This window comes from Rhodococcus shunpengi (assembly GCF_048381395.1).
Classification (GTDB): Bacteria; Actinomycetota; Actinomycetes; order Mycobacteriales; family Mycobacteriaceae; genus Rhodococcus.
The window spans coordinates 55910-170336 of the sequence record NZ_JBLWIU010000028.1 but is presented as its reverse complement, the minus strand read 5'-3'; the positions used below and the strand labels follow the sequence as shown (position 1 = coordinate 170336).

General features: G+C 69.7%; 107 protein-coding genes (1 of these 107 only partly in view). 69 read left to right on the top strand and 38 right to left on the bottom strand.

All coding sequences use genetic code 11. The features are described 5' to 3' along the window. The first annotated feature begins 197 nt into the window (after window positions 1-197). The 11 genes from ACNJ7K_RS16750 to ACNJ7K_RS16700 all read left to right on the top strand — a co-directional run bounded on the left by ACNJ7K_RS16750 (window position 198) and on the right by ACNJ7K_RS16700 (window position 10416). A complete protein-coding gene (locus tag ACNJ7K_RS16750) occupies window positions 198-1241 on the top strand; it encodes a C40 family peptidase (protein ID WP_159419191.1) in 1044 nt (347 codons plus the stop codon). A 76-nt stretch (window positions 1242-1317) separates the two neighbouring features. Further along, window positions 1318-2658: a hypothetical protein gene (locus tag ACNJ7K_RS16745; protein WP_487041958.1), complete on the top strand. Its 1341-nt coding sequence runs from the start codon at window positions 1318-1320 to the stop codon at window positions 2656-2658. Between the two features lie 90 nt (window positions 2659-2748). Beyond that, the gene (locus ACNJ7K_RS16740) at window positions 2749-3918 is read left to right on the top strand and encodes a glycosyltransferase family 4 protein (protein WP_120283281.1); all 1170 of its coding nucleotides are present in this window, start codon (window positions 2749-2751) and stop codon (window positions 3916-3918) included. A 39-nt stretch (window positions 3919-3957) separates the two neighbouring features. Then, window positions 3958-4347: a hypothetical protein gene (locus ACNJ7K_RS16735; RefSeq protein WP_024101289.1), complete on the top strand. Its 390-nt coding sequence runs from the start codon at window positions 3958-3960 to the stop codon at window positions 4345-4347. Window positions 4348-4460: 113 nt separating this feature from the next. Next, on the top strand, window positions 4461-4898 hold the full coding sequence (locus ACNJ7K_RS16730) for an SRPBCC family protein (RefSeq protein WP_060652790.1): 438 nt from the start codon (window positions 4461-4463) through the stop codon (window positions 4896-4898). Between the two features lie 23 nt (window positions 4899-4921). After that, the gene (locus ACNJ7K_RS16725) at window positions 4922-6130 is read left to right on the top strand and encodes an ArsA family ATPase (protein WP_487041957.1); all 1209 of its coding nucleotides are present in this window, start codon (window positions 4922-4924) and stop codon (window positions 6128-6130) included. After that, on the top strand, window positions 6118-6540 hold the full coding sequence (locus ACNJ7K_RS16720; RefSeq protein ID WP_413768281.1) for a hypothetical protein: 423 nt from the start codon (window positions 6118-6120) through the stop codon (window positions 6538-6540). The genes ACNJ7K_RS16725 and ACNJ7K_RS16720 overlap by 13 nt, the downstream gene beginning before the upstream one ends. Next, window positions 6537-7550, top strand: coding sequence for an ROK family glucokinase (locus ACNJ7K_RS16715; RefSeq protein ID WP_120283273.1), 1014 nt, complete (start codon window positions 6537-6539; stop codon window positions 7548-7550). The genes ACNJ7K_RS16720 and ACNJ7K_RS16715 overlap by 4 nt, the downstream gene beginning before the upstream one ends. Before the next feature lie 141 nt (window positions 7551-7691). Beyond that, the gene (locus ACNJ7K_RS16710) at window positions 7692-8480 is read left to right on the top strand and encodes a lysophospholipid acyltransferase family protein (protein WP_268655759.1); all 789 of its coding nucleotides are present in this window, start codon (window positions 7692-7694) and stop codon (window positions 8478-8480) included. Window positions 8481-8484: 4 nt separating this feature from the next. Next, on the top strand, window positions 8485-8976 hold the full coding sequence (locus ACNJ7K_RS16705; RefSeq protein WP_026061497.1) for a polyadenylate-specific 3'-exoribonuclease AS: 492 nt from the start codon (window positions 8485-8487) through the stop codon (window positions 8974-8976). Window positions 8977-9030: 54 nt separating this feature from the next. Beyond that, complete coding sequence (locus ACNJ7K_RS16700) at window positions 9031-10416, top strand: class II 3-deoxy-7-phosphoheptulonate synthase (protein WP_060652794.1); 1386 nt, start codon at window positions 9031-9033, stop codon at window positions 10414-10416. A 16-nt stretch (window positions 10417-10432) separates the two neighbouring features. Here the strand turns inward: ACNJ7K_RS16700 and pknB are convergent, their stop codons facing one another. Then, complete coding sequence (gene pknB, locus ACNJ7K_RS16695) at window positions 10433-12475, bottom strand: Stk1 family PASTA domain-containing Ser/Thr kinase (RefSeq protein ID WP_487041956.1); 2043 nt, start codon at window positions 12473-12475, stop codon at window positions 10433-10435. A gap of 182 nt (window positions 12476-12657) precedes the next feature. On the opposite strand from pknB, the gene ACNJ7K_RS16690 reads away from it, so the two are divergent. Then, complete coding sequence (locus ACNJ7K_RS16690; protein ID WP_258260634.1) at window positions 12658-13029, top strand: Rv2175c family DNA-binding protein; 372 nt, start codon at window positions 12658-12660, stop codon at window positions 13027-13029. Window positions 13030-13058: 29 nt separating this feature from the next. Here the strand turns inward: ACNJ7K_RS16690 and ACNJ7K_RS16685 are convergent, their stop codons facing one another. The 4 genes from ACNJ7K_RS16685 to ACNJ7K_RS16670 form a co-directional block, all read right to left on the bottom strand. Beyond that, window positions 13059-13997, bottom strand: coding sequence for a phytoene/squalene synthase family protein (locus ACNJ7K_RS16685; protein WP_487041955.1), 939 nt, complete (start codon window positions 13995-13997; stop codon window positions 13059-13061). After that, window positions 13990-15576, bottom strand: a complete 1587-nt coding sequence (locus ACNJ7K_RS16680) for an alpha-(1->6)-mannopyranosyltransferase A (RefSeq protein WP_487041954.1) — start codon at window positions 15574-15576, stop codon at window positions 13990-13992. The genes ACNJ7K_RS16685 and ACNJ7K_RS16680 overlap by 8 nt, the downstream gene beginning before the upstream one ends. Window positions 15577-15676: 100 nt before the next feature. Further along, entirely contained in the window at window positions 15677-17209 is a 1533-nt protein-coding gene (gene crtI / locus ACNJ7K_RS16675; protein ID WP_487041953.1) for a phytoene desaturase family protein, read from the bottom strand. A gap of 5 nt (window positions 17210-17214) precedes the next feature. Next, window positions 17215-18261 carry a polyprenyl synthetase family protein gene (locus ACNJ7K_RS16670; RefSeq protein ID WP_487041952.1) on the bottom strand — a complete coding sequence of 349 codons (1047 nt, stop codon included), beginning with the start codon at window positions 18259-18261 and terminating at the stop codon, window positions 17215-17217. 219 nt (window positions 18262-18480) lie between these two features. On the opposite strand from ACNJ7K_RS16670, the gene metF reads away from it, so the two are divergent. Then, window positions 18481-19425 carry a methylenetetrahydrofolate reductase [NAD(P)H] gene (metF, locus tag ACNJ7K_RS16665; protein ID WP_174247133.1) on the top strand — a complete coding sequence of 315 codons (945 nt, stop codon included), beginning with the start codon at window positions 18481-18483 and terminating at the stop codon, window positions 19423-19425. Window positions 19426-19449: 24 nt separating this feature from the next. Here metF and ACNJ7K_RS16660 read toward each other — a convergent pair whose 3' ends face one another. From ACNJ7K_RS16660 to ACNJ7K_RS16640, 5 genes are read right to left on the bottom strand one after another with little or no spacing between them, the layout of a single operon-like run. Then, window positions 19450-20667 (bottom strand): glycosyltransferase family 2 protein, encoded by a 1218-nt coding sequence (locus ACNJ7K_RS16660; protein ID WP_487041951.1) that lies wholly within the window; start codon window positions 20665-20667, stop codon window positions 19450-19452. Then, complete coding sequence (locus ACNJ7K_RS16655; RefSeq protein ID WP_120283258.1) at window positions 20637-21359, bottom strand: LppM family (lipo)protein; 723 nt, start codon at window positions 21357-21359, stop codon at window positions 20637-20639. Before ACNJ7K_RS16655 ends, ACNJ7K_RS16660 begins: the two co-directional genes overlap by 31 nt. After that, on the bottom strand, window positions 21356-22234 hold the full coding sequence (locus tag ACNJ7K_RS16650) for a carotenoid biosynthesis protein (RefSeq protein WP_487041950.1): 879 nt from the start codon (window positions 22232-22234) through the stop codon (window positions 21356-21358). Before ACNJ7K_RS16650 ends, ACNJ7K_RS16655 begins: the two co-directional genes overlap by 4 nt. Next, the gene (locus ACNJ7K_RS16645) at window positions 22231-23826 is read right to left on the bottom strand and encodes a phytoene desaturase family protein (protein ID WP_120283254.1); all 1596 of its coding nucleotides are present in this window, start codon (window positions 23824-23826) and stop codon (window positions 22231-22233) included. Before ACNJ7K_RS16645 ends, ACNJ7K_RS16650 begins: the two co-directional genes overlap by 4 nt. Next, the gene (locus tag ACNJ7K_RS16640) at window positions 23823-24470 is read right to left on the bottom strand and encodes a GNAT family N-acetyltransferase (RefSeq protein WP_487041949.1); all 648 of its coding nucleotides are present in this window, start codon (window positions 24468-24470) and stop codon (window positions 23823-23825) included. The genes ACNJ7K_RS16645 and ACNJ7K_RS16640 overlap by 4 nt, the downstream gene beginning before the upstream one ends. Window positions 24471-24793: 323 nt before the next feature. On the opposite strand from ACNJ7K_RS16640, the gene ACNJ7K_RS16635 reads away from it, so the two are divergent. From ACNJ7K_RS16635 to ACNJ7K_RS16520, 24 genes are all read left to right on the top strand, one after another. Further along, on the top strand, window positions 24794-25279 hold the full coding sequence (locus ACNJ7K_RS16635; RefSeq protein WP_159418048.1) for an SAV_6107 family HEPN domain-containing protein: 486 nt from the start codon (window positions 24794-24796) through the stop codon (window positions 25277-25279). Window positions 25280-25452: 173 nt separating this feature from the next. Then, window positions 25453-25872 carry a DUF3040 domain-containing protein gene (locus ACNJ7K_RS16630; RefSeq protein WP_060652805.1) on the top strand — a complete coding sequence of 140 codons (420 nt, stop codon included), beginning with the start codon at window positions 25453-25455 and terminating at the stop codon, window positions 25870-25872. A gap of 440 nt (window positions 25873-26312) precedes the next feature. After that, window positions 26313-26744, top strand: coding sequence for a division/cell wall cluster transcriptional repressor MraZ (gene mraZ / locus ACNJ7K_RS16625; RefSeq protein ID WP_006554148.1), 432 nt, complete (start codon window positions 26313-26315; stop codon window positions 26742-26744). Window positions 26745-27034: 290 nt separating this feature from the next. Beyond that, entirely contained in the window at window positions 27035-28075 is a 1041-nt protein-coding gene (gene rsmH, locus ACNJ7K_RS16620; RefSeq protein ID WP_120283248.1) for a 16S rRNA (cytosine(1402)-N(4))-methyltransferase RsmH, read from the top strand. Between the two features lie 3 nt (window positions 28076-28078). Continuing rightward, window positions 28079-28927 (top strand): cell division protein FtsL, encoded by an 849-nt coding sequence (ftsL, locus tag ACNJ7K_RS16615; RefSeq protein ID WP_159418051.1) that lies wholly within the window; start codon window positions 28079-28081, stop codon window positions 28925-28927. A gap of 71 nt (window positions 28928-28998) precedes the next feature. Further along, entirely contained in the window at window positions 28999-30831 is a 1833-nt protein-coding gene (locus tag ACNJ7K_RS16610) for a peptidoglycan D,D-transpeptidase FtsI family protein (RefSeq protein WP_060652808.1), read from the top strand. 205 nt (window positions 30832-31036) lie between these two features. After that, window positions 31037-32680, top strand: coding sequence for a UDP-N-acetylmuramoyl-L-alanyl-D-glutamate--2,6-diaminopimelate ligase (locus ACNJ7K_RS16605; protein ID WP_192378486.1), 1644 nt, complete (start codon window positions 31037-31039; stop codon window positions 32678-32680). After that, window positions 32677-34218, top strand: a complete 1542-nt coding sequence (locus ACNJ7K_RS16600; protein WP_120283234.1) for a UDP-N-acetylmuramoyl-tripeptide--D-alanyl-D-alanine ligase — start codon at window positions 32677-32679, stop codon at window positions 34216-34218. Before ACNJ7K_RS16605 ends, ACNJ7K_RS16600 begins: the two co-directional genes overlap by 4 nt. Beyond that, window positions 34215-35294: a phospho-N-acetylmuramoyl-pentapeptide-transferase gene (gene mraY / locus ACNJ7K_RS16595; RefSeq protein WP_016693810.1), complete on the top strand. Its 1080-nt coding sequence runs from the start codon at window positions 34215-34217 to the stop codon at window positions 35292-35294. Before ACNJ7K_RS16600 ends, mraY begins: the two co-directional genes overlap by 4 nt. A 2-nt stretch (window positions 35295-35296) precedes the next feature. Further along, a complete protein-coding gene (gene murD / locus ACNJ7K_RS16590) occupies window positions 35297-36811 on the top strand; it encodes a UDP-N-acetylmuramoyl-L-alanine--D-glutamate ligase (RefSeq protein ID WP_487041948.1) in 1515 nt (504 codons plus the stop codon). Between the two features lie 80 nt (window positions 36812-36891). Continuing rightward, the gene (ftsW, locus tag ACNJ7K_RS16585; protein WP_159419193.1) at window positions 36892-38403 is read left to right on the top strand and encodes a putative lipid II flippase FtsW; all 1512 of its coding nucleotides are present in this window, start codon (window positions 36892-36894) and stop codon (window positions 38401-38403) included. Next, the gene (gene murG / locus ACNJ7K_RS16580; RefSeq protein WP_120283228.1) at window positions 38400-39554 is read left to right on the top strand and encodes an undecaprenyldiphospho-muramoylpentapeptide beta-N-acetylglucosaminyltransferase; all 1155 of its coding nucleotides are present in this window, start codon (window positions 38400-38402) and stop codon (window positions 39552-39554) included. The genes ftsW and murG overlap by 4 nt, the downstream gene beginning before the upstream one ends. After that, window positions 39551-41119, top strand: a complete 1569-nt coding sequence (murC, locus tag ACNJ7K_RS16575) for a UDP-N-acetylmuramate--L-alanine ligase (RefSeq protein ID WP_120283226.1) — start codon at window positions 39551-39553, stop codon at window positions 41117-41119. Before murG ends, murC begins: the two co-directional genes overlap by 4 nt. Continuing rightward, entirely contained in the window at window positions 41116-41889 is a 774-nt protein-coding gene (locus ACNJ7K_RS16570; RefSeq protein WP_372473805.1) for a cell division protein FtsQ/DivIB, read from the top strand. The genes murC and ACNJ7K_RS16570 overlap by 4 nt, the downstream gene beginning before the upstream one ends. Before the next feature lie 256 nt (window positions 41890-42145). Further along, entirely contained in the window at window positions 42146-43387 is a 1242-nt protein-coding gene (gene ftsZ / locus ACNJ7K_RS16565) for a cell division protein FtsZ (RefSeq protein ID WP_120283224.1), read from the top strand. After that, window positions 43384-44118 carry a peptidoglycan editing factor PgeF gene (gene pgeF / locus ACNJ7K_RS16560; protein ID WP_120283222.1) on the top strand — a complete coding sequence of 245 codons (735 nt, stop codon included), beginning with the start codon at window positions 43384-43386 and terminating at the stop codon, window positions 44116-44118. The genes ftsZ and pgeF overlap by 4 nt, the downstream gene beginning before the upstream one ends. Further along, window positions 44115-44849, top strand: coding sequence for a YggS family pyridoxal phosphate-dependent enzyme (locus ACNJ7K_RS16555; RefSeq protein WP_159418055.1), 735 nt, complete (start codon window positions 44115-44117; stop codon window positions 44847-44849). The genes pgeF and ACNJ7K_RS16555 overlap by 4 nt, the downstream gene beginning before the upstream one ends. A gap of 32 nt (window positions 44850-44881) precedes the next feature. Continuing rightward, window positions 44882-45544 carry a cell division protein SepF gene (locus ACNJ7K_RS16550; protein ID WP_060652817.1) on the top strand — a complete coding sequence of 221 codons (663 nt, stop codon included), beginning with the start codon at window positions 44882-44884 and terminating at the stop codon, window positions 45542-45544. Between the two features lie 156 nt (window positions 45545-45700). Beyond that, entirely contained in the window at window positions 45701-45991 is a 291-nt protein-coding gene (locus ACNJ7K_RS16545; RefSeq protein ID WP_006554132.1) for a YggT family protein, read from the top strand. A gap of 151 nt (window positions 45992-46142) precedes the next feature. Further along, window positions 46143-46997: a DivIVA-like cell division protein Wag31 gene (gene wag31 / locus ACNJ7K_RS16540; RefSeq protein WP_016691808.1), complete on the top strand. Its 855-nt coding sequence runs from the start codon at window positions 46143-46145 to the stop codon at window positions 46995-46997. A 63-nt stretch (window positions 46998-47060) separates the two neighbouring features. Then, window positions 47061-47333 (top strand): hypothetical protein, encoded by a 273-nt coding sequence (locus ACNJ7K_RS16535; RefSeq protein ID WP_120283218.1) that lies wholly within the window; start codon window positions 47061-47063, stop codon window positions 47331-47333. Between the two features lie 260 nt (window positions 47334-47593). Next, window positions 47594-50752: an isoleucine--tRNA ligase gene (ileS, locus tag ACNJ7K_RS16530; protein ID WP_487041947.1), complete on the top strand. Its 3159-nt coding sequence runs from the start codon at window positions 47594-47596 to the stop codon at window positions 50750-50752. Window positions 50753-50864: 112 nt separating this feature from the next. After that, complete coding sequence (locus ACNJ7K_RS16525) at window positions 50865-52175, top strand: DNA polymerase IV (RefSeq protein ID WP_071935182.1); 1311 nt, start codon at window positions 50865-50867, stop codon at window positions 52173-52175. A 122-nt stretch (window positions 52176-52297) separates the two neighbouring features. Next, window positions 52298-52804, top strand: a complete 507-nt coding sequence (locus ACNJ7K_RS16520) for a WKL family lipoprotein (protein ID WP_024101260.1) — start codon at window positions 52298-52300, stop codon at window positions 52802-52804. Between the two features lie 78 nt (window positions 52805-52882). Here ACNJ7K_RS16520 and ACNJ7K_RS16515 read toward each other — a convergent pair whose 3' ends face one another. Next, on the bottom strand, window positions 52883-53839 hold the full coding sequence (locus tag ACNJ7K_RS16515) for a hypothetical protein (RefSeq protein ID WP_268653856.1): 957 nt from the start codon (window positions 53837-53839) through the stop codon (window positions 52883-52885). A 66-nt stretch (window positions 53840-53905) separates the two neighbouring features. On the opposite strand from ACNJ7K_RS16515, the gene lspA reads away from it, so the two are divergent. From lspA to dnaE, 5 genes are all read left to right on the top strand, one after another. Continuing rightward, complete coding sequence (gene lspA, locus ACNJ7K_RS16510; protein ID WP_120283214.1) at window positions 53906-54526, top strand: signal peptidase II; 621 nt, start codon at window positions 53906-53908, stop codon at window positions 54524-54526. A gap of 14 nt (window positions 54527-54540) precedes the next feature. After that, window positions 54541-55449: an RluA family pseudouridine synthase gene (locus tag ACNJ7K_RS16505; protein ID WP_174247134.1), complete on the top strand. Its 909-nt coding sequence runs from the start codon at window positions 54541-54543 to the stop codon at window positions 55447-55449. 3 nt (window positions 55450-55452) lie between these two features. Next, window positions 55453-56100, top strand: coding sequence for a hypothetical protein (locus ACNJ7K_RS16500; RefSeq protein WP_120283210.1), 648 nt, complete (start codon window positions 55453-55455; stop codon window positions 56098-56100). A 122-nt stretch (window positions 56101-56222) separates the two neighbouring features. Further along, window positions 56223-57164, top strand: coding sequence for an EamA family transporter RarD (rarD, locus tag ACNJ7K_RS16495; RefSeq protein ID WP_372473809.1), 942 nt, complete (start codon window positions 56223-56225; stop codon window positions 57162-57164). Window positions 57165-57202: 38 nt separating this feature from the next. Further along, entirely contained in the window at window positions 57203-60739 is a 3537-nt protein-coding gene (gene dnaE / locus ACNJ7K_RS16490) for a DNA polymerase III subunit alpha (protein ID WP_120283208.1), read from the top strand. Window positions 60740-60804: 65 nt separating this feature from the next. On the opposite strand, the gene ACNJ7K_RS16485 is transcribed toward dnaE, so the two are convergent. Further along, entirely contained in the window at window positions 60805-61032 is a 228-nt protein-coding gene (locus tag ACNJ7K_RS16485) for a hypothetical protein (RefSeq protein WP_159418059.1), read from the bottom strand. 138 nt (window positions 61033-61170) lie between these two features. Here ACNJ7K_RS16485 and ACNJ7K_RS16480 point away from each other — a divergent pair, with 138 nt between their 5' ends. Continuing rightward, entirely contained in the window at window positions 61171-61614 is a 444-nt protein-coding gene (locus ACNJ7K_RS16480) for a nitroreductase family deazaflavin-dependent oxidoreductase (RefSeq protein WP_487041946.1), read from the top strand. A gap of 119 nt (window positions 61615-61733) precedes the next feature. Next, window positions 61734-63059, top strand: coding sequence for a threonine ammonia-lyase IlvA (gene ilvA / locus ACNJ7K_RS16475; protein ID WP_174247024.1), 1326 nt, complete (start codon window positions 61734-61736; stop codon window positions 63057-63059). Between the two features lie 9 nt (window positions 63060-63068). Here ilvA and ACNJ7K_RS16470 read toward each other — a convergent pair whose 3' ends face one another. Continuing rightward, entirely contained in the window at window positions 63069-63347 is a 279-nt protein-coding gene (locus ACNJ7K_RS16470; protein ID WP_120283202.1) for a hypothetical protein, read from the bottom strand. An 87-nt stretch (window positions 63348-63434) separates the two neighbouring features. Beyond that, entirely contained in the window at window positions 63435-65180 is a 1746-nt protein-coding gene (gene treZ / locus ACNJ7K_RS16465) for a malto-oligosyltrehalose trehalohydrolase (RefSeq protein WP_487041945.1), read from the bottom strand. Between the two features lie 111 nt (window positions 65181-65291). On the opposite strand from treZ, the gene ACNJ7K_RS16460 reads away from it, so the two are divergent. Beyond that, window positions 65292-65963: a TetR/AcrR family transcriptional regulator gene (locus ACNJ7K_RS16460; protein WP_016695722.1), complete on the top strand. Its 672-nt coding sequence runs from the start codon at window positions 65292-65294 to the stop codon at window positions 65961-65963. Between the two features lie 10 nt (window positions 65964-65973). Here the strand turns inward: ACNJ7K_RS16460 and ACNJ7K_RS16455 are convergent, their stop codons facing one another. Then, a complete protein-coding gene (locus ACNJ7K_RS16455) occupies window positions 65974-66387 on the bottom strand; it encodes a YchJ family protein (protein ID WP_159418061.1) in 414 nt (137 codons plus the stop codon). Between the two features lie 123 nt (window positions 66388-66510). Here ACNJ7K_RS16455 and ACNJ7K_RS16450 point away from each other — a divergent pair, with 123 nt between their 5' ends. Next, a complete protein-coding gene (locus ACNJ7K_RS16450) occupies window positions 66511-66996 on the top strand; it encodes a TIGR00725 family protein (RefSeq protein WP_060652834.1) in 486 nt (161 codons plus the stop codon). Between the two features lie 102 nt (window positions 66997-67098). Here the strand turns inward: ACNJ7K_RS16450 and ACNJ7K_RS16445 are convergent, their stop codons facing one another. After that, a complete protein-coding gene (locus ACNJ7K_RS16445; RefSeq protein ID WP_230791315.1) occupies window positions 67099-68376 on the bottom strand; it encodes an amidohydrolase family protein in 1278 nt (425 codons plus the stop codon). Window positions 68377-68742: 366 nt separating this feature from the next. Between ACNJ7K_RS16445 and ACNJ7K_RS16440 the strand changes: the two genes are divergently transcribed. After that, window positions 68743-68964, top strand: coding sequence for a helix-turn-helix transcriptional regulator (locus ACNJ7K_RS16440; RefSeq protein ID WP_120283190.1), 222 nt, complete (start codon window positions 68743-68745; stop codon window positions 68962-68964). After that, window positions 68961-69473, top strand: a complete 513-nt coding sequence (locus ACNJ7K_RS16435) for a DUF2029 domain-containing protein (protein ID WP_120283188.1) — start codon at window positions 68961-68963, stop codon at window positions 69471-69473. Before ACNJ7K_RS16440 ends, ACNJ7K_RS16435 begins: the two co-directional genes overlap by 4 nt. Here ACNJ7K_RS16435 and treY read toward each other — a convergent pair. The 3 genes from treY to ACNJ7K_RS16420 are packed head-to-tail and all read right to left on the bottom strand — an operon-like array spanning window position 69470 to window position 76301. Continuing rightward, window positions 69470-71833 carry a malto-oligosyltrehalose synthase gene (gene treY / locus ACNJ7K_RS16430; protein ID WP_487041967.1) on the bottom strand — a complete coding sequence of 788 codons (2364 nt, stop codon included), beginning with the start codon at window positions 71831-71833 and terminating at the stop codon, window positions 69470-69472. The genes ACNJ7K_RS16435 and treY overlap by 4 nt on opposite strands. A 26-nt stretch (window positions 71834-71859) precedes the next feature. Next, window positions 71860-74151 carry a glycogen debranching protein GlgX gene (gene glgX / locus ACNJ7K_RS16425; protein ID WP_487041944.1) on the bottom strand — a complete coding sequence of 764 codons (2292 nt, stop codon included), beginning with the start codon at window positions 74149-74151 and terminating at the stop codon, window positions 71860-71862. A 47-nt stretch (window positions 74152-74198) separates the two neighbouring features. Beyond that, window positions 74199-76301, bottom strand: a complete 2103-nt coding sequence (locus tag ACNJ7K_RS16420; protein ID WP_088898453.1) for an acyltransferase family protein — start codon at window positions 76299-76301, stop codon at window positions 74199-74201. 149 nt (window positions 76302-76450) lie between these two features. Here ACNJ7K_RS16420 and ACNJ7K_RS16415 point away from each other — a divergent pair, with 149 nt between their 5' ends. After that, complete coding sequence (locus tag ACNJ7K_RS16415) at window positions 76451-77740, top strand: adenosylmethionine--8-amino-7-oxononanoate transaminase (protein ID WP_088898452.1); 1290 nt, start codon at window positions 76451-76453, stop codon at window positions 77738-77740. Window positions 77741-77749: 9 nt separating this feature from the next. On the opposite strand, the gene ACNJ7K_RS16410 is transcribed toward ACNJ7K_RS16415, so the two are convergent. Then, entirely contained in the window at window positions 77750-78538 is a 789-nt protein-coding gene (locus ACNJ7K_RS16410) for an alpha/beta fold hydrolase (protein WP_159418067.1), read from the bottom strand. A gap of 99 nt (window positions 78539-78637) precedes the next feature. Between ACNJ7K_RS16410 and ACNJ7K_RS16405 the strand changes: the two genes are divergently transcribed. From ACNJ7K_RS16405 to ACNJ7K_RS16380, 6 genes are all read left to right on the top strand, one after another. Continuing rightward, window positions 78638-79777, top strand: a complete 1140-nt coding sequence (locus ACNJ7K_RS16405) for an 8-amino-7-oxononanoate synthase (protein WP_088898450.1) — start codon at window positions 78638-78640, stop codon at window positions 79775-79777. Then, window positions 79774-80487, top strand: coding sequence for a dethiobiotin synthase (bioD, locus tag ACNJ7K_RS16400; protein ID WP_487041943.1), 714 nt, complete (start codon window positions 79774-79776; stop codon window positions 80485-80487). Before ACNJ7K_RS16405 ends, bioD begins: the two co-directional genes overlap by 4 nt. A gap of 104 nt (window positions 80488-80591) precedes the next feature. Then, a complete protein-coding gene (locus ACNJ7K_RS16395) occupies window positions 80592-80879 on the top strand; it encodes a hypothetical protein (RefSeq protein WP_016694393.1) in 288 nt (95 codons plus the stop codon). Next, window positions 80876-81712 (top strand): hypothetical protein, encoded by an 837-nt coding sequence (locus tag ACNJ7K_RS16390; RefSeq protein WP_088898448.1) that lies wholly within the window; start codon window positions 80876-80878, stop codon window positions 81710-81712. Before ACNJ7K_RS16395 ends, ACNJ7K_RS16390 begins: the two co-directional genes overlap by 4 nt. A gap of 45 nt (window positions 81713-81757) precedes the next feature. Then, window positions 81758-83674 (top strand): fumarate reductase/succinate dehydrogenase flavoprotein subunit, encoded by a 1917-nt coding sequence (locus tag ACNJ7K_RS16385; RefSeq protein WP_487041942.1) that lies wholly within the window; start codon window positions 81758-81760, stop codon window positions 83672-83674. 1 nt (window position 83675) lies between these two features. Continuing rightward, on the top strand, window positions 83676-84422 hold the full coding sequence (locus ACNJ7K_RS16380) for a succinate dehydrogenase/fumarate reductase iron-sulfur subunit (RefSeq protein ID WP_016694390.1): 747 nt from the start codon (window positions 83676-83678) through the stop codon (window positions 84420-84422). Between the two features lie 37 nt (window positions 84423-84459). On the opposite strand, the gene ACNJ7K_RS16375 is transcribed toward ACNJ7K_RS16380, so the two are convergent. After that, window positions 84460-85455, bottom strand: a complete 996-nt coding sequence (locus tag ACNJ7K_RS16375; RefSeq protein ID WP_088898446.1) for an iron-siderophore ABC transporter substrate-binding protein — start codon at window positions 85453-85455, stop codon at window positions 84460-84462. A gap of 111 nt (window positions 85456-85566) precedes the next feature. Here ACNJ7K_RS16375 and ACNJ7K_RS16370 point away from each other — a divergent pair, with 111 nt between their 5' ends. Next, window positions 85567-87171 carry an MFS transporter gene (locus ACNJ7K_RS16370; protein WP_487041966.1) on the top strand — a complete coding sequence of 535 codons (1605 nt, stop codon included), beginning with the start codon at window positions 85567-85569 and terminating at the stop codon, window positions 87169-87171. A 49-nt stretch (window positions 87172-87220) separates the two neighbouring features. On the opposite strand, the gene ACNJ7K_RS16365 is transcribed toward ACNJ7K_RS16370, so the two are convergent. The 6 genes from ACNJ7K_RS16365 to ACNJ7K_RS16340 all read right to left on the bottom strand — a co-directional run bounded on the left by ACNJ7K_RS16365 (window position 87221) and on the right by ACNJ7K_RS16340 (window position 95175). Then, window positions 87221-88378, bottom strand: a complete 1158-nt coding sequence (locus ACNJ7K_RS16365; protein WP_487041941.1) for a VWA domain-containing protein — start codon at window positions 88376-88378, stop codon at window positions 87221-87223. Next, window positions 88375-90576 (bottom strand): DUF5682 family protein, encoded by a 2202-nt coding sequence (locus tag ACNJ7K_RS16360; protein WP_159418074.1) that lies wholly within the window; start codon window positions 90574-90576, stop codon window positions 88375-88377. Before ACNJ7K_RS16360 ends, ACNJ7K_RS16365 begins: the two co-directional genes overlap by 4 nt. Continuing rightward, a complete protein-coding gene (locus ACNJ7K_RS16355) occupies window positions 90573-91646 on the bottom strand; it encodes an ATP-binding protein (RefSeq protein WP_487041965.1) in 1074 nt (357 codons plus the stop codon). Before ACNJ7K_RS16355 ends, ACNJ7K_RS16360 begins: the two co-directional genes overlap by 4 nt. A gap of 173 nt (window positions 91647-91819) precedes the next feature. After that, window positions 91820-93220 carry a DUF5691 domain-containing protein gene (locus ACNJ7K_RS16350; protein ID WP_487041940.1) on the bottom strand — a complete coding sequence of 467 codons (1401 nt, stop codon included), beginning with the start codon at window positions 93218-93220 and terminating at the stop codon, window positions 91820-91822. Continuing rightward, entirely contained in the window at window positions 93217-94506 is a 1290-nt protein-coding gene (locus tag ACNJ7K_RS16345; protein ID WP_487041939.1) for an SWIM zinc finger family protein, read from the bottom strand. The genes ACNJ7K_RS16350 and ACNJ7K_RS16345 overlap by 4 nt, the downstream gene beginning before the upstream one ends. A gap of 42 nt (window positions 94507-94548) precedes the next feature. Next, window positions 94549-95175, bottom strand: a complete 627-nt coding sequence (locus ACNJ7K_RS16340) for a TetR/AcrR family transcriptional regulator C-terminal domain-containing protein (RefSeq protein ID WP_487041938.1) — start codon at window positions 95173-95175, stop codon at window positions 94549-94551. 161 nt (window positions 95176-95336) lie between these two features. Between ACNJ7K_RS16340 and bioB the strand changes: the two genes are divergently transcribed. Together bioB and bsaP are read left to right on the top strand one after the other, a co-directional pair. Beyond that, window positions 95337-96350: a biotin synthase BioB gene (gene bioB, locus ACNJ7K_RS16335; RefSeq protein ID WP_088898478.1), complete on the top strand. Its 1014-nt coding sequence runs from the start codon at window positions 95337-95339 to the stop codon at window positions 96348-96350. Continuing rightward, on the top strand, window positions 96350-96550 hold the full coding sequence (gene bsaP / locus ACNJ7K_RS16330; protein ID WP_120283154.1) for a biotin synthase auxiliary protein BsaP: 201 nt from the start codon (window positions 96350-96352) through the stop codon (window positions 96548-96550). The genes bioB and bsaP overlap by 1 nt, the downstream gene beginning before the upstream one ends. Before the next feature lie 30 nt (window positions 96551-96580). Here bsaP and ACNJ7K_RS16325 read toward each other — a convergent pair whose 3' ends face one another. The 3 genes from ACNJ7K_RS16325 to ACNJ7K_RS16315 are packed head-to-tail and all read right to left on the bottom strand — an operon-like array spanning window position 96581 to window position 98713. After that, the gene (locus ACNJ7K_RS16325) at window positions 96581-97147 is read right to left on the bottom strand and encodes a DUF488 domain-containing protein (protein WP_487041937.1); all 567 of its coding nucleotides are present in this window, start codon (window positions 97145-97147) and stop codon (window positions 96581-96583) included. Window positions 97148-97163: 16 nt separating this feature from the next. Continuing rightward, the gene (locus ACNJ7K_RS16320; RefSeq protein ID WP_088898437.1) at window positions 97164-97811 is read right to left on the bottom strand and encodes a maleylpyruvate isomerase family mycothiol-dependent enzyme; all 648 of its coding nucleotides are present in this window, start codon (window positions 97809-97811) and stop codon (window positions 97164-97166) included. Window positions 97812-97855: 44 nt separating this feature from the next. Continuing rightward, complete coding sequence (locus ACNJ7K_RS16315) at window positions 97856-98713, bottom strand: SDR family NAD(P)-dependent oxidoreductase (protein WP_487041936.1); 858 nt, start codon at window positions 98711-98713, stop codon at window positions 97856-97858. A gap of 153 nt (window positions 98714-98866) precedes the next feature. Here ACNJ7K_RS16315 and ACNJ7K_RS16310 point away from each other — a divergent pair, with 153 nt between their 5' ends. Together ACNJ7K_RS16310 and ACNJ7K_RS16305 are read left to right on the top strand one after the other, a co-directional pair. Then, a complete protein-coding gene (locus ACNJ7K_RS16310; protein ID WP_088898477.1) occupies window positions 98867-99496 on the top strand; it encodes a TetR/AcrR family transcriptional regulator in 630 nt (209 codons plus the stop codon). Between the two features lie 49 nt (window positions 99497-99545). Then, on the top strand, window positions 99546-99713 hold the full coding sequence (locus ACNJ7K_RS16305) for a hypothetical protein (RefSeq protein WP_487041935.1): 168 nt from the start codon (window positions 99546-99548) through the stop codon (window positions 99711-99713). Between the two features lie 15 nt (window positions 99714-99728). On the opposite strand, the gene ACNJ7K_RS16300 is transcribed toward ACNJ7K_RS16305, so the two are convergent. Then, the gene (locus tag ACNJ7K_RS16300; RefSeq protein ID WP_487041934.1) at window positions 99729-100439 is read right to left on the bottom strand and encodes an NUDIX hydrolase; all 711 of its coding nucleotides are present in this window, start codon (window positions 100437-100439) and stop codon (window positions 99729-99731) included. Between the two features lie 82 nt (window positions 100440-100521). On the opposite strand from ACNJ7K_RS16300, the gene nadA reads away from it, so the two are divergent. The 5 genes from nadA to ACNJ7K_RS16275 all read left to right on the top strand — a co-directional run bounded on the left by nadA (window position 100522) and on the right by ACNJ7K_RS16275 (window position 105989). Beyond that, window positions 100522-101553, top strand: coding sequence for a quinolinate synthase NadA (gene nadA, locus ACNJ7K_RS16295; RefSeq protein ID WP_487041933.1), 1032 nt, complete (start codon window positions 100522-100524; stop codon window positions 101551-101553). Continuing rightward, entirely contained in the window at window positions 101550-103142 is a 1593-nt protein-coding gene (locus tag ACNJ7K_RS16290; protein WP_487041932.1) for an L-aspartate oxidase, read from the top strand. The genes nadA and ACNJ7K_RS16290 overlap by 4 nt, the downstream gene beginning before the upstream one ends. A 1-nt stretch (window position 103143) precedes the next feature. Beyond that, the gene (gene nadC, locus ACNJ7K_RS16285; protein ID WP_120283144.1) at window positions 103144-104010 is read left to right on the top strand and encodes a carboxylating nicotinate-nucleotide diphosphorylase; all 867 of its coding nucleotides are present in this window, start codon (window positions 103144-103146) and stop codon (window positions 104008-104010) included. Window positions 104011-104207: 197 nt separating this feature from the next. Further along, window positions 104208-105653, top strand: coding sequence for a WS/DGAT/MGAT family O-acyltransferase (locus ACNJ7K_RS16280; protein ID WP_487041931.1), 1446 nt, complete (start codon window positions 104208-104210; stop codon window positions 105651-105653). Window positions 105654-105752: 99 nt separating this feature from the next. Further along, on the top strand, window positions 105753-105989 hold the full coding sequence (locus ACNJ7K_RS16275) for a hypothetical protein (protein WP_455408943.1): 237 nt from the start codon (window positions 105753-105755) through the stop codon (window positions 105987-105989). Window positions 105990-106159: 170 nt separating this feature from the next. On the opposite strand, the gene ACNJ7K_RS16270 is transcribed toward ACNJ7K_RS16275, so the two are convergent. From ACNJ7K_RS16270 to ACNJ7K_RS16260, 3 genes are all read right to left on the bottom strand, one after another. Next, window positions 106160-106621: a DUF5994 family protein gene (locus ACNJ7K_RS16270; RefSeq protein WP_455408942.1), complete on the bottom strand. Its 462-nt coding sequence runs from the start codon at window positions 106619-106621 to the stop codon at window positions 106160-106162. Window positions 106622-106951: 330 nt separating this feature from the next. Beyond that, entirely contained in the window at window positions 106952-107293 is a 342-nt protein-coding gene (locus tag ACNJ7K_RS16265; protein ID WP_455408941.1) for a hypothetical protein, read from the bottom strand. Window positions 107294-107718: 425 nt separating this feature from the next. Further along, complete coding sequence (locus ACNJ7K_RS16260; protein ID WP_455408940.1) at window positions 107719-107991, bottom strand: hypothetical protein; 273 nt, start codon at window positions 107989-107991, stop codon at window positions 107719-107721. On the opposite strand from ACNJ7K_RS16260, the gene ACNJ7K_RS16255 reads away from it, so the two are divergent. Beyond that, window positions 107970-108218, top strand: coding sequence for a hypothetical protein (locus ACNJ7K_RS16255; protein WP_487041930.1), 249 nt, complete (start codon window positions 107970-107972; stop codon window positions 108216-108218). The two genes, ACNJ7K_RS16260 and ACNJ7K_RS16255, sit on opposite strands and share 22 nt — an antisense overlap. 67 nt (window positions 108219-108285) lie before the next feature. Continuing rightward, window positions 108286-108579, top strand: a complete 294-nt coding sequence (locus ACNJ7K_RS16250) for a DUF2470 domain-containing protein (protein WP_487041929.1) — start codon at window positions 108286-108288, stop codon at window positions 108577-108579. Between the two features lie 37 nt (window positions 108580-108616). On the opposite strand, the gene ACNJ7K_RS16245 is transcribed toward ACNJ7K_RS16250, so the two are convergent. The 4 genes from ACNJ7K_RS16245 to ACNJ7K_RS16230 all read right to left on the bottom strand — a co-directional run bounded on the left by ACNJ7K_RS16245 (window position 108617) and on the right by ACNJ7K_RS16230 (window position 112584). After that, on the bottom strand, window positions 108617-109735 hold the full coding sequence (locus ACNJ7K_RS16245; RefSeq protein ID WP_487041928.1) for an alpha/beta fold hydrolase: 1119 nt from the start codon (window positions 109733-109735) through the stop codon (window positions 108617-108619). 64 nt (window positions 109736-109799) lie between these two features. Next, a complete protein-coding gene (locus tag ACNJ7K_RS16240) occupies window positions 109800-110225 on the bottom strand; it encodes a hypothetical protein (protein ID WP_120283137.1) in 426 nt (141 codons plus the stop codon). 109 nt (window positions 110226-110334) lie between these two features. Next, entirely contained in the window at window positions 110335-112089 is a 1755-nt protein-coding gene (locus tag ACNJ7K_RS16235; RefSeq protein ID WP_455408936.1) for a PHA/PHB synthase family protein, read from the bottom strand. Between the two features lie 111 nt (window positions 112090-112200). Then, complete coding sequence (locus tag ACNJ7K_RS16230; RefSeq protein ID WP_088898432.1) at window positions 112201-112584, bottom strand: helix-turn-helix domain-containing protein; 384 nt, start codon at window positions 112582-112584, stop codon at window positions 112201-112203. 121 nt (window positions 112585-112705) lie between these two features. Here ACNJ7K_RS16230 and hisD point away from each other — a divergent pair, with 121 nt between their 5' ends. Next, window positions 112706-114028, top strand: a complete 1323-nt coding sequence (gene hisD, locus ACNJ7K_RS16225; protein ID WP_487041927.1) for a histidinol dehydrogenase — start codon at window positions 112706-112708, stop codon at window positions 114026-114028. After that, window positions 114025-114427, top strand: the 5' portion of a protein-coding gene (locus ACNJ7K_RS16220) for a histidinol-phosphate transaminase (RefSeq protein ID WP_487041926.1). 725 nt of this gene lie beyond the right edge of the window; the window shows 403 of its 1128 coding nt (coding positions 1-403); the start codon lies at window positions 114025-114027; its stop codon lies beyond the right edge, outside the window. The genes hisD and ACNJ7K_RS16220 overlap by 4 nt, the downstream gene beginning before the upstream one ends.

Genomic DNA, 114427 nt, shown 5'->3' with positions numbered 1-114427 from the left:
CCGGTACGTACCGGACCCACCCTCCTCGTGTGTCTGCACGTCCCTGCCGATGCGCGAACGGCATGCACAAACGGCCGCTGCGTGGGAGGGCTACTCGCAGGTAGACACAAACCTATGCAATTCCGTAACCTGACCGAGACCTTTGGGAAAGGATGCGAGCCCACGTGGTTTCCGACAGGACGAAGCACCTCGCACGAGTGCAGGACAGGCGACGGACCGGCCGTCCAGTGCTCGTCGTCGCGCTCGTGATGATGGTCCTCGGTTTCACTCTGGCGCCGGCGACGGCGCAACCCGCAGGGGAGAGTCCGGCCGCACGCCTCGAGCACCTCGCGGATCTGTCACGTCGCAGCGAACAGGCCACCGAGGCTTTGCACGCCGCCGGGGCGGATCTCGAAGCGAAGGTCGCGGCGCAGCACGAGGCCGAGGTGCGTGCCGGCCAGGCCGACGAGGCGCTCGGCGCCGCTCGCGCCGAGATCGCCCGCTTCAAGCCCACCGTCGACAAGCTCGCGCGGGCCAACTACCGCGGTGCGCGCACCAACCGGCTGTTCGCCGTGATGGTGAGCGACTCGCCCCAGCAGATGCTCGACCAGATGGTCCTGCTCGACGTCCTGGGCGAGCAGACCTCGCGTGAGGTCGAGGGCTTCCGGGCGGCCACCGCCGCTGCGGCCGAGGCGGCCGTCGCCGCACAGCATGCCGCCGACGAGGCACGTGCCGCCGCCGAGCAGGCCCAGACCCTCCGCGACGAACTCCAGCGGCGACAGGCCGACCTCGAGGAGCAGATCGAAGGAGTCCTGAACGCCTTCGAGGCGCTGAGCGACGCGGAGAAGGCCGAACTCGCCGGCACTCCCTTCCCTCCGGGCCTCGACGCCGAGAAGATCCTGCAGCACCTCGTCCCCGGCAGCAACGGCGCCGCGCTGCGCGCCGCCCTGTCGCGCATCGGCTCACCGTACGTGTGGGGCGCGACCGGCCCCGACCAGTTCGACTGCTCGGGACTGATGGTGTGGGCGTACCAGCAGGTCGGCAAGTCGCTGCCCCGGTCGAGTCAGGCCCAGGCGCAGGGCGGCATCCCCGTCTCCCGCGACAATCTGCAGCCCGGCGACCTCGTGATCTTCTACGACGACGCCTCCCACGTCGGAATGTACGTCGGCGACGGCAACATGGTGCACGCCTCGACCTTCGGTGTGCCGGTGAAGGTGCAGTCGATCGATCGCTTCCCGTTCCACAGCGCCCGGCGGTACTGACCGGGTAGAGGCGGGATCGCCGCCGGTGGACGAGGGCGTACGGGACCGCCTTCGGACGCCGACCTAGACTGACGCGGTGCCCGCGCGATCGCCCTTCACCGCCGGTACCCGCAAGTGGGAACGTCTCGGCCTGGCCGGACTCGTGGTCGCGCTGGTCACGGCAGGACTGCTACTGGCCGTCGACCCGGTGGACACCGACGACGCCGACAGCCGGGTACGGGCCGAACTGCAGGTCGTGCTCGACGACTGGGCGCATGCGGTCCGGACCGGCGACGACGGATCGCTCGCGGAGTTGATCGACGACGCGTCCCCGGAACTCCTCGACGCCGAACGGGAGCGGATCGCAGCGATCGCCGTCGTTCCCCTCGCCGATCTCGGCTACGAACTCGCCTCCGAACCCGCGCTGCCGCTGCCGCCCGAGACGATCGCCCGGTTCGCGGCCGACGAGGTACGGGCGCACCGCGTCCACCTGCGGTACGCCGTGGACGGAATCGACGACGTACCCACCCGACGGCCGGTGACCGTGCTGTTCGTGCACCGGCCGCAGGGCTGGCGGATCGCCGACGACGCACCCGATCTCGCCGGGGCGCAGACCGTCACCTGGCGAGGACCCTGGGACCACGGCAGCCTCCACCTCGCGACCGCGCAGACCGAGGGTGGTCGCTCGCTCGTGATCGGACATCCGGACAACGCCGCCTTCGTCGACGACCTGGCCGGCGACCTGCCGTCGGTGGTCGAGGCCGTCGACGACCTGTGGGGCGATTCCTGGCCGCGACGCGCACTGGTGGTCGTGACGTCCTCACGCGAGGAGTTCTCGCACCTCGTCGGACCCCGGCACGACGGCGACGACATCGCGGCCGTCGCGGTCTCCGACGATGTCGATCACGAGCGCGGGATCGCCACCGGGCAGCGCATCGTCTTCAACCCGGCCGCGAGCGACCGGCTCGACGACACCTCCCGCCGGATCGTGCTCGCGCACGAGACGGTGCACGTCGCCGCACGCGCCGGCACCGTGGACGGCTCACCGATGTGGGTCCTCGAGGGCTTCGCCGACTACGTCGGCCACCGCACGGCCGCAGAGGGTCTCGAGACAGGGCCGCTCGACGTGCAGCGGATCGCGCCGACGCTGACCCGGCAGGTACGGGCGTCGGGTGCGCCGACGTCGCTGCCCGTCGACGGCGACTTCACCGGCCACCGGTCGGCGCTCGCCTACGAGAGCTCCTGGTCGATCGCCGCGTACACCGCGGACGAATTCGGACACGACACGCTCGTCTCCCTCTACCGCGCCCTCGCCGCGGGTCCCGTCACCGACGAGCGGCTCGACGACGTGCTCACCGACCTGCTCGGCGTCGACACCGCCGGCTTCGTGGACGGTTGGAGCCGCTGGCTCGGGGAGCGCATCCGCGACATCCGCTGACCGGGACGGTCCGGACCGGGGCCCATCGGCACCGTCCGGAGCCCGGGACCCGTCGACGCCTTCCCGTCGCGCTGCTTCTACGGTGGTCCCATGTCGCGGACCCTGCTGGTGACGAACGATTTCCCGCCCCGACCCGGGGGCATCCAGTCCTATCTGCACGCCTTCGCGAATCAGCTGCCGTCCGACGACCTGGTCGTCTACGCGCCGCGGTGGCGCGGCGACAGTCACGTGAAGTTCGACGCGCGGGTCCCCTTCGAGGTCGTCCGTCATCCCACGACGCTGATGCTGCCGACCCCCGACGTCGCGCGACGGGCCACTCGGCTGCTCACCGAACACGACTGCGACACAGTCTGGTTCGGAGCGGCTGCGCCGTTGGCTCTGCTGGCGCCCGTGCTGCGCCGTGCCGGCGCCCATCGCATCGTCGCCAGCACCCACGGCCACGAGGTGGGATGGTCGATGCTTCCCGCCGCCCGGCAGGCGCTGCGGCAGATCGGCGAGCACACCGACACCGTCACCTACGTCAGTCGCTACACGAGGGGGCGGTTCGCCTCGGCATTCGGCCCCGAAGCGGGTCTCGAACACCTGCCGTCCGGCGTGAACACCGACGTCTTCCGGCCCGATCCGGCGGCACGCGCCGAACTGCGGGCACGCTACGGTCTCGGCGACCGGCCCACCGTGCTGTGCCTGTCGCGCCTGGTGCCGCGCAAGGGACAGGACGTGCTCATCCGCGCGCTGCCCGCGATCCGGAAGCGGATCGACGGTGCCGTCCTCGTGATCGTCGGCGGTGGACCGTACGAGTCGCGTCTGCGGGAGCTCGCGCGCCGCACGGAGGTCGAGGAGCACGTCGTGTTCACCGGCACCGTGCCCTCGGCCGAGCTCGCCGCGCACCACACCATCGCCGACGTGTTCGCGATGCCGTGCCGGACCCGCGGCGGCGGTCTCGACGTCGAGGGCTTGGGCATCGTGTACCTCGAGGCGTCCGCGACCGGGGTGCCCGTCGTGGCCGGCCGGTCGGGCGGTGCCCCGGAGACGGTGCGCGACGGTCGCACCGGTTACGTCGTCGACGGCACCTCCGTCACGGCCGTCGCGACCGCGGTGTCCGGTGTCCTCGCCGATCCCGATCGTGCCGCCGCGATGGGCGCGGCCGGTCGCGAGTGGGTCTCCACCGATTGGAGATGGGACGTCCTGGGCGCCAGATTGCGCGGTTATCTCGACGCCTCGGCGCCCCCGAACGAGACGGTGACGCCGTCGGCGGGGTGACCGGACGGGCCGCCGACGCGATATGTGAAGCTGTCCTGCGTGAGCAGCATTCAGGTGGCGGACCAGACCTTCGTAGCGGCGCCCCCGGAGCGCATCGCCGAGGAGGTCGCGGCCCTCGATCGGTGGCGTGCATGGTGGCCCGATCTCGTACTGACCGTGCGGGAGGACCGGGCCGAGAAGGGCATCCGGTGGACGGTGTCGGGTCCGCTCGACGGGACGATGGAGGTGTGGATCGAGCCGGTTCTCGACGGCGCGGTGATCCACTACTTCCTGCACTGCGAGCCGGCGGGTGTCGCGCCCGAGCGGGTGGCGGGTCTCGACCTCGCGGGAATGAACCGTACGCGCCGGGTCCAGGGGAAGGTGATGACCTTCGAGGTCAAGCAGCGTCTCGAGGCCGGTCGTCCGGCCGGTGAACCGCCGCGACACTGAAGCCACCGAAGGACCGTCGTCCCGATACCGTTGTTCCCACGGTGTGTGATAGACCCTCGGGGCGGGACTGATCGGTGCACACCCGAGGGACCGAGAAAGGGAGCCGTCACCACATGGCCGAGAAGACGAAGAGGTCGATCACCATCGACGCGCCGGCCGAGCGTGTCATGGAGGTCATCGCAGATTTCGATGCCTATCCGACGTGGGTGTCGGCGGCGAAGACCGTGGAGGTCGTGGAACATCGTCCCGACGGCAGGGCCGAACGCGTGCGCTTCGTCCTCGACGCCGGCATCGTCAAGGACACCTACGTCCTGCGGTACAAGTGGGCGCCCGACAACCGAGCCGTGAGCTGGGAACTCGAGAGCGGTGAGATCCAGAAGGCGCAGTCCGGCTCGTACGTGCTGACCGAGGCCCCCGACGGCACCACGGTCGTCGACTACCAGCTCACCGTGGATCTCACGATCCCGATGATCGGTCTGTTCAAGCGCAAGGCGGAGAAGGTCATCACCGACACCGCGCTGAAGGAACTCAAGAAGCAGGTGGAGGGCTGAACGTCCGGCACGCCCCGGCCCGCGTGCGATGGTTCCTCGGAAAGGGCGGCGCCGGGAAGACGACCCTTGCCGCGGCCGAGGCGCTCGCGACCGCCCGTGCGGGAGAGCCGGTGCTCGTCGTGTCCATCGACCGGGCGCACTCCCTCGGCGACGTACTCGACCTGCCTCCGGCCACGAACCGGGACGCCGGCGCGACGGACATCCGCACCGTCGAGGAGAACCTCGACATGGTGGAGATCGACTCGCTGCAGCTGCTCCGCACGCGCTACGCGGTCCTCGCCTCGATGGCGGCGCTCGTCGGGACCCACGAGCACGCCGATCAGTTCGACCTGCCCGAGCCCGACGAACTGACCGGGCTTCCCGGCGTCGAGGAACTGCTCGTGCTCGCCGAGGTCGCGCGCCTCGCGGACAGCGGACGGTGGGTTCTCGTCGTCGTCGACGCCCCGGCCTCCGCCGACGCCCTGCGCACCCTCACCGCGCCGCGGACGGTCTCCGATTCGCTGGAACGGATCTGGCCGCAGCACAGCCGGGTGGCGGCGGCCACCGGTCCGGACCCCCGCACGGGTGTCTTCGTCGCGCTGTTCGATCGGCTGCTGTCGGGGATCACCGCGGTACGCGACCTGCTCGACGATCGCGGACGCAGCGCCGCGGTGGTCGTGGCGACGCCCGACCGCGCCGGTCGTGCCGAGCTCGCACGGGTGCGGTCGTGGCTCGCACTGTCCGGCATTCGCGTCGACGCGGTCGTCGTCAACGGCGTCGTCCCCGCGGTGGGTGGTTCGGGTGCGGCCGCGCGGCTGCTGGCCGATCAACGGGTCGCGCACGAGGCGATCGTCGCCGAGATCGGGGCGGCCGTCACCGACGTTCCCGTGATCGTGTGCGAGCGTCGTGCCGCGGAGCCGGTAGGGTTGGCAGCTCTGGAGGAGCTCGCCACGGCGCTCCGCCGCGACGCACCCGTTCCCTCGTCGGAGACCGACGAGCCGGTCCGGGTGCAGCACGAATCGGGAACGGGGGTGGAGTCGGTGTACGCGATGCGCATGTACCTGCCGCTCGCCGATCCCGCGTCCCTGACACTCGGGCGGATCGGCGACGATCTCGTCGTCGGCGCCGACGGCATGCGACGCCGGGTACGACTCGCCTCGGGGCTGCGGCGGTGCACCGTCTCCGATGCCGAGTTCGACGGAACCGATCTGGTGGTGCGCTTCGTACCGGATCCGGCGGTGTGGCCGCTGTGAGGGACGATCACGAAGCCCTGATCTCCGAGTTGTTGCTGCTCGCCGACGCCGTGCTCGACCGTGTCGAGGGCACGGTGCAGCAGTTCGTCGCCGCGACCGGCGACGCGTCGGCTCATACCGCGCCCGATACCGCGACCGGTTCGACGGCGCCGGGTGACGCCGAGGCCGCGACCACCCCGAGCGGCTGCGCGTGGTGCCCGCTCTGCGCCGCCGCAGCCCTGGTTCGCGGCGAGAACCACGAACTGGTCAGCAGGCTGGCGTCGAAACTGGCGGCGTTGATCGCGCTGCTGCGGGAGTTCCTCGCACAGTTCCTGCCCTCGACCGGCGGCGTCCCGCCCGAGCCGACGCCCGATCCGCCGACGCGGGATCGTCCGGCCTTCGAGCCGATCTCCGTCAACCTCCGCACGTGAACACGCACGACCCCGGGCTCACGGTCGGGATCGATATCGGGGGCACGAGCATCCGCGCGGCGGCCGTCGACCGTAACGGCGACGTCGTCGACAGTGTGCGCACGCAGACGCCGTCCTCCGCGGTCGCCCTCGAGAACGCGCTGCACCGGCTCGTCGAGCATCTGCGCGACCGCAACGACATCGCAGCGGTCGGGCTGGGGGTCGCGGGCTTCCTCACCGAGGACCGCACCACCGTGCGGTTCGCGCCGCATCTGCCCTGGCGTGATACGCCGCTCGCCGAGACGCTCACCGAACGCTTCGGGTTGCCGGTCGTCCTCGAACACGACGCCAATGCCGCGGCCTGGGCCGAGTACCGCTTCGGCGCCGCCGCGGGCAGCACGATCGCGGTGATGGTCGCGCTCGGAACGGGCATCGGCGCCGCCCTGCTGCTCGACGGCAGGATCTATCGCGGTGCCTACGGTGTGGCGCCCGAGCTCGGTCACCTGCAGGTCGTGCCCGACGGTCGGCCCTGCCCGTGCGGCAAGCAGGGGTGCTGGGAACGGTATTGCAGCGGAACGGGTCTCGTGGACACGACCGTCGAGATGCTCGCGGCCGAACCCGGGCGGTCCGTTCTCGCGGGCGAGATCGCCTCGGATCCCGGATCGCTCACCGGCCGGCGGATCGCGGGCGCAGCCCACGACGGCGACCCCGTCGCGCTCGCGGCCTTCGACGATTTCGCCCGCAGGCTCGGGCTCGGCCTCGCGCTCGTCGCCGACGTCTACGACCCCGAGCTCGTCGTCATCGGGGGAGGGGTCTCCGGTTCCGCGCCGCTGTTCCTCGACGCCGCGCGCGAGCACTACGCGGCCGTGACCACCGGCGCCGGCCATCGTCCTCTCGCGCGCGTCCGGGTCGCGCAGCTCGGCGACGCCGCCGGGCTCATCGGTGCCGCCGATCTCGCCCGCTCCGCGATCGAAACCTCACGACCACCGCTGTCGTCGAATTTCCCTGTAGGTGAGATTCGCCGGAGGTGAGATTATCGTCACGTCGACGTGGAAAGGGTGGGGTCGGGCACTGAGGCGATGTGCGAGTGGCAGTCGCATCGTCGTAGAGTCGACCGGCGGGCGGTGCTGCACCGATCCGTGTGGGGGATGATCGGATTCGGGAAGGATGCCATGTGGTACTGGCTGTTCAAGTACGTCCTCCTGGGACCGCTGCTGTGGCTCATAGGACGTCCGAAGTTCGAAGGCGGCGAGAACATTCCGGCGCACGGACCGGCGATCCTGGCCAGTAACCACCGGGCCGTCCTCGACTCGTTCTACCTTCCCCTCCTGGTACGCCGGCGCATCACCTTCCTCGCGAAGAGCGAGTACTTCACCGGCACCGGACTCAAGGGCGCCTTCCAGCGCTGGTTCTTCTCGTCGGTCGGGCAGGTCCCCATCGACCGCACCGGCGCCGACGCCGCGCAGGATGCGCTCAACGCCGGGGTCCGGGTGCTCGGCCAGGGCAAGCTGCTCGGCATCTATCCCGAGGGCACCCGCTCACCCGACGGACGCCTCTACAAGGGCAAGACCGGCCTCGCGCGACTGGCGCTGGAGACCGGCGTCCCCGTGATCCCCGTCGCCATGATCGGCACCGACCGGATGAACCCCATCGGGTCGAAGATGTGGCGACCGGCGAAGATCACCGTCCGGATCGGCGAGCCCATCGACTTCTCCCGGTTCGAGGGCATGGGCGGAAACAGGTTCGTGGAGCGCACCGTCACCGACGAGGTCATGTACTCGCTCATGCAGTTGTCGGGTCAGGAGTACGTCGACATCTACGCCGCCTCCCTCAAGAACAAGGGCTCGGCGAACGAGTCGGGCACGGCCGGGAACACGGGCGCGTCGACGAACGGCAGTGCCGCGACCCCGCCGCAGGACGGTTCCGTCGCGGACCGCGTTCCCGACACGCGTGCCGGGTGAGCAGGTGCGCTACTTCTACGACTGCGAGTTCATCGAGGACGGCCGCACGATCGAACTCGTCTCGATCGGTGTCGCCTGCGAGGACGGCCGCGAGTTCTACGCGGTGTCGACCGAATTCGACCCGACCCGGGCCGGAGCATGGGTGCGCCGCAACGTCCTCCCGAAGCTCCCGCCCCCGGCGCACCCCGCCTGGAAGTCGCGATCGAGGATCCGCGACGACCTGCTGAAGTTCCTCGTGCCCCGACCGGGCATCCGGCCCGAACTGTGGGCGTGGATCGGGGCCTACGACCACGTCGTGCTCGTCCAGCTGTGGGGCACCATGCCCGAACTCCCGGACGTCCTGCCCCGCTTCACCCGCGAGCTCCGGCAGTACTGGGAGGACTCGGGCTCACCGCCCCTGCCCCCGGCGCCGGACGACAACCACGACGCGCTCGCCGACGCCCGCCACAACCTCGCGAAGTTCGAAGCGATCGAGGCTGCTCGCCGGTCGCGGTGACGCGGGTAACGGGGTGCTGCGCCGCTTCCGGCCGTCACGCCATATCCTGGACGGGTGAACTGGACTGTCGACGTGCCGATCGACCGCTTGCCCGAACTTCCCCCGTTGCCCGAGGAGCTGCGTGCCAACCTCGACGCGGCGCTCGCAAAGCCGGCGCTGCAGCAGCCCAGCTGGCCCGAGGAACAGGCCGCGGCGATGCGCACCGTGCTCGAGAGCGTGCCTCCCATCACCGTGCCCCGCGAGGTCGAGGAGCTGCAGAACCAGCTCGCCGCCGTCGCTCGCGGTGAGGCCTTCCTCCTCCAGGGCGGCGACTGCGCGGAGACGTTCGCGGACAACACCGAGCCGCACATCAAGGGCAACATCCGCACGCTGCTGCAGATGGCGGTGGTGCTGACCTACGGTGCGTCGACGCCGGTCGTGAAGGTCGCGCGGATCGCCGGCCAGTACGCCAAGCCGCGTTCGTCCGATACCGACGCGCTCGGTCTGCCGTCCTACCGCGGCGACATGGTCAACTCGCTGGTCGCCGATGCCGAGGTGCGCAGGCACGATCCGTCGCGCCTCGTGCGCGCCTACGCGAACGCGAGCGCCGCGATGAACCTCGTGCGTGCCGTCACCGCCGCCGGTGAGGCCGACCTGCACCGCGTGCACGACTGGAACCGGGCCTTCGTCTCGGCCTCGCCCGCCGGTGCCCGCTACGAGGCGCTCGCCTCCGAGATCGATCGTGGTCTGCGGTTCATGGACGCTTGCGGTGTCGTCGACCCGAACCTGCGCGCGGCGACGATCTACGCCAGCCACGAGGCCCTCGTCCTCGACTACGAGCGCGCGATGCTGCGCCTCGACAACTCGGGCGACAAGCCGCGCCTGTACGACCTGTCGGCCCACTTCCTGTGGATCGGCGATCGCACCCGCCAGCTCGACGGCGCGCACATCGCGTTCGCGGAGCTGCTGTCGAACCCGATCGGTCTGAAGATCGGTCCGTCGACCACCCCGGAGATGGCCGTCGAGTACGTCGAGCGCCTGGATCCGCACAACACACCGGGCCGGCTGACCCTGATCTCCCGGATGGGTCACTCGAAGGTCCGCGATCTGCTGCCCGGCATCATCGAGCGCGTCGAGGCCTCCGGGCACAAGGTGATCTGGCAGTGCGACCCGATGCACGGCAACACCCACGAGGCGTCCACCGGCTACAAGACCCGTCACTTCGACCGCATCGTCGACGAAGTGCAGGGCTTCTTCGAGGTGCATCGCGCGCTCGGCACGCATCCCGGTGGCATCCACGTCGAGCTCACCGGTGAGGACGTCACCGAGTGCCTCGGCGGTGCCCAGGACATCTCCGATCTCGACCTGCACGGTCGCTACGAGACGGCGTGCGATCCGCGGCTGAACACGCAGCAGTCGATCGAACTCGCGTTCCTCGTGGCGGAGATGCTCCGCGGGTAGGGAACAGGCGGTCGGATCAGGGTAGTGCGGTCAGCGTGACCGTGCTGCCCTGTTCTGCTCTCCGGCCCGCCCCGGGATTCTGGCCGATCACGACCGAGCGGTCGGAGTCGCCGAGTTGCCGCACCTCGACCTCGAAACCGAGGCGGGTGAGCTCGTCGCGGGCCGAGCCCACCGAGCGTCCCAACATCGACGGCACCTTCACTGCATTGGATACAAGGAGGGTGACGGTTCCGCCGGCGCTGACGTCTTCGCCCTCCTCCGGGTCGGTGCCGACGACCCGCCCCTCGTCGACATCGGCGTCGAAGACCTCACGGATCTCCCCGACGGTCAGGCCGGCCTCGTCGAGGATGCGACGCGCCTCGTCGACGGGGCGCCCGGTCAGGTCGGGCAGGGTCACGGGCGGCGATCCCTTGCTGATCACGAGCGCGACCTCCGCGCCCACGGGCAGGACGGTGCCGGGCGCGGGGTCGAGCGCGGCCACTCCACCCTCGGGCACCGTGGTGCTGAACGCGGTACCGCCCTCGACCGGTTCGAAGGTGCGGCTCCGCAGTTCGTCCTCGACGACGGATCTCTCACCGGCGCCGGGAATGGACGGGACGGTGGGTCTGCCGAGCGACACGAGCAACGCAATCGTGTCGCCGTCGGGCACGCGTGAGCCCGCGGTGGGGTCGGTGCCGAGGACGGTGTCGACGGGAACGTCGTCGGAGTACTCGCCCCGGATCTCGCTGGACAACCCGGCCGTCTCGATCGCGGACACGGCCGCGGCCCGGTCGAGTCCGAGCACGGTCGGGACGTCGGTGAGTCGGCCGGCGCCGAGCCACCACCCGGCGATCCCCATGAACAACGCGAGCACGATGATCGCGGCGATCCAGCCGGCGGCGGACCGGCGCTGACGGCGACGGTCGGTGGCGTAGTCGGGCCGGGGCGCCACCGGTTCGGTGTCGGGACGCGGATGGGTGCGGGTCGCGACCCGGGTCGGGTGCGGGGGTGTGGCCGGTGCATTCGGGTCGGGCGTGGCCGGCGCGGCGGTCTGCACGGTCGTCGGAGCATGCGTGTTGGCGGCCGAGCCGGGGAGCACGGTCGTCGCCGGAGCAGGATCGGCATGCCCGGAAGCGGCGCCGTCGACGGTGCGGGTCGGCGCCGCGGCGTCGGGGTCCACCACGGGTGGCGTCCGCACCGCGGATCGTCTCGGAGCTGGAACCCGGTAGCGGGGGAGATCGAGCGTGTCGCAGATCTCGCCGAGCGCGTCGGCCATCACTTGCGCGTCGGCGTAGCGTTCCGACGGTTCGCGTTCGGTGGCCCGGCGGACGAAGGCGTCCAGTTCGGGCGGAACCCCGTCGATGGCCGAACTCGGGTCCGGCACGTCCTTCTCCACGCGCTGGTACGCGACCGACAGGGACGTGTCGCCGGTGAAGGGGGTGCGGCCGGTCAGCATCTCGTACACGAGTACACCGGCGGAGTAGACGTCGCTGCGCGCGTCGGCGCTGCCGACGGTCACCTGCTCCGGGGACAGGTACGCCGCGGTGCCGAGGATCACGCTGCGCGAGGTGGTGGTCGCGGCGGCGACCGCCCGGACGAGCCCGAAGTCGGCGATCTTCACCTCACCGTTGCCGGAGATGAGGATGTTCTCGGGCTTGATGTCGCGGTGCACGAGACCCGCGCGGTGGGCGACGGCCAGGGCTCCGAGGACCGGCGCAGCCACGGCGGCCGCGGCGTGCGGCGGCATCGGTCCGCGTTCGCGCAGCAGCTCGCGCAGGGTGCCGCCCTCGACGAGCTCCATCACGAGGAAGACGTGATCGCCGTCCTGGCCCTGGTCGTAGACCGCGACGAGCCCGGGATGCGTCAATCGCGCGACGGATCTGGCCTCGAACTCGAACCGTGCCAGGAACTGGGGATCGGCGGCGAACTGCGGATCCATGATCTTCACGGCGACGGGACGGTCGAGACGCATGTCGGTGCCGCGGTAGACGGTCGACATGCCGCCCCGCGCGATCTGCGATTCGATGCGATAACGCCGGTCGAGCACGACGCCGACCAGTCGGTCGCCTCCAGCGGTCACCCGGTGTACCCCCGTGTCTCGTGCGTGATGGTGGGACGCCGGTACCCGGGCCTTCGAGGTATCGACGTGACGAAGGTCCGGCTCCGCGTGTGCGGAGCGATTTCGTCCCCGTCGATCGTAGCCAGCTCCTGTGGACGGTAGCCGCGTAGCTGCCCGCGCGGCCGCAGCGATAACGTGGTGGGGTGAGTGCAATCCCTTACTGCGACGACGTTCTCGACCGCTCCGTGCCCGTGGTGCAGCTCGTCGACGTGGCCAAGAGCCTCGGCGTCGCCACCTCCCGCGTGCACCAGATGGTGCGCGACCGGCAGTTGCTGGCGTTCAAGCGCGACCGCGTGCCGGTCCTGCCCGAGGCCTTTCTCGACGAGGAAGGAAACGTTCTCAAGGGTCTTTCCGGCCTGATCGCGGTGCTGCACGACGGTGGTTACGAGGACGACGAGATCCTGCGGTGGCTCTTCACCGAGGACGATTCTCTTCCCGGTGGATGCCCCGTGGCCGCGATGCACACGCAGTCCGCGCGCGAGGTCATGCGGCGGGCACAGGCGCTCGCCTTCTGAGTTCGTGATGGTCGCCGAGTAATGGATCGTCACCGCTGCCGGAGCAGCGAACCGGCGACGTACTCGGTGAGCATCACGGCGGCGCGCGTGCGGCGCGGAACCGTCGCGCGCCGGTCGAGCACCCGGAACCCGCTGCGTTCGACCTCGTCGAGAATCCGCCCGTAGAGCGTGAAGGCCGCGCGGATACCCGGGCGGATCCGGTCGGGGAGTACCGCCAGTCCGGGTTCGGCCTTGCGATATTCGGCGCGGGTCAGCGCGACCGCGTGGGCGAGTGCCCGCCGGACCTTCGGATCCATCGCGCAGCTGCGCCGGCAATCCTGCAGCAGGTCGATGTCGACCCCGAACGCCGACCACAGTTCGAGCGGGATGTAGAGACGTCCGCGTTCGAGGTCCTCGCCCACGTCGCGGATGAAGTTGGTGAGCTGGAACGCCTCCCCGAGCGCGGCCGCGGCGGGCGGGGCGGCCGGATCGTCGACGTCGAGGATCGGCAGCAGTTCGAGACCGATCACCGCCGCCGAGCCGTACATGTACTCGCGCAGGTCCTCCATGGTCCCGTAGCGGGGCCGGAACTCGGGCGTGCCGGGCACGTCCATGCGCATGGAGCGGATGAAAGCGTCGAAGTACTCGGTCGGGATGCGGTACTGCCGGATCGTGTCGGCGAGCGCGCGGACCACGAGACCGGTGTCGTCGAGCGGGCCGGGATCGCCCGCGAGTGCTGAGTGCAGGCGGGTGTGCGCGTCGTCGACACCGCGGATCGCGGCCTCCGGGTCGTCCACGGCGGTGACGTCGACGATGTCGTCGACGTGTCGGGCGAAGCCGTAGAGCGCGTGCACGGCGTGCCGCCGCGAGGCGGGCAGCAGCCGGGTCGCGAGGTTGTAGGTGCGTCCGTGTTCGGCGGTGAGCTCGGCGCAGTAGGCGTAGGCCCGGGTGAGATCGTCGGCCGCGATCCCCGTGGGGCGCTCAGGCACGGTCGTCCCGGGCAGCGCCGGCGGGCGATGCCGGTCGCGGTCGTAACCGCAGGCGCAGCGGGTCGTAGGTGACCAGCGAACGGGCCGCGACGATCGAGGCGAACACCGCGAGTGCGACGTGCGCGATGTTGTACATCCCGATCGACCCGTCGGGGTTGAAGATCAACATCAGCCAGGTCGACAGCGCGACGAGCACCATGAGCACCCGGGGCGACATCGCGAAGGCGGCGGCGACGGCGAGCGGCCAGGAGTAGTACCAGGGCAGCGCGGCAGGGGAGAGCAGGGTCACCGCGGTCAGCGCCACGACGATCCCGAAGATCGCGTCGCGCTCGGTGCGGCGGAAGCGCCACCACGCCCACACGAGGATCACCACCAGGGCGATCGCGCAGAGCATGCGCGTGATGTCGAGGACCGATCCGAGCCGCCACGGGGTGACCCAGGTGACGGCGTGCGCCATCATCGTCGGCAGCGACAACCAGTTGATGATCTTCGACGAGCCCGACAGGGCGGTGAGCCAGCCGATGCCCACACCGGCGAGCAGCGAGGTGCCGCCGAAGACCGCGGCGAAGACGACCAGTCCCAGACCGGCGGCCTTGACGAACAGGCGGACGGGCGCTGCCGGTTCGCGTCCTTCGGCGCGCGCACGATCGCGTTCGTGGATCATCCACACCCACACCAGGAAGGGCAGTGCCAATCCTGCGGTGGCCTTGATCGCGGCGCCGAGCGAGACCAGGGCGATGCCGCCGAGGTGCCGGCCCTCGAGCACGAGCACGATGCCGGCGATCATGAGACCGACCATCAGCAACTCGTTGTGCACACCGCCGACGAGATGGATCAGCACGAGCGGGTTGAGCACCGCGAGCCACAGGGCGATCGCGGGATTCCCGCCCATGCGACGGGCGAGTTTCGGCACGGCCCACGCCATCAGTGCCAGGCCGGGAAGCATGGTCAGGCGCCACAGCCAGGTGCCCGTCACCACGTTGTCGTCGGTGATGGACGTGATGCCCGCACCGAGCAGCAGGTGGACGGGCCCGTAGGGCGTGGTCGTCGTCGTCCACACGTTGCTGACGTTGTCGAGCAGGACGCCCGGATTGACGACCGGGCCCACCTCGTACGGATCGAAACCGTCGCGCAGCAGCGCGCCCTGCGCGAGGTAGGAGTAGGCGTCGCGGCTGAACATCGGTGTCGCGACCAGCAGGGGAGCGGTCCACGCGGGCAGCACCGTCCACAGATCGCGCACCGTGACGTGGCCGGCGAGGGTCGCCCGGCCGACGCGCACCCACGCCGCGATCATGAGGAGCACACCGACCCACAGGATGATCCGCGAGAGCAGCTGGCCGTGGCCGAAGCGCAGCCACGACAGATAGATGTCCTCGAGCAGCGGGTCGACGCGGCGGACACTGCCCGACCCGAAACTGCCGAAGGTCATGAGCACCGCGCCCCACGCGCCGAGCAGCGCGGCGTGGCCGGCGGGACTCCTCAGGAATGCGTGCTTCGGACGCTCACCCTTCGGTGCGGCCGTCCCCTCCGGCGCGGGCGAGGTCTGCGGCTCGGCGTCGGGCGAGGCAGGGGACGACATCGGTACGGTTCCTCCCCCGTGGACGTGTGGATGCGCGGCGCGCAGATAGCTGGCGAACGAGGACAGTTTAGTGGAGACGCGGAGCGTGGTGCGCCCGGTGTCACCGCCTTCGCGGAACACCGAGCCGTTCGGCGGCGAGCCTTCCGGACAACAGCACGGTGGGGACACCGACGCCCGGCACCGTCGCCGACCCCGCGAGCACCACGCCGGGAACGGCCGGATCGAGGTTGCGGCGCCGGAACGGTCCCGTCTGCCGGAAGACGTGAGCGCTCGAGAACGGGCTGCCCGCCTGCATGCCACGAGCGTGCCAGGTGGCCGGTGTGTCGATGTGGTCGACGCGGAAACCGTCCGTGATGCCGCCGTATCCGCGGCGGTCGAGGACGTCGAGCAGTTCGTTGCGATAGGGCACCGCGAGCTCGGCCCAGGCGAGCGGAGCACTGTCGAGGTTCGGGCACGGCGCCAGCACCGACAACGGTTCGTGCTCGACGCCCTCACGGGTGAACCGCAGGCCGGGATCGGACAGTGCCGGTCGTGTGATGAGCAGCGAGGGATCCGACATCGGCCGGCCGCGTCCGCGGCTGCGGGTGATCTCCGCGAAGGTACGGTCCCACTCGCCGCCGAAATCGATCACGTGGTGGTGTTGCGCCGCCCAGCCGCGGGTCACCCCGGTGGGGATCGACCCGTGCAGCACCACGGCCGACGGCGCGGCCAGCGTGCGACGGCGCCGTCGGCGCGGCAGTAATCCGTCGACCACCGGGGTGTCGGGGGTCAGGACGGCCGCGTCGCACGGGAAGCGCTGTCCGTCGCGGGTGCGGACACCGTCGACCCGACCGCCGGAGAGATCGAGCGAGGTCACCTCCCGGCCGAGTTCGAGCCGCCCGCCGGCCTCGACGAACGCCGCGGCCATCGCGCGGGCGACCGACCGCATGCCGCTGTCCACCGCGTACACGCCCAGCGAGGTGTCCATGTGCGCGATGGCCCCGTAGACGGCGAGGGCCCGTGCCGGCGCGACCCCCGCGTACAGCGCCTGGAAGGTGAAGACGCGGCGCAGGCGCGGGTCGGTGATCCTGCGGTTCACCTGCGCGCCGAGCCTGCCGAACCCGCCCAGCCGGAGCAGGCGCGCCAGGTCGCGCAGCGCCGCCGGGGACGAGACCAGGTCGAGCGGCGAGTCGAAACTCGCGTCCATGAAGCGGTCGAACTCGGCGTCGAAGATGTCGGCGAGCCACGCGCGCAACCGCAGATAGCGGCGTGCCTCCTCCGCACCGCACACCCGCGAGATCTCCCCGACCATGGCGTCGGGGTCGGAGTGCACGTCGATCGAGGTGCCGTCGGCGAACCGCGCGTGATAGGCGGGGGACAGTCGCCGGGTGTGCAGCGCCGGCCGGACGGAGTTGCGGTCGGCGCCCACCGCGGCGAGGGCGTCGTCGATCAACTCCGGCATCGTCAGCACGGTGGCGCCGTTGTCGATCTCGTAGCCCGGGCCGTGATAGCTGCCGACCCGGCCACCGACGTCATCGGCGCGTTCGAGCACCGTCACGTCCTTGCCGGCGCCGCGCAGGTACAGCGCCGCCGACAGACCGGCGAGACCGGCACCGACCACGACGACCCGGTCGGCGCCGGGAACCGTCCGCACCGTCCTCACGCCACCCGTCGGGTCGCGGCGACCGCCGACTCGCGCAGGAGGGCCTTGCCCTCCTCGGTGGCGCCGGACGACTCGAGCGCCTCGAAGGCGCTGTCGGTCAGTTCCGAGATGCGGTCCTCGATCCGGGCGACCGCGCCGAGGTCGACGAGCAGCGAGCGGAGCTGCTCGACCTGCGCGTCGGACAGATCGGTCCCGATCGACGTGCGCAGCAGTTCGGCCGCGGCCGGATCGGAGGCGTCGGCCGTCTCGAGCGCCAGCGCGTACAGGACCGTCCTCTTGCCCGAGCGCAGGTCGTCGCCCGAGGGCTTGCCGGTGACCTCGGGGTCGCCGAAGACACCGAGCAGATCGTCGCGCAGCTGGAACGCCAGGCCGATGTCGGTGCCGAAGCGGCGGTAGGCGTCGATGAGGTCGTCGTCGGCGCCGGCGAGAGCAGCGCCGATGTGCAGGGGGCGTTCGATCGTGTACGCCGCGGTCTTGAACCGGTTGACCCGCGTGGCGGCCTCCACCGATTCGTCCGCCGCCACCTCGTTGGCGATGTCGAGATACTGCCCGCCGAGCACCTCGGTGCGCATCGCGGCCCAGGCAGGGACCACGCGCGCAACGGTCGCGGGGTCGAGCCCCGCCGAGTGCAGCATGTCGTCCGCCCACACCAGGGCGAGGTCGCCGAGCAGGATCGCCACCGACTCGCCGAACTGCTCCGCCTTACCGTGCCAACCGGCGCTGCGGTGCTGCTCGGTGAACTCCACGTGCACGGTGGGGAACCCGCGGCGCGTGGTGGAGGCATCGATGATGTCGTCGTGGACGAGCGCCGCGGCCTGCACGAGTTCGAGCGCCGAGCACGCCTGCAGGACGGCCCCGGCGTCCGGCCCGGTCGGGTCACCGCCGGCGCCGAGCCAGCCCGTCCACGCGAAGCGCGGACGCACCCGCTTGCCGCCGCGCAGCACGAATGCCTCGAGCGTGTCGACGGCCTGCCGGTATCCACCGCCCACCGAGTCGACCAGGTCGGAGCGTGAGGTGAAGAACTGCCGGAGGGAGTCCTCCACCCGATGGGGGAGCTGCTCGGCAGACAAGTGATCGGCGCCGGTAGACAGGACGAAACCTCCAGGTCGATGGGTGACGGCACCTCGGAGGCGGGTGAGCCGGAGGCGCCGCGACCAGCCTATCCGCACACTCGGGTCGTCGCCGGTAGCGACCGTCCCGGGGGCGCCACCTATGCTGGACCGGTGACAAGCGACTTCGTCAGGGCAACCGAGGACGGCGGGATTTCTCGGACCCCGTCGATCGTGGACCGTCTCGGGTCTGCGCGTTCGGGCCGCATTCCGTTCTCCGTCGAGTTCTCCCCGCCTCGCGACGCCGAGGCCGAGGGACGACTGTGGCGCGCCGTGCGGACGTTCGAACGTCTCGGCCCGGCCTTCGTATCGATGACCTACGGCGCCGGGGGCTCCACCCGCGACCGCACGGTCCGGGTCACCGGACGTCTCGCCGAGGAGACCACCCTCCTGCCGGTCGCGCACCTCACGGCCGTCGGGCACAGCATCGACGAACTGCGCGCGATGGTCGGCGCCTACGCCGACCGCGGCATCACCAACATCCTCGCTCTGCGCGGCGACCCGCCGGGCAACCCGCTCGGCGAGTGGGAGAAGCACCCCGAAGGTCTCGAATACGCCGACGAACTCGTGCGTCTGGTGCGCGATCTCGGCGACTTCCACGTGGGCGTCGCGTCGTTCCCCGAAGGACATCACCGGTCCCCGGACCTCGATCACGACACCCGCTATCTCGTGCAGAAACTGCGCGCGGGCGCCGAGTACTCGATCACCCAGATGTTCTTCGACGTCGAGCACTACCTGCGGCTGCGCGACCGGGTCGTGGCATGCGACGCCGAGCAGGGGCTCAAGCCGATCATCCCCGAGATCATGCCCATCACGTCGCTGCGCTCGGCGCGACGCAGCCTCGAACTGTCGGGTTCGCATCTGCCCCCCGTTCTCGAGGAGCGGTTGCGGCGCGCGGCGGGCGACGGCCCGGAGGAGAACCGCGCCGCCGTGCGCGAGGTGGGCATCGAGGTGGCCACGGAGATGTGCGAGCGGCTGATCTCCGAGGGCGCACCGTGCCTGCACTTCATCACGCTCAACTTCGCGCGCGCGACCGGCGAGGTGCTCGACCGCCTCGGCTACGAACTCGAAGCTCCCGCCGCGGTTCAACCGGCCTGACGTCCGGCCCGCCCCGGCTCGGGGTCAGGGCAGGACGCGGGCCTTCCACGCCGTGCGTCCGCTGCGCCGGGCCCGGATGGACGATGCCGTGAGCGCACCGAAGGCCAGGACCGATGCCGGGTGCGCCGCGGCGTCCAGCAGGTCGTCGGTGGGACGGCCCGGAGCGTCCGGGTGTCGGCGTCCTCCCCGTTCGGTGACGCGCGCGAGGAGCCGTGACGCCATTCCCGCCGCGGCACCGGCCACGCCCCAGCGCCGCGTCCGCCCCTCGCCGAGAAGCGCCGCGGACGGGGGCACGAGATAGGCGACGAGATACAGCGCGACCACCGCGGCCGCCCCGACCGGGGAGCCGAACGCCGACCACAACCAGCGGGTGTAACCGCCGATCAGCGGGCGGGGTCCGTCGTACATCCGGCACGACGCCAGCCCGCCCGCGGCCGCGACCGTCGTACGCAGTCCGGCGCAACGCAGTGCGCGGGCCAGATCCAGATCCTCCGTGGGACTCGCCGCGACCGCGGCGTGGCCGCCGATCGCTGCGTAGGCGCGCGCGTCGAAGACGAGGAACTGTCCGCACGCGACCGCCATCGACGGCCGGTGGGTGCGGTGCGAGACGGCGACGGGCAGCGCCGAGAACCACGACCAGAACAGCAGTGGCTGCACGAGCCGTTCGAGCACCGACCCGGTGAGCTGGTACGGGAACGGTGAGACGAGCGCGGCATCCTGGCGGCGCAGCAGAGCGACGGCGGCGGCGAGTGCGTCGGGTGCGAGCCGGACGTCCGCATCGACGAACACGACGATGCCGCTGTCGGTAGTCGATCCGGCGTGGGCGACGGCCGCGGCACACGCGGCCGCCTTCCCGGTCCATCCCTCGGGCGGCGGTTGCGTCGACCGGACCACCGTGATGCGCTCGTCGCCCTCGGCGGCGGCCGAGGCCAGATCGGCGGTGCCGTCGGACGAGTCGTCGTCGAGGATCACCACGCGCAGGGCGCGCAGTCCTCTCTGGTCCCGCAGGTCGGAGATGATCGCGCCGATGCGCGGAGCCTCGTCGCGGGCGGGGACGACGACCGTGACCTGCTCGTCGACCACCGGACCCGGCACGAGACGGGGGAGCGTGACGCGGTTCGCGAGGGCGACGGCCGCGCCGTAGGAGGCGACGAGAGTGCCACCGGCGACGAGCCGCGCGAGACCGGGGGCCGGGTCGCGCGACAGGCGGGTCAGGACCGCGTCCCGTTCGCCGACGACCACTGCGGCGCGGGATTACGGGTGAACCAGGCCACGCCCGCGATGATCAGCGTGACACCGAAGGCGGCGCCGGCCATGATCCCGGCCCAGCCCGCGAAACCGCGCGTGTTGGGATCGGCGTAGCGCACCTCCGCGCGGAGGCTGCTCACCTCACCGGCCGGAAGCTTCCAGGTCACGATCGAATCCGATTCGCGGGTGCCGTTGGTGGTCGCCACCCGGGCGGGGAACGCGATGGTGAACTGCACGTCGGTGCCCTGGGTGGGAGCGGATTCGAGATCCACGCGTCCGTTCAGGGCGACCAGATCGCCCGAGCGCTGCAGATTGAGCTGGAACATGCCGGCGCTCTGATCGGACATCGTGGCGAGCTGCTGGACGTCGCCGAAGGTGAGGTCGTTGAAGAAGACCTGGCTCCCGACGTAGCCGTCCTGTGAGTACTCCTGCACCCGCACCTTCCCGGCCAGAGCCGAGGGGGCGGTGAGCTCGGGACCGGGATCGTTCTCGTCGGCGGGGATGGTCGCGGCGACGATCTGCCCCGACACACGGTCGTCGGAGGAGATCCCCATCGTCGCCTGCACACGCAGGCAGCCGGTGAGGAGCGGGAGGCCGAGGAGCACGAGCCCCACGACCGCGACGACACGACGGCGGACGGACAGGTTGGACGACTGCACGGAGAACATGGTGCCAGGCACGGTCATCCTCGTCGGTCGTTCGGGTCGCTCGCGGCGAGTCGTGCCTCGTCCCGACCGGGACCGGACACGCGTCCGCGCCACGACCGGACGAGTGAGATCAGCAGGGGAACACCCAGTACGCCCATGACGACCAGTCCGTACACCGCGGAGTAGCGGAGTTCGGGAGCGTCGAGGAAGACGCTGTGGGCGAGCGCCGAACCGAGCCACGTCCACAGGAACAGCGCGATCGGCACTGCATCGTGCCGGGGCGTATCGGTACGGTCCGACCGGGAGTCGACGAGCACGAGCACGGTCGCCATGATCGCGGCGACGAGGAGCCAGCCCGCGTAGTTGGTGAGCGGGATGTGCTCGATCCCGGGCAGGCCGCCGGCGTTGCACCACGACCAGTGACCGTCCGCCACCATCTGGGGGTCGAGGTAGAGATCCCAGCCCAGCATGCCGACGGTGACCGCCGCGATCCGGCCGGGACCGTTGCGGACGAGGCGGGAGGCCACGCACCAGACGGGGTACAGACCCGCCGACCACGCCAGCGGCACCACCAGCGGGACGTCGAAGGCGGCCGGTCCGAGCCGGTCGGTGACATAGCTGTAGCAGCCGTAGGGATAGCCGGTCATCGTGCCGACCACCTCGGACAGATATCCGATGCCGGCCGAGCTGACGAACAGGACGACGGCGAAGGTGAGGCCGCGGTTCAGCGCAGCATGGACGAGGCACGCGGTGGTGAGCAGCGTGACGACCGCGACGGTCGCGGCGTCCCGGGCATCACCCGCGGTGAGGGGATAAGCGATCTGGGCGAGGACCGCGGCGACGGCCGGGACGATCGGAAGGATCGTCCGCCGACGGGCCGGCCGGGGCGGTGCGGGGACGCGGGTGTCGGTCACCGCGACACCCAGCCCTTCACGCGGTCGACGAGGCTTCCCTTGGCGTCGGCGAGGGCGACCCGGGCGGCGTTGCGTCCGCTCGCACCGGAGACACCACCGCCGGGATGGGTGGAGGCGCCGGTGAGGTAGAGGCCGGGCGCGTCGGGCACCCGGTAACCGGACAGCTCCGGCAGCGGGCGCCACAGGAACATCTGGTCCAGCGACATCTCCACGTGCATGACGTTCCCGCCGAGCAGGCCGAGTTCGCTCTCGATATCCGCGGGGGTCTGCACGTGACAGTGCTCCACGCTCGCGGTGAAGCCGGGAGAGCGCGTCTCCATCTCGGCGAGGATGCGGTCGGTCTCGGCGCCGGCGATGTCCGCCCAGCGACGTCCGCCGCGCAGCGCGTACGGATGCCACTGGGACCACAGCGTGATCTGGTGCTTGCCGTCGGGTGCGATCGTCGGGTCGAGGGCGGAGAAGCTCATCGCGAGGACTGCCGGTCGCGGCGGCAGGTCTCCCGCCATCGCGGCACCGTGCGCGGCGCGCAGGTGGGCGCGGTCGTCGACGAGCAGTTGCAGACCGGAGGTCGTCAGTTCGGGCTCGTCGCAGCCGCGGTAGCGGGGCAGCGAGTCGGTGCCGAGGCGCAGGACCATGCCGATGCCCGGGCCGACCCGCATGCTGCGACGCCAGCCCTCGAGCCGGTCGCGGTCGTATCCGCCGCGGTCGAGCAGATCCAGCGTGGTCAGTACGTGGCATCCGGCGACGACCCTGCGGGCCTGCACCGAGCGTCCCGATTCGGTGCGCACGGTCCACAGGCCGCCGGTCCGGCGGATCTCGGTGGCGGCGTCGCCGCAGGTCACCGTGCCGCCGTCGGACCGCAGCCGAGACAGCAGGGCCTGGGTGAGCGCGCCGCTCCCGCCGATCGCACGGCCCGGGGGCAGGGTGTGCATGAGGGCCGCGAAGCCCACCATCGCCGCGGTGCCGGGTTCGGACATGGGCGGGCCGGATTGCGCGCCGAACCAGGCGAAGGCCGCCTTCAGGGGTTCGTCGTCGAAGTACTCGTCGAGCAGGCTGTCGCCGGTGGTGAGGAACCGGCGGGACAGGGCGCTGCCGCCCTCACCCGCGTCGAGTCCCCAGAACGAGGACAGCAGGTGCCGTCCGGTCGGGGGATGGGTGAACGACTTCATCACCGCCGCGCTGCGCGGGCCCCAGTCCTGCACGAAGCGGCGGTACGCGTCGGCCTCGCGGCGTCCGCAGGCGGCCTCGACCGAGGCGCAGGTCCGGTCGAGATCGCGGTGGAAGACGATGCCGGGACGGTCGGAGTCCGCCGGCGGCGGCGCGTACGCCCACGGGTCGCAGTCGATGTAGCGCAGGCCGTGGGCGGCGAGATCGAGTTCCTCGACGATCCCGGAATGGCGCACCATGATGTGCGCCGAGGAGCCGCGGTCGACGGCATATCCGGGGAAACGTTCGACGGTGGAGACGGCGCCGCCCGGCACGGTGTCGCGTTCGAGGACCTCCACCGACCATCCGTCGCGGGCGAGATAACACGCCGCGACCAGGGCGTTGTGGCCCGAGCCCACGACGACGACGTCGAGTGTGGAGTTCATGGGGTACCGCTTCCGTCCGGATCGTCGATCGTGTGATGGTGGTGTGGAACGAGGTCCGGCTCGAGGGGCAGGCTCCTGCCGAGGACCGCGAACGGGCGGGCGTCGCCGGTGAAGACGAACCGGCGGACGACGTCCTGGAATCCGAACCGACGGTACAGCCGCCACGCCCGGTTGTCCTCGCCCGGCACCTCGGGTGTCGACAGCAGTACGGCCGCTTCGCTGCGTTCCCGCAGCAGCGCCGACAGGAGCAGTTCACCGATGCGGCGTCCCTGCATGTCGGGTCGGACGTGCAGTTCGGTGAGCTCGAAGTAGTCGGAGAGGACGTGATCGATCTCCTCGGGGGACCGTCCCGAATGACGCATGCCGGCGCGCACCTGCTGGTTCCACCACTGGCGGGTGTCGCCCCGGTAGCCGTACGCGATCCCGACGACGGAGTCCGGATCCTCGGGGAGGCTCGCGGCGAACGCCTGCCAACCCGCGCGGGCCGAATGCTCGGACCACATCGGCGCGCGGTGGTACTCCGTGCCTCGGGGATATCGCATCGCCGCGACGTAGACGGTCAGCAGCGCGGGCAGGCGCGCACGGAAGTCCGCGGGGGAGAGCTCGGTGAGGATCGGGGCGTCCTGGCAGGGATCGGTGGTCATGCGTGACTCGTTCGGGTGGCTCGCGGTGCGTCGGAGGTGCTCGGGTCTCGCTGATCGTTCGGGATGACGTGGCCACTTTCTCTTGACGGGTTGTCGGTGGGTCCAGCTATATTGAATACGTCGAACGCATGTTCGACACCGGTGATCCGGGGATGTTCGAGGGAAGCGAACATCCCCGGATCACCCTGGGGTCTCCCGCTCGGCGTCCGTGTCGGGCCTCACTCGAGGACAGTGATCTCCGTTCCTCGGCGTTTCGGCGGGAATGCCACCGGATACCGCTCGTTGTAACGAGTGGTGAGACCACGCCGAGGAGGTGCGTGAACATGGCCAACGGTCAGGTCGCGAGTCGAGGCCCGCGCCGAACGTCTCCCACGCTCGGGCCGTCCGTATGCATCGACCATGCCACCTCGGCGCGCGCGGCGACGTTGCTGCGCAAGGCCGACGATCTGCTCTCGGCTGCCGCCGGTGCCGGCGATCCGGGCGAGCGGTTCCGTCTCGCCTATCTGGCGGCGCTGCGCGGTGCCGGTGCGGTGGTCGCCGCCGCGGAGCTGCGTTCCGGGATCCGGCCCCGCCGCCCCGCCACGCGCAACGCATGGGCACTCATGGCGCGTGCCGACGACTCCTTCGCCGTGTGGGCCGACTACTTCGCCGATCGCTCCGCCACTCGCACCGCGGTCGAGGCGGGGGTCGCGCAGGCGGTGGGTGCCGACGAATCCGGTGCGTTCTACGACGAGGTGGGCCACTTCCTGCACGACGTGGAGGGTTATCTCGACGCCGAAGCAGAACCGGAGGTCGGTGTGGGTGGGTGACTTTCGCCCCTTCACGAGGGTCTTCGCCGAAGAGGGGATCGAACTCACGTGTGGAGTTTGTGGTCCACAGCGACATCTGCTCGTATTATTGACTCAGGCGGCCGTACGGACGGCCCCCCGCCGGATTCGCCCCACGGATCCGGTGGCCACCGTTTAGTGCCGGGGGAGGTACCGTGCCACTCTCCGAGCACGAGCAGCGCATGCTCGATCAGATCGAGAGCGCGCTCTATGCTGAGGATCCCAAGTTCGCCTCGACCGTGCGTGGCAGCCGGTTGGGGATGGCGTCGAACCGGCGGCGGCTACAGGCCGGCGCCTTGTTCGTGTTGGGCCTGACGCTGTTGATCGCCGGCGTTGCCCTGCCGCTCAAGCCGGGCGGCTTCCCGATCATCAGTCTGCTCGGGTTCCTCGTGATGTTCGCCGCCGGAGTCCTGTTGCTCCTCGGCGGTCGTCGGCCGTCGACTCCCGGAGCGACGGGCGGTAGTTCCGGTTCCGGAAAGACCGGTCGAAGTTCCCGCGGCGGCAAGAAGTCCTCGGGTGGTGGCTTCACCAACCGCATGGAAGAGCGGTTCCGGAGGCGTTTCGAGCAGGATTGACCTCCTCGACCATCAGGTGTATCGACGACGGCGCGACCCACGGGTCGCGCCGTCGTCGTTCGTCTGCGGACCTTTCACCGACCCGACGTCGTCCGCCCCTCTGTCCCTCCACCACCGCGCCCCACTCGCGCGATCCCCGTCTTCCCACCGCCTCCCACCTCGGCCCCGACCGCAGTGTTTTCCCTGGTCGCCGATTGCTCGCGCCTCGCTCCGCCGGTGGGGCGGATCGTCGGGGTGCAGACAGCGGTGGATCCGTCGTCGTCACGCGAGCGCGTGTCCCCATTTTCCGCCACCTGCTCTGAGCTGGGAATGTGACGACAACACGCGTGACCGGGCGGCAGTAATCCGTTTCCGGTGGGGCAAAGTGGGGTAATGTGGGGCGCGGCGGGACAAGGTGTCCTGTCGCGCGAAGCATCCGTCCGGCAGCGGGGAGGCGCCGAGTGTTCCTCGGTACCTACACCCCGAAGTTGGACGACAAGGGCCGGCTCACGCTGCCGGCGAAGTACCGAGACGAGCTGGCGGGAGGGTTGATGATCACGAAGGGGCAGGATCACAGCCTCACCGTGTTCCCTCGCGACGAGTTCGCCGCTCTGGCCGAACGCGCCGCGAGTGCCTCACGGAGCAACCCTCAGGCACGTGCGTTCCTGCGGAGTCTCGCATCGGGGACGGAGGAGCAGCGACCCGACTCACAAGGCCGGATCACGCTGTCGTCGGCCCACCGCAAGTACGCCGGTCTCACCAAGGACTGCGTGGTGATCGGTTCGGTCAGGTACCTCGAGATCTGGGACGCGACGGCATGGGAGACCTACCTCGCCGAGCACGAAGAAGACTTCTCGGAAGCGAGAGACGAAGCACTACGCGACATCTTGTAACCACGGCTCGGGCTGCGCGGCGAGTGCCGCGAGGCCTCTGCCCGATGTGCCGGCCCTGACGCACTTCCCCAGCGCCAGGTACGGACCGGAGGGCCCTGACGCACTTCCCCGGCGTCAGGTCTCTTCGGACTCGGACAGAGACCTCGAGGCATTCGCCGTCTTCCGTATCCACCCCCGTGGCGGCGAGCACGGTATCGAGACGAGCGACAGGCAGGCACGAGGCACACCACCGTCCACCCGACGAGTACCCCACAGACCGTAAGCGGCCCGAGCAGGATTCCGGAGGACACATGGTGGACGGCGAGCGCGAATCCGTCGATGGTACGGATGAGGCCACCGGTGCCGATGTGACATCTGCGGCGGAATTCGGCCACGTGCCCGTCATGCTCCAGCGCGCCGTCGACCTTCTCGGTCCGGCCATCGAGAGCGTCGGTCCCGACGGCGAGGGCGCGGTCTACGTCGACGCGACACTCGGTCTCGGTGGGCACTCCGAACACTTCCTGACGATCTACCCGAAGCTGCGGCTCGTCGGCCTCGACCGCGATACCGACGCACTGGCGATCGCCCGCGAGCGACTCGCACGGTTCTCCGACCGCACCGACTTCGTCCACACCCGCTACGACGGGATCGCCGACGCGCTCGAGAGCGTCGGCCTCGACCGGTACGGCTCGGTCCACGCCGCCCTGTTCGATCTCGGCGTGTCCTCGATGCAACTCGACGAGGCGGAGCGCGGCTTCGCCTATTCCAAGGACGCCCCGCTCGACATGCGGATGGATGCCACCACCGGCATCACCGCGGCCGATGTCCTCAACACCTACAGTCACGGCGACCTCGCCCGCATCCTGAGCACCTACGGCGAGGAGCGTTTCGCCGGCAAGATCGCCTCCGAGATCGTGCGGACCCGGGCCAAGACCCCGTTCCGGACGAGCGGCGAACTCGTCGAACTGCTGTACCGCACGATCCCGGCCGCGACCCGCCGTACCGGTGGTCACCCGGCCAAGCGCACCTTCCAGGCGTTGCGGGTCGAGGTCAACGCGGAGCTCGACTCGTTGCGCAACGCGATCCCCGACGCTCTCGACGCTCTCGCGGTGGACGGCCGGATCGTCTTCATGTCCTACCAGTCGCTCGAGGACAAGGTCGTCAAGCAGGAACTGACTCCGCGTGCGAAGTCCCGCAGTCCCGAAGGGCTTCCGGTCGAACTGCCCGGGATGGGACCGGAACTGCGCATCCTCACCCGCGGTGCGGAGCGGGCGACGGACGACGAGATCGAGGCCAACCCACGTTCGGCGCCCGTCCGCCTGCGTGCTGCAGAACGAATCGCCAGGAGGTAACCGATGACCGTACAGGTGGCACCCCCGCAGCGCCGGAACCCGGGGCGATCGACCGCAGCGCAGCGTGCCTATCAGCGACGGTCGCAGCGCGCAGCGCAGCTCGGGGTCGAACAGGTGCAGACCCGCGGGCGCACGACGGGTACCGGACGTGTCCGCACCCGGATCCCGTTCGTCGCCACCATCATCGGGCTCCTGGGCGTGGGCATGGCCGTGACGCTGTTGCTGACCACCCGGGCGACCGAGGACTCCTACGAGCTCAGCGCGGCGCGGTCCCTCAACGAGGAGCTCGCCCAGAAACGCGCGGTGCTCCAGCGCGACGTCGCCACGGCCGAGTCGGCTCCCGCGCTCGCGGTCGCCGCGGCGGAACTGGGGATGATCCCCACGGGGCAGGTCGCGCGGATCGTCGTCGCTCCGGACGGTTCGGTGCAGGTGGTAGGCGATCCGGTTCCGGCCCAGGGTGCCCCGCCGGTCCCGCTGGATCCGCCCGCCCGGGAGGACGCCCGCGTCCAGACCCCGCTGGCCGGCAGCGCCGGGGCGGAGACTCCGCGGCCGCTCGGTGACGTGAGCGAGGAACCCCGGCCGCGCACCGACACCGAGGACACGCGTCGGGCCGCGCCGTCGGCCGACGGCCGCCCGGTGGGCGAGGAACCGGCACCGGCTCCCGTGCCCGCACCCGCGGCGGAGGCTCCCGCGGCCGCCACGCCGGACGTCGAGGGTGCCGTACCTGTACCGCCCGCGGCAGGACAATCGGTACCCGTGAGCGAACTGCCGCAATCCGAAGCGCCCCGTGAGGCGGCGCCCGAAGCACCTGTCCAGGCCGTGCCGACGGAACCCGAGGGCGGGCCTCGGTGAACAACCGCTCCACCCCTCGGCGTGCACCGCAGCGACGTTCCACTCCGGCGACGCGCGGCGGCCGGGCTCGAATGCCCGCGCCGCGTGATCGCAAGCAGCGCGACCGGACGAGTTTCGCGTTCCGCAACAAGTGGGGCCGGATCGGCATGTTCGGCGTTCTGGGCGTAGCCGTCGCCCAGTTGCTGTCCGTGCAGCTCGTCCAGGCCCCCACCCTGTCCGCCGAAGCGGCCAGCCAGCGCACCACCCGACTCGTCGAACCCGCGACCCGCGGCACCATCGCCGATCGCAACGGCGAACCGCTCGCCTACACCATGGAGGCGAAGGCGCTGACCTTCCAACCCGTGCGGGTGCGCAAGGAACTCGAGGAGGAACGCGCGAAGGATCCGTCCCGGCCCGAGGTCTCGGAATATCTCGAGGGTGTCGCGTCGGCGGTCCACGAGGCGCTCGGTGCTGCGGCGCCGGAGAAGGACGTGCTCGAGATGCTGGAGAGCGACGAGACCTTCGTCTACCTCGCCCGCGGCGTCGATCCGGGGGTCGCGGCGGAGATCGTCGACGAGTACGACAAGGTCGGCACCGAGCGTCAGGACATCCGTTTGTATCCGGGCGGGTCGCTCGCCGCCAATCTCGTCGGCGCGACCGGCTGGGACGGACACGGCCTGATCGGGCTCGAAGCGTCGATGGACGCCGTGCTGGCGGGTACCGACGGTTCGTCCACCTACGACCGCGGGTCCGACGGCGCCGTCATCCCGGGCAGCTGGCGCGACCGTCAGCCCGCCGTCGACGGTTCCTCCGTCGAGCTCACGATCGACAACGACCTGCAGTACCACGTGCAGCAGGAGGTGCAGCGCGCGAAGGACCTGTCCGGGGCGAAGAACGCCTCCGCGGTGGTGCTCGACGCGCACACCGGCGAAGTGCTCGCCATGTCGAACGACAGCACCTTCGACCCGTCGATCGGTGTCGCGAACAACCCGCCCGACGCCGAACAGGGCAATCTCGCGGTCAGTTCGCCGTTCGAGCCCGGATCCGTGAACAAGATCATCACCGCGGCCGCGGCGATCGAGGACGGTCTGACCCGCCCGGACGAGGTCCTGCAGGTCCCCGGCACGATCACCATGGCCGGCGCGACCGTCAAGGACGCCTGGGATCACGGGGTCGTGCCGTACACCACGACGGGTGTGTTCGGGAAGTCGTCGAACGTCGGCACCCTCATGCTCGCGGAGCGGATCGGTGAGGACCGCTTCGCCGAGATGCTGCGACTGTTCGGTCTCGGTCAGCGCACCGATGTCGGCCTGCCCGGCGAGTCGGCGGGTCTGCTGCCCAGCCGGGAGCAGTGGTCGGGCGGCACCTTCGCGAACCTCCCCATCGGCCAGGGTCTGTCGATGACGCTGCTGCAGATGACCGCGATCTACCAGACCATCGCGAACGACGGCGAGCGTGTCCCGCCGCGGGTCGTGCGTGCGACCGTCGCGCCGGACGGCACGCGCACCGAGACGCCCCGCCCCGATCCGGTGCGGGTGGTGAGCCCGCAGACCGCCGCGACGGTGCGCGACATGTTCCGCTCCGTCGTCCAGTCCGACACCGGCAACCAGCAGGGCACCGGTGCGGGCGCCGCCATCGAGGGCTATCAGATCTCGGGCAAGACGGGTACCGCCCAGCAGATCGACCAGAACTGCAAGTGCTACTCGAACTCCGACTACTGGATCACCTTCGCCGGCATCGCACCGTCCGACGATCCGCGCTACGTCGTGGGCATCATGCTCGACGCCCCGACCCGCAGCTCCGATGGCAGCGGCGGCCAATCGGCTGCGCCGCTGTTCCGCAACATCGCGTCGTGGTTGCTGCAGCGCGACGGCGTGCCGCTGTCGGCCGAACCGGAGAGCAAGTTGATCCTCCAGGTCGATTGACGAGGTGACCGTGGTGTCTCGGTAGGCTGACACGTCGGTAACGTGACACGACGGTCGTCGCCGAGACCGCATCGGGAACGAACCCGGGAACATCCGTCGAGTGCCTGCAGACGAGCTGCAGCGAAGCGAGAGGAAACTGGTGCCTGTGCCATCGAGTCCGGATCCGGCTCCTCCGGAGGAGGGGCGGAGACCCGAGCACCCACCGATGACGCAGATCTCGGTTCTCGCCGACGCCATCGGGGCGCGCGTCGAGATCGTCAATGCAGCCGCCGGAGATGATGCGGCCCGTGCGGCCGCGGTCACCGGCATCGACCTGCGCGCCCAGGGCATCCGCCCCGGCGACGTCTTCGCCGCGCTGCCCGGCGCCCGCATCCACGGCGCCTCCTTCGCAGGAACCGCACTCGAGCGCGGAGCGGTCGCCGTGCTGACCGACGAGGCCGGTCGCGATCTCGTCGCCGAGGCCACCTCGGATCCGGTTGCGGTCCTCGTCCATCCCGAGCCGCGTGCGGCGCTGGGGGCGGCGTCGGCCACCGTCTACGGACACCCCTCCCGGAGCATGCAGGTCATCGGCATCACGGGCACGTCCGGCAAGACCACGACGTCCTATCTCGTCGAGGCCGGCCTGGTCGCGGCCGGACGCGTCGTGGGTCTCGTCGGCACGGTGGAGACCCGGATCGAGGGGATCCGCGTGCCGAGCACCCTCACGACCCCCGAGGCGCCGCAGCTGCACGCCCTGTTCGCCGTCATGCGCGAACGCGGTGTCGACACGGTCGTGATGGAGGTCTCCAGCCACGCCCTCGCGCTCGGTCGCGTGGACGCCACCGAGTTCGCAGTCGGCGGGTTCACCAACCTCTCCCAGGACCATCTCGACTTCCACAAGGACCTCGACGACTACTTCGGCGCGAAGGCCCGGCTGTTCGCCGAGGACTCGCCGGTCCGGGCCCACCGAGCGGTGGTGTGCACCGACGACGCGTGGGGACGCCGCATGGCCGAGGTCGCATCGGCCGGCCGCGACGACGCGACCGCCGTCCGCACAGTCACCACACGTGCCGACCGTGCCACAGGTGACGCCGGCGGCGCCGGTGCCGTCGCTGCCGACTGGACGGTCACCGACGAGGTCCCCGACGAGACGGGCGTGCAGCAGTTCACCCTGACCGGTCCGGACGGGATCGCCCGCCGCGCCACCGTCGGCCTGCCGGGCCGCTACAACGTCACCAACGCCGCTCTCGCCGTGGCGCTCTGCGCCGAGGTGGGTGCCGACATCGACGCCACGATCCGCGGTATCGCCGATGTCGCGGTGCCCGGCCGGGTCGAACGGGTCGAGCGCGGACAGGACTTCCTCGCCGTCGTCGACTACGCCCACAAGCCCGCCGCGCTCGAAGCGGTCATCGGAACCCTGCGCGCCGCGACCGAGGGACGAATCGCCGTCGTCGTCGGTGCCGGCGGCGACCGCGACCGGACGAAGCGGCCGATCATGGGCGAGGTCGCGGCGCGGGCCGCCGATCTGGTGGTCGTGACCGACGACAACCCCCGAACCGAGAATCCCGCCGCCATCCGCGCCGCTGTCCTCGACGGTGCACACTCCGTCCCGCCGGCCGAACGCGGCGAGATCCTCGAGATCGGCGACCGCGCCGCGGCGATCGACGCCGCGGTCGCGTGGGCCCGCCCGGGTGATGTCGTCCTCGTCGCCGGCAAGGGCCACGAGACGGGGCAGGAGATCGAGGGAGTGAAGCACCCCTTCGACGACCGCGAGGTTCTCGGCGCAGCTCTCGACAAGTACCGGACCGCAGGACCCGACGGTCGTCATCCGCCTGCTGCGGGCGGTTCGCATCACGGAGGCAAGGCATGATCCCGATGACACTGGCTCGGATCGCGGAGGTCGTCGGGGGCACCCTGCACGACGTCGACGATCCGTCCGCCGAGGTGACCGGTTCCGTCGAGTTCGACTCGCGACGGATCGGTCCCGGCGGCCTGTTCCTGGCGCTGCCCGGTGCGCGCTCGGACGGACACGATCACGCCGCGGCCGCCGTCGCCGCCGGCGCGGTCGCGGTCCTGGCCGCACGGCCGGTGGGCGTGCCCGCCATCGTGGTGCCGCCGATCCCGCCGACCGAGACCAACGCCCTCGCGCTCGAACACGACAGCGACGGATCCGGTGCGGCCGTGCTCGCCGGCCTCGCGAAGCTCGCCCGCACCGTGGTGGACACGCTCACCGACGCCGGTCTCACCGTCGTCGGTGTCACCGGTTCGGCGGGCAAGACGTCCACGAAGGACATGATCGCCGCCGTGCTCGCACCGCTCGGGGAGGTCGTCGCCCCGCCCGGCTCGTTCAACAACGAACTCGGCCACCCCTGGACCGCCCTGCGCGCCACCGAATCCACCCGGTTCCTCGTCCTCGAGAAGTCGGCGCGGGGTCCCGGCCACATCGCGACCCTGACGCGCATTGCGCCGCCACGGATCGGGGTCGTGCTCAACGTCGGTACCGCCCACCTCGGCGAGTTCGGCTCGCAGGAGGTCATCGCCAAGACGAAGGGCGAACTCGTCGAGGCGCTGCCCAGCGCCGCCGAGGGGGGAGTGGCGATCCTCAACGCCGACGACACCCTCGTGTCGAAGATGGCGACCCGCACCACCGGCCGCGTGGTGACCGTCGGGACCGGGTCCGGTGCCGCATACCGCGCCGAGGACATCCACCTCGACGACCAGGCGCGTGCCTCCTTCACCGCCGTCGTCCCCGGCGCCGACGGACAGGAGCGGCGCGTGCCCGTGCGCCTTGCCGTGCACGGCGAACACCAGATCGGCAACGCCCTGTCGGCGATCGCCGTCGCCGTGGAATGCGGTGCGACGGTCGAGCAGGCCGCCGAGGCGCTCGCGACGGCGGGTCCCGTCTCGGCACACCGCATGGCGGTGCAGACCCGATCCGACGGGGTGACCGTCATCGACGACGCCTACAACGCCAATCCCGATTCCATGCGCGCAGCCGTGAAGGCCCTGGTCACCATGGCGCGGTCCGGTCCGGATCGCCGGCGCACCTTTGCGGTGCTGGGGGAGATGGCCGAGCTCGGGGACGACGCCGTCGTCGCCCACGACGCCATCGGACGTCTCGCCGTGCGCCTCGACGTCACCCGCATCATCGCCGTCGGTGCCACCCGGCCGGTCCGGGGTCTGTTCCAGGGCGCCGTGATGGAAGGATCGTGGGGTGAGGAAGCGAGCCACGTACCCGATGCCGACGCCGCGATCGCGTTGTTGCGCGACGAACTGCAACCGGGCGACATCGTGCTCGTGAAGGCATCACAGTCCGTGGGACTGTGGACCGTCGCCGAGGCCGTCCTCGCGGACGATCCCGGTACCGGAGACGACGACGCTGCTGTGGGGACGGAGGACGCCCGGTGAGACAGATCCTGTTCGCGGCGGGCATCGCGCTCGCAGTCTCGATCCTGCTCACCCCCGTCCTGATCAAGATGTTCTCCCGGCAGGGCTTCGGGCAGGAGATCCGGGTCGAGGGCCCGCAGAGCCACCAGTCCAAGCGCGGCACTCCCACCATGGGCGGCGTCGCGATCCTCGCCGGTCTGTGGGCCGGTTACTGGGGGTCGCATCTCATCGGCATGGGATACGACGCGGAAGGTCCCACGGCCTCGGGTCTGCTCGTCCTCGGCCTGACGACGGCGCTCGGCGGCGTCGGCTTCCTCGACGACTTCATCAAGATCCGCAAGCAGCGCAATCTCGGCCTGAACAAGACGGCCAAGCTGGTCGGCCAGCTCGTCGTCGCGGTGGGCTTCGGCATCCTCGCGCTGCAGTTCCGCAATGCGGACGGCCTCACCCCGGCCAGCACCGATCTGTCCTACGTGCGCGACATCGCCACGGTCTCGATGGGCTCGATCGTGTTCATCCTGTTCGTCTATCTGCTGGTCAGCGCATGGTCGAACGCGGTGAACCTCACCGACGGCCTCGACGGTCTCGCTGCCGGTTCGATGGCGCTGGTGCTCGGCGCCTACGTCATCATCACCTTCTGGCAGTACCGCAACGCGTGCGCCGTGGAGCCGACCGCCGGGTGCTACGACGTCCGTGACCCGCTCGACCTCGCATTGCTGTGCGCCGCCGGCGCCGCCGCCTGCATCGGCTTCCTGTGGTGGAACGCCGCACCGGCCAAGATCTTCATGGGCGACACCGGCTCGCTCGCCCTCGGCGGCATGCTCGCCGGTCTGTCCATCACGACGCGCACCGAGCTGCTCATGGTGGTCATCGGCGCGCTGTTCGTCGCGGAGGCCGCCTCGGTGGTCATCCAGGTCGCCGTCTTCCGGTCCAGCCGCAGGCGGGTGTTCCGGATGGCACCCTTCCACCACCACTTCGAACTCGGCGGATGGGCCGAGACCACGGTGATCATCCGGTTCTGGTTGCTCGCCGCCATCGCCTCGGCGATCGGTCTGGCCCTCTTCTACAGCGAATACCTCGCGGCGATCGGGGACTGACCGTGAACGACGAACTCGAACGGCTCAGGGGACGGGTGGTGCTCGTCGCCGGGGCAGGGGTGTCCGGCCGCGCGACGATCGAACCCCTCACCGATCTCGGCGCCCACGTCACCGTCACCGACCGCAACGAGCGGGCACTGGCCGAGTGCGCGGCGCTCGGCGCCCGGACGATCGACCTCGACAGCCTCGTCGACGACCCCGCTGCGCTGCGAGAGTTCGCCCTGGTGGTCACGAGTCCCGGATTCCCGCCCGACGCCCCGCTGCTCTCGCGCGCGGCCGGCGCGGCGATCCCCATCTGGGGCGACATCGAACTGTCCTGGCGCATCGACCGCGCCGAGGTCTACGGACCGGCCCGTCGGTGGCTGGTGGTCACCGGGACGAACGGCAAGACCACCACGACCATGATGCTGCACGCGATCCTCGAGGCCGCCGGTCTCGGCAGCGTCGCGTGCGGCAACATCGGTCTTCCCGTGCTCGACGCCCTGCGCCGCGACGAGCCACGGGCCGACGTCCTCGCCGTCGAGTTGTCGTCCTTCCAACTGCACTGGGCGCCCTCGGTTCGGCCCGAGGCCGGCGTCGTGCTCAACATCGCCGAGGACCATCTCGACTGGCACGGCGGCATCGAGAACTACATCGAGGCCAAACTCGGTGCCCTCACCGGCGCTGTCGGGGTCATCGGTCTCGACGACCCGATCGCCGGTGGTCTCGGCGACCGGTCCCGTGCCGTGGTCACCGTGGGCTTCACCCTGGGCTATCCGCAGGAAGGCGAACTCGGGATCAGCGGCGAACTGCTCGTGGATCGGGCGTTCGCCGATTCCGCTGTGCTCGCCCGGGTGGACGACGTGACGCCGCCCGGCCCCGCCGGACTGTCCGACGCACTCGCGGCCGCCGCCCTCGCCCGGGCCGTCGACGTGCCCGCCTCGGCGGTACACGACGGCCTGCGACGGCACCGCGTGGGCCCGCACCGCGCCGCGCCCGTGGGGCAGGTCGACGGCGTCGAGTACATCGACGACTCGAAGGCGACCAATCCACACGCGGCCCGCAGTTCGCTGCTCGCCCGCGACCGCGTGGTGTGGATCGCCGGTGGTCTGCTCAAGGGCGCCCGCGTGGACGACCTGGTCGCCGAGGTGGCGCCGCGACTGTCCGGAGCCGTGCTGCTCGGCCGCGACGCCGGCGAGATCGCCGACGCGCTGGCGCGACACGCCCCGCAGGTCCCGGTCGTCGTCGTGGACACGGGCGACGATGAAACGATGACCGATGCGACGAGCGCGACCGACACCGCCTCGGTGAGCGCGACAGGCACCGCCTCGGTGAGGAGGGTCGCGGCGCCGGGAGCCGACGGCCCCACCGCGATGCGCGTGGCGGTCCGGGAAGCGGCCGCTCTCGCCTCGCCGGGGGAGACGGTGCTGCTCGCGCCGGCCGCGGCATCGCTCGACATGTTCGCCGATTACGCGGAACGCGGCCGTAGCTTCGCGTCCGCGGTCGAGGAACTCCGCGGGGGCGGGACGCAACCGTGACCCCTCGGGCAGGAGCGACCCGAACAGGGGCGACCACCGACGAACCGGTGGTCGGAGTACGCGGGCGTTTCGGGGCCTGGATGGCGCGACCGCTCGCGTCCTTCCATCTCGTGGTGACGATCGCCGTCCTGCTCACCGTGCTCGGACTCGTCATGGTGCTGTCGTCGTCGAGCGTGGGCGCGGTGGCCGCGGCGGGATCGGCCTACGGACTGTTCACCTCGCAGGTGATCTTTGCCGTCCTCGGCATGGTGATCTTCTACATCGCGCTGCAGATCCCGGTCCGTCTGATGCGACGCTTCGCCTTCCCGGCGTTCGCGTTCTCGGTCGTACTGCTCGTGCTCGTGCTCATACCGGGCATCGGTACGGTCTCGCAGGGCACCCGGGGCTGGTTCGTCGTCGCCGGTATCTCGCTGCAGCCGGCGGAGATCGCCAAGATCACCCTTGCCGTGTGGGGTGCGCACCTGCTCGCCTCCCGGCGCGGCGAGAACTCGACGCTGCGCGAGATGCTCGTCCCGCTCGTCCCGGCCGCACTGCTCGTGACCGGCCTGATCGTGCTCCAGCCCGACCTCGGCACCACCGTCTCGATCGTGATCATCGTGATCGCCCTGCTGTGGTTCGCGGGACTTCCGCTCAAGGTGTTCCTCGGGATCGTCGGCACGGCCGCCACACTCGCGGTGATCCTGGCCCTGACGGCCGGCTACCGCTCGCAGCGTGTGCGGGCCTTCTTCAACCCCGGCGACGACCCGCAGGGTGCCGGTTACCAGGCGCGACAGGCGAAGTTCTCCCTCGCGGACGGCGGCCTGTGGGGTCGTGGGCTCGGTCAGAGCCGCGCGAAGTGGAGCTATCTGCCCAACGCCCACAACGACTTCATCTTCGCGATCATCGGTGAGGAACTCGGCTTCCTCGGCGGAGTGGCCGTCATCGGCCTGTTCGGTCTGTTCGCCTATGTCGGACTCCGGATCGCGATGCGCTCGGCCGACCCCTTCCTGCGCCTGTTCACCGCGACGGCGACCACGTGGATCATCGGCCAGGCCTTCATCAACATCGGCTACGTCGTGGGACTGCTGCCCGTGACCGGCCTGCAGCTGCCGCTCGTGTCGGCCGGTGGCACTTCCACTGCCACCACCCTGCTGATGTTCGGTCTGATCGCGAACGCGGCCAGACACGAACCCGAGGCGATCGCCGCGCTGCACGCCGGGCAGGACGGCCGGTTCGCGCGACTGCTCCGTCTGCGCAAGCCGGAGGCCTACCGGGCCGGTCGATCCTCGGCGACGCGTACGGTCGCAGCACGGCAGCCGCGGGCACGGGCCGCGGCACCTGAGCGCAGTGCCCGCCCCGCGTCGGGTGGTGGGGGATCGCGCAAGCGGCAGCCCCAGGCGCCCGACAAGCGGCAGCCCCAGGCGCCCAACGAGCGGCAACGGGGAGCCGCGAAGGACCGCCGGACATCCGCGGGCCGGACGGAACCCCGGGAGGGGACCGGCCGGACCCGGCGTGCACAACCCGCGCGCGAACCGGCCCGGGGCCGGCAGCAGACGAACCGCACGACACGCGGATCGAACGGACGAAGCGGAGAGAGAGGGAACCGTAGGTGAGTGGGGAGAGGCCGGCATTGTCGGTGGTGGTGGCCGGAGGCGGTACGGCCGGTCATATCGAACCGGCACTCGCGGTGGCCGACGCCGTCCGCGCACTCGTGCCCGACGCGCGGATCACCGCGCTCGGCACCGAACGGGGACTCGAGACGACGCTGGTGCCGCGCCGCGGATATCCCCTCGAACTCATCCCGCCGGTGCCTCTGCCCCGCAAGCCGACGATGGACCTGCTGAAGCTTCCGGGCAGGGTCGTCTCGTCGGTGCGCCGCACCCGGCAGATCCTCGACGAGGTCGACGCCGACGTCGTCGTCGGTTTCGGCGGGTACGTGGCGCTGCCCGCCTACCTCGCGGCCGGGGCCGGTCCGCTGCGTCGACGCCGGCGTATCCCGGTCGTCGTCCACGAGGCCAATGCCGGCGCGGGCATCGCCAATCGCATCGGTGCCCTGCGGGCCGAGCGTGTGCTCGCCGCCGTCCCGCGCTCGGGAATCGTCCGGCGTGGCGACGCGCAGATCGTGGGGATCCCGGTCCGCTCGTCGATCACCGGTCTCGACCGCGCCGGGCTGCGCGCGGAGGCACGACGGCACTTCGGTCTGCCCGACGACGTGCCCGTGCTGCTCGTCTTCGGCGGGTCGCAGGGTGCACGCTCGCTCAACGAGGCCGTGTCCGGTGCGTCCTCGGCGCTCGCGGAGGCCGGCATCGCGGTGCTGCACGCGCACGGACCGAAGAACACCGTGGACATTCCCGCTCATCCCGGACACGCCCGCGCGCCGTACGTCGCCGTGCCCTATCTCGAACGGATGGACCTCGCGTACTCCGCGGCCGACGCGGTGGTGTGCCGGTCCGGGGCCATGACGGTCGCGGAGGTCTCGGCGGTGGGTCTGCCCGCCGTGTACGTGCCGCTCCCGCACGGGAACGGTGAACAGGAACTCAACGCCCGCCCCGTCGTCGAGGCCGGCGGTGGCAGGATCGTCGCCGACGGCGACCTGAGTTCGGACTATGTCGCCACGGAAGTGGTGTCGTTGCTCGGCGACGAGCGGAGACTCGTGGAGATGGGGCGCAGCGCCGCGGCCGCCGGTCACCGCAGTGCCGCGGACGAGATGGCGCGCATAGTGCTCGAGGTTGCCGGAGTGGAACCGAACAGGAGTGAACGATGAGTGCGCAGTTGCCCGCCGAGCTCGAGCGGGTGCACATGGTCGGTATCGGCGGTGCCGGGATGTCGGGCATCGCCCGGATCCTGCTCGCCCGTGGGGGACAGGTATCGGGTTCCGACGCGAAGGAGAGCCGCGGTGTGCTCGCGCTGCGGGCCCGTGGCGCGCAGGTCCGCATCGGCCACGCCGCCGAGGCTCTCGACCTGCTCGAGGGTGGTCCCACCGCCCTGGTCACGACGTTCGCGGCCATCCCGAAGGACAATCCCGAACTGGTCGCCGCCCGCGAGCGGGGCATCCCGATCCTGTTGCGCCCCGCGGTCCTCGCCTCTCTGATGCGAGGGAATCGCACCTTCCTGGTCTCCGGTACCCACGGCAAGACCTCCACGACGTCGATGCTCGTCGTCGCGTTGCAGCACTGCGGCTTCGATCCGTCCTTCGCGGTCGGCGGTGAACTCAACGAATCCGGGACCAACGCCCACCACGGCAGCGGGGACGTCTTCGTCGCCGAAGCCGACGAGAGCGACGGCTCGCTGCTGCAGTACGACCCGAACACCGTGATCGTCACGAACATCGAGGCCGATCACCTCGACTACTTCGGCACGCCGGAGGCGTACACGGCGGTCTTCGACGAGTTCGTCGCCCGCATCGCCCCCGGCGGCCTGCTCGTCGTCTGCCTCGACGATCCCGGCTCGGCGGCCCTCGCCGAACGTGTCGTCGCCCTGGGTCGCGACGACCTGCGGGTGCAGGGTTACGGCACCGCCGACGTCCTCGGCACCGCAGGCGACCACCGCGGCGTTCCCGTCGGGGTGCGGCTGCTCGGCTGGGAGGCCAAGGATGTCGGCGGCGTCGCCGAGTTCCACCTCGCGGGTGAGGATTCGCCGCGCACCGTTCGACTGTCCGTCCCCGGCCGGCACATGGCGCTCAACGCTCTCGCCGCGCTGCTCGCCGCGCTCGAAGCCGGAGCGCAGGTCGACGAGGCGCTGGAGGGACTCGCCGGCTTCGGTGGTGTGCACCGGCGGTTCCAGTACACCGGCCGCGAACACGGCGTGCGGGTGTTCGACGACTACGCCCACCATCCCACCGAGGTCCGGGCGGTCCTCGCGGCCGCGGCCGAACTCGTCGCGGGAGAGCCGCTGCGCTACACCGAGACCGGCACCGAACGACCCCGCGTGATCGTCGTCTTCCAGCCGCATCTCTACTCGCGCACCGAGGCGTTCGCCACCGAGTTCGGGCGGGCGCTCGACCTCGCCGACGAGGTCGTGGTGCTCGACGTCTACGGCGCCCGGGAGGAACCGATCCCGGGTGTGAGCGGCGCGCTGGTCGCGCGGGCGGTGAGCAAGCCTGTGCACTACCAGCCGAATCTGTCCGCGGTGCCGCGGCAGGTCGCGCGTCTGACCCGGCCGGGCGATGTCGTGATCACGATGGGTGCCGGTGACGTCACGATGCTGGGCCGGCAGATCCTCGACGCGCTGCACAGCAAACCGGGTCGTTTCCGTCCGGCCGGGGCGGCTCCCGAGCCCGGCGGATTCCGCGCACCCGGCGGTTCCGGACCGGAGTCGATCGGCTCGTGACGCCCGCCGCCGTCTCGTCACGCCGCCGTCGCGGACGACCGTCACGCGAACCGCGTGATCCCGACGAAGCCCGCGAACGCAGCACCGCCCGCCGCCCGTCCGGGCGGTCGGTGCGCCTGCGGACCGTGCTCGTCGGGGCGGCTGTCGTCGCGGTGCTCCTCGGTGCCATCGCGGTGGCCTGGCTGTCGCCGTTGCTGTCCGTGCGGGTGATCGAGGTGGACGGGATCGAGGTCGTCACCTACGACGAGGTGGTCGACGCCCTCGCGGTCGCCGAGGGCACGCCGCTGCTCCGGGTCGACACGGCCGAGGCGGCCCAGCGGGTCGCGACGATTCCGCGCGCGGCGTCGGCCCGGGTCCAGCGGGTCTATCCCTCCACCGTCCGGGTGACGGTGACCGAGCGCGAGGCGATGGTCTTCTTCGACGCCCCCGACGGCACCCACTCGGTCGACATCGAGGGAGTCGACTTCGCGGTCGAACCGCCTCCGATGTTCACGCCCCGCCTCGTCACCCCGACGCCGGGCACCGGTGATCCCGCGACCCGCGCCGCCGTGGAGGTGCTCGACAAGTTGCCGCCCGACCTGCGCGTGCAGGTGGAGACGGTCGAAGCGCCCTCCCCGTCCGACATCTCGATCGTCCTCACCGACGGGCGTGTCGTGGTGTGGGGTGGAACCGATCGTTCCGAGCGGAAGGCGGCGGTCGTCGGCCCGCTGCTGACACAGCCGGGGGAGCGATTCGACGTGGCGAGTCCCGACCTGCCGACGGTGAGGTGAGGGATCGACGAAATTCGTCCGGCGTGTCCGGCGCGTCTACTGGCTAATCCCGGTACCCGTGCCATAGCGTTTCGGACAGTCGCGTTACTTGACATAACCTTCAAGCTGTGGTTGAGGGTTTGTCGGGGTAGCGCGCTGCGGAGCCGTCCGCCCGGCCGGCGGACGTGACCGACATCGAGCCAGACCCAGCACCACCCAGACCCGAGCACCACCCGGACACCATGCACCACCCGGAACTTCAGGAAGGCGAGAGCACATGACGCCCCCGCACAACTACCTCGCCGTAATCAAGGTCGTCGGTATCGGCGGTGGCGGCGTGAACGCGGTCAACCGCATGATCGAGCAGGGACTCAAGGGAGTCGAGTTCATTGCCGTCAACACCGACGCGCAAGCCCTGCTCATGTCGGATGCCGACGTCAAGCTCGACGTCGGCCGCGAACTGACCCGCGGACTCGGCGCCGGCGCAGACCCGGAGGTCGGCCGCAAGGCCGCCGAGGATCACAAGGACGAGATCGAAGAGGTGCTCAAGGGCGCCGACATGGTCTTCGTGACCGCAGGCGAGGGTGGTGGAACCGGTACCGGCGGCGCTCCCGTCGTCGCGAGCATCGCCCGCAAGCTCGGCGCGCTCACCGTCGGTGTCGTCACGCGTCCGTTCTCGTTCGAGGGCAAGCGTCGCGGCAGCCAGGCCGACACCGGAATCCAGACGCTGCGCGAGTCCTGCGACACGCTCATCGTCATCCCCAACGACCGGCTCCTCCAGCTCGGCGACGCCGCCGTCAGCCTCATGGACGCCTTCCGCTCCGCCGATGAGGTGCTCCTCAACGGTGTCCAGGGCATCACCGACCTCATCACCACCCCGGGTCTGATCAACGTCGACTTCGCCGACGTCAAGGGCGTCATGTCGGGTGCCGGCTCGGCCTTGATGGGCATCGGCTCGTCGCGCGGTGAGGGTCGTGCCATCAAGGCCGCGGAGGCCGCGATCAACTCGCCGCTGCTCGAGGCGTCGATGGAAGGCGCGCGCGGCGTGCTGCTGTCGATCGCCGGCGGCTCCGATCTCGGCCTGTTCGAGATCAACGAGGCCGCCTCGCTCGTGCAGGAGGCCGCACACATCGACGCCAACATCATCTTCGGCACGGTCATCGACGACTCGCTCGGCGACGAGGTCCGCGTGACCGTCATCGCCGCAGGTTTCGAGGGCGGGACGCCCGCCCGCCGTCCCGTCGAGGTGGGCCAGCAGCAACCGGGTCAGCAGTCGGGCCAGGGGCAGCAGCCGCAGCAGCAGCAGCAACAGCCGGCCGGTCGGCCCGGCGCGATCGGCGTCGCGCGTGCCGGCGAGCTCGGCCGTCCCGAGCGCGAGACCGTCGAACCCACCCCGGTGCGCGATCAGCCCCCCGTCGGCAACCAGCCGCCGGCCGCAGGCGGCAACGCACCTCGCAGCGTGGACATCGACGACGACGGTGACGACGACGTCGACGTGCCGATCTTCATGCGCCGTTGACGGCTCCGCACCGCCTGCTGCGCGCCCGCCGGGTCGTGACCACACGAGCCGGCGGGGTGTCCGCAGCTCCGTACGACAGTTTCAACCTCGCCGACCACGTCGGCGACGACCCGGCCGCAGTCGCCGCCAACCGGCGGCGGCTCGCGTCCGTCCTCGGGCTGCCGCCGGAGCGGTTCGTCTGGATGGAACAGATCCACAGCCGCAACGTCACGGTGGTCGACGGGCCGGTGCCCGAACCCGTTCCCGCCACCGATGCACTCGTCACGCGCGAGACCGGGCTCGCGCTCGTGACCCTCAGCGCCGACTGCGTGTCGATCCTGCTGTCCGACGAGGGGGCCGGGGTGATCGCCGCCGTGCACGCCGGCCGGGTGGGGGCGCGCATCGGGATCCTCCCGCGCGTGCTCGACGTCATGGTCGATCTCGGCGCCCGCCCCGATCGCATCGGCGCGCTGCTCGGACCCGCCGCGAGCGGCCGGCAGTACGAGGTGCCCGCGGCGATGAGGGCCGATGTCGAGGCACACCTGCCCGGCAGTGCGACCCGCACGAGCCGCGGTACTCCGGGCCTCGACCTGCGTGCCGGACTGCGCCGCCAGCTCGCCGACCACGGCGTGACCGCCGTGGTGGAGGATCCGCGCTGCACGATCGAGGACACCTCCCTGTTCAGCCACCGGCGCTCCGCCCCCACGGGCCGCTTCGCCTCGGTCGTCTGGCTCGAGGAGGGAACGGCGTGAGCGCCCCCACCTCCGAGGGCCGGCGCGACGAACTCGCCGGACGTCTCGCCGCCGTACGCGAGCGGCTCGACGCCGCGGCCCGCGCCGCCGGCCGTGATCCGTCGGACGTCGCGTTGCTGACGGTCACCAAGTTCTTTCCGGCCTCCGACGCCGTGCTCCTCCACGAACTGGGATGCGAACGCTTCGGCGAGTCCCGCGAGCAGGAGGCGAGCGCGAAGATCGCCGAGTTCCGGGAGAGCGTCACCGCGCCGGTCGAGTGGCACATGATCGGGCGGGTGCAGCGCAACAAGGCCCGTGCCGTCGCCCGCTGGGCGCACACGGTGCACTCGGTCGACAGTCTCCGTCTCGTGCAGGCCTTCGAGAAGGGGGTGCGAGCCGCCCTCGACGCCGGCGAACGCACCGCCCCGCTGCGGGCGCTGTTGCAGGTCAGCCTCGACGGCGACCGGGAGCGCGGCGGCGTGGTCGCCGAGGATCTTCCCGCCCTCGCCGAGGCGGTCGCCGCGTCCGAGGTCCTCGAACTCGGAGGCCTGATGGGAGTGCCGCCGCTCGGGTGGGAGCCCGAGCGGGCATTCGAGCAGCTGCACGACATGCATGCACGGTTGCTGCAGGACCACCCGGCTGCGGTGGAGCTGTCCGCCGGCATGTCCGGTGACCTCGAGCACGCGGTTCGATGGGGTTCGACGTGCGTGCGTGTCGGAACGGCGGTCTTGGGGTATCGACCGTTAGCCTGAATGACATCCGCCGCGCGAGGGAAAGGCGATCGATGAGCACACTCCACAAGTTCAAGGCGTACTTCGGGATGGTGCCGCTCGAGGATTACGAGGACGAGTACCTCGACGATCCGGCGAGCGGACGCCGCGACCGTGATCGCGACTACGGCGAGGCGCCCTACGGCGGCTACGCGCCGTCGCACCGCGACGAGTACGCCCCGTCGCACCGCGAGGAACCGGTTCGCGAGTTCGAGCACGACGAGTTCGACCGGTACGAGCCGGCACCGCGTCCTCGGGTCGAACCCATCACGGCCCGCAGCCCCCGTCCGGCGCCCACCCCGGCCCGCGCGGTCCCCAGCCGTGCACCACTGACGGCGGAGAGCCGGCTCGAGCGCGCCGAGCCCCGGCGTGGTGCGCTCTTCGACGAGGGAGGTCCGTTGTCCAAGATCACCACGTTGCGCCCCCGCGACTACAGCGAGGCGCGCACGATCGGTGAGCGTTTCCGCGACGGAACGCCGGTCATCATGGACCTCGTCGAGATGAGCAACGCCGACGCCAAGCGACTCGTCGACTTCGCGGCCGGGCTCGCCTTCGCGCTGCGCGGTTCGTTCGACAAGGTGGCCACGAAGGTCTTCCTGCTCTCGCCCGCCGACATCGACGTCTCCGCCGAGGAACGGCGGCGTATCGCCGAGACCGGCTTCTACAACCAGCAGTAGTCGACGCGCGCTGCGCGGACGTGCACACGGCACGTCCGTGGTGGCATGCCCGTCGCCGTCCCTCGAGCGTTCCGACACGCCCGGCCATGATGCAGATCACTGCAGGCCGGGCGTTTCGGTTTTGATCGACCCGTCCTCGTCGGGCATTGTGGGCAGGTGGCCGTTTTCGAGGTGCTGTGGTTCCTGCTGTTCATCTTCTGGCTTCTGCTGATCGGACGGATCATCGTCGAGTTCATCAGAACCTTCGCGCGGGAGTGGAAGCCGTCCGGCTTCGTGGTCGTCGTTCTCGAGGCGATCTTCACGGTCACGGATCCGCCGGTGAAGCTGCTGCGGAGACTGATTCCGCCGCTCAATCTCGGTGGTGTACGGCTCGATCTGTCCATCATGGTCTTGCTGTTCATCGTGTATTTCCTCATGGCATTCCTGCCCAGGGGCGGCGCAGCATGAGGCCTGCGTCCGACGTCGTGTCGGGCCGTCCCGGAGCTGCCGTGTGCCACAATGGAGTGCCGTATACAGTGGGTTTTGATACGCGTAACCCACTGTCGATTACTCAGAACGCCTGCTTGACCGCTTACTCGACGCGTGAAGGGATCCTTCCATGCCGCTGACACCAGCTGATGTGCACAATGTCGCGTTCAGCAAGCCTCCGATCGGGAAGCGTGGTTACAACGAGGACGAGGTCGACGCCTTCCTCGATCTCGTCGAGCAGGAGTTGACGAACCTCATCGAGGAGAACGCCGACCTGCGTCAGCGGGTCGCCGAACTCGACCAGGAGCTCGCCGAAGCCAAGAAGGCGCCGCGCAGCGCGTCGTCGTCCGCGCCGGCGGCCCCGTCCAAACCCGAACCCGCACGTGTCGTCGAGACACCCAAGCCGGAACCCGCTCCGGCGCCGGCTCCGGCACCCGCCCCGGTCGCCGCTGCGCCGTCGAGCGGCGACGCGAGCATGCAGGCCGCCAAGGTCCTCGGGCTCGCGCAGGAGATGGCCGACCGCCTCACCGGCGACGCCAAGGCCGAGGCCGAGGAGCTCGTGCGTAACGCCCGGACCAACTCCGAGCAGCTCGTCTCCGACGCCCGCACCCGCAGCGAGGCGATGATCGCCGACGCGCGGCAGAAGTCCGACGCGATGCTCGCCGATGCGCGGACCCGTTCGGAGACCCAGTTGCGTCAGGCCAAGGAGAAGGCCGACGCGCTGCAGGCGGACGCGGAGAAGAAGCACACCGAGATCATGGCCACGATCAACCAGCAGCGTTCGGTGCTGGAGGAGCGTATCGAGCGGCTCAAGACGTTCGAGCGCGAATACCGGGTGCGCCTGAAGTCCTACCTGGAGTCGCAGCTCGAAGAGCTCGAGCAGCGCGGTTCCGCCGTTCCGGTGGACGGTGGACAGGAAGTGTTCAACCAGTCCAACTCGTCGTCGTCGTTCGGATCGTCGTCCTTCGCGAAGGGCAACAGCTGACCGACGGTCTCTCCGGCTGGTGCTGTACGGCCTGGTGCTGTACCTCGGTAGAGGAGGAGCGTCGTGCTCGTCGTCACGCTGGTACTCGCAGCTGTCGGATTCGGTCTTCTCGTGATCGCGTTGATGACCGGTTCGGTGCTCTGGGCATGGGGTTGTATCGCGGTGTGCGTCGTGGGAGCGGTGCTCCTGCTGGCGAGCGCACTCGGCGGACGGAGTTCGGCCGAAGGTGAGTGGGCCGATCCCCGTTCCGTCGGGCAGGCCGGAGCCTCGGGCGGACGTCCCGGTCGGCGTGCACCGCGCCGGCGTCCCGGCGACCGGAATTCTTCGGATCGCTGAAGCGTCCTACAATATGCATCACCGAGCGTGAAGCTCGATCCCGCGATCGCGGGCGGCGTCGATCCGGCCATCACCGGGGAGCCTCCGGAAGAACGGCGACCTTGCCGGTCGCCCAGTAGAACCGGACGGGTGGGCCCGTCACAGCCCGAACGAGTGGCCGTCCCTCGGGACGTGCAAGCGGGGTGGTACCGCGGTGGCCGTGCACGCGCACGGCGATCGTCCCCGTGCCGAGACGTATCCAGGCACGGAGGAGCCACGCTGTGACCGAGAACCACGCTGCACCGGATCCCACCGCAGCAACCGCCGGCAGTACTGCCGGATATCCGCGCGTCGACTACGACCTGCCGCGCGATTCGGGTGTCGACTTCCCGGCGCTCGAAGAGCGTGTGCTCGCGCAGTGGGCCTCCGACGGTACCTTCGAGGCGTCGCTGCGCAACCGTGACGGCGCTGACGAGTTCGTCTTCTACGACGGCCCGCCCTTCGCGAACGGCCTCCCGCACTACGGGCACCTGCTCACCGGCTACGTCAAGGACGTCGTCCCGCGCTTCCAGACCATGCTCGGGAAGAAGGTCGACCGCCGCTTCGGCTGGGACTGCCACGGCCTGCCCGCCGAGCTCGAAGCGGAGAAGCAGCTCGGCATCAAGGACAAGTCCGAGATCGATTCGATGGGCCTGGCCGAGTTCAACGCCTACTGCAAGCAGTCGGTGCTGCGCTACACCGGTGAGTGGCGCGACTACGTCACCCGTCAGGCCCGCTGGGTCGACTTCGACAACGACTACAAGACCCTCGACCTCGACTTCATGGAGTCGGTCATGTGGGCGTTCAAGTCGCTGTACGAGAAGGGCCTGATCTACCAGGGCTTCCGGGTGCTGCCCTACAGCTGGTACGAGCAGACGCCGCTGTCGAACCAGGAGACCCGTCTCGACGACGCCTACAAGATGCGTCAGGACCCGGCGGTCACCGTCGACATGGTGCTGCGTGCACCCGGTTCCGAACTCGACGGCGCGTGCGCGCTCATCTGGACCACCACGCCGTGGACCCTGCCGTCCAACCTCGCGATCGCGGTGCACCCCGAGATCGAGTACGTCGCCGTGCGTGGCGCCGACGACAAGACCTACCTGCTCGCGCAGGATCGTCTCGGCCACTACGCCCGCGAACTCGGCGAGGAACCCGACGTGCTCGGCCGTTACCGCGGCACCGACCTCGTCGGTCTCGCCTACGAGCCGCCCTTCGACTTCTTCGCCGGCCGTGAGAACGCGCACCGGGTGATCGCCGCCGACTACGTCACCACCGAGTCCGGTACCGGAATCGTCCACCTCGCACCGGCTTTCGGTGAAGAGGACATGGAGTACTGCCAGCGCAACGGCATCGAGCTCGTGCAGCCGCTCGATCCGGGCGGCAAGTTCACCTCGATGGTGCCGCCGTACGAGGGCCTGCAGGTCTTCGACGCCAACCCGGTCATCATCAAGGACCTCAAGGCCGCCGGAAAGCTGTTGCGGCACGAGACCATCGAGCACTCCTACCCGCACTCGTGGCGGTCGGGTCAGCCGCTGATCTACATGGCGGTGCCGTCGTGGTTCGTCGCCGTCACCCGTTTCCGCGACCGCATGGTCGAGCTCAACCAGCAGATCACGTGGGTGCCCGAGCACATCCGCGACGGTCAGTTCGGCAAGTGGCTCGAAGGTGCCCGTGACTGGAACATCAGCCGTAACCGCTACTGGGGCAGCCCGATCCCGGTATGGATCTCGGACGACCCGGAGTACCCGCGCGTCGACGTCTACGGTTCGCTCGACGAACTCGAACGCGACTTCGGCGTGCGGCCCACCGACCTGCACCGGCCGATGATCGACGAACTGACCCGGCCGAATCCCGACGACCCGACCGGGAAGTCGACCATGCGTCGCGTCCCCGAGGTCCTCGACTGCTGGTTCGAGTCCGGCTCGATGCCGTTCGCCCAGGTGCACTATCCCTTCGAGAACCGCGACTGGTTCGACACGCACTACCCGGGCGACTTCATCGTCGAGTACAACGGGCAGACCCGCGGCTGGTTCTACACGCTGCACGTCCTGGCCACCGCGCTGTTCGACCGTCCTGCCTTCAAATGCGTTGCCGCGCACGGCATCGTCCTCGGCGACGACGGCCTGAAGATGAGCAAGTCGAAGGGCAACTATCCCGACGTCAACGAGGTCTTCGCCCGCGACGGTTCCGACGCGATGCGCTGGTTCCTCATGTCCTCGCCGATCCTGCGCGGCGGCAATCTCGTCGTCACCGAACAGGGCATCCGCGAGGGTGTGCGGCAGGCGCTGCTGCCGTTGTGGAACGCGTGGAGCTTCCTGCAGCTGTACGCGTCGAAGCCGGGCACCTGGCGGACCGATTCGACGAACGTGCTCGACCGGTACATCCTCGCCAAGCTCGCGCAGACCCGCGACGTCATCACCGAGGCGCTCGAGGCCGTCGACATCGCCGGGGCGTGCGACGAGCTGCGCACCTTCTGCGACGCGCTGACCAACTGGTACGTGCGCCGCTCGCGGAACCGGTTCTGGGACGAGGACACCGACGCGATCGACACCCTCCACACGGTGCTCGAGGTCGTCACGCGCCTGGCCGCGCCGCTGCTGCCGATGGCGTCCGAGGTGATCTGGCGGGGTCTGACCGGTGGCCGGTCGGTGCACCTGGCGGACTGGCCGGCGTCCGACGACCTGCCCTCGGATCCCGCGCTCGTCGCGGCGATGGACGAGGTGCGCGGGGTGTGCTCGACCGTGCTGTCGCTGCGTAAGGCCCAGAAGCTGCGCGTGCGACTCCCGCTGCCCGAGGTCACGGTCGCGACGCCGGGCTCGTCGCATCTCGATCCGTTCGTCGACCTCATCAAGGACGAGGTCAACGTCAAGCGGGTCGTGACCACCGACGACGTCGAGGCCCACGGCCGGTTCGAGGTGGTCGTCAACGCACGTGCCGCCGGTCCCCGTCTCGGCAAGGAAGTGCAGAAGGTCATCAAGGCCGTCAAGGCGGGCGACTGGACGCAGGCGGAGGACGGCACGGTCACCGCGGCCGGCATCGCCCTGCTGCCCGAGGAGTACACCAGCCGTCTCGTCGCGGCCGAGCCGGAATCCACCGCCGCGCTGCCGGGTGGCAACGGCCTGGTGGTCCTCGACACGACCGTCACCGAGGAACTCGAGGCCGAGGGCTGGGCCAAGGACCGCATCCGCGAATTCCAGGACGCGCGCCGCAACCTCGGCCTGGAGGTCTCCGACCGCATCTCGGTGCGGTTCGAGGTTCCGGCCGAACGCGCCGAATGGGCCGACCGCCACCGGGATCTGATCGCCGGCGAGATCCTCGCCACGACCTTCGAGCTCGGCGCCCCCGAAGGCGAGGCGATCGAACTCGGCGAAGGAACCCGCGCGTCCATCGTCAGGGCGTGACCGGGCCGGTGNCGAGCGTCCTTCCGGAAGCACCGACCTGCGGCCTCCCACCGGACGTGTGGGTGCGGCGCACTAGTCTCGACACGTGCCCGCTTCCGTGAGTCGGCGCTGGGTGTTGCACCTGGATCTCGACGCGTTCTTCGCGTCCGCCGAGCAGTTGACCCGGCCGACCCTGCGGGGCCGGCCGGTCCTCGTCGGTGGGCTCGGTGCCCGCGGGGTGGTGGCCGGCGCGAGCTACGAGGCCCGCGTCTACGGTGCGCGCTCTGCCATGCCGATGAGCCGGGCACGGCGCCTCGTCGGACCGGCGGCGGTCGTGCTGCCTCCGCGCGGAATCCTCTACCGCGAACTGAGCGGACTCGTCTTCGACACCCTGCGCGCCCGGATCCCGATCCTCGAGACCCTCTCTCTCGACGAGGCGTTCGCCGAACCTCTCGAACTCGCCGGCGCCGACGCCGACGAGGTCGAACGCTTCTGTTCCGAGTTACGCGAACACGTCAGGGAGAAAACAGGTCTCGTCGCCTCCATCGGGGCCGGATCGGGTAAGCAGATCGCGAAGATCGGGTCCGGTCTCGCGAAACCGGACGGGCTGCTCGTCGTCCGGCCCGAAGGCGAACTCCCGTTGCTGCACAGCCTGCCGGTGCGCAAGCTGTGGGGGATCGGTCCGGTGGCCGAGGACCGTTTGCGGCGACTCGGCATCGAGACCATCGGAGATCTCGCGGCGCTGCCCGTCGCCGAGGCGGCGTCGATCCTCGGCGGCACCATCGGGCCGGGACTGCACCGGCTCGCCAACGGATTCGACGACCGGCCCGTCGCGGAGCGCGCCGAGGCGAAACAGGTCAGCGCCGAGACCACCTTTCCCACGGACATCGTCGCGATGCCCGGACTGCGGCGGGCGATCGCCGCGTCCGCGACCGCCGCGCACACACGCCTGCGCAAGGACGGGCGTGCCGCCCGCACGGTGGTGCTCAAGCTGCGCAAGGCCGACATGTCGGTGCTCACCCGGTCGTCGACCCTGCCCTACGCCACCGAGGACATGCAGGTGCTCACCGCCGCCGCCCAGCGCCTCGCGCTCGATCCCCTCGAAATCGGCCCCGTCCGGCTCGTCGGGGTGGGCTATGCGGGTCTGTCCGCTATCGCGCAGGACACCCTGTTCCCTGAACTCGACCGGACGACGACCGAGGAGACCGGACCGGCAGAGGAGGACGACGAGGAGCGCGTCGCGGCGAGCGGACCGGCCACCCGGTGGACGCCGGGCGCCGACGTCTGCCATCCCGAATTCGGGCACGGATGGGTGCAGGGCGCGGGCCACGGCGTGGTCACCGTCCGCTTCGAGACACGCAGCACGGGTCCGGGACCAGCACGGACGCTCGACGAGAACGATCCCGACCTCGGCGTCGCCGACCCACTCGCGAGCCTGAACTGAAACATGTTCCCGGCGCCCTCATGGTCTTCTTACTACCGCCGGGTACTCTTGCGGGCGATCCGCTGCCGGATGACCGAGCACGACGAACACATCGTGCACGACCGAACGAGAAGGACGAGAAGTTGAAGCTTCGCAAGATCACCGTCGCCACCGTGGCGCTCGCCGCCGCCCTCACGATGTCCGCCTGCAGCTCGGACGACGGCGGTAGCTCCTCCGAGACGACCGCGAAGACCAGCACGACCACGACCGCCGCGGCTCCGGCCGTCGACTACCCGCCGGTGCCCACCGTCGAGGAGCTCAACGCCGACCTCGCGCGCGCCTTCGACCTGAGCGTCCCGGCCGCCGAGAAGACCGACCTGGTCCAGGGCGCCGAGGAGGATCCGGAGCTGATCAACATGGTCGCCCAGGCGGCCAACGACGCCGGCGTGCAGGTCAACGTCGTCGACGTGACCGACAACGAGAACGGCACGATCACCGCCGGTGTCGAGATGGCGCTCGCGGGCAGCGACCAGCCGTCCTTCGGAACGGTCGACTTCGTCGCCGAGGACGACACCTGGAAGGTGTCGAAGGACTACGCGTGCTCCATCGTCATCAACATGGCGCAGCTGCAGTCCCCGGCCTGCGCATGATGTAGTACTCGTCCCGAACGAACCGACGGCCGGCGCGGATCATCCGCGCCGGCCGTCGGCGTTCGTCCATCTTCCGGACTACCGATCCGGGGTGTTCCAGCCCACGCGGTCGACCTGCGACTGCGACAGGCGTGTTCCGCCGTCCGGCTCGACGTAGGTCTGATCGCCCCGCACCGTCAGTTCTCCGCCGACGGGCAGGGGGAGCGACGCGTCGATCGTCATCGACCCCTCACCGGCCATCGTGTACTGCTCGATGTCGAGACGGCCCTGCCCGTTCGGCAGCACCCAGGTGGACTCGCGCGGTGTCTGTTCGACCCTCACGTCGACCGTGATGCGGTCGTCCTCCCGCTCGACGAGCGTCGCCGTCCCGACCTGGTCGAGGGTGATGCCCGCGCTCATCACCTGCTGGTGGATCTCCCAGACCGCGCCCACCCCGACGGCTTCGTCCGGGAACGAGACGATGCGATAGACGGCCTGGTAGAAGGCCTGCTCGATCGCCGACCGTGCGATGTTCGCAGCATCGGGAGCGGGCTCGAGGCGCAGCGCACTGATCGCGCCGGTCGGCCCGATCGTCAGTCCGGCTCCGGAACCCTCGGCATCGGACAGTGCCGACCCGAGCGTCTCGTCCGGCGATGTCGCCGATCCGACGGTGATGTCGACCACGGTGCTCGGGTCCTCGTCGGAGACCGCTCGCTCGACCGTCGCCGAGAGCGGAAGGGTCAGCTCGGGAGTGGAGAAGTCCTGCTGCGGGTCGTCGCCGACGCGCTGGAAGACCTCGGATCGGGTGGTGAGGACGACGCTCTGCTGCACCCCCGCCTCGGGTGCGAGCCGCACCACCGATCGGGGTTCGGCACCGGGGTCGAGCACCGTCGTGGTCACCGCCGACACCGGCACCGTCACCTCCGTCGATGTCGCCGCCGTGACGGCGGGCGCGCCGTCCGAAGGACCACCGCAACCGGCGACGAGAGCGGAGAGGGACAGCACAGCCGCGAGGGCACACGGCCCCGAGCGGGGGAATCTGGACAGCGCAGGCACGCCACCCAGGGTAGCCACGACGGGAGTGGGAACCGCCGCGGTCGTCCGGTAGGGGATGATGGAGCGGTGACGAACGAAGCTTCCCGACCCGACCGCGACGCGGAGACGCCGGTTCCCGGTCGTGCCGACGAGCCGGCGCCGCCCCCCTCCGTCGGCCGGCGCATGCTGCGGCCGCTGCTGCTCGTGGCGCTCGTCGTCTACGTCGCGGATCTGGTGACGAAGGTGCTCGCCGTCCACTACATCGACCCAGCCGACCCGATCTCGATCGTCGGCGACACAGTCACCCTGACACTCGTCCGCAATCCCGGTGCCGCGTTCTCCATGGCCACGGGTATGACCTGGCTGCTCACGCTGGTCGCGATCGCCGTCGTCGTCGGCGTCGTGAAGATCGGCCGGACCCTGAGATCGCGGTGGTGGGCGCTCGGCCTCGCCCTCGTCCTCGGGGGAGCGCTCGGCAATCTCACCGACCGTCTGTTCCGCTCGCCCGGACCGCTGCAGGGCCACGTCGTCGACTTCGTGTCGGTCGGATGGTGGCCGGTGTTCAACGTCGCCGACTCGGCCATCGTGTGCGGAGCGATCCTGCTCGTGGCCCTGACCATCTTCGGCGTCGAACCCGACGGTGGCGCCTCGCAGGGCCCGGGCGCAGCGCCGGATGCGGACGAAACGAGAAAGGAATCACACCAGTGAGGGAAACCCGCGCGATGCCCGTACCCGACGGGCTCGACGGGATGCGTGTCGATGCAGGCCTCGCGCGCCTGCTCGGTCTGTCCCGGACCGTGGTCGCCACGCTCACCGAGGAGGGCGCCGTCGTGGTCGACGGCGCGGCGGTGGGCAAGTCCGACCGACTGTCCGCCGGCTCCTGGCTCGAGGTGGAACTGCCCGAGCCGCCCCGCCCCCTGACCATCGAGGCCCAGCCCGTCGAGGGCATGGAGATCCTCTACGCCGACGACGACATCGTCGCGGTCGACAAGCCCGTGGGTGTCGCCGCCCACGCGAGCGTCGGCTGGACCGGACCGACCGTGATCGGCGGCCTCGCCGCCGCCGGCTACCGGATCTCCACGTCCGGCGCCCACGAACGCCAGGGCATCGTGCACCGGCTCGACGTGGGCACCTCCGGCGTCATGGTGGTCGCGACGTCCGAACGCGCCTATACCGTCCTCAAGCGCGCCTTCAAGGAACGCACGGTCGACAAGCGGTACCACGCGCTCGTCCAGGGGCATCCCGACCCGAGCAGCGGCACCATCGACGCACCGATCGGCCGCCACCGCAGCAGCGACTGGAAGTTCACGGTCACCGCCGACGGCAAGCCCAGCGTGACGCACTACGACACGATCGAGGCGTTCCAGGCCGCGAGCCTGCTCGACATCCACCTCGAGACCGGTCGCACCCATCAGATCCGGGTGCACTTCTCGGCACTGCGTCACCCCTGCTGCGGCGACCTCACCTACGGAGCCGACCCGCGTCTCGCGGCGCGTCTCGGCCTCGAACGGCAGTGGCTGCACGCGTGCACCCTCGGGTTCTCGCACCCGACGCGCGGGCACTGGGTCGAGATCACCAGCAAGTACCCTCCGGATCTCGAACACGCGCTCGCCGTGTTGCGCAACGCCTGACCGATGGGACGTGTCCTGCCCTGGGCGGCGGTCGTCGTTCTCGTCGTCGCCGTGCTCGTCGCCGGGTGGACCTCACCGCCGCGGACGGCCCCCGTGGGGAGCGACACCCTCGGCCCCGACAACGGGGAAGTGGTCGCCGACTATCTGGCACGGGCCGCGGACAGCCTGACCGAGGCCGAAGCGGACGGAGACCTCGAGCACTGGGGACTGGTGTCGTTCACCGACGCCGTCGGCATCGACCGGGTCGTCGAACTCACCGACGAGGTGCGCGTGGCGCAGGTGCTCCTCCGTGTGCCGATCGACCGCGTCCAGACACCACTGGTGCCGGTCGCGGTGCCGGAGAACCCGGAGGCGGTGCGTCGTGCCCCTTCGGTCGCCGCGGGCCGGCTGAGCCTGGTGGAGTTCGGGACCGAACGCGCCGCGCGGGTCGGGGCGGTCTCCGCGCAGCGGCTCGCCGACGGCTGCGACTGCGTCGTCGCGGCGGTGCTCCGGGGTACTCCCGCACAGTTCCGGGCCGTCGCCGATGCCCCGGACGTGCGGGCCGTGGAGGTCCTGCCCGCCGACGCGATCGCGGGACGCTTCGCGGTGACCCCGCTGCTGCCCACCCACGTCGAGACGGTCGTGCCCGGCCCGGACGACGGGGAGGTGTGACGGTGCGGGGGATCCCGTCTCGAAACGACAGTGTTCGGAACGACAGTGTCTCGGAACGACAGTGTCCAGGAACGACAGTGTCCAGGAACGACAGCGCACCGGCGGCGTCGTAGGGTGATCCGGTGAGCGACTCGGGGGATCGGAACGACTCGGGGCAGCGGAACATCGTGCGCACCGGGGTGCTGTGCGGTCTGGGCGCCTACGGATTGTGGGGACTGTTCCCCGCCTACTTCGGCCTGCTCGAACCCGCCGGCGCCGTCGAGATCCTCGCGCACCGCGTGCTGTGGACCCTCGTGCTCATGCTGATCGTGCTGGGCGTCATGGGACGCCTCGGCACCCTGCGCGGCCTGTCGGCCCGCACCTGGGGCCTGGTCGCCGCGGCGTCCACCGCGATCGCGGTCAACTGGGGCGTCTACATCTACGGCGTCGTGTCGGGCCGGGTCGTGGAGACCGCACTCGGCTACTTCATCAACCCGCTCGTCAGCGTGGTGTTCGGTGTCCTGTTCTTCCGGGAACGACTGCGGCCGGCGCAGATCGCGGCGCTGGTGCTCGCGGTGTGCGCGGTGGTGGTCATCACCGTCGACTACGGCAGACCGCCGATCATCGCCCTGACCCTGGCGTTGTCCTTCGCGTCCTACGGGGTGATCAAGAAGGTCGTGCCGCTCGATCCGCGCACGTCCCTGACAGGTGAGGGGATCGTCGCGGCCCCGTTCGCGCTCGGGTACGTGATCTTCCTCGCGGTGACCGGCACCGGCACCTTCCTCGGGCACGGCATCGATCACACCGCCCTGCTCGTGTCGGCGGGGCTGGTGACCGCCGTACCGCTGCTGCTCTTCGGCGCGGCCGCGCAGCGGGTCCCGCTCGCGACACTCGGCATGCTGCAGTACCTCACGCCGAGCCTGCAGATGACGTGGGGTGTGGTCGTGCTCGGGGAGGACATGCCCGCCTCGCGGTGGATCGGTTTCGTCCTGATCTGGATCGCACTGGCGGTGTACAGCACGGACGCCCTCGTGCGGGCCCGTCGTCAGCGTGCCGTGGTCACCGCGGAGCCTCGCGCGGCTTAGACTCGTCTCTGCCCACAGACATCCCGGGAGAGGCACGCGTGGCTGACTCGTTCGTTCATCTGCACACCCACACCGAGTACTCGATGCTCGACGGCGCCGCGAAGGTCGGACCGTTGTTCAAGGAGGCCGAACGGCTGGGGATGCCGGCCGTGGGCATGACCGACCACGGAAACATGTACGGCGCCAGCGAGTTCTACAACGTCGCCAAGAAGTTCGGCATCAAGCCGATCATCGGCATCGAGGCGTACGTCGCGCCGGAGTCGCGCTTCTCCACCAAGCGTGTGCAGTGGGGCGATCCCGGCCAGAAGTCCGACGACGTCTCCGGCTCGGGTGCCTACACCCACATGACGATGGTCGCCGAGAACTCCACGGGCCTGCGGAACCTGTTCAAGCTGTCCTCCCTCGCATCGATCGAGGGCCAGCTCGGCAAGTGGGCTCGTATGGACGAAGAGCTCATCGCCCACCATCACGAGGGCATCATCGCCACGACCGGCTGCCCGTCGGGTGAGATCCAGACGCGCCTGCGCCTCGGCCACGAGCGTGAAGCCCTCGAGGCGGCCGCGAAGTGGCAGGAGATCTGGGGTAAGGACAACTTCTTCCTCGAGCTGATGGACCACGGCCTGTCCATCGAGCGCCGGGTGCGCGAGGGCCTGATCGAGATCGGCCGCAAGCTCGACATCCCGCCGCTCGTGACCAACGACTGCCACTACGTCACCAAGGATGCGGCCGCGAACCACGAGGCGCTGCTGTGCATCCAGACCGGTAAGACCCTCTCCGATCCCACCCGGTTCAAGTTCGACGGCGACGGCTACTACCTCAAGTCGGCGCAGGAGATGCGCGAGCAGTGGGACCGCGAGGTGCCGGGCGCGTGCGACAACACGCTGCTCATCGCCGAGCGGGTGCAGTCCTACGAGGACGTGTGGACCCACCGCGACCGGATGCCGATCTTCCCGGTGCCGGAAGGGGAGACGCAGGCGAGCTGGTTGCACAAGGAGGTCATGCGCGGTCTCGACCGTCGCTTCCCCGCCGGCCCGCCCCGCGAGTACGTCGAGCGCGCCGAGTACGAGATCAGCGTCATCAACCAGATGGGCTTCCCTGCTTACTTCCTCGTCGTCGGCGACCTCATCAACCACGCCCGCGAGGTCGGCATCCGCGTCGGCCCCGGCCGTGGTTCGGCCGCCGGTTCGCTCGTCGCCTACGCGATGGGCATCACCAACATCGACCCGATCCCGCACGGTCTGCTGTTCGAGCGGTTCCTCAACCCCGAGCGCGTGTCGATGCCCGATATCGATATCGACTTCGACGATCGCCGCCGCGGTGAGATGGTGCGCTACGCCACCGAGCGGTGGGGCAACGACAAGGTCGCCCAGGTCATCACGTTCGGCACCATCAAGACGAAGGCCGCGATCAAGGACTCCGCGCGAGTGCAGTTCGGCCAGCCCGGATTCGCGATCGCCGACCAGATCACCAAGGCCCTGCCTCCGCCGATCATGGCGAAGGACATCCCGGTCTCGGGTATCACCGACCCGAGCCACGAGCGGTACAAGGAAGCCGCCGAGGTCCGCCAGCTGATCGAGTCCAACCCGGACATCAAGAAGATCTACGACACCGCGCTCGGTCTCGAGGGCCTGATCCGCAACGCCGGCGTCCACGCCTGCGCGGTGATCATGTCGTCCGAGCCGCTCATGGACGCGATCCCGCTGTGGAAGCGCGCGCAGGACGGCGCGATCATCACCGGCTGGGACTATCCGTCCTGCGAGGCCATCGGCCTGCTGAAGATGGACTTCCTCGGTCTGCGCAACCTCACCGTCATCGGCGACGCGATCGAGAACATCAAGGTCAACCGCGGGATCGATCTCGACCTCGACACCCTCCCGCTGGAGGATCCGGCGACCTACGAACTGCTCGCGCGCGGCGACACGCTCGGCGTGTTCCAGCTCGACGGCAGCGCCATGCGCGACCTGCTGCGCCGCATGCAGCCCACCGGCTTCGAGGACATCGTCGCCGTGCTCGCGCTGTACCGCCCCGGCCCGATGGGCATGAACGCGCACAACGACTACGCCGACCGCAAGAACGGGCGGCAAGAGGTCAAGCCGATCCATCCCGAGCTCGAGGAACCGCTGAAGGAGATCCTCGCCGACACCTACGGCCTGATCGTCTACCAGGAGCAGATCATGCAGATCGCTCAGAAGGTGGCCGGTTACTCGCTCGGACAGGCAGACCTGCTGCGTCGCGCGATGGGTAAGAAGAAGAAGGAGATCCTCGACGAGGCCTACGACGGCTTCGCGCAGGGCATGAAGGACAACGGCTTCTCGCAGGCGGCGATCACCGCGCTGTGGGACACCGTTCTGCCCTTCGCCGGCTACGCGTTCAACAAGTCGCACGCCGCCGGTTACGGTCTCGTCTCGTTCTGGACCGCCTATCTCAAGGCGAACTACCCGGCCGAGTACATGGCCGGTCTGCTCACCTCCGTGGGTGACGACAAGGACAAGGCCGCGGTCTACCTGTCCGACTGCCGCAAGATGGGCATCACCGTGCTGCCGCCGGACGTCAACGAGTCGCACACCAACTTCATGTCGGTGGGCGAGGACATCCGGTTCGGCCTCGGCGCCGTCCGCAACGTCGGCACGAACGTCGTCGCCTCGATCATCAAGGGGCGGGAGGAGAAGGGCCGCTACACCGACTTCTCCGACTATCTCAACAAGATCGACACCGTCGCGTGTTCGAAGAAGGTCACCGAATCCCTCATCAAGGCAGGCGCATTCGACTCGCTCGGACACCCGCGCAAGGGATTGATGCTCGTCCACGCCGACGCGATCGACGCGGTGATGAGCACGAAGAAGGCCGAGGCGATCGGCCAGTTCGACCTGTTCGGCGGCGACGACGCCGACGAGTCCGTCGCCGCGGTGTTCAACGTCCGCATCCCCGAGGAGGAATGGGACACCAAGCACCGCCTCGCCCTCGAACGGGAGATGCTCGGCCTCTACGTCTCCGGGCACCCGCTCAACGGCGTCGAGCACGTCCTCGCGTCGCAGGCCGACACCCAGATCCCCGCGATCCTCGAAGGCGCGCTCAAGGACGGCAGCCAGGTCACCGTCGGTGGCATCCTCGCCTCGGTGAACCGGCGCATCAACAAGAACGGTCTCGCGTGGGCGTCCGCGCAGCTCGAGGACCTCACCGGTGGCATCGAGGTGTTGTTCTTCCCGCAGTCCTACGCCGTCTACGGCATGGACGTCGTGGAGGACTCGGTGGTGCTGGTCAAGGCCCGGGTGTCGATCCGCGACGACCGGATCTCCCTGATCGCCAACGATCTCGTCGTCCCCGACCTCTCGCAGATCGGGGTCGCGAAGCCGGTGTCGGTGTCGATGCCCACCCGGTTGTGCACCCCCGACAAGGTCGGTGCCCTCAAGAACGTGCTCACGCGCCATCCCGGCTCGTCCGACGTGCACGTGCGGCTCATCACCGGCAGCAAGGTCACCGTCCTCAAGCTCGACGACAGCCTGCGGGTCGAACCGTCGTCGGCGCTGATGGGCGACCTCAAGGCCCTGCTCGGACCGGGCTGCCTGGCCACCTAGCGGTCCGCCGCGCGGCGCGAGCCCTTCGGTGAGCGCCGCGCGGGAAGCCGGGTTGGCCGGTGCGGCTAGGAACGGAGTGCGTGTTGCTGGATCCTGCGGACCCACCACACGACGACGGTGACCGCAGCGGCACCGAGCACGGCGCTCTGGGCGCTGGTGGTGACGACGAGGACCACGAGCAGGGTGAGAAGCCCCGAAGCGAGTGCTTCGAGCTTGTACAGGGGCCAGATCGTGCCGGCGATGTCCACACCGTCGGTGCGCTCACGTCGTATCCGGGTATCGAGCACGGACATCGCGGTGCACCTCCTGTAGGCAGAGCGGCTGTAGGCCGGGCGGAATCCTTTCTTCAGGATAGGCGCAGGGAAGAGTTCGGGCCACCGAACTCCACGATCGGGCGACGACTGTCACAACGATTGTGTTGACTGGTCGGTATGCCACTGCACGGAGAATACGAACCGAGTCCCGTCGAATGGAGCGCCAAGCAGGTCGAGGAGTACGAGTCGTCGGGCGGAACCCGCGGCACCACCCTCCAGGGTCGGCCGGTCATCATCCTGACCACGGTCGGCGCCAAGTCCGGCAAGCTCCGCAAGATCCCTCTCATGCGAGTCGAGCACGAGGGCAGGTATGCCGCCGTCGCCTCGCTCGGCGGTGCACCGAAGCATCCCGTCTGGTACCACAACATCGTCGCGAATCCGCACGTCGAGGTGAGGGACCGCACCGAGGTGTGGGACATGACCGCCCGCGAGGTCCACGGTGAGGAGAAGGCGCAGTGGTGGGAACGTGCCGTCGAGGCGTTCCCGCCCTACGCGGAGTACCAGGAGAAGACCGATCGCGAGATTCCCGTCTTCGTTCTCGAGCCGGTCGAGCGCTCGTAGATCGAGCACGCTCGGACGGACTGTGCTGCCACCCCCTCGATGCGGGTCCCGCCGTGGTGGGCGAATCGGGGGAGTGGCAGCATTGACGGGTGACCTCCACTTCGCGAACAGCAGAACCGATGACTGTGACCGCCGTGCCCTGCGCGGCCGACATCGATGCGGCTGCCGAGCGAATTTCGGAGGCGGTCGCCCCGACGCCGCTCGAGCACAGCCCCCGGCTCTCGGCCCTCGTGGGAGCCAATGTCTACCTCAAGCGTGAGGACCTCACCCGTGTGCGGTCCTTCAAGCTCCGCGGGGCGTACAACGCCATGGCGCAGCTCGACGCGGCCGAGCGCGCCGCGGGCGTCGTCACGGCCAGCGCCGGCAACCACGCGCAGGGCGTCGCCTACGCGTGCCGGGTGATGGGAATCCAGGGCCGCATCTACGTGCCCACCCGCACTCCCAAGCAGAAGCGCGACCGGATCCGTGTTCACGGCGGCGACAGCGTCGAACTCATCGGTGTCGGCGACACCTTCGACGCCGCGGCCGCGGCCGCCGCCGACGATGCGATCCGCACCGGGGCGACGATGATCCCGCCCTTCGACGACGCCCGCACCGCTGCCGGGCAGGGCACCATCGCGCGCGAGATCCTCGAGCAGCTCGACGGCGATCTCGACGTGGTGCTCGTCCCCGTGGGCGGGGGCGGCCTCATCGCCGGTGTCGCCGCCTATCTGCGCGAGCGGTCCCCACGCACGTCGATCGTCGGTGTCGAACCGGCCGGCGCAGCATCGATGACCGCCGCGCTGGTCGCGGGCGGTCCCGTCACGCTGCCGGAGGTCGAGCCGTTCGTCGACGGCGCTGCGGTCAAGCGGACCGGCGACGTCCCCTACGCCGTCGTGTCCGAACTCGGTGCCGAGGTCGTGTCCCATTCGAGCCTGCCGCTCGTGGCCACGCTGCGCCGGGAGGGGCTCGGTCGGGCCCCGTTCGGGATGACCCAGATCGACGAGGGTGCGCTGTGCACCACGATGCTCGATCTGTACCAGAACGAGGGCATCATCGCCGAGCCCGCCGGCGCCCTGTCCGTCGCTGCCCTCGAGTCGATCTCGGTGCAGCCCGGAGCGAACGTGGTGTGCCTGGTGTCGGGCGGCAACAACGACGTCTCGCGCTACGGCGAGATCATCGAGCGGTCGCTCGTCCACCGCGGGCTCAAACACTATTTCCTCGTGGACTTCCCCCAGGAACCCGGCGCGCTGCGCCGGTTCCTGGACGAAGTCCTCGGACCGGACGACGACATCACCTTGTTCGAGTACGTCAAGCGCAACAACCGGGAGACCGGTGCTGCCCTCGTCGGTATCGAACTGGGTGCTGCAGAAGACCTTTCGGCCCTGCTCAATCGCATGGATGCGTCGCCGATCGACGCGCAGCGACTCGAGCCGGGGTCGCCGGCCTACCGTTACCTCACCTAGTCGGAGCCGCTACCAGGGCGAGCACACCAGCCAGGGGCCGAACCAGAAGCAGTCGGGACGCCAATGATTGTCCCAACGGCGATCCCAGTCCTTGTTGTGGTGCTTGCCGTGGTCGCGATCCCTCTTGTGATCGTTCTTGTGGTGCTTGTCGTAGTCTCGGTGGTCGTGGTTGACGGCGACGACGCCAGGGGAGGTGTCGACCACCGGTGACGCCGAGGCGACCCCCGCAGGGGCGAGGACGAGTGCGGTGCTGAGGAATACGCTCGCCAGAATCTTCTTGGGTTGCATGGTGATTCACCTCGAGAATTCGACGGTACTTGAGACGGTACTCGCCCACTCGTGGCATAATCAACGACTTTTTCGCCTGACGAACGTTTATCGGCGGGGCGTCTCGGGAGCCTCCAGGACCGCGAACGACCAGCCCGGGATCAGTACTGCGGACTCGGTGCGGTTGACCACCGGTTCGTCCCACCAGAGCAGCGGTTTCCCGCCGACCGGCACGGTGACGGGATCGGGTCCGAGATTGCACGCCACCCGCAGCGCACCGCGGTGTACGACGAGCCATTTCTCGTCCTCGTCGTACGTCACGTGCACGTGCTCGAGCCAGGGATCGGTGAGCTCGGCGCGGTCCCGCCGCAGCGCGATGAGCGCGCGGTAGCACTCCAGCAGCCGGGCGTGCCCGTTCTCGTCGCGTTCGTCCCAGCGCAGCTTCGAGCCGGTGAAGGTCTCCGGAGCCTGCGGGTCGGGTACGTCGGCGGCGTCCCAGCCGTGTTCGGCGAACTCGCGCCGGCGACCCTCGACCACGGCCGCGGCGAGTTCCGGTTCGGGATGCGACGTGAAGTACCGGAAGGGCGTGCTCGCACCCCACTCCTCGCCCATGAACAACATCGGCGTGAACGGGGATGTGAGCACGAGCGCAGCCTTGAGGGCGAGCTGACCGGCTTCGAGATAGGCACCCGGCCGGTCGCCGAGCGCCCGGTTGCCGACCTGATCGTGCGTGCAGGTGTAGGCGACCAGACCGCTCGCCGGCGTGCGCCGGGTGTCGAGCGGGCGCCCGTGGACCCGGCCGCGGAAGCTCGAATACGTCCCGGCGTGGAAGAAGCCGTGCCCGAGCGTGTACGCGAGGCAGTCCAGGGAACCGAAGTCGCCGTAGTAACCCTGCCGTTCACCGGACACCGCCGCGTGGATCGCGTGGTGGACGTCGTCGGCCCACTGCGCGTGCAGTCCGTATCCACCGCCGGGACGGGGAGTGATCAGCTTCGGATCGTTGAGGTCCGATTCGGCGATCAACGACAGGGGACGACCGAGATGGGCGGACAGGCGGAACGTCTCGACCGACAGTTCCTCGAGGAGGTGTGTGGCGGTGTGGTCGATCAGCGCGTGCACGGCGTCGAGCCGGAGCGCGTCGATGTGGAACTCGCGGAACCAGCGCAGCGCATTGTCGAGGATGTACCTGCGCACCTCCCCGGATCCGGGACCGTCGAGGTTGATGTTGTCGCCCCAGATTCCCGGCGCCGCGGAGAGATAGGGGCCGAAGCGCCCCAGATAGTTCCCCGACGGACCGAGATGGTTGTAGACGACGTCGAGTGCCACTGCCAGTCCGCGCGCGTGGGCGGCGTCGACGAAACGCTGCAGGGCGTCGGGGCCGCCGTAGGGTTCGTGCACCGCGTACCAGAGCACGCCGTCGTAGCCCCATCCGTGGGTGCCGTTGAACGCGTTGAGCGGCATGAGTTCGACGAACTCGACACCGAGATCCACGAGTTCGTCGAGACGGTCGATCGCCGAGTCGAGCGTGCCCTCGGGGGTGAAGGTCCCGACGTGCATCTCGTAGACGATGCTTCCCGTCAGTTGTCGGCCGGTCCAGCCGCGGTCGGTCCACTTCGTCTCGTCGAGCGCGTGAAGCTGCGACGGCTCGTGCACGCCCTCCGGCTGACGCGGAGATCGCGGGTCGGGAAGGACCGTCCCGGTGTCGTCGTCGAGCACGAAGCCGTATCGGGTGTCGGGAGCGACGTCGACGGTGGTGCGCCACCAGCCGTCGTCGCGTTGCATGTCGTGGAGCCGTCCGTCGGCGAACAGCCGGACGGACGACGGGACCGGAGCCCAGACCTCGAAGGTGTGCACTCGACCAGCATGCCGTGTCGACGGCGTCGGTGCAGGGGATGGCGCCGACCGGCGTCCCACCCTGCCGCGCGTCAATTTTGTTGCAGCTGCAATGCACTCGATACTGGGGGAGTGAACCCGAATCCCGAGCGAGCCCGCCGACGGTACACCTCACCGTTGCGGGAGGAAGCGGCCCGCCGAACCCGCGAGACGATCCGCGACGCCGCAGCGCGGCTGTTCGTTCGCGACGGCTACGTCAGCACCACCGTCAAGAACATCGCGGACGAAGCGGGTGTGGCGGTGCGGACGGTGTTCACCGCCTTCCCCGGCGGCAAGGCGGAGATCTTCCGCGAGGCGCTCGATCACGCGGTGACCGGCGACGGCGATCCGCGCGCGGTCGCGGCGGCGGATCCGGAACCGTCCCACGTCAGCGGCGCGGTCTCGCATGTCGACCTCGTGGTCGAGCAGGTGGTCCGCTACGGCACCGCGATGCTCGAACGCGCGGGCGGGCTGCTCATGACCTCCGTGGAATCATCGGGGGCGGACCCCGACATGCGTCGTTTCGCCGCGGACGACGCGAAGGCGACGGCCGAGAACGCCCGCACCCTCGCGGAAGGACTCGAACACGCCGGCTGGCTGCGCGAGGACGTCACCGTCGAGCACGCGGCCGATGTCCTGTTCACCCTGAGTTCCCCGCAGGTGCACGCGTTGCTGAGACGGGATCGCGGATGGGACGTCGACCAATACCGTCAGTGGCTCTCGGGGACGCTGCGCGCGACGCTGTTGCGGCGAACGGCGCCGTGACGGAGTCGGTTCAGTCGTCACCGCGGTCGTCGAGGTAGAGCCACTCGCCGTCCTCCCGCACGAACCGGCTGTGCTCGCGCATCGAATCGGGCACCCCGTCCGCCGTCCAGTGCGCGCGGAAGTCCACCGTGCCGGTGGTGTGCAGGAATCCGCCTCCGGTGGTGTGCAACACCTCGAGACCGGTCCAGCGCTGACCGGGGTCGAACTCGATCGAGCGCGGACGCGTGGACGGGTGCCAGGTACGCAGCAGGTGCGCCGCATCGCGCGTCGCGAATGCCGTGTACCGCGAACGCATCAGCCGTTCGGCGGTGGGCGCGCTCGCACCGGCCAGCAGCGGCCCGCAGCATTCGGACAGGGGAACGCCGCGACCGCACGGGCACGGGGAGTCCGGGCGGGTGTCGGTGCTGCGGTCGGCTCTGCTCATGGCCACAGTGTCCCCCGAGGGGCTCGGTCGGCCGACCGCGGGGCGGTGGCTGTGGGAGCGGACGATCACCGAGTGCGAATGATGTTCTCGGACCGCGCGCTCCGGAGCGCTCCATGATGCAGAATGCCGAACATGAATGCGCAGCGCTATGTCGGGGTCGTGGGGCCGGGTGAAGCCACGCCCGAACAGCGACGCCTCGCCCGCCAGGTCGGGGGACTCCTCGCCGGACGCCGGGCCGTCGTGGTCACCGGCGGTCTTGGTGGGGTGATGGCGGCAGCCTGCCGTGGCGCTGTGGAAGCCGGTGGGACGACCCTCGGCCTGCTTCCCGGAGACGACCGTGCCGAGGGCAATCCCTATCTGACGGTGGCCGTTCCCACGGGCCTCGGAGAGATGCGCAACGCGTTGCTCGTGCGCAGCAGCGACGCGTTGATCGCGGTGGGTGGAAGCTGGGGCACCATGAGCGAGATCGCGCTCGCCGTCCGCATCGGTGTGCCGGTCATCGCGATCGGAGGCTGGCGGATGCCCGCCGCGGGAGTGCTCGACGTCGAATCGCCCGCCGAGGCCGTCGAGTGCCTGCACGCACTGCTGTGGCGCAAGGACCCGGTATGAGCCGACCGTGACACGACAGTAGGCAGGACCCAGCAGACACGACGATGCCCGCCGATCCGGATCGGCGGGCATCGTCTGTTGTGGGCTTTTGTGGAGCAGGCCCTACGAGCCGGAGTTGGCGAGCTCGTAACGGCGGCGGTACTCCTCCTTGGATGTCTCGCTGATGTCGACGTCGGTGGCGCGGGCGCGAAGGGCGCCGACGGTGGCCTCCTCGCGCGGGATGTGCTTGAACGGATCCCAGCCGAAGAACTTCGCGGCGTTCGCGAAGGTGATCTTGTCGATCTCCTCGTCGGTGCACTCGCACGCGTCGAGTTCCTCTTTGAGCATCTCGGGGGAGTTCGGCCACGTCGAGTCGGAGTGCGGGTAGTCGCATTCCCACGCGATGGTGTCGACGCCGAGCCTGTGACGGTTGTTGAGCCCGCTCGGCTCGGTGATGTAGCAGGCGAGGAAGTTCTTGCGCCACACGTCCGTCGGGCTCATCCCGGCCGGCAGGAAGCTGGTGCCGGTCCAGGACTGGTTGACGATGTGCCGGTCGAGACGGTCGAGCCACGGGGCGACCCATCCGACCCCGCCCTCGCTCATCGCGACCTTCAGATCGGGGAACTTCTGGAAGGCGCCGCTGAGCATGATGTCGGTCGCCGCAATGGTGGAGATGAGCGGCGTGAGGATCATCATGTCGTCGATGTTGAAACCGGCCGGGCGCTTGACCAGGTTGATGCCGCCGCCGATGTGCAGGGACAGCACGATGTCGTGCTCGACGCACGCCTTGAAGATCGGGTCCCAGTGCCCGGACTTGAAATCGGGATAACCCTCACCGACGCCGTACGGCGTCTCCGGGATGCTGATCGACCGGCATCCCATGGCGGCGATGCGCTCGATCTCCTTCACCGATTCATCGGCATCGTAGAACGGGACGATGCCGATGGGGATGAACCGCCCCGGGTGGGCGTCCGGGACCTCGCCGACGACCCAGTCGTTGAACGCTTTCAGGGCGGCGAGGGAGAGTTTCTTGTCGGGCAGGCTCGCCAGGTGGGTGCCGGCGAAGCCGGGGAAGGTGGCGAACAGGGTCGCGGCGAGGGTGCCGTTGGCGTCCATGTCGCGCACCCGCAGGTCCATGTCGTAGACGCCCGGCCGCATCTCGGCGTAGCCGGTGGGGTCCATGCCCCATTCGTGCTTGGGCCACGAGACGACCGCGTTGAGGCCGGAACTGCCGACAACGGTGCCCTGGAACTGCCAGGCCTGCACAGTGGGGTTGCGGGGATGGGCGGTGAGTTTGGGAGCCTGGTCCATCAGGCTCTTGGGGAAGTGCTTCTCGAAGATGTCCGCGGGTTCGACGACGTGGTCGTCGATGCTGATCATCACCATGTCTTCGGTTTTCATCGAATCCTCTCCCTGGGCTGCGCAAAGGTCCTGCCGGCGTCGGCGCTCGCGATGAGAACTACATTTCCGTATTCGAGAACATAAATCAAGGATCGCTGCGTATCGGATGGATTCCGTAGGTGACGATCCCGAATCCACCCCTCGTCGGGATCGGATCCCGCTCGGAAATCGCGGCATTGTTGCATGATTCGCCGAAGACCGGAGCGGTGTCGGAACCTTCGATGGAGAGAATGTAATTCTCCATTTCGTGATCGACTGCGCCGAGGGGTGACGCATGTCCAGTTCGACGGGTGTGCCGGGGTGGTTCGACGATCGAAAATGACAAGAATGCTTGACATAAAATGACAAGCAGAGTTTACTTCTGATGTGACCGACACACCGAGGAGCAACCGGGTCCGCGAATTCCGCAAGAAAGCGGGACTCACCCAAGCCGCGCTCGGCGACGCGGTCGGCGTCAGCAGACAGAGCATCGTCTCGACGGAGAAGGGGGACTACGCGCCCAGCGTGTACCTCGCTCTGCGTCTCGCCCTCAGACTCGACAGCACGGTCGAGGAACTGTTCCCGCTCACCACCAAGGAGCCCTCATGACGGTCTTCGTGAAAACCGCGCGCTTCATCGGCGATCTGGACGACGAGTTCTACCGCGACGAACGTCAGCGAGACGTCTGGAACGAAGCATCGGCGGTGGGATTCCAGTTGTCCCTGTGGATCGCGCTGGTGGCGGCGGCGCTGCTCCCGTGGCTCGCCGGCCGCCCCGGGGCGTGGACGGCACTGGGCATCCTCGTGGCCTGGTTCGTCGTGTCGATCGTGACCCAGTTGTACGCGCGGCAACGCGACGTCGACCTGTACGCCACCGCGAAACTGTGGCGACCCCGCAGTGCCGCCGCCGCCGCGCTCTATCTCGTCGGCGTCGCCGGCATCTTCCTCCGCCTGCGTTACGAAAGCCATCCTTTCGAGAACGACGCCGCGACCTGGGCGGGGCGCGTCGTCGGCGCGGCGGTCGCCATCGTCCTCGCAGGACTGGTTCTCGCCTGGAGCCGGCGACGCACCCAGCGGCGACTCGACGCGGAAGAAGCGCTCGACGCGCTCGAGGACTAACGCGCGCGGACCAGCGCCGCGACCGGCAGGGAGTCGAGCAGATCGGCGACCCGCACCCGACCGGTGAAGGAGCGTCCGGTCAGGGCATCCGACCAGTCGCCGTCCGGCAGGTCGACGGTGGTGTCCTTCCACCCCGAGTGCGACAGCGCCACGGTGCGGCGGGAGGCCACTGCGAGTACGTCGAGGTCGTCCGGCGCCGGACCGCGGCCGAATGCGAGCAGGTGCTCGGCGGCCGGTCCGGTGGCGAGGACCGGAACGTACGCCCCGCCGACGAAGCTCGCCGGTCGTTCGCGGCGCAACCGGAGCGCGGTGCGCACGATCGTGAACTTCGCCGGCGCCGAATCGAGGTCGTCGAGCAGCCGCCGTCGGGCGTCGAAATCCACCGGTCGCCGGTTGTCCGGGTCGACGAGCGAGTCGTCCCACAGTTCGGTGCCCTGATAGACGTCGGGGACGCCGGGGCCGAGCAGTTGCAACAGTTTCTGGCCGCACGAGACGGCAGCGACGTGCGGTTCGACCTCGGTGACGAATCCGGTGAGCTCACCCGCGACCAGCCCGTCGAAGACCGCGTCCAGCCACCGGTCCACCGCGGTCTCGAATTCCTCGTCGACCTCGGTCCACGTGGTTCGGGTTCCGTTCTCCCGCAGCGCCTTCTGCGCGTAGGCATGTACCCGTTCGCGCAGCCCCTCGGTCACCACTCCGTCGAGCGGCCAGACTCCGAACAGGGTCTGCCACAGGAACAATCCGATCGCCGGATCCGGTGCGGGCGCCGACTCGTTCCACGACCCGAGCCGACGGGACCACTCGTCGGCCACCTGCGAGAGCACGCCGATCCGCGCCCGGACGTCCTCGCTGCGTTTGGTGTCGTGGGTCGACAGGGTGGTCATCGCCCGCGGCCAGTGCCGTGCCCGCTGGGTCCACGCGAGGTGGAACTCGGCCGGGGTGGCCGAGAAACGGCCGGGTTGCCCGCCCACCTCCTGCAGCGAGATCAGCCGCGCCGCCCGATAGAACAGGCAGTCCTCGACCGCCTTGGCCGTCGCGGCACCGCACACCTGGCCGAAGCGGGCCGCGGCCTCACCACCGAGGGCCATCGCCCGGGCGAACACCGCGAGCGCGGGATCGAGCGCGGGCTGCGCCCGCGCGAGGTCGCCGACGATGCGCGGCACCAGGGTCGCGAGGGGCGCGTAGTCGGCGCGGTAGACGGGAAGCTGTGCGGCGACGGCGATCACGGCCTCGCGCAGCGCCGCGTCGTCGCACCCGGTGTCGCCGGTCTCGCGTCGAATCGCCCGCACGAGGCGGCGCACCTCGGGTGCGAGCCCGCTGCCGAGCACCGATCGTTTGAGGTCGTGTTCGCGGGCGTGCAGCCACGGCGCGTCGCCTTCGGCGCCGGTGAACCTGCGCGACAGGGCGTTCAGCTCCGTCTCGCCGGCCGGATCGACGAACACCGTCGACAGTTCGCCGAGTGCGTCGTATCCGGTGGTGCCGTCCACCGGCAGCGTCGCATCCAGCGGTTCGGCGTCGCCGAGGATCTTCTCGATCACGAGCCACCGATCGGGGCCGATCACCTCGCGCAGGCGCGCGAGATAGCCGGCCGGATCGGCGAGACCGTCCGGATGGTCGACGCGGATCCCGTCGACCAGATCGTCGGCGATCCACGACGCGACCTGCTCGTGCGTCGCGTCGAACACCGCGGGATCCTCCACCCGCACCGCGGCGAGATCGTCGACGGTGAAGAAGCGGCGGTATCCGATCAACCCCGAGTTCCACGCCACGAGCCGGTAGGCCTGCCGCGCGTGGACCTCCTCACCGGTGCCCTCGTCGGTCCCGGGAGCGATCGGGAATCGCTTGTCGTAGTAGGCGAGCATCGGCTCGTCGCCGGAGCGGTCGACGGTCAGTTCCTGCACGGCGTCGTCCGATCCGAGCACCGGCAGAGCGATCCGGCCGTCCACACCGTTGTCATCGGCGAGGTCGAGATCGAAGAACGACGCGTAGCGGGATCCGGAGCCGTGCTTCAGGACGTCCCACCACCACGCGTTCTGGCGTGGGTCGGCCACCCCGACATGGTTGGGGACGATATCGACGACCAGCCCCATGCCCCGTGCGCGTGCCTCCCGCGACAGCCGTTCCAGGCCCTCGCGTCCCCCGAGCGACTCGGAGACCGTACCGGGGTCGACCACGTCGTATCCGTGGGTGGAGCCGATCGTCGCGCTGAGGACGGGGGAGAGGTAGACGTGCGAGACACCCAGGGCGTCGAGATAGTCGAGCAGGGCGACGGCGTCGGCGAAGGTGCACTCGTCGCCGCGCATCTGGAGTCGGTAGGTGGACAACACCGGCGCAGTATTCCCCGCGCCGGTGCCGCTCACACCTGCCGACTCCGCACCTCCGGTGGTCACCGGGTCTTCCGGAGCACCAGCACCGAGCGGGCCTGCACCCGGACCGGCTTACCGGCGACGACGATCTCCTCGCGCAGACCGTCGGGAACGTCGGTGTCGAGCGCGACCGTCCACTCCTCGGCGTGCGGGCCGTCGGGGGTGACGAACTCGATCGGTTCGTGATGGGCGTTGAAGCACATCAGGAACGAGTCGTCGACGACGCGCTGTCCCCGCTGATCGGGTTCGGGGATGCCCTCGCCGTTGAGGAAGACCGCGAGCGATTTGCCGAAACCGCTGTCCCAGTCCTCGGGCATCATCTCGTCGCCGGCCGGTGTGCGCCACGCGATGTCGCGGGACTGATCGCCGCTGCGGATCGGCCGGCCCTCGAAGAACCTGCGACGCCGAAAGACCGGATGGTCGGTGCGCAGCGCGATCACGTTGCGGGTGAACGCGACCAGGTCGGCGTTGGACTCGGCGAGCGACCAGTCCACCCACGACAGTTCGTTGTCCTGGCAGTACACGTTGTTGTTGCCCTGCTGGGTGCGACCGAACTCGTCGCCGTGGGCGAGCATCGGAGTGCCCTGCGACAGGATCAGCGTCGCGAGCATGTTGCGCTGCTGGCGCCCGCGCAGCGCGAGGACCTCGGGATCGTCCGTGGGACCTTCCACCCCACAGTTCCACGACCGGTTGTGCGACTCGCCGTCGCGATTGTCCTCGCCGTTGGCCTCGTTGTGCTTCTCGTTGTACGACACCAGATCCGCGAGGGTGAACCCGTCGTGGGCGGTGACGAAGTTGACCGACGCGCCGGGACGGCGGCCGGTGTCCTCGTACAGATCCGACGAGCCGGTCAGGCGCGACGCGAACTCGCCGAGGGTGGCCGGTTCGCCGCGCCAGTAGTCGCGGACCGTGTCGCGGTACTTGCCGTTCCACTCCGTCCACTGACCGGGGAAGTTGCCCACCTGGTAGCCGCCCTCACCGACGTCCCACGGCTCGGCGATGAGCTTGACCTGCGAGACCACCGGATCCTGCTGGACGAGATCGAAGAAGGCCGACAGCCGGTCGACGTCGTGCAGCTCGCGCGCCAGGGTCGACGCGAGATCGAACCGGAAGCCGTCGACGTGCATCTCGGTCACCCAGTAGCGCAGCGAGTCCATGATCAGCTGCAGGGTGTGCGGGTGACGGGCATTGAGGCTGTTGCCCGTTCCCGTGTAGTCCATGTAGTAGGCCTTGTCGTCGTCGACGAGGCGGTAGTAGGCGGCGTTGTCGATGCCGCGGAAGCAGATGGTGGGACCGAGATGGTTCCCCTCGGCGGTGTGGTTGTAGACCACGTCGAGGATCACCTCGATGCCCGCCTCGTGGAAGGCCCGCACCATCGCCTTGAACTCGGCGACCACTGCGCTCGGCTTGGTCGACGACGAGTACTCGGCGTGCGGCGCGAAGAACCCGAAGGTGTTGTACCCCCAGTAGTTCCGCAGTCCCTGGTCGATCAGCACCTGGTCGTGCATGAACTGGTGCACGGGCATCAGTTCGATCGCGGTGACGCCGAGATCGAGGAGATGGTCGATGATCGCCGGGTGCGCGAGACCGGCGTAGGTGCCCCGCATGTGTTCGGGGACGTCCGGATGCGTCGCCGTCATGCCCTTGACGTGGGCCTCGTAGATGACCGTCTCGTTGTAGGGGCGACGGGGATGGCGATCCGCCGCCCAGTCGAAGAACGGGTTGATCACCACGGTCGTCATGGTGTGCCCCAGCGAATCCAGGCCGGGCAGCTCCGCGGCGGCGTCGGAGGTCTGCCCCGTCGCGATCGCCTCGGGCTCGGCATCGTCGGTGGACGCGGCGTCGCCGGTGTCGGTGTCCTCGGTGCCGGCGGTGTCGTCCGTGTTCTCGTCCGCGGCGCTGTCGGCCTCGGGCTCGGCGCCGGGCAGCGGGTACGAGAACAGCGACGGGTCGCCGTCGAACGACCCGTCGAACGCCTTCCCGTACGGGTCGAGGAGCAGCTTGCTCGGATCGCACCGGTGACCGTTCTCCGGATCGAACGGACCGTGCACGCGGTAACCGTAACGCTGACCGGGGGAGACCGTCGGAAGGTAGGCGTGCCAGACGTAACCGTCCACCTCCTCGAGCGGGATGCGGGTCTCGCTCCCGTCGCGGGAGATGAGGCACAGCTCGACCTTCTCGGCGATCTCGGAGAACAGTGCGAAATTCGTGCCCGCCCCGTCGTAGGTCGCGCCGAGGGGATACGGGGATCCCGGCCATACTTCCAGGGTCTCGGGCATCTCGTCGCCAGCGCTCGCTTCGATGGGCTCCATGCACGCCAACAGTAGTCTTCCGGCGCTCGCGGCACCGGATGAGCGCGTCACCACCAACCGGTGGCGGGACCGAGTTGTCGGCCGAGCTCGGGCGTCAGCGTCCGGACGTAGGTCGTGGTGAGGTGGTTCTCGTCACGGTAGATGAGGATGTTTCCCTCCACCGCCCGGCACAGATCCTGCCGGCAGAACTTGTCGGACAGGTCGAGCAGCGACACGGTGGGCAGGTGCGCGGATGCGGCGACGGCCGGGTCGATCGGGTCCAGCGCCTCCTCGCGCGGCACCCCGCACGTTTCCGCGGTGCCGCCCCCGGCGAGGCAGTCCGCGGCCCGATAGGCGAGATCGCCGCGGAACAACCACGGGTTGTCGCGGATCGCCACCACCGGGATGCCGTAGTCGGCGAGCGTCTCCCACAGATCGACGTACCAGAACGGAACGAAGTCGCCCGGTCCCTCGCCCTGGTCCTTGGTGCGCGTCGACGTGGTGAACACGTAGTCGGGCGGATCTGCGCGCAGTTCCGCGAGCACGGCGGTCGACCACGTGTCGCACTCGACCGTCGGGGACTCCTCGACGAGCGGGGCGAGGGGATCGGAGAGCGGGCACCCGACCTTGAGATAGGTGTCGAGGCGGAAACCGTGTTCGATGCCGAGCGCGTCGAGCGCGGCGAGCCAGTGCTCCGAGTGCGACCCCCCGACGATCACCATGCGTCGCGTCGCGAGCGGGTCGCCGTAGGTACAGGTCAACGGTGTGCGATTGGTGTGCTGGGCGATGCAGTTGTCGAGCGTCGCGGGAGGCAGGTCGCGATGGGCGACGAGCAGCGGCGGTTGCACCGGTTGCGGCTCGGTGGAGACTGCGGGATCGAACACCGCAGCGCCGGGATACAGCTCCGTCGGTAGGGCGGTGACGCCTTCGAGGGTCTCCGTCGAACGGTCGACGTGGGTGTGCCAGAGGTTCGCGGCCCCGACGAGAGCGACGGCCAGGACCGTCACGAGACCCACGAGCGCGGTGCGGGACGGCCGAGGGGGTTCGACGCGGCGGATGGGGTCCTCGAACCACCGGGTCGACGCCTCGGCGAGCAGCAGCGACAGGGCGATCACGACGAGTCCGCCCACCAGGCCGACGGACGGGTGCCCGCGCACGATCAGGTAACCGATGAGGATCGGCCAGTGCCAGAGGTACAGCGCGTAGGCGATCGCCCCGAGGCGCACCATGGGCGCGGATGCCAGCAGTCGCGCCGACGGCGTGTCGTGCTCGGCGCCGGAGTCCGAACCAGGGCCGGAGCCGGAGCGGATGCCCGCGACGACGAGCGCCATCGCCGCCCCGACGGGGACGAGTGCCCACGGCCCGGGGAAGAGGGCGTTGCCGTCGAGGACGAAGCCGCACGCGAGCAGCACCGCGAGTCCGAGCGCACCGAGCACGATCCGCAGCGCGCGCGGAACCCGCAACCACGGCGACAGGCACATCAGCAGTCCGCCGAGGGTCAGCTCCCAGGCACGGGCGGCACTGTCGTAGTACAGCCACGACTGTGGCCGGTCGGCGAGCACCGCGTACGCCAGCGACGCCGCGGTGAGGACGGCCAGCAGCACCGTCAGGGGCAGGCGGACCGGCACCGACATCCGGCGCAGCAGCCACGCGGAGCCGAACACCACCACGAGCGCTGCGATGTAGAACTGGCCCTGCACGGCGATCGACCACAGGTGCTGGAGCGGGCTGACCATCGGATCCGCGGCCAGATAGTCGCTCGCCGTGCGGGCGAGGTACCAGTTCTGGAAGAAGAGCAGTGACGCCCCGGTCTGGTCGGCCACGTCGAGCCACCGCGTGAACGGCCGCAGCACCACCGTGGCGGCCGCGACGGCGGTGAGCACGACGACGAGCGGAGGCAGCAGACGACGGCCGATCCGCCGCAGGACGGGACGCGGATCGAGCGGGGCCGAGGAGTCGGCCGTCCTCAGGAGCGTGCCCACGAAGAAGAAGCCGGAGAGCGCCAGGAAGACGTCGACACCACCGGAGACGCGACCGAACCAGACGTGGAAGATCACCACGAGCGCGATCGCGAGACCGCGCAGTCCGTCGATGTCGGCACGGCGCGCGGGGCGCGTGCCTGTCGTCCGCGCACCACTCTCGAGTTCCGGTCCCGAGGTGTGGACGGACATGTGACGGATACCCCCGGTGTCTAACGTGTGCGGCTGTGCTGCGAACCGGGCGACGAGCGCACCGGCCGATTGCCGTGAGCGTCGTTCACGGCAACTCGGGCAGACTACGCGGCTGCGGGCGGCGACTTCCAACCGCCTACAGTCTGGGCGTGGGCAATTCTCCTCTCCCGGTCGAGCGGATCCGCACCCTCGACGCTCGGCACCTCTGGCACCCCTACGGCGCGTTTCCGGCGACCACCGAATCGTTGGTGGTCGACCGTGCCCACGGTACCCGGATCGTCCTCGCCGACGGTCGTGAGCTGGTCGACGGCATGAGTTCGTGGTGGGCCGCGGTGCACGGATACGGGCATCCCGTCCTCGACGCGGCGGTCCGCGATCAGTTGGACCGGATGAGCCACGTGATGTTCGGAGGCCTCACGCACGAGCCGGCCGCGCGTCTCGCGGAACTGCTCGTCGACATCACCCCCGACGGTCTCGACACGGTCTTCCTCGCCGACTCGGGTTCGGTGTCGGTGGAGGTGGCCGTGAAGATGGCGGTGCAGTACCAGCGTGCCGTCGGTAGACCGGGACGGCGTCGCCTGCTCACCTGGCGCGGCGGCTACCACGGCGACACCTTCGCCCCGATGAGCGTGTGCGACCCGGAGGGCGGCATGCACGCGCTGTGGACCGACATGCTCGCGCGACAGGTCTTCGCCCCCGCCCCACCGGCCCGTTTCGATCCCGACTACGTCGCGCAGTTCGAAGCGGTCCTGCTCGAGCACGTCGACGAGCTCGCCGCGATCGTCGTCGAGCCGGTCGTCCAGGGTGCCGGCGGCATGCGCTTCCACGACCCGCGGTATCTACGCGAGCTGCGCAGGATGTGCGACGAGCACGGACTGGTACTGATCTTCGACGAGATCGCGACAGGTTTCGGGCGCACCGGCGAACTCTTCGCCGCCGACCACGCGCAGGTGAGCCCGGACGTGATGTGCGTGGGCAAGGCACTCACCGGCGGATACATGACCCTCGCGGCGACACTGTGCACGCGGGCCGTCGCCGAGGCGATCAGCGCGGGGGAGGGCGGCGGTGTGATGCACGGCCCGACCTTCATGGGCAACCCGCTCGCATGCGCCGTCGCCGTCGCGGCGGTCGAACTGCTGCTCTCCCGCGACTGGCGAGCCGAGGTGGCGGCCGTGAATGCGGGACTGACGGAGGGACTCGCGCCGGCCCGCGAGTTGCCGGGGGTCGCGGACGTCCGCGTCCTCGGAGGCATCGGCGTGATCGAACTCGCCGATCCGGTGGACATGCGCGCGACGACCGACGCCGCCGTGGCGGCCGGGGTGTGGCTGCGGCCGTTCCGCAATCTCGTCTACGCGATGCCGCCCTACATCTGCTCGGCCGACGATCTCGCGGCGATCACCTCGGGGATGATCGCCGCCGTCGGCGCGAACACCCGGTGACCGAAGGGGTCAGCGGACGGCGGTGAGGAACTCCGCGATCGCGTCGGCCACCGCCGTCGGGGTGGTGACGTGCGCGAAGTGCTCGTGCCCCGCGAACTCGACCAGCCGGGTGTCGGGCATGACGGCCCGCAGGGCCTCGGTGGCCACGACGTGGTGCTGCGCGGTCCGCGAGCCCTGCAGGAACAGGGTCGGGGTCGTGACCGAGGCGTACCCCGTGACGTCCGGCCCGTGACCGTCGATGACGCGCAGTTCGCGCACCCAGGTGGGTGCCAGTTCGGCCATCCGGGACCAGATCGGGGTTCCGCGTAGCCGATCGACCCCCGCGGCGGGGACGCGGAGGATGTCGATCATGGCGATGGTGAGCGCGCGGTCGAGGTCCCCGGCGTCCACTGCTGCCGCATACGGTGCGAGGGCGGCTCCGGCGAGCGGCCCGGCGACCGGCACCGGCGGTTCGTAGAGGACGAGTCCGGGCACGTCGACTCCCGAGGCGACCGCCGCGAGGGCGCACAGTGCGCCGTAGGAGTGCCCGACGAGCGAGGCGTCCGGTCCGGCGGCGTCGAGAACCGCGGCGATGTCGGCGATCTCGGTGTCGATCGAGTACGCGTCGGCGTCGCCGCTGAGCCCGCGCCCGCGCCGGTCCACGAGATGGACGGTGAAGCGGTCCGCCAGGACGGAGGCCACGCGCGACCATTCGTCCCCGGTCGCGATGCTGCCGTGCACGACGACGAGACCCGGTCCCTGCCCGAGCCTGCGGAATCCGATCGTCGTTCCGTCCCGGGACTCGATGTGGACGACCATGTCACCTGCCTTTCGTCGGGGTCTGCCGGACCGTCCGAGCCTACGACCCGAGCCGACCGACATGGCGACTTGAACGGTGTTCAAGTATGGTCACCGCTCATGACCGCACATCCCGCCCTGGCGTGGCTCGACGACACCGCGGCGGCGCGACGCGCAGCGGGTCTGCACCGCGACCCCGTCGTCCGCACCCCCGGCTCGACCGTCGTCGACCTCGCCTCCAACGACTATCTCGGCCTGACCCGCCATCCCGAGGTCCTCGCGGGAGCCACCGCTGCCCTGCGGCGATGGGGAGCCGGCGCCACCGGATCGCGGCTGGTCACCGGCACCACCGCCGAACACGAACTCCTCGAACGCGAACTCGCCGACTTCGTCGGGGCCGACAGCGGCCTGGTGTTCTCGAGCGGATACGCCGCGAACCTCGGTGCCGTCGCCGCCCTGGGTGGCAAGGACGCACTGCTCGTCTCGGACGCCGGCGGTCACGCCTCGCTCGTCGATGCGTGCCGGCTGTCCCGCTCGAGGATCGTCGTCACCCCGCACAACGACGTCGACGCGGTCGCGCACGCCCTCGCGACCCGCACCGAGGCCCGCGCGCTCGTCCTGACCGACTCGGTGTTCAGTACCGACGGCGACCTCGCGCCGCTGCGGGAACTGCATCGCGTCTGCCGAGCGCACGGCGCGTTGCTCCTCGTCGACGAGGCCCACGGAGTGGGGGTCCGCGGCGCGGGGGGCCGCGGACTCGTCCACGAAGTGGGTCTCGCCGGCGAGCCCGATGTGGTCGTCACCGCGACGCTGTCGAAATCCCTTGCCTCCCAGGGCGGAGCCGTCCTCGCCGACGGGCGTGTACGGGAACATCTCGTGGACACCGCCCGCACCTTCATCTTCGACACCGGACTCGCCCCGGCCGCCGTCGGTGCCGCCCGGGGTGCGTTGAAGGTGCTGCGCGCCGAACCCGCCCGTGCCGCTGCAGTGCTCGAGCAGGCCGCGCACCTCGCTCGTCTCACGGGCGTCGAGGTGCCGCCGTCCGCTGTGGTGTCGGTGATCCTCGGCGACCCGCACGTCGCCGCCGACGCAGCGGCGAAGTGCCGCGACCGCGGCGTGCACGTCGGCTGCTTCCGGCCGCCCTCGGTTCCGGCCGGTACCTCGCGGCTGCGCCTGACGGCACGCGCGAACCTCACCGACGACGAACGCGCCCTCGTCGACGAGGTGCTCACCGACGTCCTCGCGGGAGCCCGGGCGTGAGCATCCTCGTCGTCACCGGCACGTCGACCGATGTGGGCAAGACCGTCGCGACCGCGGCACTCGCCGCGAACGCCGTGGCCGCGGGACTGCGGGTCGCGGTGTGCAAACCCGCCCAGACGGGCGTGAGGGACGACGGGCCGGGCGACCTGCAGGAGATCCGGCGACTGGCCGGGGACCGTGTCCGGCTCGTCGAACTCGCGCGGTATCCCGATCCGCTCGCACCCGACACCGCCGCGCGGCGCAGCGGACGCCCGCTGCTCACCCTCGAGGAGATCGTCGACACCGTCCGGATGCTCGATGCCGAGTACGACCTCACTTTGGTCGAAGGTGCGGGAGGTCTGCTCGTCCGGCTCGGTGCGGGCGGCTTCAACCTCGCCGACGTCGCGGCCGCGCTCGGAGCGCCGGCGGTGATCGTCGCCGCCGCGGGACTGGGCACGCTCAACCACACCGCGCTCACCGTGGCCGCGCTCCGCTCTTCAGGGGTCGAGTGTCCGGGGGTGATCATCGGATCCTGGCCTACTGCACCGGATCTGGCGGAACGGTGCAATCTCGACGACCTTCCCGACGTCACCGGCGTCCCCGTCGTGGGCAGGATCCCGGCCGGCAGCGGCGCTCTCGACGCTCGCGTCTTCGCCACCCGTGCCTCTCGGTGGTCGGATCTGCCGCTCCCGACGAAACGGCGTGCGGGCGGAGCTTCCGCTGTACTGTGATGGATGCCACACTGCAACTGGCCTGTTCCCATCGTGTCGGCCGGCGCGACATGCCGATACCCGCTACGGAAGGGACATGTCGACCGCTCGGCCCGGAGGTACTGATGTCCATCAGCGAATTGCAGGAACTTCAGCGCACCGCCGCCCACCTGCGCCAATGCCTCGGATCCCTACGATCGCGCTACGGGGACGCAGCCCCGGTGAAGAGGCTGTCGAACGACGTCGAACGTCTCGACATCGACATACGCGACTTCGCCGAACATCCTCCGCGCGAGGTCGTCAACAGTCTCGGTGAACGCATCCCGATTCCCGATACGCCGTACGACGACTCGTTGTTCCGCGGAACGGATACGGACGACGAAGGTCTCGGCGGGCTGCACGGCTCGCGGTGAGCACCTCCGAGGCGACGCCGGCGGCGCGCGGTGAGCCGGCCACCGGCGTCCGCTCCGAGGGCCGCGCACGGATCACCGCGCGGACGCTGCGGATCGACCGCTGGTGGCAGACACCCGCACTCACCGTCCTCGGTCTCGGTGTGTTCGTGGTGTACGCGACGATCCGCTCGTTCGTGCGCAGCGCCTACTACGTCGAGGACTACCACTACCTGACGCCGTTCTACTCGCCGTGCGTGAGCGCGTCCTGCGTGGACGGCGCCCGCCATTTCGGCACGTGGGTCGGCGAACTCCCGATGTGGATCCCGCTCGCCTTCCTGTCGCTGCCGTTCCTCCTCGGCTTCCGGCTGACCTGCTACTACTACCGCAAGGCCTACTACCGATCGTTCTGGTTGTCGCCGCCGGCGTGCGCGGTCGCCGAACCGCACCGGCACTACACCGGCGAGACGCGGTTCCCGCTGATCCTGCAGAACTCGCACCGCTACTTCTTCTACGCCGGTTTCGTGGTGTCGCTGATCAACACCTACGACGTCATCCTGTCCTTCCACAGCCCGAGCGGATTCGGCATCGGACTCGGCAACCTGATCCTGCTCATCAACGTCGTGCTGCTCTGGGGTTACACGCTGTCGTGCCACTCGTGCCGGCACGTCACCGGCGGGCGCCTGCGGCACTTCTCGAAACACCCCGTGCGCTACCGGATCTGGACGTTCGTCTCGAAACTCAACGCCAGGCACATGCAGTTCGCGTGGATCACGCTGGGGACCCTGATCCTCACGGATTTCTACATCATGCTCGTGGCGAGCGACACCATCGCCGATCTGCGGTTCATCGGCTGACGCGCACGGCACGACACCGGCCGCACCGGAGGAGGGGGAACACGGATGGTGGATGTCGAACGGCACAAGGTCGACGTCGTCGTGATCGGAGCAGGCGGCGCCGGGCTGCGCGCGGTGATCGAGGCGCGGCAGCGCGGCTTCTCCGTCGCCGTGGTGTGCAAGTCCCTGTTCGGCAAGGCCCACACCGTGATGGCCGAAGGCGGATGCGCCGCCGCGATGGGCAACGCCAACCCCCGCGACTCCTGGCAGGTGCACTTCCAGGACACGATGCGTGGCGGCAAGTTCCTCAACAACTGGCGGATGGCCGAACTGCACGCCCGCGAGGCCCCCGACCGCGTGTGGGAGCTGGAGACCTACGGAGCACTGTTCGACCGCACCCCCGACGGACGGATCAGCCAGCGCAACTTCGGCGGCCACACCTATCCGCGACTCGCGCACGTCGGTGATCGCACCGGACTCGAACTCATCCGCACGATGCAGCAGAAGATCGTGTCGCTGCAGCAGGAGGACCACGCCCAGCACGGGGACTACGAGGCCAGGGTGCGGGTCTTCGCCGAATGCACCATCACCGAACTGCTGAAGGATGCGGAGGGACGCATCGCCGGCGCATTCGGATACTGGCGCGAGACCGGACGATTCGTGCTGTTCGAGGCGCCCGCGGTCGTCATCGCCACCGGCGGTATCGGCAAGTCGTGGAAGGTCACGTCGAACTCGTGGGAGTACACGGGCGACGGGCACGCCCTCGCTCTGCGCGCCGGCGCCACCCTCATCAACATGGAGTTCGTCCAGTTCCACCCGACGGGGATGATCTGGCCGCCGAGTGTGAAGGGCATCCTCGTCACCGAGGGTGTGCGCGGCGACGGCGGAGTGCTGAAGAACTCCGAGGGGGAACGATTCATGTTCTCCTACATCCCGCCGGTGTTCAAAGGCCAGTACGCGGAGACCGAGGAGGAGGCCGACCGCTGGTACGAGGACCAGGAGAACAATCGCCGCACACCCGACCTGCTCCCGCGCGACGAGGTCGCCCGCGCCATCAACTCCGAGGTCAAGGAGGGTCGGGGCACCCCGCACGGCGGAGTCTTCCTCGACATCGCCTCGCGGATGCCGGCCTCCGAGATCATGCGCCGCCTGCCGTCGATGCACCACCAGTTCAAGGAACTCGCCGACGTCGACATCACCGCCGAGGCCATGGAGGTCGGCCCGACCTGCCACTACGTGATGGGCGGCATCGAAGTCGATCCCGACACCGGCGCCGCCGCGGTCCCGGGACTGTTCGCCGCCGGGGAATGTTCCGGTGGGATGCACGGATCGAACCGGCTGGGCGGGAACTCGCTGTCCGATCTGCTGGTCTTCGGTCGCCGGGCCGGTCTCGGCGCCGCCGACTACGTGCAGGGCCTCACCTCGCGCCCGACCGTCGCCGAGACCGACATCGACACCGCCGCCCGCGCGGCACTCTCGCCGTTCGACCCGGCCGATGCCGACCGCGCCGAGAACCCGTACACCCTGCACACCGATCTGCAGCAGGTCATGCAGGATCTCGTGGGCATCATCCGCCGCGCGGACGAGATCGAACGCGCCCTGCGCGAACTCGACACGCTGCGCACCCGGATCCGCAACGTCGCGGTGGAGGGACACCGCCAGTTCAACCCGGGCTGGCATCTCGCCCTGGACCTGCGGAACATGCTCCTCGTGTGCGAGTGCGTCGCGCGGGCGGCATTGCAGCGCACCGAGAGCCGCGGGGGACACACCCGCGACGATCATCCGTCGATGGACCCCGAATGGCGTCGCACCCTGCTCGCCTGTCGCCTGGACGGCGGCGACCCGTTCGTCCCCGACGTGACGGTCACCGCCGAACGGCAGCAACCGATGCGCCCCGACCTGCTGGAGCTGTTCGACATCGACGAACTCGGGAAGTACTACACCGACGAGGAACTCGCGGACCATCCCGGACGGAGGGGTTGAGATGGGCTACCAGGCGGCGTTCAGGATCTGGCGGGGCGACGCCGACGGCGGGGAACTGCGGGACTACACCGTCGAGGTCAACGAGGGCGAGGTCGTCCTCGACATCCTGCACCGCCTGCAGGCCACCCAGGCACCGGATCTCGCCGTGCGCTGGAACTGCAAGGCGGGCAAGTGCGGATCGTGTTCGGCGGAGGTCGACGGCCGCCCGCGCCTGACGTGCATGACCCGCATGTCGCTGTTCGATCCCGACGCGACGATCACCGTGACCCCGATGCGCACCTTCCCGATCATCCGCGATCTCGTCACCGACGTCTCGTTCAACTACCGGAAGGCACGCGAGATACCGGCCTTCGCGCCGCCTCCCGATCTGGCGCCGGGGGAGTACCGGATGCAGCAGGTCGATGTGCAGCGCTCCCAGGAGTTCCGCAAGTGCATCGAATGCTATCTGTGCCAGAACGTCTGCCACGTGGTGCGCGACCACGAGGAGAACAAGGAGGCCTTCGCCGGTCCCCGCTATCTCATGCGCATCGCGGAACTCGAGATGCACCCGCTCGACGTCGCCGACCGGCGCGACGTCGCGCAGGACGAGCACGGCCTGGGCATGTGCAATATCACCAAGTGCTGCACCGAGGTGTGCCCGGAGAACATCCACATCACCGACAACGCGCTGATCCCGATGAAGGAACGCGTCGCCGGCCGCCGCTACGACCCGATCGTCTGGCTCGGCAACAAGCTGTTCCGGCGCTGAGCAAAAAGCAGGGACCGGACCGGACGCAGGAACCGGCTCAGTTCACGCGTTCGGCCACCAGCGGAACCAGCTCGTCGAGCGCGAACGGAACCGACAGCACCGAGTTCGTCGAGAACGCCGCAGAGATGTCGGAATCGCTGTCGAGCACGAGGAACCGGCCGTCGCGCACCGCCGGGATCTGCTGGAAGACGGGGTTGTCGGTCACCTCGGCGGCCGGCACGTAGATCGGCAGCACGATCAGCAGGTCGGCATCGAGCATGTTCAGGTTCTCGTCGGAGACGGTGATGAAGAAGTCGTCCGTCGCCGCGGCCTGCACCTGCGGATTGTTCACGAAGCCGAGCTCGGTCATGAAGTCGACGCGCGAGTCGCCGACGACGTAGGCGCCCCACCCCTCCGACGTGTAGGAGGCGACGGTGACGGTCTTGCCCGCGAACTCCGGGTTGTCGGCGGCGGCCTGCTCGAAGTCCGCATCGATCTGCGACAGCAGTTCGGCGCCCTTGTCCGGGACACCGAGAGCCGCTGCCACGGAGGTCACCTGGTCGTCGAGCGACGTCAGATAGGCGTCGCTGCCTTCCGGGCCGGCGACGGTGGGGGCGATCCCCGACAGCGTCTCGTAGCGGGCCGGCTCACCGGAACTCTTGGTGTCGAGGATCAGATCGGGCTCCTGCGCCGCGAGCATCTCGAAGGACGGCTCGATCGTGCCGATGAGCTCCGGCGGCGAGTCGTACAGCCCCTGCGCCCACGGCCCCACGCCGTCGCCGCCGAAGGCGAGCCAGTCGCTCGCCGCCACCGGCTGAACGCCGAGGGCCAGTGCAGTTTCGGCGTCGCCCCAGCCCAGAGCCGCGACGCGTTCGGGGGCGGATTCGATGGTGACCTCCCCGAACTTCGTGTCGACGGTGACGGGGAAGGCGCCGTCGGCCGGCGCCGACCCGGAGTCGGACTCCGTGTCGGACGACCCGCACGCGGTCAGCGCGATCGCGGTGGCCGTGAACAGAGCGGCGGAACGGAGCAACGCAGCGGATCGGCGTGTCATGACGGGCCTCGAGTCTGTCGATCAACAAGTGAGGCGATCCTAACCCGGTGGGTGACCGAAGGTGAAAACCCGCCGGAAACCGCGCAGGGCAGCCGCTCGAGCGCGCACTATGTGTCCGTGACCCCACCTGACGACGGTCGGCCGGCACGCGCGAAGCCGGTGCTGGCCTCGCTGATCCTCGTCGCCGCCGTGGCGAACCTGAACCTCGCCGTCGCGAACGTGGCACTGCCCGAGATCGGGAAGGCGTTCGACGGGAGCCAGACCCAGCTCAACCTCGTCGCCGTGGGTTATTCCGTCGGCCTCGCCGCGTCGGTGCTCTACCTCGGTGCCGTCGGCGACCGTTACGGACGCAAGACGATGCTGCTGCTCGGCATGGCGTTGTCGGTTCCGGCCTCGGCGGTCGCCGGGTTCGCGCCGAGCACCGAGGTGCTGTTCGCGGCGCGGGTGCTCGGCGGTGTCTCCGCCGGTCTGGCGTTCCCCACCACCTTGGCCCTGATCACCGCACTGTGGTCGGGCGCAGCCCGCACGCGCGCGATCGCATTGTGGTCGTCGATCGGCGGTGGCCTGACCGCGCTCGGCCCGCTCGTCGCCGGCACCCTGCTCGAACAGTTCTTCTGGGGTTCGGTCTTCCTGGTGACGATCCCGCTCGCGCTGATCGCTCTCGCCCTGACCTGGATGTTCGTGCCGAGCCACGTCAACGAGTCGACCGATCCGGTCGATCATCTCGGCGGCGTGGTCTCGATCGTGTTGGTCGGCTCGCTCGTCCTCGGCATCAACTTCGTGCCCGTCGACGGGATGGAGACCATCGCGGTGTCCGCTCTCGTGATCGCTCTCGTCGCGGTGGTCCTCTTCGTCATGCGCCAGCTGCGCGCGGCGAATCCCCTGTTCGACCTGCGGGTCGCCCGGCGTCGCGTGTTCTGGGTCGCGGCCGTCGCGGGCATCATCGTGTTCGGCACCCTGATGGGCACGATGTACATCAGTCAGCAGTACCTGCAGAACGTGCTCGGTTACTCGACGCTCGCGGCCGGATCGGCGGCGCTGCCCGCAGCATTCGTGATGGTGCTGGTGGCGCCGCAATCGGCGAAACTCGTCGGGTCGCGCGGCTCCCGCTTCACGCTGCTGTCCGGTTACGTGGCGATCGTGGCCGGGCTCGTCGTCGCACTGATGCTGTGGGACGAGGACGCGCACTACTGGGTGGTCGCCCTGAGCTTCGTGTGCCTCGGAGCCGGTGTCGGTCTCGCCGGTACCCCGGCCTCGCATTCGCTCACCGGCTCGGTTCCGGTCGCCCGTGCCGGGATGGCCTCCGGCACGGCCGATCTGCAACGCGATCTCGGTGGCGCGATCGTCCAGTCGATCCTCGGCGCACTTCTCACGGCCGGGTACTCGGCCTCGCTCGCCGCGACGATCGCGGCGAGTCCGCAGGCCGCGGCGGTCGACGAGCAGACCGAGACCGCACTGGAGAAGTCGTTCGCCGGTGCGGTCGGGATCGCCGAACACTATCCGCAGTACGCGCCGCAGATCATCGAGGCCGCCCGGTCGGCCTTCCTCGACGGCGACACCCGCGCCTACACGGCCGCGATTGCGATCGTGCTGGTCGGAGCGGCCCTGGTGGCCTTCGTGTTCCCGTCCCACGCCACCGAGATCGCGCTGCTCGAGCGGTACGCCGAGGAGGACGGCGACGTCACGGTCGGCTCCCCTGGGGAACCGGCCCACTGAACCCCGGATCGCCGCACCGTCGTCGCCACCCCGTACGGGTCTCCGGCGTTCACCCGGACTGCGACCAGCGTCCGACGTCACCCCGTTCGAGCGCGACGGCGAGCAGTTCCGGGAACCGGTCGGGCGTGCACGCGAAGGCGGGAACCCCGAGTTCGGCGAGCGCCGCAGCGTTGTCGCGGTCGAAGGACGGCGCCCCGTCGTCGGACAGCGCCAGCAACACCACGACCTGCACACCCGCGGCGAGTATCTCCCGGATGCGCGAGAGCATCTCGGCGCGGATGCCGCCCTCGTACAGATCCGAGATGAGCACGAACAGCGAATCGGCCGGGCGCGTGATGAGCGACCTGCTGTAGGCGATCGCCCGATTGATGTCGGTGCCGCCGCCGAGCTGGGTGCCGAACAGCACGTCCACCGGATCGGCGAGCTTGTCGGTCAGATCCACCACCGCGGTGTCGAAGACGACCAGCGAGGTCCGCAGTGCCCGCATCGACGCCAGGACCGCCGCGAACACCGACGCGTAGACCACGCTCGACGCCATCGACCCGGACTGGTCCACCGCGAGCACCACGTCGCGTTTCACCGCCTGGGAGCGGCGCCCGTAGCCCACCAGCTTCTCGGGCACCACCGTGCGATGCTCCGGCAGATAGTGGGCCAGGTTCGCGCGGATCGTGCGATCCCAATCGATGTCGCGCAGTTTCGGATTCGACGTCCGCGACGACCGGTCGAGCGCACCCGTGACGGCGGTGCGGGTGTGCTGCGCGATGCGAGCCTCGATCTCGCGCACGACCTTCTCGACGACCGTCCGTGCCGTCGCCTTGGTGGTCTCCGGCATCACGCGGTTCAGGCTCAGCAACGTGCCCACGAGGTGCACGTCCGGTTCGACGGCCTCGAGCATCTCGGGTTCGAGGAGCAGCCGGGTCAACCCGAGCCGATCCACGGCGTCGCGCTGCATCACCTGGACGACGGATGTCGGGAAGTAGGTGCGGATGTCGCCGAGCCAGCGCGCCACCCGGGGTGCGGATGCGCCGAGACCTGCGGTGCGCGGTGCCGTGCCGTCGCCGGGCGCGCTGTCGTACAGCGCGGCGAGCGCGGCGTCCATCGCATTGTCGTCGGCCGAGGACAGGGATCCCGTGGAGTCCTCCGCGGCCTCGCCGAGTGCGAGCCGCCAGCGGCGCAGGCGTTCGGTGTCGCCGGATTCGGTTGTCATGCAGACACTCCCAGAATCGACGCGGTGGCGGTCAGGGCGATCCGGCCGCGGTCCACGGCCGGCGGTGCCTCCGTGCCGCGGGTGCGTTCGCCCCGCACCGTCTGTCCGAGCAGGCGTCGCTCACCGAAGGCGAACGACCCGAAGGTGCGTCGGAGGACGGGTAGGACGTCGACGAAATCGTCGTCGGTGAGGCCGCTGATCCATTCGTCGACGAGGTCGAACAGTGCGCTGTCGTGGACGAGCAGGAGCCCGCCCCCGCCGAGGAAACCGTCGATCCAGCGCGCCTTCGCGGGTGCGGGTGACCCCACCGACAACGCTCGCGCGACCCGCACGGCCGCGTCGTGTTCGCCGAGTCGGCCGGTGTCGCGCAGCATCCGGGTGGTGCGGCCGACGAGCAGCCCGTCGACGTCGTCGCGCTCGCTCACCGACGTCAGTGTGTCGAGCCATCGACCGGTCGCGCTCGGGTCCTCGCGCAGTGCGAGAGCGAGGTGCACATCGTCGATCGCGGTGCGCAGCGCATCGGCGGCGTCGTGGTCGAGGCCGGTGACCGCCGCCGGGAGACCGGCGCACACCCGCGCGAGGAGGGCGTCGCAGACGTGTTCCAGGGAGGACAGATCGGTGCCTCGCACATCGCCGTACCGGACGGTGCGCACGAGGGTCGGCAGTGCGCTCATCAGGTGCAGCACATCGTGATCGAGAGCGGCCGCCGCATCGATCGCCGTCACCAGCGACGGGATCGTGGTCCGCAGGTCGGCGAGCAACGCCCGTTCGAGGAGTTCGGTGAGGTCGGCGAGCGCGATCCCGGAGCGTGCGGCACGGTCGCCCACCGTGGCACCCGCCGCGGATTCCACCGTCGTGCCCCACCGGGACGCCTCGACGATCGCCACCGACAACTCGGGTTCCCACCGCAGCGTCCAGGTCTCGCGGAACGTGCCGGTCGAGCGCACCTCGCTCTCCGTGGGCGTGCCCCAGTCGATCCCGAGCAGCGCCAGGCGGTGCAGCAGTCGCGACCGCGCGACGTCGATCTCGCGGCGCAGGTCCAGATCGAGGTTCTTCGCTTCGGCGGACCGCTTGAGACGCAACGACTTCGCATTCCGCTGCAGGTCGGTGTCGAGCGGGACGGTGGGGGTGTCCTCGGAGACCGAACCGAGTGCCTCGCCGACGACGAGCCGCCGTGTGACGAGGTCGAGCAGGACGTCGTCGCCGTCGCACAGCACCGATCGGGTCGCTTCGACGACCTCGTCGAGTCCGGCCACCGCGCGACCGCGCAGTGCCGCGAGCGTGTCGGCGAGGCGCGTCGCCTCGATGACGTGGGCGCTCGAGACGGGCAGATCCTCCTTGCGCAGGACACGGGCCACGCGGGTGAACCAGCGTGCGGTCGTGTCCGTGGGCTGTGTGAACAGGTGGTGGTACCAGCCTGGCGAGGTGATGCCGGCGCCGTAGCCCGACGACAGCGACAACCGGGAGTGGCTCCACGGCACCCACGTGAGAGTGGTCTTGACCTTGGGCATGCCCTTGAGCAGACGCGCGTCGGGGGCGGCCGGTCCGAGTCGGCCGGTCAGTGCGGGCGCGTGCATCGCCCCGCACACCACGGCGATCGCGCGGGCCCCGGCCTTGACCGTCGCGCGCAGCACCTGCCGCATGTGCGCCTCGCGTCGCGCGGTGTGGTCGTCGATCCCGACATCTTCGCGCAGCGCCCGCATCGCGTCGGTGATCTCGTCGAAGGCCTGTGCGGTGCCGTGCTCGACCACCGCATCCCACCACTGCTCGAAATCGGCGTAGCCGCCGGCGCGGGCGAGCATGCCGAGCAGATCGTCGGTCGCGCGGTCGCCGACCTCGCGTTCGGCGGCGAGCGACATCGCCGCCGGAAGATCGCAGAACCGCACGTCGGCGTCGTGCAGGTACGCCCACCGCAGGGCCTGCCACTCGGGCGAGAAGGCCGCGAACGGCCAGAACGCGGCCTGCGCCGGTTCGTCGCGGGCGTAGGCCAGCAATGCGACCGGCGGAACCATGTCGTCGGCCGCGGCGAGCGCGAGCACCGGATCGGCGTCCGACGGACCCTCGATGAGGACGGTGTCGGGTTCGAACTCCGCGAGTGCCTGCAGGACCGCGCGCGCCGAACCCGGCCCGTGGTGCCGGATTCCGAAGACCCGGATCTCCGCGGGCGCAGCCGCGCGGTCGAAGAGAACGTCGGTCACCCGGTGATCTCCCGGCACGCCCGGTAGAAATCGGTCCAGTCGCCGCGTTCCCGGACGACGGCCTCGAGATATTCGTTCCAGACCACGCGATCGGAGACGGGGTCCTTGACCACCGATCCGAGGATTCCGGCCGCGACGTCGGAGGGCCGCAGCACCCCGTCGCCGAAGTGCGCTGACAGGGCCAGACCGCCCGTGACCACCGAGATCGCCTCGGCGGTGGACAACGTGCCCGACGGGGACTTCAGCTTGGTCCGGCCATCGGTCGTGACACCGCTGCGCAGCTCCCGGAACACCGTGACGACGCGGCGGATCTCCTCCGCGGCCGCGGGCACGGCCGGCAGTTCGAGTGCGGCGCCGAGTTGTTCGACGCGGCGGGTGACGATCGAGACCTCGTCCTCCTCGCTCGCCGGCAACGGCAACACGACGGTGTTGAACCGTCGACGCAGCGCGGACGACAGGTCGTTGACCCCGCGGTCGCGGTCGTTGGCGGTGGCAATGACGTTGAACCCCTTCGTCGCCTGCACCTCGATGCCGAGTTCGGGGACGGGAAGCGTCTTTTCCGACAGGATGGTGATCAGCGCGTCCTGCACGTCGGCGGGGATGCGGGTGAGTTCCTCGATACGGGCCACGGCGCCGTCGCGCATCGCGGTCATGACCGGGGAGGCGACCAGCGCGGCGGCGCTCGGCCCTTCGGCGAGCAGCCGCGCGTAGTTCCAGCCGTACCGCACCGACTCTTCGGTCGTGCCCGCCGTTCCCTGTACGAGCCGGGTCGACGAACCGCTGATCGCGGCGGCGAGATGCTCCGACACCCAGGTCTTCGCGGTACCCGGCACACCGAGCAGCAGCAGTGCCCGGTCGGTTGCCAGGGTCGCGACGGCGACCTCCATCAATCGGCGCGGGCCGACGTACTTCGGGGTGATGACGGTGCCGTCGGACAGTTCGCCGCCGAGCAGGTAGGTCACCACGGCCCACGGCGACAGCTGCCACGACGGCGGGCGCGGCCGGTGGTCGAGTCGCGCGAGTGCTGCGAGTTCGTCCGCGTACTGCTGTTCGGCGTGCGGGCGAAGCAGGTCGGTGCCGGACCCGGCAGTGTCGGATACGTCCGGCCCGGCAGTGTCGGATACGTCGGGCCCGCCGGTGTCGGATGCGCCGGATTCGTCGGGCCCGCCGGTCTCGAACGTGCCGGTATCGGACGCCTCGGCCTCATCGGTGCCGACAACTGCGGGGGTCGACTCGAAGTCGGTCAACTCAGCTCCTCGTGGATCGTCTTGCGGAGGGTCAGGGTGTCGGCTGCGCTCGCGAACAGGTGCAGGCGACCGAGATCGTCGGTGCGGTTCGCGGCGTCGGCCAGCAGGTCGGCCAACTCGAAGGGTGCCCGGTGGGCGAGCAACGTCAGCACGTCGCGCACCACGCGGGTGGTCGTCAGCTTCGTGTACAGCGCGGTGAGCACCTTCTCGGCGACATCGCGCGGCCACGGCGCCGGGAGCGCGGCGAGCAGCGTGTCGTCGAGAACCGCGGACGGCGACACATCGCGCAGGTGCGTGAGCAGGATGTCGCGGGGCACGACCTGCGCGACCGCCGCGTCGACGGTGCCGTCGCGTCGTAGCAACGCCGCAGCCCAGTCGCCGTCGCGCTGCCGGACCGCCGCGCGGCCCCACCCCTCCGTCAGTGCCGTGCGGACGGTGTCGTCGACATCGAACTCCGGTAGCACCGTGTCTCCGGCGTGCTCGCGCCACATCGGCAGCGGAGCCGCCGCGACCGCCGCCACCAGCAGATCGCGGGCCGGATCGTCGACGAGACCGTCGCGGAGTGCGCCCTCGTCCGGCCGGTCGGGAACAGCGAGCGTGACGGTCGAGCCGTCGACGAGCAACCACTGCCGCACCCGCTCGGCCATGCGCCGCGCGAACGTGGAGTCCGGCAGGCGGGGGAGAAGGTCGAGTGCCACGGCACGGACCTTGCGGCTGCGGTCGTCGAGGGCGCGTTCGAGCAGGTCTTCGTCGTGCGGACCGAGACCGACCGCGAGCAGGGCGACGAGCTCGGCCCGCTGGGCCGCGGTCTGCGCACCCCACGACGCCGCGAGTGTCGCCGTCGCCGCGGCCGGGTCGTGCGCGCGCAGCGCCTCGAACCATCGGCGTAGCCGGGCGGGCGGACCGGCGTGCCAGGGCGTGTCGTCGAGCGGGTCGGGCGGCAGCAGATCGGCCCATTCCGGGTTGCGCGCTGCCACCCAGCGTCCGCGGGAACCGGTGAGCGTGACCAGCCGGTCGCGGTGCACCGCGTCGGTGGTCGCGACAGTCAGCAGGTCGACCACGATGTCGTGCGACGCGCGGAATCGGGCCGCCACCTCGAACCACTCGTCGAGCAGCGGGGAGCGGACGGCGAGCAGCGCGCGCAGGCGTTCGGCAGCCGCGCCGGGGAGGACGGGACGGTCGTCGTCCGGGGCCGGCGACGGCAGTTCGCGGACCACGGGCACGGTCGCGGCGGTGAGGAAGGTCGTCTCCAGTGCGGCGGCGGCGAGCAGCGTCGCGGCGGGGTCTCCGGCGAGTTCGCCCGCAGCGTCGGCCGTGTGCAGCGCGTCGAACTCCGGCGCGGAGCGTGCCGTGCCGAGAAGTGCTGCGGTCGTAAGCAATTCGGGCAGGGCGGTCACCAGGTCATCACCTGTCCTTCGGTGAACAGTGAGACGGGAGCGAGAGCGGTTCCGTCCCAGTCGCCGCAGACCGTGACGGGACGACCTCCCGCGACGGCGTGCAGCCGCCAGCGGCTGTCGTCGTCACCGGCCAGCGGCAGTGCCCGTCCGGACGGGTCGACGACGTACCAGCCGTCCTCGCTGTCGGTGGGGGTGACCGCGTCGAGCAGGACGGGCCAGGTGCGCAACCACGGATCTGCTCCGCGCATGCGGGCGTATTCGTCCAGCGCAGCGTCGAGTCCGGTGGCGGGCAGGGTCGTGAACGGCTCCGTCTCCCCGTGCTGTCGGCCGAGCACGGCTCGCAGTGGGGCCGCGCCGGGGTAGAAGTGCAGATCGGCGTCGACCAGCGAACCGGGGAAGGGGAGCGGCGTGGTGAAACGTGCTGTGCCGTGAGCGAAGTCGAGCAGGATCGCCCAGCGTCCGCTCGACCGCCCCCGAAGCCACGTCTTGCGGGTGAACATCCGGCTCTCCTCGGTGACGCGCACGGCGAGGACCTGCCAGCGGTCGCGCACAGCCGGTTCGGCGCGGACCTCCTCGCTACGGGTGCTGAAACCGAGATGGGTCTGCAGCGAACGCAGGAGCGGCCTCGGCAGATCGTCGCGCTGTCGGTACGCCACGGTCATCAGGTGCAGGCGCGCGTACTCGGCGAGCAGCCTGGCAGGCCAATCGGTTTCGTCGTTCACGACGGTGGCCAGGGTGCGCAGTGCCGACGCCGCGCCGGGAGCCTGGGCGTCGACCATGCGGGCGGCGATCGTCTCGTAGGTGTCGTAGCCGTGATCCACCGCCCCGAGGCCGTGCCGGATGCGGTCGGTCAGCCAGCGGTCGAGGTCGTCGAGTCCTGCCGCGACCCGCTCGGCGCGGCGCTGGGCGGTCGCCGGATCGGGCGCCTTGACCGGCTCGTCCACCGGGGCGGGAAGTGTGGTGGACGCGACGCGGGCGGCGAGCCATCCGGTGACGAAGTCGGGTGCCTGCGCGGCCGGCACGGCACCCTCGGACCAGCGCACGAGCAGTGACAGGGCGTGCTTGCAGGGCAGTTTCCGGCTCGGGCACGTGCACGTGTAGGCGGGAGCGCTCGGGTCGATCGCCGTGCGGTACGGCGTGGTGCCGCGTCCGCGGCACAGTCCCCACAGGGCGGTGGTGTCGTGACCGGTCTCGAGCCATGCGGAGGCGACGCCGCGCGCAGCCGTCATCGAGGACGGATCGGGCGCGACGGCGTTGATCTGCTGGAGGGTCCAGGGGGCGGTCACGAGCGTCGAAGGTACGAGGCGGGTCCGACAGGAACGGTGGGATCAGGATGTCGCACGGGTCTCCAGACGTGCGCGGATGCCGTCGACGAACAATCGCAGACCGAATTCGAACCGGACGGCGGGGTCGCCGTCGAGCAGGTCGTCGTCGGCCTCGGCCGGCTGCTCGGTCGCGACCTCGGGGGACAGCGGTGCGCGCGTGAGCGCGCCGAGTTCCTCGAGCTGCGCGCGGGACTGCTCGTCGACGGTGTGGCCGAGCACGTAGTGCAACAGCGCGTAGCCGGTGAGTTCGGCGTACGCCCGCGACAGACCCGCGCGTTCCGCGGTGCCGACGAAGGCATCGCGGGCCCGCGAGGTGGTCAGCCGGGAGGCGTAGCTCGAGGCGACGAGTTCGGCGCCGTCGCGGTGGGCGAGCAGTGCGGCACGGAAACGGTGCGCGAGCTCTGAAAGGGCATCGTCCCAGGCGTCGCTCGCGGGCGGTTCGTCGACACCGTCGAGGATGCGGTCGGCCATGGCGCCGAGCAGGGTCTGCTTGTTCGGGAAGTGCCAGTACAACGCGCCGGGCTGGACGCCGAGCGACGACGCGAGCTTGCGCATCGTCAGGTCGCCGAGCCCGTACTCGTCGAGGATCGCCATGGCGCCGTCGAGGACGTCGCCGCGTCGCAACTGCACTGCTTCTTCGCTCCCGCTTCTCCTGCTGCCCGCGGCGGTACCACGCCACGGGGGATCCGAACCGAAGGATTCGTGCCTTTGACACTATCGGACGCTTCGCCCTAACCTGAACGCTGTTCAATTGAACGATGTTCAAGTTCTCGCCACCCCAGGAGACGGCAGTGACCCAGGCGCCCGCCCGCACCGACATCCTCGAAATCGCTCGCGACCAGGTGCTGGGTCGCGGAATCGGCTTCGACCGTGACCAGACCCTCGAGGTCCTGCAGCTGCCGGACGACCGCATCGACGACCTGCTGGCGGTCGCCCACGACGTGCGCATGGCATGGTGCGGACCGGAGGTCGAGGTCGAGGGGATCATCAGCCTCAAGACCGGCGGCTGCCCCGAGGACTGCCACTTCTGCTCGCAGTCCGGCCTGTTCGCCTCCCCGGTGCGTGCCGCCCGGCTCGACATCCCGTCGCTCGTCGAGGCCGCGAAGCAGACCGCCAAGACCGGAGCCACCGAGTTCTGCATCGTCGCGGCCGTACGCGGACCCGACGAGCGCCTCCTCTCGCAGGTCGCGGCCGGTATCGAGGCGATCCGCAACGAGGTCGACATCCAGATCGCGTGCTCGCTCGGCATGCTCACTCAGGACCAGGTCGACCGGCTCGTCGCGATGGGCGTGCACCGCTACAACCACAACCTCGAGACCGCCCGCTCGCACTTCCCGAAGGTCGTCACCACCCACACCTGGGAGGAGCGCTTCGAGACGCTGCGCATGGTCCGCGAGGCAGGTATGGAGGTGTGCTGCGGAGGCATCCTCGGGATGGGTGAAACCGTCGAGCAGCGAGCCGAATTCGCAGCCGACCTCGCGGCGCTCGAGCCCGACGAGGTGCCGCTCAACTTCCTCAACCCGCGCCCCGGCACCCCTTTCGGTGACCTCGAGGTGCTGCCCGCCACCGAGGCGCTCAAGGCCGTGGCGGCCTTCCGATTGGCGTTGCCGCGCACCATCCTCCGGTTCGCCGGCGGCCGCGAGATCACGCTCGGCGATCTCGGCGCACAAAAGGGGATCCTCGGCGGGATCAACGCCGTCATCGTCGGCAACTATCTCACCACGCTCGGCCGGCCGGCGGAGACCGACCTCGATCTGCTCGGCGAACTGAAGATGCCGATCAAGGCCCTCGGCGAGACGATCTGATGTTCGATCCGTTCACCGGCGAAGCGATCGTCGACGGGACGGTCCGGACCCATTCCGCAGCAGTGCAACTCGGACTCGAACCGCCACGGTTCTGCGCTCGGTGCGGTCGGCGGATGATCGTCCAGATCGCGCCGGACGGGTGGTGGGCACGGTGTTCGCGCCACGGGACCGTCGATTCGGTGATGAGCGAACAGCGCTGAGCACCGACCCGATTCGACGGCCGACGGGTTCTACCCATCGTCGTCGGGATCGCCCGGATAGGTCACGACCCCGTCGGAATCCACCGACGGCGTCGCGCCCCACTGTCCCAGCACGTGCTGTCGAGGCTTCGCGTTGTTGACGAGATGCACGACGGTCCATCCCCGTGCGGCGAGGATGTTCGCGATCAACAGTCGGTGACAGCGCCACGGCATCGGCTCACCGCACATGATCGCGACGTGCCGGTGCTCGGCCAGTTCGGTGAGGCGCTCCAATCCGGCCTCGAAGTCGTCGGTGAGGGTGTAATCGGCGTAGTTCTTGAAACTCGCGTTCTTCCAGCCCGCGTTGAGGGCCGGATCGATACCCTTCTGTTTCGGCCGCCTGCCACCGAGTTCGGTGAGGTGCAGATAGCCGATCCCGGCACTGTCGAGCCAGGACGGCATCTCGTCGGCGTCGAACTGCGGGCTGCGGCGCGAACCGGGCATCTTCCGTACGTCGACGACGAGTTCGATGTCGGCCGAGTTCAGCGTGTCGAGCAGGACGGACTGCGGACACGTCCAGTGGCCGATGGTCCACAGGACGCGGGAGTCGGCACTCATGGCACCCATCGTCCCATCACGCGGGCGCCACCCGTCGGCGTAGTTCCTCGGCGCCGTCGCCCTCCAACCGGGACAACCCCGCACGACGGCCGGCGAGCAGCAACAGGATCGCGGAGATCGGTCCCCGCACCTCGGGTCCGGAACCGGAGGACCACTCGGTATCGGTTGCACTGAAACGGAATCCGTCGAGCGGGACGTCGGCGAAGACCCGGGCCTTGCCGGTGCCGCGGGTGGACCACATCCGAGTGGCGCCGGCCGCGGCGGCATCCGGTGGCATCGGCAGGTCGCGCTGCAGCGGTACCGCGATGTCCTGGCCGTGGACGAGCAGATCGATCATGGCCTCGAGCGGGGTGATGCCCACGTTGTGCCGCCGGGAGCCGATCATTCCCCGAAGGTCCGCGATCAACTCCTGTGTCGGTCGCCGGGCACGGTCGCGAGAGGACTCGCGGATGATCGTGTTCACCCCGCCGCGATGACGCACGACCATGCGGACGAAATCGACCACGGTGAGCTGCTGCAGCGTGAGGTGCGCGGCGACGTCGCGCACGGTCCAGCCCTCGCACAGCGACGGCCGGCGCCACTCGTCGTCGGTCAGTTGTTCCAGCAGGTCGGCGGTTCGTGCGCGCTGCTCGTCGATCGTGTTCCAGATGTCGTCGACGTTCATGGGATCACCTGACCTGGGTCCGCCGGACACGCGATCCGCCCATTCTAGATCGCGGATCGCTCCCCACCCACGGATTCCGGCGCCGGTACGGCATCCTCCGCGGCACGGCTCACCGACTCCCACTCGAGCCAGATGTCGATCTTCTCCCGGGTGGCGGCGACGGCCGCATCCAGCACGGCGTTGCCCAGGACGATGCGTCGCGGCGGTCGGTCGGCATCGACGACCTCGAGGAGTGCCCGCGCGGCCAGGGTGGGGTGGCTGTCGATGCTCGTGGACGCGCTCTGCTCCTCGATCTCGGCTCGCAGCGAGTCGTAGTCCGATTGCGGAGTGCTCACCGTCATGGTGGTGTAGAGATCGGTCCAGTAGCCGCCCGGCTCGACGATCGTGACGTCGATGCCGAAATGCGCGGCCTCGACGGCCAGTGCTTCACTGAGTCCTTCGAGGGCGAACTTGCTCGCGCTGTACAGCCCTGTGCCGGCCCCGCTCAGTACGCCCCCGATGCTCGAGATCTGCACGAGATGCCCGCGTCCTCGGCTCCGGAAGGCCGCCATGGCGGCCTGGCTGACCCACATCGCTCCGAAGAAGTTCGTCTCGAACTGTGCACGCGCCTGCTCCTCGGTGAACTCCTCGACGAATCCGTAGGTCATGGTGCCCGCGTTGTCGACGACGATGTCGAGGTCTCCGAAATGTTCGCGTGCCCTGTCGAAAGCGGCGAACACCGCCGTGCGGTCGGTGACGTCGGCCGGGAGTCGGAGGAGACGCTCCGGATCCCGGGGGAGATCGGCCGATTCGATCGATCGTGAGACGGCCACGACGTTGTCACCTCTCGACAGCGCGGCACGGACGAACTCCCTGCCCAGGCCGCGGCTCGCGCCGGTGATCAACCAGGTGCGGGGACGCACGCCGGGGGTGACGGAGGATGGGATTGTCGGTTGGGTCTTCAATGGACACCTCCTGGATGAGACGAGACGGTCCGTCTCGTTCATTCGAGAATGATCCACGGAGGACTGTCTGTCAAGACGCAACGTCTCGTCTCGGTGCGGTATCGTCGTCTCATGCCCGCACGCCCCGAAACCGGACACTCCCGGCGGAACCCTGCCTCGCGGAAAGCGATCCTCGATGCCGCTTTCGAACTGGTCGCCGAGGTCGGCTACTCGAAACTCGGTATCGAGGCGATCGCCGCCCGGGCCGGCGTGGGGAAGCAGACGATCTATCGCTGGTGGCCGTCGAAGGGAGCTGTGCTCCTCGATGCGTACCTGGCGCGCACGCAGGGCGACGCCGGGGACGAGGCCGCACTACCCGACAGCGGCGACCTGCGCGCGGACCTCATCGCGGTGCTGCAGGCCACCGTGGCGGAGCTGCGTGATCCGACGTTCGCCGTCCCGCTGCGCGCGTTGACCGTGGCGGTACTCGAAGACCCCGAACTCGCAGCGGAATACGAACACCGGCTCGACACACCGATGCGGGAGATGAAGAAGGCCCGACTCCGGGCCGCGCAGAATGCGGGGCAACTGCCGGACGACCTCGATCTCGATGTCGCCGTGGACTTGCTGTTCGCACCGGTCGCCCAGAAGTGGTCGGCCACCGGCGAACCCCCGTCGGACGACTACGTCCGCACGCTGGTCGAGACCGTCCTCGACGGCCTGACGCGCTCGGCCGAGGGCGTTCGGTCCGCGAGCATGTAACGCGCGACTCCTCGTGTCCGACACACACATCGGAATCGCATGACGATCTGTGCACGACGAACGGGGAGGGGCGGCATGGGTTCGGTCGACATTTCTGGAATGGATCAGCGAGGGCTATCTGGCAGGCGATCCGCTGCGCTCGGCGCTGTTCGTCGGGTCGGCCTTCCTGACGATGCCGCTGCAGTTGCTCGAGGTCATCATGGGTCGGCCCTTCTGACCTCTTCGGGGAGGTTCACACCGGCGGTCGCAGGGCGGCGAATTCGTCCGTCACGCGCAGCCGGGAATCGGTGAAGCGGTAGAGCGCCGGGGGGCGACCCCCCGCTTTTCCGGACGGTGCGGTGTTGCCGGTGCGGGTGAGTACGTTCCGGCGCGCCAGCACTCTTTGGAGATTGGTAGCGTCCACCTCGTATCCCAGTGCAGCGCAATAGATGTCGCGCAGAGTCGACATGGAGAACTCCGCCGGCGCGAGGCCGAACGCGATGTTCGTGTACGACAGCTTCGCGGCCAGGCGCGCATGGGCGTTCGCCACCATGACCCCGTGGTCGAAGGACATCTCGGGAAGGTCCGAGACCGGATGCCAGGCCGTATCGGCCGGCAGCTGGGGATCCGAGGTCAGGGGGATCAGGCCGAGATAGGTCGCCGCGATCGTGCGTGGACCCGGCACCCGATCCGGGTCGGAGAAGACCGACAGCTGTTCGAGATGCGCGACCTTGCGGACGTCGACCTTCTCCGCGAGTTGCCGCCTCGCCGACGTCGTGAGGTCCTCGTCGTTGCGTAGTTGCCCGCCGGGGAGCGACCACGTGCCGACCTGCGGATCGAGGGCCCGTTGCCACAGCAGCACCCCGAGTTCGGGTTCTTCGCGGAGGGTTCCCGAGGCGTCCGGGAAGCGGCGAACCTGGAACACGGCGATGAGCACTTCGTGACGGGTGTTACCATGTGGCATGTTTTCGATCCTAAGTCGAAAACCTCGAACACGGCAATTCCGGTACAACCCGCCGGGATGACACCCTCGAAGGAGCTAGGCCATGACCACGACCGAGTGGGCGGGAGCCGCCACCATCGTCGACGGCCCCGGCGGATACACGGGCGTCGAGGCGACGCCGGAATGGGCCGAGGAGGTCCGTCGGCTGGCCCGTGAGCGCAACGCCACGCTGCTCGCGCACAACTACCAGCTTCCCGCGATCCAGGACGTCGCCGACCACGTCGGCGACTCGCTCGCGCTCTCGCGTATCGCCGCCGAGGCCGAGGAGGACACCATCGTCTTCTGCGGCGTGCACTTCATGGCCGAGACCGCGAAGATCCTCAGCCCGAACAAGACGGTGCTCATCCCCGACGAGCGCGCCGGCTGCTCGCTCGCCGATTCGATCACCGCCGACCAGCTGCGCGAGTGGAAGGCCGACCACCCCGACGCCGTGGTCGTCTCGTACGTCAACACCACCGCCGAGGTCAAAGGCCTGACCGACATCTGCTGCACCTCGTCGAACGCCGTCGACGTCGTCGCGTCCATCGACCCCGACCGTGAGGTGCTGTTCCTGCCCGACCAGTTCCTCGGCGCCCACGTCAAGCGCGTGACCGGCCGCGAGAACATGCACATCTGGGCGGGGGAGTGCCACGTGCACGCCGGTATCAACGGCGACGAGCTCGCCGCGCAGGCCAAGGCGCACCCCGACGCCGACCTGTTCGTCCACCCCGAGTGCGGCTGCGCCACCTCGGCGCTCTACCTCGCCGGGGAGGGCTTCGTGCCCGACGACAAGGTCAGGATCCTGTCCACCGGCGGCATGATCGACGCCGCGCGGGAGACCGGCGCGAAGCAGGTCCTCGTCGCCACCGAGGTCGGCATGCTGCACCAGCTCCGCAAGGCTGCGCCCGGCATCGACTTCCAGGCGGTCAACGACCGCGCATCGTGCCCCTACATGAAGATGATCACCCCCGCCGCCCTGCTCCGCTGCCTGCAGGAGGGACGCGACGACGTCCACGTCGCCGCCGACGTCGCCGAGCGGGCCCGCCTGTCGGTGCAGCGCATGATCGCCATCGGCAACCCGGGCAGCGGCGAGTGACCACCGCCATCACGGTCGCGTGGGAGGACCACGCCGACCTGGTGGTCGTCGGGGGTGGCGTCGCCGGTCTCACGGCCGCGCGCGCCGCCTCCCGGCGCGGCGCGCGGGTGCTCACGGTGAGCAAGGGTGGCCCCACCGACACGGCCACCCAGTACGCCCAGGGCGGTATCGCGGTGGTGGCCTCGGTGGGCGACAGCGTCGACGCCCACGTCGCCGACACACTTGCCGCAGGCGGGGGATTGTGCGACGAGGACGCGGTGCGCTCGATCGTCACGGCCGGCCCCGACGCCGTCACCGCCCTGCGCGATCTCGGCGCGGTGTTCGACACCGCCGGAGACGGCGACATCGCCCGCACCCGCGAGGGCGGGCACAGCACCCGCCGCATCATCCACGCCGGTGGCGACGCGACCGGCGCCGAGGTCCAGCGCGCCCTCGGTGCAGCGGCACAGCGCGCCCTCGGCGCGGCCGGCCTGCCTGTCCTGTTCGGAGCCGCTGCCGCCCGGGTCCTCACCGACGCGCGGGGTGTCACCGGACTGCTCGTCCTCGACGAGCGCGGGTACGGCGTCGTCCACACCCCGGCCGTCTTGCTCGCCACCGGTGGCCTCGGGCAGCTGTACGCGTGCAGCACGAATCCGCCCGGCGCCACGGCCGACGGCATCGCGCTGGCCCTGGCCGCCGGCGCCGGCGTCGCCGACCTCGAATTCGTCCAGTTCCACCCGACCGTGCTGTTCGCGGAAGGAGGCACCGGACGTCGGCCGCTCATCAGCGAAGCGGTGCGCGGTGAGGGAGCGCGACTGGTCGATTCCCGCGGCCGATCGATCACCGACGGTGTGCACCCGCTCGGCGACCTCGCGCCCCGCGACGTCGTCTCGCGGGCCATCGCCGAGCGACTCACCGCGCTCGGCGAGGACCACGTCTACCTCGACGCACGTCACCTCGACGGGTTCGCCACGCGTTTTCCGACCATCACGGCGATGTGCGCCGAGGCCGGTCTCGATCCGGCCCAGGATCTGCTGCCGGTCGCTCCCGCCGCCCACTATTCGTGCGGCGGTGTCGTCACCGACGTGCACGGCCGCACCCGCATCCCCGGTCTGTACGCGGCCGGTGAGGTGGCACGCACCGGCCTGCACGGCGCGAACCGGCTGGCCTCCAACAGCCTTCTCGAAGGGCTCGTCCTCGGCGAGCGCGCCGGGGTGGCAGCGGCGATCGAACGGGCCGGAACGCCTGTCGAGACCGACGGCGTTCCCGTCGTCGCCGCGACCGTCTGCGATCGTGCGGTGCTGCAGCAACTCATGACCCGGCACGCGCTGGTCGTGCGCGACGCCGACGGATTATCCGCTGCCGCAGTCGAACTCGACGACGCGAGCGTTGCCACGCCGTGTGCCGACGCGGATCGGCTCGAGGACGCGGCGCTCACCGTCACCGCGCGGGCCCTGCTGCTCGCGGCGCAGCGCCGCACCGAATCGCGGGGATGCCACACCCGCAGCGACCATCCGGACACCGACCCGGCGCAGGCACACAGCTTGGAACTGCGCCTCGACGACGGCGAGTTGTCCTTCACCACACCGGAACTGACAGGAGCGAACTGAGATGACCACCGCGCTGCCCGACGGACTCGACCTCGCCGAGACCTGCGAGCTGGTCCGGAAGGCGCTCGACGAGGACCTGCGCTACGGACCGGACGTCACCACCGACGCCACCGTGCCCGCCGACGCCGTCGCCACCGCCTCGGTGGTCGCGCGGCAGGCCGGCACCCTCGCCGGTCTCGACGTCGGGCTGCTCGTCCTCGACGAGGTCATCGGGGCCGATCACTACCGCGTGCTTGACCGCAGGTCCGACGGGGAGCGGGTGCTGCCCGGCGATTCGGTCCTGACCGTCGAGGCGCCGACCCGCGGCCTGCTCACCGCCGAACGCACGATGCTCAATCTCCTGTGCCATCTGTCGGGCATCGCGACGGCGACCTCGCACTGGGTCGATGCGGTGACGGGCACCGAGGCGAAGATCCGCGACAGCCGCAAGACGCTGCCGGGAATGCGCGCGCTGCAGAAGTACGCGGTGCGGATGGGTGGCGGCGTCAACCACCGCATGGGACTCGGCGACGAGGCGCTGATCAAGGACAACCACGTCGCGGCGGCCGGTTCGGTGGTCGCCGCATTGCGAGCCGTCCGCGAGCACGCCCCCGACATCGCGTGCGAGGTGGAGGTCGACACCCTCGAGCAGTTCGACGAGGTGCTCGCCGAGAACGTCGAGTTGATCCTGCTCGACAACTTCCCGCTGTGGCAGACGCAGATCGCGGTGCAGCGGCGCAACACCCACGCGCCGCGGACGCGACTCGAATCCTCCGGCGGCCTGTCCCTCGACGTCGCCGCCGACTACGCGCGCACGGGCGTCGACTACCTCGCGGTGGGTGCGCTCACCCACTCCGTCACGGTGCTCGACTTCGGCCTGGACATGTAGGGCGTAGGTCGCACGTCACCGACCGGACGAATCGGACGCGTCATCGGAAGATTCGTCGGTGAGACGGTCCCCGCACCCGCGCCTTCTGGGGTAGAACTGACAGCACATCGACGTGCCGGGACCGGTCACGTGGGGGCGGGCTCCGGTGGTGGCCGGTGCTTGGTGGGGGAGGAAGACAGAACGCGATGCGGTTACCGATGGCACCGACCGACTCGATGTTCCTGCTCGGCGAGTCGCGCGATCATCCGATGCATGTCGGCGGTCTGCTGCTGTTCCAGCCGCCGGAAGGCGAGGATGCGAGCGACCTGCGGTCGATGTTCGCCGAGGCGCTCTCCCGCGAGGAACCTGCCGGGCCGCTGTGGTGCAAGCGGCCCACCCGGTCGCTGTTCACCCTCGGTCAGTGGGCGTGGGAGGACGATCCGCGTTTCTCCATCGACTACCACGTGCGGTTCAACGCGCTGCCGTCCCCGGGCACGATGGACGATCTGTGGGAACTCGTCTCCCGCCTGCACGCCTCGCTGCTCGACCGCACGCGTCCGCTGTGGGAGATGCATCTGATCGAGGGTCTGGCCGACGGTCGTTACGCCCTGTATGTGAAGATCCACCACGCGCTCGCAGACGGGGTCGGTGCGATGCGCCTGCTCCGCCGCGCACTCAGCACCGACCCGGACCGCACCGACATGCCGGCCCCGTGGGCGGTCGCCGACGCCCGGTCGACGAGCCGGTCGGCCGTGGGCACCGCGATCGGATTCCCCGGTGCAGTCGTCCGTGCGGCGACCGGCGTGATGAACGACGCGGTGAACGTGGTGTCCGAGGCGGTGGCACTGGTCCCGGCGATCGTCGGCACCGTCGACCGGGCACTGCACAATCGCGGGGGTTCGCTGTCGCTGGGCGCTCCGAACACCATCCTCAACCGTCAGATCTCCGGATCGCGCAGATTCGCGGCACGGTCCTGGCCGATCGAACGACTGCGCATGGTGGCCAAGGCCGCCGACGCGACACTCAACGACGTCGTCCTCGAACTGTCGGGCGGGGCTCTGCGGGCGTTCCTCTCCGAACACGATGCGCTGCCGGACGATTCGCTGGTCGCCATGGTTCCGGTGTCGTTGCGTCGGAGCACGAGCTCGTCGGGCAACGAGATCGGCATCCTGATGTGCACCCTCGCAACGCAGTGCGCCGATCCGGTGGAACGGCTTGCGCGTGTGCGCGGTTCGATGATCGAGGGCAAGCACGCGATGAATTCGATGTCGAAACTCGGTCGTCTCGCGACGAGTGCGGTGGGCGTGGCACCCCTGGCGGTGGGGGTGCTCACCGGCAATCGGGCGCTGCCGCGTCCGCCGTTCAACGTGATCGTCTCGAACGTGCCGGGTCCCGACGCCCCGCTGTACTGGAACGGTGCGCGTGTCGACGCGCTGTATCCGCTGTCGGTGCCCGTCGACGGGCAGGCGCTGAACATCACGTGCACAAGCACCGACGACGAGATCGCCTTCGGGTTGACCGCGTGCGGCCGCACGGTGCCGGATCTCGTCAGATTGCTCGATCACTTCGACACCGAACTCGAGGCGTTGGAATCCGCTCTCGGGGTCCGCGTGCAGGTCGACGACGACGAGATGCGCGGGGAGAGCGGCACCGGACACGACTGAGCGGCATCGAGAGGATCATCGATGTTCGTCGCTACCGTCAGCGGCTCTCAGCGGTGCATCCGACGAATGTGTCGGTAGCGAGGTGTTTCCGGCTCGATATTGGCTGTCGAGGAATCGACGGCGATGTTCGTCGAGGACTGCCGCGTCCCGCAGGTCGCGGTCGTGTTGTTTCCGGGCGTGGGCGTCGCGATCGGCGGTGTGGCGCCGCTCGGTCCGGTTGGCGGCACGGCCGGCCGCCCCGTCGCTCAGGACGTGCGCCGCCGTGCGGTCGCACGTGATCAGTACTCGTCGGCAGACCGAACGAACGACGGAATCCTGCTCGGGATGACGCGGTAGGTGCTGCTCGAGGACCGCCAGCGGGGTTCGTAGGAGGCGGTAGTGGGTCCGTAATACTGCCTCGATCGTGGAGGGCAGGGGCATTCTCAAGCGCCTTTCGTGCACATCGTGGTCTCCGGACGCCACAGAAGCCCCGGGTGAGTCCGTCTACGTCCGGATATCGATGGTGCTCAGATTTGTTCCGGATTCGGTGCGACGGTCTTCTGCATGCTCTCGTACGCTTGGCGGGCGTCGAGCACGGGCTCGATGATCGACAACCGAAGGCAGGTTTCGCGCCGGCCGAAAACGTACATCAGGTTGCTCGGTTGATCCGGTGCCGGTCCGACGAGTTCGATACCGTCCGGGGGATCGATACCTCGCTGCGACAGGCTCAGGACATTCCAGTCGAACGCGATTCGTTCGGTTCTCCCCAAGCGGGAGGTCAGTGCGGAGACCAGATCGTGGAGTTCGGTAGTGAGATTGTCGCCCCGCGGCCACCAGGCCCCGTCCACGCCGGTGGAGTGGTCATCGGGATCGCGGAGAAGCAGCCGCACCGTGCGGGTCGGCACATCGAAGGGCTGTCCACCGCCGGCAGCGGCTCGGAAACGTCTCAGGTCCCGGTTGGTGAATGCGCGTCGCGGATGTTCCGTCATGTCACACACCCGCGCCGGGTACGGATCGAGGCCGGTGCAGGCAGCCGATGTCCGTTTCGTCGGCCGCCCACGAGGCCTGCCCCCAGGTGCATGGATGCGGGTGATCATCGGCCCGGGGTCGCGGATGTCCGGCGGGGTAACGAGAGAAAGATCGATCGGAGCGGATCCGGGCGTTGTGCAGCGTCATTGCGACGCTCCTGACTGGGCCGTAGGGCGGCCTGCTCGTTCGACGAGGACGACGGGATCGGACATGATCACGTACTGCAGCCTCGGCACCTTCAGCCTACCGTTCCGGTATCGAGGTGGGAGGAGCTCACGTGTGCGAAGTGTTCACGGGCGACCTCGGGGTGAGCGCCGACGTGTACGCGTGCGTGGCCGTGCGGTCGTGTGCCGGTGCGGCCGGTCGTGGCCGTGCACCAGCGAGCACGGTAGCTCGTCGTCGCAGTGCACGCCGCATTCCGGCAGCGGGCACCCATGATCGGGCAGGTGGAGGAGACAGAAGTAGTCGCCGCACCCCGCCTCGTCGTCCCCCTTGTGCCCGAGGGGGTTGTCCCCGCACAGATACCCGCGTCCCCGGTCGATCCGCAGGTGGCACTGCGGATCGTCGCATTCGGCCTCGACTCCGTACCCGGCTTCGCGGCCGTCCGGAAGGATGTAGTACACGAAACCCATGGCTTCTCCTCGTCGGTGAAACGCGTCGGATCCGGAGGGACTTCGGTGGAGGGTCTCCGACTCCGAAGGTGTTCGTCCTCGCTCCGCGAGGAGATCGATGCGAGGGGTGGTGTGAAGACGGCATCGTCGGCTGTCGACGGAACCGGCGATGCCTCCGAGCTGAGCTGTCCGGATGGACAGGCCCGGGTGCGGACGGTGTGCCCTCCCGTCGCAAATCGGAAACGTACGTGCTCGACGGTCATCGAGCGAATGTGCCGATGGTGGGCCGGATCGGCTGCGCAGCCCCCTGCAGGGCGCATCCGGTCCGGCTGGTCCAGCCTCCCATCATCGTGTGACCAGCGATAGGTGGGTGTTCACATCGGCGGCGGGACCGGGATCCTCGGTACGCCGCCGCAACTTTCCGGATGGAACCCTCGACATCGAGGCTAGACGTCGACCGGTTCGAGCGTCGAACGATCCTCGAGGCGACGCACCAGCGGTGCCGGCACGATCGCGACGAGGGCGATGCACCCGCCGACGACGAAGGCCGTCTGCACGCCGGAGACCGACGCCGTCATGAGCGGGGTCATCAGCACGGCCATGCCGATACAGAACACGACGTGCATCGCGACGACGACACCGAGCGTGGTGTCGGTGCCCAGCTGCGTCAGCCACCACTGCCCACCGGCGAGCAACAGTGCACCCGGAACTGCAGGCACTGGCCGCAGCCCAGGAGAAGTCACTCGTCGACCGGTTGCGCGAACGGATCACGGAGCAGGCGGAGAATACGGATCCGACGACGGTCCGCCTGCTCGCAGAACTGGCCGTGGTGGTGTGGCGCACGAGCTGGGACAGGTGGGACGAACTCGCCCTCGCCGGCGACGACCGCGATCCGGTCGAGGTGTATCGCGAGTGCCGAGAGTCGTTGCGGCGCATCGTGGAATGAGTTGTCGGCGGTCGCGACCGGGACCGACGCGCTCGTCGTCCGCCCCGATTGGTTACGCTCAGCGCCCGTGACCGACTTCGACAGCCAGGTGGTGGCGGCTGTGACCGCCCATATGAACGACGATCACGCAGCAGACGGCCTGCTCATCGTGCGTGCCTTCGCCGAGCCAGGCGCCGTCGAGGCGCGGATGACCGGCGTCGACCGCGAGGCGGGGGAGTGGGTCGTCGTGATCGACGGTCGCGACCACACCGTGCGCATCCCGTGGCTCGAACCGGTGACCGACCGGGCGGGACTCCGCACGGCCGTCGTGGATCTCTACAAGGCGGCGTGTACACGCCTCGGGGTCGACACCCCGTCCTGATCGCTGTCCCGACCGCGCTGCGGCCGGGACAGCGCGATCATGTCGACGCTGCCAGCCGTCGGGCGTGCGGCGTCCACACCTCCGTGAGTGCACGACGGCCGATGAACAGCCCGATGTGGCCGGCGTCGGCGATCGTCGTGGTGATCCTCTCCGGCGGGGTCGAGACGTGCTCCGCCAGCGCCGTGACCTGCCGGGGAGTCGCGATCGGATCGGCGGACCCGGCGATCAGATGGACCGGGCAGTCGACGGCCGAGAGGTCGACGATGCGTCCTTCGACCCTCAGCGTGCCGGCGACGAGTTCGTTGCCCACGAACAGGTGTCGCATGATCCACTCGCGGAAGGCCGAGGGGATCTCCTGCTTCCAGGTGAACCAGTGCCGTTCGGCTTCCCACCGCGCGACCTCGTCGGGATCGTCGAGCAGTCCGAGCAGCGTCATCGCACGTTCGACCTCACCGATCGGATCGGTGGTCGGCACCCCGACGGCCCGCGCCGCCCCGTACCAGAAGTCGATCGTCGTGGCCGCGGCCCCGCGAGGCGCGTGGGCCAGCACCGACAGCGCCGGTTGGTCGACGTGGAAGTCGATGGGAGCTCCCGCCACGGTCAGCGAGTACACGCTCTCGGGATGCAACGCCGCGTAGACGGTGCCGAGCCACCCACCCTGGCTGTCGCCGATCAGGTTCACCCGACCACCGAGATGGTCGACGGCCTCGGCGACGACCGCCAGGTGCTCGTCGATCGAGCAGCCGTCCGTCGCGGGAGTCGCGGGTGCCCAGTCGAGACAATGCAGGCGGGTCAGGCCACCGGCGCGGAGGGCTTCGACCTGACTGCGGTCGACGGAATGGTCGACGATGCACGAGTGGGTGCCGGCCTGCGGCGGCAACAACAGCGTCGGGATCTCGTCGCGTGCGGGGTCGGAGGTGCTGCAATCACGCAGACCTCCGAGGGACCACCGGCGCACGACCGGCCAGTCCGTGGACCAGCGCGGCGGCGTGGCCGAGGTCAGGGCGCGGCTGTACCGGTTCGCGTCGGAGACCAACGTGCACGGTGTGGCGCCGCGTCGTACGAGGCCGGCGAGATAGGCGCTCCAACCGGCGATCGCCGCGGTCCCGAGACGAAACGGGGCCGCGGCGATCCGGGCGGGTGTCAGTGACAGCATGCACTGCACCGGAGAACGTCCGCTGATGCGGTGTTCGGTATCGACTGCATCGAGGAGTCGACGATTACTTCAGCAGGTCGCGAGCGGTGCTCGTGACGGTGGTAGTGAGCTCGCGAGCGAAGGAGACCTGCGCCTTGGCGAGATCGGCGACCCACTCGACGGGGGTGGCGTCGGCGACCTTCTCCTGCAGATCCAGGATGCTCGAGACGGCCTTCTCGTAGGTGTCGACGCCGAGGTTTCCGCTCTGCTTCGCGGCGTCGATGAACTTCGCGTTGAACTCCTGGAAGCGCTCGGTGGCCTCGTCGACGGTCTTGGTGAACTCGGTGGCGGCCTTGTCGGCGACCGCAGCGGCCGTCGAGGTGAGCTTCTCGGCCGACTGCTGGGCCGTTGCGGTGGCCTCGGTGGCGGCCTTCGTGGCGGCTTCCGTCGCCTTGGCAGCGGCATCGGTGGCCTTGGCGTTGGCGGCGGTGGTCTTGGTCGGTGCGGTCATGATGTGTACCTTCCGTGGGCGCTCGTGACAGGAGCGGGGCTTCCCCTGTGGGGGTGCGCTCGGATCAGCGCTGTTAGCAGGTTAGCAAAATGATAGCTAACGCGCAATGTCACTCGAAGACATAGGTTCCCGGGGCATCGCACAGCGGCGGATGCTGCGCGCTGCCCATCGCCGGGGGAGCGACCAGCTCACCGGCGCGCTTCGTCGACCATGCGGTCCAGTCCTCCCACCACGACCCCGCGGTGCGAGTGGCCTTCTCCGACCATGCCTTCGGGTCCTCGGGCAGCTTCGGCAGCTTCTCGCCGTCGGGCGCGCCGACGGCCTCGAACCAGGCCTTCGGATTGGGGGGATTGACCGCGCCGGCCACGTGGCCCCCGCTGGTCAGGACGTACCGGACCGACCCGCCGAGCAGGCCCGTCGCCTTGTACGACGACGTCCACGGCACGATGTGATCGTTGATCGCTCCCACCACATAGGTGTCGCACGTGATGTCCGACAGGTCGAGGACCTCGCCGTCGAGCTCGTACACACCGCGCGCGAGCTCGTTGCGGCCGTACAGCGACCGCAGGTAGTGCGAGTGCATCTTCGCAGGCATGCGGGTGCTGTCCTCGTTCCACGCCAGGATGTCGAAGGCGGCCGGCTTCTCACCCTTCATCCACCGCGACACCCAGTAGTTGAAGATCAGATCGCGCGCGCGGATCATGTCGAAGCTGCCGGCCATCTCGTTGCCCGAGAGGAAGCCCTGCTTGCTCATCCGGAATTCGACACGGTCGAGCGTCGCCGGGTCGGTCAGCAGCGCCAACTCGCCGACCTCGCTGTAGTCGAGGAGCGTGTTGAGCATCGTGAACGCGCTGATCCGCTTGTCGTCGAGCTTGCCCATGCGGGCCGCGGCCATCGCCGCCATCGCGCCGCCCAGGCAGATCGACAGCACCTCGATACGCGAGGATCCGGTGACCTCCTCGACGACGTCGAGCGCCGCCGCGACACCCTGCCGGAAGTAGTCGTCCATCGTGATCTCGTGCATCGACTCGTCCGGGTTGCGATACGAGATCGCGAACACGGTGCGGTTGTGCTGCACGGCCCACTCGATGAGGCTGCGCTGCGGCGCGAGATCGAGGATGTAGTACTTGTTGATCCACGGCGGCGCCGCCAGGATCGGGATCTCGTGCACCTCGCCGGTCTGCGGGGCGTACTGGATGACCTCGATGAGGTCGTTGCGGAAGACGACCTTGCCGGGGGTTGCGGCCATGTTCTCGCCGAGGGTGAACGCCTCGCGATCGACCTTGAGCGGCAGGCCTTTCCGGTGCACGACGTCCTCGATGGCGTACTTCGCGCCGCGGAACAGGCTCGCGCCACCGGTGTCGAGCGCGCGCACGAGCACACCCGGGTTGATGAGGAAGTTCGACGGGGCGAGCGCGTCGAACATCAGGTTCGCGAACTGGCGGGCTTTGCCGTCCTGCACGGGGTCACCCGAGCCGGCGTCGGCGAGGTCCTCGACGTACTCGCGGGTGGCGAGATAGCTCTGCAGCAGCGAGAAGTAGGCAGGGTTCTCCTTCCAGGCGGCATCGGAGAACCGGCGGTCCTTCGGATCCAGCGGCACCGGGGGCTGCGGATCGGCGGCGTTCCACACGCGCGTCGCCGCCGCCGGAATGTTCGCCAGGCGGGTCGCGTACTCCGTGGTCGCGCCGGCCACGGCCCGCGGATTCTTCACTGCACGGCCGGCGACGGATGCGACGGCCGGTCCCCACCCGATCGGGTCGAGGGAGGAGGTGAGCTTCTTCTGCAGATGGTTGAGCACCGAGCAACTCCAGAACTGGGTGAATGGTCCGGAGCCGATGGTGACGTCGTCGACGGAGGCGCGCACCTTACCCCCAGGTACGTGCTACCTGCATGTTCGTCGACGGGGCGACGAAACCGGGTTGACCTCGAATGCTGCGTGACGCACGAACCCGTCCGGTGACGATTGTGAGAATGCTCACTCCTCGTCGGGTTCGCGTCCTCCACCACGCCGACGACGCGCCACGGTGACCTCCCGGAACGCCTCGTACATCTCCTCGAGCGAACGCCGCTGGGGATTGGTCAGGTCGGGATCCTCGCGAATCGCCCGCAGGACGGCGGACTCCGCTCCGTCGTCGGCCTGCGCGTGGGCCGCGAGGGTGTCCGCGGACAGATGCAACTGCTCGGCGATCGCTTGCAGCACACGCTCGCTCGGCGCCCGCAGGTTCCGTTCGATCTGCGACAGGTACGGATTCGAGATGCCCACCATCGCCGCGAGTTGACGCATGGGCAGTTCTGCGAGCTCACGCTGGCGGCGGATCAACTCGCCCAATGTGCTCGGGCGCGACTCGTCCTCGTCCATGCCGACAGCATAAGCACGGTGATCCGTGCCGAGAGCATCCTCACGCGGGCGCGACTTCGATCGTCGTCGGGGGATGCGGGATAGTAGAGGGTGATCCCTGTTCGACGAGAGAGGACACCTCATGCTTGCCCGCACCGACCTGCGCGGTCGTACTCCCACCACTGCGGAGCTCAGGGGCGCACTGCCCCGCGGCGGAGTGGACGTGGATGCGGTGCTCCATCAGGTCCGTCCCGTTGTCGACGACATCCGCGACCGCGGCGCCGAGGCCGCACTCGACTACTGCGAGAAGTTCGACGGCGTCCGCCCCGCCTCCGTGCGTGTTCCCGCCGCGGAGCTCGACCGTGCGCTCGCCGAACTCGGACCGGCCGTCCGTGCCGCCCTCGAGGAGGCCATCGAGCGCACGCGCGTCGTGCACGCGGCCCAGCGGCGCACCGACGTCACCACCGAGGTCGTCCCCGGCGGCACCGTCACCGAACGCTGGGTGCCGGTCGAGCGCGTCGGCCTCTATGTGCCCGGCGGCAACGCGGTCTACCCGTCGTCGGTCGTGATGAACGTCGTCCCGGCGCAGGCCGCCGGTGTCGAATCGCTCGTCATCGCCTCGCCGCCGCAGAAGAACTTCGGCGGACTGCCGCACCCGACGATCCTCGCCGCCGCGGCGCTGCTCGGCGTCGAGGAGGTGTGGGCCGTCGGCGGCGCGCAGGGTGTCGCACTGTTGTCCTACGGCGGCACCGACACCGACGGCGCCGAACTCGCCCCGGTCGACATGATCACCGGCCCCGGCAACATCTACGTCACCGCCGCCAAGCGGTTGTGCCGCGCGGTCGTCGGCATCGACGCCGAGGCCGGCCCCACCGAGATCGCGATCCTCGCCGATCACACCGCCGACGCGATGCACGTCGCCGCCGACCTGATCAGCCAGGCCGAGCACGACGTCATGGCCGCCTCGGTGCTCGTCACCACCAGCACCAAACTCGCCGACGCCGTCGACACCGCCCTCGCCGCGCAGCTCGAGCTCACCAAGCACCGCGAGCGCGTCACCACCGCGCTGTCCGGTAGCCAGTCCGGCATCGTCCTCGTCGACGACATCGACCAGGGCCTGAAGGTCGTCAACGCCTACGCCGCCGAGCACCTGGAGATCCAGACCGAGAACGCCTCCGAGGTCGCCGCGCGCGTCCGCTCGGCCGGCGCGATCTTCGTCGGGCCGTGGGCACCGGTCTCCCTCGGCGACTACTGCGCCGGGTCGAACCACGTGCTGCCCACCGCCGGCTGCGCCCGGCACTCGTCGGGCCTGAGCGTGCAGACCTTCCTGCGTGGCATCCACGTCGTCGAGTACACCGAGGCGGCCCTGAAGGACGTCTCCGGTCACGTCATCACCCTCGCGAACGCCGAGGACCTGCCCGCCCACGGCGAAGCCGTCCGTCTGCGATTCGAGGCGCTGAAGTGACCCAGATCCCCGGCTCCCGCATCACCCTCGCCGATCTGCCGCTGCGCGAGAACCTGCGGGGCAAGTCGCCCTACGGTGCGCCGCAGCTGACGGTGCCCGTCCAGCTCAACACCAACGAGAACCCCCACCCGCCCACGCAGGCGCTCGTCGACGACGTCGCCGAGGCCGTGCGTGAGGCGGCGACGCAGCTGCACCGCTATCCCGACCGCGACGCGGTGGCGCTGCGCACCGACCTCGCCACCTATCTCACGAACGCGTCAGGCGTTCCTCTGGGTGTCGAGAACGTCTGGGCCGCAAACGGTTCCAACGAGATCCTGCAGCAGCTCCTGCAGGCCTTCGGTGGTCCCGGGCGCACGTCGATGGGCTTCGTGCCGTCGTACTCGATGCACCCGATCATCG

Bases quoted from the DNA above. Each gene is read 5' to 3' on its own strand.
- ACNJ7K_RS16740 (WP_120283281.1), top strand. From the start codon at position 2,749: ATGTCGCGGACCCTGCTGGTGACGAACGATTTCCCGCCCCGACCCGGG.
- ACNJ7K_RS16730 (WP_060652790.1), top strand. From the start codon at position 4,461: ATGGCCGAGAAGACGAAGAGGTCGATCACCATCGACGCGCCGGCCGAG.
- ACNJ7K_RS16710 (WP_268655759.1), top strand. From the start codon at position 7,692: ATGTGGTACTGGCTGTTCAAGTACGTCCTCCTGGGACCGCTGCTGTGG.
- ACNJ7K_RS16680 (WP_487041954.1), bottom strand. From the start codon at position 15,576: ATGTCGTCCCCTGCCTCGCCCGACGCCGAGCCGCAGACCTCGCCCGCG.
- ACNJ7K_RS16655 (WP_120283258.1), bottom strand. From the start codon at position 21,359: ATGACCGTGCCTGGCACCATGTTCTCCGTGCAGTCGTCCAACCTGTCC.
- ACNJ7K_RS16645 (WP_120283254.1), bottom strand. From the start codon at position 23,826: ATGAACTCCACACTCGACGTCGTCGTCGTGGGCTCGGGCCACAACGCC.
- ACNJ7K_RS16640 (WP_487041949.1), bottom strand. From the start codon at position 24,470: ATGACCACCGATCCCTGCCAGGACGCCCCGATCCTCACCGAGCTCTCC.
- ACNJ7K_RS16635 (WP_159418048.1), top strand. From the start codon at position 24,794: ATGGCCAACGGTCAGGTCGCGAGTCGAGGCCCGCGCCGAACGTCTCCC.
- rsmH (WP_120283248.1), top strand. From the start codon at position 27,035: ATGGTGGACGGCGAGCGCGAATCCGTCGATGGTACGGATGAGGCCACC.
- ftsL (WP_159418051.1), top strand. From the start codon at position 28,079: ATGACCGTACAGGTGGCACCCCCGCAGCGCCGGAACCCGGGGCGATCG.
- ACNJ7K_RS16610 (WP_060652808.1), top strand. From the start codon at position 28,999: ATGCCCGCGCCGCGTGATCGCAAGCAGCGCGACCGGACGAGTTTCGCG.
- ACNJ7K_RS16605 (WP_192378486.1), top strand. From the start codon at position 31,037: ATGACGCAGATCTCGGTTCTCGCCGACGCCATCGGGGCGCGCGTCGAG.
- ACNJ7K_RS16600 (WP_120283234.1), top strand. From the start codon at position 32,677: ATGATCCCGATGACACTGGCTCGGATCGCGGAGGTCGTCGGGGGCACC.
- ftsW (WP_159419193.1), top strand. From the start codon at position 36,892: ATGGCGCGACCGCTCGCGTCCTTCCATCTCGTGGTGACGATCGCCGTC.
- murC (WP_120283226.1), top strand. From the start codon at position 39,551: ATGAGTGCGCAGTTGCCCGCCGAGCTCGAGCGGGTGCACATGGTCGGT.
- ftsZ (WP_120283224.1), top strand. From the start codon at position 42,146: ATGACGCCCCCGCACAACTACCTCGCCGTAATCAAGGTCGTCGGTATC.
- ACNJ7K_RS16550 (WP_060652817.1), top strand. From the start codon at position 44,882: ATGAGCACACTCCACAAGTTCAAGGCGTACTTCGGGATGGTGCCGCTC.
- wag31 (WP_016691808.1), top strand. From the start codon at position 46,143: ATGCCGCTGACACCAGCTGATGTGCACAATGTCGCGTTCAGCAAGCCT.
- ACNJ7K_RS16505 (WP_174247134.1), top strand. From the start codon at position 54,541: ATGCCCGTACCCGACGGGCTCGACGGGATGCGTGTCGATGCAGGCCTC.
- ACNJ7K_RS16500 (WP_120283210.1), top strand. From the start codon at position 55,453: ATGGGACGTGTCCTGCCCTGGGCGGCGGTCGTCGTTCTCGTCGTCGCC.
- ACNJ7K_RS16485 (WP_159418059.1), bottom strand. From the start codon at position 61,032: ATGTCCGTGCTCGATACCCGGATACGACGTGAGCGCACCGACGGTGTG.
- ACNJ7K_RS16480 (WP_487041946.1), top strand. From the start codon at position 61,171: ATGCCACTGCACGGAGAATACGAACCGAGTCCCGTCGAATGGAGCGCC.
- ilvA (WP_174247024.1), top strand. From the start codon at position 61,734: ATGACTGTGACCGCCGTGCCCTGCGCGGCCGACATCGATGCGGCTGCC.
- ACNJ7K_RS16470 (WP_120283202.1), bottom strand. From the start codon at position 63,347: ATGCAACCCAAGAAGATTCTGGCGAGCGTATTCCTCAGCACCGCACTC.
- ACNJ7K_RS16455 (WP_159418061.1), bottom strand. From the start codon at position 66,387: ATGAGCAGAGCCGACCGCAGCACCGACACCCGCCCGGACTCCCCGTGC.
- ACNJ7K_RS16450 (WP_060652834.1), top strand. From the start codon at position 66,511: ATGCCGAACATGAATGCGCAGCGCTATGTCGGGGTCGTGGGGCCGGGT.
- ACNJ7K_RS16445 (WP_230791315.1), bottom strand. From the start codon at position 68,376: ATGAAAACCGAAGACATGGTGATGATCAGCATCGACGACCACGTCGTC.
- ACNJ7K_RS16435 (WP_120283188.1), top strand. From the start codon at position 68,961: ATGACGGTCTTCGTGAAAACCGCGCGCTTCATCGGCGATCTGGACGAC.
- glgX (WP_487041944.1), bottom strand. From the start codon at position 74,151: ATGGAGCCCATCGAAGCGAGCGCTGGCGACGAGATGCCCGAGACCCTG.
- ACNJ7K_RS16420 (WP_088898453.1), bottom strand. From the start codon at position 76,301: ATGTCCGTCCACACCTCGGGACCGGAACTCGAGAGTGGTGCGCGGACG.
- ACNJ7K_RS16410 (WP_159418067.1), bottom strand. From the start codon at position 78,538: ATGGTCGTCCACATCGAGTCCCGGGACGGAACGACGATCGGATTCCGC.
- ACNJ7K_RS16405 (WP_088898450.1), top strand. From the start codon at position 78,638: ATGACCGCACATCCCGCCCTGGCGTGGCTCGACGACACCGCGGCGGCG.
- ACNJ7K_RS16395 (WP_016694393.1), top strand. From the start codon at position 80,592: ATGTCCATCAGCGAATTGCAGGAACTTCAGCGCACCGCCGCCCACCTG.
- ACNJ7K_RS16385 (WP_487041942.1), top strand. From the start codon at position 81,758: ATGGTGGATGTCGAACGGCACAAGGTCGACGTCGTCGTGATCGGAGCA.
- ACNJ7K_RS16380 (WP_016694390.1), top strand. From the start codon at position 83,676: ATGGGCTACCAGGCGGCGTTCAGGATCTGGCGGGGCGACGCCGACGGC.
- ACNJ7K_RS16375 (WP_088898446.1), bottom strand. From the start codon at position 85,455: ATGACACGCCGATCCGCTGCGTTGCTCCGTTCCGCCGCTCTGTTCACG.
- ACNJ7K_RS16365 (WP_487041941.1), bottom strand. From the start codon at position 88,378: ATGACAACCGAATCCGGCGACACCGAACGCCTGCGCCGCTGGCGGCTC.
- bsaP (WP_120283154.1), top strand. From the start codon at position 96,350: ATGTTCGATCCGTTCACCGGCGAAGCGATCGTCGACGGGACGGTCCGG.
- ACNJ7K_RS16325 (WP_487041937.1), bottom strand. From the start codon at position 97,147: ATGAGTGCCGACTCCCGCGTCCTGTGGACCATCGGCCACTGGACGTGT.
- ACNJ7K_RS16320 (WP_088898437.1), bottom strand. From the start codon at position 97,811: ATGAACGTCGACGACATCTGGAACACGATCGACGAGCAGCGCGCACGA.
- ACNJ7K_RS16310 (WP_088898477.1), top strand. From the start codon at position 98,867: ATGCCCGCACGCCCCGAAACCGGACACTCCCGGCGGAACCCTGCCTCG.
- ACNJ7K_RS16300 (WP_487041934.1), bottom strand. From the start codon at position 100,439: ATGCCACATGGTAACACCCGTCACGAAGTGCTCATCGCCGTGTTCCAG.
- nadA (WP_487041933.1), top strand. From the start codon at position 100,522: ATGACCACGACCGAGTGGGCGGGAGCCGCCACCATCGTCGACGGCCCC.
- nadC (WP_120283144.1), top strand. From the start codon at position 103,144: ATGACCACCGCGCTGCCCGACGGACTCGACCTCGCCGAGACCTGCGAG.
- ACNJ7K_RS16280 (WP_487041931.1), top strand. From the start codon at position 104,208: ATGGCACCGACCGACTCGATGTTCCTGCTCGGCGAGTCGCGCGATCAT.
- ACNJ7K_RS16270 (WP_455408942.1), bottom strand. From the start codon at position 106,621: ATGACGGAACATCCGCGACGCGCATTCACCAACCGGGACCTGAGACGT.
- ACNJ7K_RS16265 (WP_455408941.1), bottom strand. From the start codon at position 107,293: ATGGGTTTCGTGTACTACATCCTTCCGGACGGCCGCGAAGCCGGGTAC.
- ACNJ7K_RS16245 (WP_487041928.1), bottom strand. From the start codon at position 109,735: ATGCTGTCACTGACACCCGCCCGGATCGCCGCGGCCCCGTTTCGTCTC.
- ACNJ7K_RS16240 (WP_120283137.1), bottom strand. From the start codon at position 110,225: ATGACCGCACCGACCAAGACCACCGCCGCCAACGCCAAGGCCACCGAT.
- ACNJ7K_RS16230 (WP_088898432.1), bottom strand. From the start codon at position 112,584: ATGGACGAGGACGAGTCGCGCCCGAGCACATTGGGCGAGTTGATCCGC.
- hisD (WP_487041927.1), top strand. From the start codon at position 112,706: ATGCTTGCCCGCACCGACCTGCGCGGTCGTACTCCCACCACTGCGGAG.